We start from the raw sequence: 115,343 nt of genomic DNA, 5'->3' as shown, positions 1-115,343 counted from the left end.
TCTGGAATGTTTAAATGACCTGAGCATTTAATTGCTGGAATGTCTTTAATAGAGAATGTTAAGTCGGTTCCAGGACCAGTTAAACGAACTTTATCTGTTTTATTCATTAATGTAACAAGGCTATCCATCGCCTTATCCATTTTACCGTAGTCTAAGTTACATACTTCAAAGTAGAAGTCTTCGAAAGCTTCTGTACTCATTTTAGCAAGCTGTGCCATAGAAGCATTTGGGTAGCGAAGAACAACCCAGCGTGTTTTTGGAACGCGAATGTCTCTATGAACTTTTTTGCCAACCGTTTGGCCATGAACTTTCATACGCTCACTTGGAACGTCAGCTTGTTCATTAATATTATCGCCAGAGCGAAGACCGATATAAGCGTCCATGTCTTTCATTACGCTTGCTTCATATGCAGCGATTTGTTCGAAATGTTCTTCAGTAGCACCCATTAATAAAGAGCGATCTACTTGATGATCTTTTAAAGAGACGAATGGGAAACCACCAGCTGCATATGCTTCTTTTACAAGTGCAGTTACAAGTTCTTTTTGTAAGCCAAAGTTTTCAATTAATACTTTTTCACCTTTTTGTAAGCGGATAGAGTAGTTAATTAAATTGTATGCTAACTTTTCAATACGTGGATCTTTCATATGTAAAGCCTCCCTACTAATTATGTATCCTCTCCTATTGTAACCTACTTAGTGGAATTTGTTGAATGATTTATGTTACAGTTAACGAATAAGTATGAAAATTCTAATGATGAGATAGGGATTAGAATGAAACGGAAAATGATTGTATAATAGGGGAAAGTATGAAAAAGATAAAGGAAGTGATGAAATGCAAGTTCTTTTATATGTAAGTGCGGCTATTATCGCGGTTGCTTTCGCAGTATTAGTAGTGTATGTATGCAGAACGTTGTTATCGGTTCAGAAGACGTTAGAAAACGTTGCAAGCACGTTAGAAGGTTTAGAAAAACAAATGCAAGGAATTAGCGTAGAGACAGAGCAATTATTACATAAAACGAATGCGTTAGCTGATGATATTCAACAGAAGTCACAGTCATTAAATAAAGTGGTAGCGGGTGTAGATGGGATTGGAACGACAATCCAATCTTTAAATACGAAGCTTCGTAATGTATCAGACTCTGTAACGGACGAAATTGAAAATAACGCTGATAAAGTAGCGCAAGTTGTACAGTGGAGCAGTGCGGCGATTGAAGTATACAATCATTACCGTGCGTCGAGACAAGAGAAGAAGGTTGAAAAAGAAGAGCGTAAATTAGAAAGAATTGAGAAAAACGCTGAAAAGAAAGAGAAGCGCTCTAGATTTCGTATGAGAGGTGAATCGTGATGAATATGACAAAGCTTGAAAGAATTGAAGAGCTTGAAGTCTTAGTAGAAAAGAATGAGCCGTATGTTCTTTTTAAACATAGTACGACATGCCCGATTAGTCACGGTGCATACACAGAATTTCAAGCGTATTGCAGTGAAGAAAGAGAAGTGCCAGCGTATTACTTATACGTACAAGATGCAAGAGATGTGTCAAATCGTGTTGCAGAACAATACAGTATTAGACATGAATCACCGCAAGTGCTATACATAAAAGATGGGATGGTAGTATGGAATACATCTCATTGGAATATTAAAAAAGATGCTTTAGAAGAAAATATAAAGTAAAAAGAAGCAAGCTAAAGGTGCTTGCTTCTTTTTTTTGTTTTTGTTGAAATATATTTAATGGTACACTATTAATAGTTCAAACTAAATAACTAGATTGTTGAAAGTAGGTTTTAAGTAATGAAGAAAATGGCATTATCCTTCGCAGTCGTAAGTTTATTACTGGGAGCTTGTAGTAACAATAGTAATACGATTAGTAAGAAGGATGAAGTTATACAAAAAGATACAAAAGAAAAAAGTATGATTCCGAGAACTGCTGTTTCTAAAGATTATTATAGAACTGTTATTCCTTTAAAAGAACAAAAGGTTATTAATACAGCTAATATAAAAACAAATTCTAAATTAGATTTAGCAGAGTATGAAAATGGTTTAATAAATATTGCAACGCAGCAATTTGATACAGAGAGCCACGTACTGCAATTAAATCAGTATATTCCAGAGAAACTAGTTGATGAACTAGTTGCGAAAGTAGAAGCGCCAGTTTTGACGAATATTATAGAACAAGACTATTTTGGAAAACAGAATTCAAATGAATTAAGTTTATCTGGTGTTATGATTGGCTTAGCTATGTCTTCAAGTGTATCGAATGAAGAAGCTATGTCTAAAGGGTCTGAAGTTGCTAAACAACTTATTGAAGCTATTAACAAAAATGATAAATATAACAAATCTCCAATTACGTTTGCTATCTTTAAGCAAGAAAGTACAAGTTCTTTAAAAAATGGTACGTATATTGCTAGTGCTACTGTTCAAAAGAATGATACGAACCTTGGAAATTGGAGTACAATTGATGAAAAGTCGTATTCATATCCTTCTGATGAATTTACACAAGCACATGGAGAAGATAATACAAAAATAACTAACTTTGCTAAGGAAATAAAAGGTTTTTCTACTGGAGATTTTATTCCAGTCAACGCAAAAGTTTCTTATAAGAAAGATCAAATGGATACATTAAATATGAATATTGTTATTAAATATAACGGTAAAACAGAATTAATGGCTCTTACCCAATTGGCTGCGCAAGGTATGTTGGACAAATTGCCTAAAGATGCGAAAGTCCAATTACAGATCAAGTCCGAGAGTAAAATTGAGGCCGTTATTATAAAAGAGAAAAACAGTGATAAACCGTTTGTTTCCTTCTTGTAAAAAAGACAGTATGTAAACTGTCTTTTTTTTATTTTAAATGAAAATATACAATGTTTTTTGATGATAATTCATTGCTGTATATCGTGTGACAATCGTATATGTATCAACTATAATAAGTTATCTTAAAAAAGTAATATATAGGAATTTGAAAGATGTGGCTTTTTTATGGCATCACAACAATTAGGTCGTTTACGTTCTGAAATTGATCAACTTAATTTACAAATATTAGAGTTATTAAACGAAAGAGGTCGTCTCGTACAAGAAGTTGGTACTTTAAAAGAAGTATAAGGTGTGAAACGTTTTGATCCTGTACGTGAAAGAAATATGCTGGATTTAATTGTAGAGAATAATAATGGTCCATTTGAAACTTCGACTTTACAACATATTTTCAAACAAATTTTTTAAGTTGGTTTAGAGTTACAAGAAGAGGATTATCGTAAAGCACTACTTGTGTCTTGTAAGAAAAAATAGAAGATACGATTGTTGAAATTAATGCGTGGTGGTGCTTTCAAGCCACATACTTCACCGTATGATTTTCAAGGTCTTGGATTAGCAGGATTACAAATTTTAAATCCAAATGATATTGAGATGTCATTAGATTACGTTGATGTTATTCAAATTGGCACTCACAATATGCAAAACTTTGATTTGCTAAGGGCAGCTCGTGCTGTAAATAAACCAGTATTATTAAAACGTGGTCTATCAGCAACGATTGAAGAATTCATTAATGCGGCAGAATATATGATGGCAAAGGGAAATGGGAACATTATTTTATGTGAACGAGGTATTCGCACGTATGAAAGAGTGACGCGTAAGACGCTTGATATTTCCGCTGTACCGATTTTAAAGAAAGAAACACATTTACCTGTTGTTGTCGATGTAACGCATTCTACAGGGCGACGTGACCTTCTCTTATCAACTGCAAAAGCAGCGATGGCAATTGGTGCAGACGCAATTATGGCTGAAGTACATCCAAATCCCGCTGTAGCTTTATCAGATTAGGCGCAGCAAATGAATATTCCGCAGTTCAATGATTTTATGAATGAATTAAAATCATTTGGAAGTAAATGATAAAAACTTTTAATGAGCTGTTCCAATAAGGCGTTTTGGGGCATCTGTATAGAGACTGTCATTGTCGATTTTTGTTGGTAAGTTGATATATTTAAAAAATCGCTGATATAATTAGAGTTGTGGTAGATATATTTGGAAAATCGCTGATATATTTCGAGTTACGGTTCATATATTCGAAAAATCGTCGATATAAATTTCATTTACTATCGTACTGCTTAAAATAAGATTTCTACTTAGGAAACATCTATTTTTTTACAAAAAATGCTCTTTTTTCATAAAAAATACGAAAATACGAGAAAAGAAGCGAATTTTTTCGAAACTTTTGCGGGAAAATATTGTATGAGCCTGCGTTTTTATCGTATCATTAGTAAAAGGAAGAACTCGGGACGATTGGTGGCATCTGCAAATAGAGTTGATGTCTTTTTTTCATTCAAGTAACCGATACATAAAAATAGATAACAAAAATAGAAGGAGTGTGCGATGAGATGAACGTAACAATCTATGATGTAGCGCGCGAAGCGAACGTTTCAATGGCTACCGTATCACGCGTTGTGAACGGTAACCCAAATGTAAAGCCTACAACAAGAAAGAAAGTATTAGAAGCAATTGATCGTTTAGGGTACCGCCCAAATGCGGTAGCACGTGGACTAGCAAGTAAGAAGACAACTACAGTAGGTGTTATTATTCCTGATATCTCAAATACGTTTTATGCAGAACTTGCACGTGGAATTGAAGATATCGCAACAATGTACAAATATAACATCATTTTAAGTAACTCTGACCAAAACAAAGAGAAAGAGTTCCATTTATTAAATACGATGCTTGGAAAGCAAGTGGACGGAATTGTTTTCATGGGTGAAGATATTACAGACATTCACATTGAAGAATTTAAAAAATCTCCAGTACCAATTGTATTAGCAGCGTCATTCGATGAGCAAAATGAAACGCCATCAGTAAATATAGATTATACACAAGCAGCTTACGATGCAATGAAGCACTTTATTGAGCAAGGACATAAGCGTATCGGTTTCGTCTCTGGTCCATTCATTGATAAAGCGGGAAGCGCGAAGAAGTTACAAGGTTATAAAAAAGCTTTAGAAGAAGAAGGTATTTCATATGATGAAAATCTTGTAATCGATGGAGATTACACATATGACTCAGGTATCGAAGCATTCGAAAAGCTTTGGAGCAATGATGAAAAGCCAACAGCAATCTTCGTATCGTCTGATGAAATGGCACTAGGTGTAATCCATGCAGCACAAGACGCTGGATTAAACGTACCAACTGACGTAGAAGTACTTGGTTTCGATAATACACGCCTTGCATTAATGGTTCGTCCGCAACTTTCAACAGTTGTACAACCGATGTATGATATCGGTGCAGTAGCAATGCGTCTATTAACAAAGTATATGAACAAAGAAAAAGTGGAAGATCACACTGTTATCTTACCTCACCGTATCCAATTTAGAGATTCAACGAAGTAAGTATAAAAAAGCTCACAGCGATTGCTGTGAGCTTTTATTCATATTCAGGATAATATTTTTCAATTACTGTATCTACAGTTTCATTTTTCTTAACGTGTAAAAATCTTGCGTACAATTCTTTTCCAGTTTCAAATGGGGTATCGTCTAATTCAAACACATGCAACACTTTTCGGAACGTCCATGTGATTTGCTCATCATACATATTATCGTATGTGTGCTCCGATTGTATAGCTATCTTTTCACCTAGTTCATGAGCTTCTTCTAAACTGTTTGCCTTAACAAGAATAATACTTTCTTCAAAAAGTGTATCGTGATTCTCTTCATAATGCTCATCAATTTTCGTAGGATCAGGCTCACCAGTATGAACAGACTCAAACAATAATTTTACAGCGTACACATTATGCTGCATGTTTCACTTTATAAATAATACTTGCGACAAGCGAAGCAGGTATTGTAAATACGTTACTTTGATAATGGTAATGTACTTGGGATTCTTCATAAGACATGTTGTCATATAGTTCGTTTTGTGAGACATTCATTTTTTTCTGTTTTTCTTTGAGCATTTTAATGTAGTTGTACTGTATTGGGACGAGAATGATGAAATAAGCTAATACGATTAGTGAAATCCAAATCATTATGAACACTCCCTTACAAAGAATATTTGTATATGGTAATTATATCAATTTATATGAAAAATATCCATATTTTCCTAGTGGTCAATTTCTTTTCCAAAATGCAAAAAGTTCTTCAGCGCTTCGTAAATTATGTTCAAGGCATGTTTGGGCAGTGCGTTTTAAAACTTTGTATTAACTGTTCAAATCTAGAAGGGTCATATTGTTTCACATGGCCAGTAATAATGGTTTCATCTTTGTCTAAGTCAATTGTAATTTAATCGAATCACTCTACTTGTTTAAAATATCCTACAATATCATCTTCCAATTGAAATTCTCCCTAGTTTATAGCTTATTTAGAAGATTTCTCTATAAATTGTATGATTCCTTGTTATATGTCACATAAGTGCAAATTTACCTATTATAGGGCAATGTCATGTATAATAGAAAGAAAAGGCTTGTGAGGGGGGAGAAGAGATGATCGTTCTTTGGATAATTACGCTTTGTATGACTGCTATTTTTGCATATATGACGTTAAAACAAAATGGCTTAAAGCGATTTGTTCCAGGAAGTATTCTTGCAGGAATTGCCCTTATCACGTATGTAATTTCTATTTTTATTGAAAGTGTATCAGTAGATATGAGCACAAGTTTAATGTTTATTGGTATTACACTATTTGCAGGTAGCATTATGGTACTTATGGTTGCTGGTATTATTTTATTTATTCATATGAATTCGGAAACGTTATAGCATATAGAAAAGGCATGTCCCTTGGGACATGCCTTTTTATCCGTTCAATTATGCTCTATCTTTAGAAGAATTTTGTTGCTTTAATAAGTCGCGAATTTCGCCAAGAAGAACTTCTTCTTTTGTTGGTTCTGGAATTTCTTCCTCTTTTTCGTCTTCTTTTTTAGATGTTAGTTTGTTGAAAACTTTAATAAACATAAAGATAGAAGCTGCGATAATTAAGAAATCAAAAATTGTTTGGATGAAGTTACCATACATAATAGATGATTTACCGAATGTAATTTTTAAATCTGTAAAGTCAACGCCACCTAATACCATACCAAGTAATGGTGTGATGATATCTTTTACTAAAGAACTAACGATTTTACCGAATGCAGCACCGATTACAACCCCGACAGCTAAATCGATTACATTACCTTTGAATGCGAATTTTTTAAACTCGTTCCACATGTGTTAATCCCATCCTTTCCACGATTCATTATGAAATTTATAATTCCTATCAACATATTCTATAGAAATTTACGAGAGAAATAAAGAGGAAATGGGAATGAAAGTAAATTCTGAAAAATGTATCCGTTTTAATTTTTGTTTACATCATCTAGTAAAGATTGTAGCATTTGCTGCGTTTTTAATCCTTCTAATCCATCTACAACAGGCTTTGTATCCCCGTGTACACATTCAATAAAATGATGAACAGCATCTTCAAAACCACGTTGTTTTAACGTCGTATCCCATGATGGGGAACCACTTTGTGAAACTGAGTTTTCCTGTTCAATTTCAAATGTATTCATATTTTTTACGCGAATGATTTTCCCTGGCGTTACAAGTTCAATTTGTTCTAAATTTGTACCGGCATGGCGATGCATTGCAGTAGAAAGTAACAGTCCACTTGGAGTTGTATATGTATGATGTCCGTAAAGAAGTTCATTCTTTTCATTGATTTGCATCATATTGTGAACGACGTTAAGGTCATTATTAGCTAACCAGCGAGCTGTATCTACAATGTGTAAATAATCATCTAACATAGTGAAATCGTACGTATATGGCCCGACTTTATTTGTGCGATGCTTTTCAATTCGAATCCATGAAATATCATTAGCCTGTTCTTTGGCAGCGACATACATAGGAACGAATCTGCGATTAAATCCGACCATTAATTTTCGGTTATATTTCTCGCTCAACTCGACTAGTTGCTCAGCTTGTTCCACTGTAGCTGCTAGCGGCTTATCAACATAAACGTCGATCCCTTTTTTCAGAAGTTCAGAAACGATTTCATAATGTGATGCAGTTGAACTATGCACGAAGATTGCATCGCATTCCGAAGCTAACATTTCAATAGAATGAAAGTCTTGAATCCGGTATTGCTGGCAAACTTGTTTTCTTTTTTCTGCGTTAGGTGTAAACGCCCCTACAAAATTCCAATCAGTTTCTTTTGTAAGTGTTGGAAGATAGGCCTTTTGCGCAATACTTCCAAGTCCAATCATCCCAATTTTAGGTTTGTTCATTTTTATTCCCACCCTATTAATATTAATGTAACGGCTTAAATGTAGCATAGGGTGGGGGAGGAAGGCAAAAATTAGCTTTTTACTTACGTCCTTCTAACAAAATCTTCTCTATCTCTTCAAAGTGATGAGCGCGAGCATGCTCTAACGGGGTAACACCATCATGGTCTGGAATATTTACATCTGCACCGTGCTCAATAAGAAGGCGAATGACTTGTTGCTGTGTTTCGTTTCCGTTATTTAGTACGATGGCTTCCATTAAAGCTGTCCATCCGAGGTTATTTACATGATTTACATCAATATTTGTTCGAGTGAGGAGTTCTTTTATAACTTCAATATAGCCATGTTCTGAGGCTGGGATAAGAGCTGTTCCACCGTAACGATTTGTAATCGTAGGATCTGCACCAGCATCAATTGTTAGCTTTAAAATGTCTAAGTAACCTTCCGCACCGGCGTATAGAAAGGGATTGTTTTTCATGTCATCTTGGATATTTACATCAGCACCAGATTCGATAAGCGCTTTTGCGGTTTTTACATCATTTTTGTATGTAGCAATCATAAGCGGAGTGCGTCCTTGATTATCCGTCGCATTTATATTTGCGCCTTGTTTTAGTAAAGATATAACAGTATTCGTTTCATTTTTTTCAGTAGCTGCTAGTAGTGCAGTCTCCATGTTTGTCATCTCCTTTTTTACTTCTTGTTCTTGCGAGCATCCTTGTAAAAAAATTACGCAACATATCATACTGAATGTTTTTTTGAACATGGAATTTCAACCTCCTAATTTCAACTGTAAAATAGGAACATTAAATTTTTATAAACTGACGCTAAAATTACTATAAAATCGCTTGAGTATTTGAACATATATTTTTATGCTTATGAATATGAAGGATGGGTAAAGTGAGGATGTAAATGATGTCTATTAAAACAAGGTTTTTATTTTCTTATATTGCTGTAATTCTCGTTTCTATTACGCTCATATTAGTCGCGGGATTTTTAATTGTTTTTTCGATAACAGGTGACTTGGAAGCAGTGAAAAATTTCTATAAAAGTTCTTACATTCAAAAGCCGCTTACATCAGAAGAAGAGAATGCCTATCTTGAATTAAAATTAGCGGCAAAGCAACATCAATCTCAATTATTAGATGAATCGTTCGTTTCATCAATTGAAAAAGAAGGCGTGAAAATAATTGTAAGAAAGGGAGAAAACATTTCTTATGCTACAAAGGGTTTTGAAAGTTCGACTTTAACAGAAGCCCTTCCGAAATTTGAAGCAGCAAATATTAATAGTCGTGGTACAACGGAACTAGGTGATACATTTTATCGATATGTAAAATTTGATTTTTATTTTGCAGAGAAAGAAGAAGGGAGTATATTTGTACTAAAAAAGCAAAGTTCATTTGTAGATCTTACACAAAAATTATTTCCAATCTTATTCGTATCGCTTTTACTATTAGCTATTTTACTTATTGGGTTATTAAGTTATCTCGTTTCAAGAAGTGTAATAAAACCAATTTTTGTATTGAAAGGCGCAACAGAGAAAATTAAAGAAGGAAATTTAGATTTTCAAATGCCAGTTACATCGCACGATGAAATAGGTCAATTAAATCAAGGATTTGAGGAAATGAGGAAGAAATTAAAAGAATCGATTGAAGTACAAACGCAGTATGAAGAAAATCGAAAAGAACTTATTTCAAACATATCGCATGATTTAAAAACACCGATTACATCTATTATCGGATATGTAGAGGGAATAAAGGACGGGGTAGCAAATACGCCAGAAAAAATGGATAAGTATTTAACGACAATTCATACGAAGGCAAAACATATGGACACACTCATTGATGAACTCTTTTTGTTTTCAAAGCTCGATTTGAATCGAGTTCCATTCCAATTTGAGACAGTTGAATTAAATACGTTTATGCAAGAATTAATAGAAGAGATGCAGATGGATTTAAGTGAAGAAGGTATAGAAGTTAATTTACAATTACATTCATCGCCATTATATGTAACGGCTGATTGCGAAAAGATAAATAGAGTTATATCAAATTTAATTCATAATAGTGTGAAGTACATGGATAAAGAAGAGAAGAAAATTACTGTAACAGTATCGAGTGATAACAATAAAGTTATTGTGAAAGTGATGGACAATGGATCAGGTATAGAATCTGATACGCTACCGTATATCTTTGAACGTTTTTATCGTGCAGAACAATCGCGAAATTCTAGCACAGGTGGAAGTGGGCTTGGTTTAGCAATAGCGAAGCAAATTATTGAAGAACATGGCGGGGAAATTTGGGCGGAAAGCGAGCTTGGTAAAGGCACAAGCATTTTCTTCTCATTGGAAAAAGTAGAGGAATGTGGTGAGTAAATTGAAAAGAATTTTACTAATAGAAGATGAAGTAAGTATTGCAGAATTACAGCGAGATTATTTAGAAATTAATGATTTCCAAGTTGATGTAGAGCATTCAGGAGAAACAGGTTTACAAATAGCACTGCAAGAAGAATATGATTTAATTATTTTAGATATTATGCTCCCGAAAATGAACGGATTCGAAATTTGTAAACAAATACGTGCTGTAAAAGATATTCCGATTCTACTTGTTTCAGCAAAAAAAGAAGATATAGATAAAATTCGCGGACTCGGATTAGGAGCGGATGATTATATAACGAAACCGTTTAGTCCAAGCGAATTAGTTGCAAGAGTAAAAGCACATATTGCCCGTTATGAAAGATTATCAGGAAATGTAAGTAAGCAACGTGATACGTTATATATTCACGGAATTTCTATCGATCAACGAGCGAGGAAAGTTTTTATAAACAATGAAGAAGTGGCATTTACAACGAAGGAATTTGATTTATTAACATTCTTTGTAACACATCCAAACCAAGTATTAAATAAAGAACAGTTATTTGAACGCATTTGGGGATTAGATTCCGCTGGTGATTTAGCCACTGTTGTCGTCCACATTAGAAAGCTACGTGAAAAAATTGAAAGAGATCCTGCCCACCCGCAATATATTGAAACAGTATGGGGAGCTGGTTATCGTTTTAATGTGTAGGGAACCTGCCGAGTAATTGGCAGGTTTTTTGTATGTTATTCGAATGAAAAGGAAGGAATAGGTAATTTATGTTAAAATGTAAAGAGAAACAAAACAGAGGAGAGCATGGGGAGCGTGCTATATGTTGGGGGATATATTAAAAGATAATAAATCAAACAAGGCTTTAAAGAGTGGAACTAATATCGTACTTATCTTATTGATTATTGGTGCAATACAAATGTTTTATGATGAAGATTCTACGAATGATCATTTTGGTTGGTTCTTTTTTGCGATCTTTTGGGTAATTAAAAGCATTTCTAGCTCTAAGGTAAGTTTAAAAGATAGAGATAAAAAGTCGGTATTACTTGATGTGGGTTTAGTTGTTATTTCTTGTATTTTTTTAGTTGTTTTTAGTGTGAAATATTTCTTTTGAAAAAAGCTCATAGTCTTATAGAGGCTGTGAGCTTTTTGTTGGAAAATTAGCTTGCGACCTTAACATACTATTTTAGAGTTCCTTGTTGCAATGATTTATAAAATGTTTAAGTAGTAGAAGTAAACTGAGTAGCCTCTTCTAAAAAAGGATAATGGTTGCTGTTTTCAAATGGAATGAAGATAGAATTACGTATCCCATCATGCATCTCGATAGAATACTGAATTGGGCACTGTACATCATATCTTCCGCATATAATAAGTGTCTTTGTTTGGATGGAAGGTAAATACTCTCTTAAATCAAATGAAGGATATTCATTGGCGAAAGCGTTCATCCGGCTAACGGACATTGTTTTTTTGATTGGTTTACAAAAATAAGAGTTGTAGTTTTCTGGTTTATACAATGATAATTTTGTTCTCTTAGTAGATAGTTCTTTCCGTTCTTCACTTGTAAGGTGAGGGATTTTTAAGTTTTCGATGAGCTCTTGCATATAATGAAAGTGTGAATGTTCGGGATGATAAATGCAAAATGGTGTTTCGGTATAGTTACTTGCTGCAGCTCCTGCTACGACTAATGATTGTAAGGGATTTGGATATGTAATCGCATATAAAAGTCCAAGCATACCACCTGTTGAATGACCAGCGAAATGCCATGTTGGAAGTTGTAATACTTCTCGTATTGCTTCTAAGTCGTGGATTGTTTCAACCATGCTTAATTCGTTTTCTGACTGGGCGGTTACAGAGCGACCAGTATCTCGTAAATTAATGAGAAATACACGATGCGTAGCAGTAAAAACATCTGCAAAGTAATCACCAGTTTCATTAAATTGTGAATAGTGATGTGTAATACAAAGCGATTCGCCATCTCCTTTTGTAAAGAGTTCAAATGTACCACGTTTCGTGTGGATCATTTGTCGTTTCCACATAATTTTCTCATAAAAGTTGGGCCAGGCTGTTATGAAATGAAAATATATCAGCGATTATTAAAATATATCGACTTACCGACAGAAACCGACAATAAATAAAAGGAGGCTATTCAAAAACGAGCCTCCTTTTCGTTTAGTACAAAGATTTTGTCATATTATTCCGAATAATTTCAAGGGATTTCGCTACAGTTAATGCATTTTTTTCTTCAATTTCTGGTTTACGGGGGATAGGTTTATACATGTTGTCTGGATCTTCCCATGTGAGGGGAAGTTCTGTTTCTGCTTGTCCTTTCCAAGCTTCAATCCATTCTGGAGGGAGATAACCTGAGATGTTTTGGATGTTGTTCATTTCGAGCCAAATGAGCGCCCATGCTCTTGGTACGACACGCCAATGGTCATAGCCGCCACCGCCGACAGCGATCCAGCGACCTTCGCAATATTCATTAGCAATTTCACGAGCGAGTTTCGGTATTTCGCGGTAAATATTCATTGTCGCACAAAGGTGTGTAAGTGGGTCGTAGTAATGTGCATCAGCACCATTTTGCGTTAAAATAATATCCGGTTTAAAGTATGCTGCAACTTCTTTTACAACAGTTCGATATGATTCTAAGAACGATTCATCTTCTGTAAAAGCATCGAGTGGAACGTTAAAAGAATAACTATAACCATTACCTTGTCCGCGTTCGTTTACAGCGCCAGTTCCAGGGAATAAATAGCGACCAGTTTCATGTAATGAAATGGTGCATACGTTAGGGTCATCATAAAATGACCACTGTACACCATCACCGTGATGAGCGTCTGTATCAATATATAGGACGCGTAAACCGTATTTCTTCTGAATATACTTCATTGCGATAGAACTGTCGTTATAAATACAAAAGCCAGATGCTTTACCACGGAAGCCATGATGTAAGCCGCCTCCTAAGTTAAGCGCGTGTTTTACTTTTCCGGAAAGAACAGCATCGACAGCTGTTAATGTACCACCAACGAGCAATGCGCTTGCTTCGTGCATATTTGGAAACATCGGTGTATCTTCTGTTCCAAGTCCATATGTCATCGCAATTGATTTTTCTAAATTTCCTTCTCCAGCACGTTTTACCGCATTTATGTACTCCTCTGTATGAACGTAGGCAATCTCTTCATCTGTAGCCATCCGTGGTGAGATGATTTGAGAGGGAGAGATGAAACCGCCCTTTTGTAATAAATCATACGTAAGTGTGACGCGCAGTTGGTTAAAAGGATGATCAGGGCTAAATGAATAGCCCCGAAAGTCATCCGAATAAATAAAAGCGCTACTCATGCTTGCATCCCCATGATGTTTGGCCATAATACGCGGTAGCCTTCTGCTTCAAGTGCATCAATCACTTTTAGAGGATTCATCGTTTGAATGCGGAAAACGAGTACTTTATCATTCTCGTCTTTTGCTGGATAGACGAGAACGCTCACGATATTTATTTGTAAATCACTAAAAATAGCAACGACTTTTCCAAGAATACCAGGTTCGTTTTTTACTTGAATTTCAATTTGCGAACTCGGTTGATGTGCTCCTGTTAATTTTACTAACGTGTGTAATACTGTAGATTCAGAAATGATTCCAACTAACTTCCCGGCCTTTGTAACAGGAAGGCAGCCAATTTTATTTTCAAAAAATAAAGTAGCAATTTCCTCAACGAAATCGAGAGGGTGGCAAGTCATTACAGGATGTTTCATAATAAGTTCAAGCGGTTGCTGTAGCATATCGAGTGAAACTTGTTCATCTAGAATAGACGGACTTGCATCTCTTACATCCCGATCAGAAATAATGCCTACGACGTGATTATTTTGATCGACAATTGGAATGTGCCGAATGCCTTTCGTGCGAATCGTTCGGATTGCTGTTTCGATTGTATCGTTTGGATGTAGTGTAACTACATTTTGATTCATAATTTCTTCTACAATCATTCCAGTTGCCCCCTTTATTAATACATAAAACGATTGTGAAAACGTAGACGATCAAAAGCTTGAATAGAATCCGTATCAACGCGTTTACCGATGCGGACCATTAAACAGTTGGCGGGATGTGAACAAATTTCAGGATCGTCTGTAGCCATCCATTGTAACCCGCCGGCATTCATCATCTTTTCCATTACTTTTCGGTATTCCCACACATTCAATCCTGTTTGTTTCAAATCCCAGTGCCAATAATATTCAGTCGTCAATATAATGTAATCTTCCATATAATCGTCCATCATAGAAACCTCTAGTAAGTTCTTTCCGACAGAACTCCCGCGGAAGGCTGGGACTACTTCTATTGCCCCAAGCTCAATTAAGTTTTCCATTTTTCCTTCTGACCATCGTTCAAGTGGATCAGGATATAAATATGTAACATATCCAACAATCATTTGGTCATGTCTAGCAATAATGAGTCGAGCTTCTGGTAATTTAGAAATTTCGACAATTGCTTTATATTGCTGTTCAGCAGGACGAAATGCAACTAAATCTGGATGAAATTCATACATTTCAAGATTATGTGTAGAGACAGGACCTTCAATAATTAAAGTGCCTTTCGCTGTTTTTAAGTTTCTAGCATTGTATATTTTTTTATGAATCAATGTATTGCTCACCACCTTGAGGGTTTGTGAATCTATTAATATCGTACTTTATAATATATGCGATGTGAATCGAATTTTGTCATTAAAAATTTGTCTAAAAATCAACAAATATACTGAAAATTTTAAATAATATCATTATAATAGATAATAGAATACATAGGAGGGGGATGTAAAGTATGAAAGTAGAAACGCTTCCTGTCATTAAAGGAGAAAATAATTTGCCGAATTATGATGAGGCATACGCGAATTTTAACTGGGAAGAGGTTAATAAAAACTTTACTTGGAATGAAACAGGCCGAGTAAATATGGCGTATGAGGCAATTGATAAGCATGCGAAATCCGATCGAAAGAATAAAGTAGCTCTTTATTATCAAGATGGATCGCGAAAAGAGAAATATACATTTAAGGAAATGAAGGATTTTTCTAATAAAGCAGGGAATGTCCTGAAAAATTATGGCGATGTAGAAAAAGGCGATCGCGTTTTTATTTTTATGCCACGTTCTCCAGAGTTATATTTCGCACTTTTAGGTGCAGTGAAATTAGGAGCAATTGTTGGACCGTTATTTGAAGCATTTATGGAAGGTGCGGTTCGCGATCGTTTAGAAGATAGTGAAGCGAAGGTGTTAATTACAACGCCTGAGTTATTAGAGCGTGTACCATTAAATGATTTACCTGCTTTAAAAACAGTTTTCCTTGTTGGAGATAATGTAGAAGAAGGCGGTAAAACGGTAGCGTTCAATCCTTTATTTGAACAAGCTTCAAAAGAATTACATATTGAATGGTTAGGCCGTGAAGATGGTTTAATTCTTCACTATACGTCTGGTTCTACTGGTAAGCCAAAGGGTGTGCTTCATGCGCAAAATGCAATGGTTCAGCACTATCAAACGGCGAAATGGGTATTAGATTTAAAAGAAGATGACGTATATTGGTGCACAGCTGACCCGGGCTGGGTAACGGGAACTGCTTACGGTATTTTCGCACCGTGGTTAGTTGGAGCGTCAAATGTTATTTTAGGTGGACGCTTTAGTCCAGAAGCTTGGTATGAAGCACTGCAAGATTACGGTGTGACGGTTTGGTACAGCGCACCAACAGCGTTCCGTATGTTAATGGGAGCTGGACAAGACGCAATTAAAAAATACGACTTATCACAAGTTCGTCACGTATTAAGCGTTGGTGAGCCGTTAAATCCAGAAGTAATTCGCTGGGGTATGAATGCATTTGGACTTCGTATTCATGATACGTGGTGGATGACAGAAACAGGTGGACAAGTTATTTGTAACTACCCTTGTATGGAAATTCGCCCAGGCTCAATGGGTAAACCAATTCCAGGTGTGAAAGCAGCGATTGTTGATAATGAAGGAAATGAAGTTCCTCCATACACAATGGGTAACTTAGCAATTGCGAAAGGTTGGCCATCTATGATGCGCGGGATCTGGAATAACCAGCAAAAGTATGAATCTTATTTCATGCCGGGAGATTGGTACGTATCAGGTGACTCTGCCTATATGGATGAAGATGGATACTTCTGGTTCCAAGGACGTATTGACGATGTAATTATGACGTCAGGTGAGCGCGTTGGTCCGTTTGAAGTAGAAAGTAAATTAATCGAGCATGCTGCTGTTGCAGAAGCAGGTGTAATTGGTATTCCTGATCCAGTGCGCGGCGAAATTATTAAAGCATTTATCGCACTTCGAGCAGGATACGAACCATCTGATGAATTAAAAGAAGAAATTCGTCAATTTGTAAAGAAAGGCCTAGCAGCTCATGCAGCGCCAAGGCAAATTGAATTTAGAGATAAATTACCGAAAACGAGAAGTGGTAAAATTATGCGCCGCGTATTAAAAGCGTGGGAGTTAAACTTACCAACAGGTGACTTATCAACGATGGAAGATTAAGAGAGGAAGGTCTGAACGAAAAATGTTCAGGCCTTTTTTTATGTTATTATTAACTCATATATATAAGTTAAAGGGGGGAGTATGATGAAAACAGAAAAAGAAAAGATGATACTAGGAGAAATGTACATACCGGCTGATCCAGTTTTAGTACAAGAAAGAGAGCAAGCACGTATATTAACGAGAAAATTAAATGATACGCCAGAAGAGCAATTAAAAGAGCGTAGCGAAATCGTAAAAGAATTATTTGGAACGACAGGAGATAATATTCATCTTGAATCTTCTTTTAGATGTGATTACGGTTATAACATTCACGTTGGCGAAAATTTTTACGCGAACTTTGACTGTACAATTTTAGACGTATGCCCGGTAACAATCGGAGTGAACTGTATGTTAGCTCCAGATGTTCACATTTATACAGCAACACACCCGCTTGATCCAGTAGAGCGCATAAGCGGATCAGAATACGGAAAACCAGTTACAATTGGCGATAACGTATGGATTGGCGGAAGAGCAATTATTAATCCAGGTGTAACAATTGGAGACAATGCGGTGATCGCATCTGGTGCTGTCGTAACGAGAGATGTACCTAATAATGTAGTAATTGGCGGGAATCCTGCAAAGATTATTAAAAAAATAACATAATATTTGAACGAAGTCCCTTCCTCGTCTGTATATATTTGTGAAAGAATAGATGAGGGAGGCTTTTATATGTCTAATAAATTACTTCTTGCTTTTGCTTTAATTGGAATTATAGTTGTATTTTCTTGTGGTCTTTTCTTACCGATACCAATTGGATATAGAGTATCAATGCTTACAGCTGGAGCTATAATGGGTGTTCTTTTTTCAATAATTATTCCATTTGATAGAAAACATATAGTACGGAAAAATGGATATAAAATTGATTTTACAAAAACAAAAGTGTATTTTCGCTGGAATGTATTTGATACTATTTCTGTCTGCCTTGCGTTGTATGCATGCATATGTGTGCAAACGTTAAATATTTTAGTTGCAATGGGATTTACGATTCAAAACCCATATGTGCAATTTTTTACAAATCAATCACAATTGTGGATTTTTATTGCGATTGCATATTTAATTTCCCGTATTTCATTAACGTTAAAAGGAATAAAGGAGATCAAAAATCATGGCGCAGATTGGGATTGAGGAGGAGCTCATGCTTGCTTATCAAAGTGGAGATAAACAAGCGGGAGAAAGACTATATATTTTAATCAAACCAGCGCTATACACATTTTTATATCGATTTAACCGAGATGAACAATTGAGTATCGACCTCGTGCAAGATACGTTTTTGACGCTAGAGCGTAAGAAACATATGTATGAAATTGAAAAAGGTAAAATAAAAACGTATTTATTTCAAATTGGTTATCGTCTTATGATTAATAAATTGAATAGGAGAAAAAAGTGGCGTACGCTTTTGCCATTTTTAGTGCCGATTCCGGAAAAAGAATTTTCTCACGAAGATCGGCTCACAGTAAGAGAAGCAATTTTGAAAGTTCCAGAAGAGCAAAGAGCGGTCCTAATCCTTTCTTATTATCATGATATGCAGCAAAAAGAAATTGCAGAAATATTAAACATTCCGATTGGAACAGTGAAATCGATACTTCATAATGGAATAAAGAAATTGAAACAATTGCTGGAGGTGGATGAAATTGAGCGAAAATCCCTTTAAGAGTGAATATAAGTTAAAGCAACATTTAGATAGTGATCATGTAGAAATACCAGACTTTCCAAAAACGGTAAGTCGATTCAATCGATTAATCGGGTTTCTTGGTTCCCCGGCGAAAGATCCTGTGGAGGCGACCATTGGGAATGATTTATCGGTTGTGTTTCATGTATCGTTATTAGTTGGGCTTCCGGTTATTTCTATAATTATGATATTAATTATAGGATTTTAAATAGGGTAGGAGAAATGAAGTGCATAGTGAAAGCTATGTGCTTTTTACATTTAGACATATTATGAAATTAATTCCAAATGCAATAATGATATGTTAATATACAAATATATAATTAATATATTATTGAGAGGAAGATAAATTATGAGACAGTGTTCCAATTGTGGAAGTCAGGTGCGACAGCATGATAATTTTTGTGGGGATTGTGGTATGAATTTAGAGAAACAACAATGTTCAGAGGAGATATTAGAAACGAACAATGAATGGAATGTAGAGAATAAGAAAAAAACTAGTTTTCTAGCCCATAAACGATTCGTAGTTGTAAGTGCAATAGCCTTAATAATCGTTGCAAGCACTATTTATATTTTTTTAACTCATTCTTCTACTTTTAATAAGATGAAAGGGTATTGGTATGCTGGCGGTAAAGGGGCTTACCTTCAGATTCAAGAAATAGACGATAAAAATATTGAAATAGTGTTTTATGAAAAGAGAGGGAAAACAGAAAGAGTTAAAGGGAGTGTAGTAGATTATAATGATAATCAAGTAATATGTAATATGTCATACCCTTGGAATGGAAGAGTGAAATTGGAATTATTGGATGATACAACGTTGTACATGAGTGAAGAGGGAAAGAAATCGCATAAATTAAAACTGACAAAGGTTTCCGAAAAGGAGATGCAAGAGTTTTATGGAGGGGAAAAATCTTCAAGGTAGTTTGTATATAGTATTTTCTTCAATTTGACACATGCTAGTAAATAATGATATAAAGAAAAGTATATGAATAATTGAGCGTGGAAAGGGAGAAGTAGTGATCATTTCCCTGTTTTAGAGAGCTGATGGTTGGTGGAAATCAGCACATAGATGATCGCGAATTACGCCCCTAGAGCATCTTTTTTCGATTGAATTGTATTCAAAAGGGAAAAGACGGTGCTAAGCCGTTATGTAAATAAGGTGGTAGGCTTTTTTGCCTGCAACTAGGGTGGTAACGCGATAATCAAAATCGTCCCTTATTTGAAGGGGCGATTTTTTTATGTTTTCAACCTTCACGCCAGTAATGAACTTAAAGGAGAGTATGTAGGATATGGGTATTTTACAAGATCTTGAATTTCGCGGTCTAATTAATCAGCAAACAGATGCTGAGGGCCTTGAGCAATTATTAGAAAAAGAAAGCGTTAAATTATACTGTGGTTTCGATCCGACAGCAGATAGCTTACACATCGGTCATATGTTACCAGTATTAATGTTACGTCGTTTCCAATTAGCTGGTCACCAACCAATCGCACTTGTTGGCGGTGGTACTGGTATGATCGGTGACCCAAGTGGTAAAAAAGCAGAGCGTACATTAAATACGAAAGATACAGTTGCTTACTACACAGAAAGCATTAAAAACCAACTTTCAAACTTCTTAGAGTTCGAAAACGTGGACAACCCAGCAACGATGGCTAACAACTATGACTGGCTTGGTAGCTTAGATGTAATTTCATTCTTACGCGATATCGGTAAAAACTTCGGTTTAAACTATATGTTAGCAAAAGATACAGTAGCATCTCGTTTAGAAACTGGTATTTCATTCACTGAGTTCAGTTACATGATTTTACAATCATACGACTTCTTAAACTTATACCAACACCATAATTGCCGTCTACAAATCGGTGGTAGTGACCAATGGGGTAACATTACAGCGGGTCTTGAATTAATCCGTAAATCAGAAGAAGATGCGAAAGCATTCGGTTTAACAATTCCACTTGTTACTAAATCTGACGGTACGAAGTTTGGTAAAACAGAAGGTGGCGCAATTTGGTTAGACCCAGAGAAAACAACTCCTTACGAGTTCTACCAATTCTGGATTAACACAGATGACCGCGATGTTGTTAAATACTTAAAATACTTCACATTCTTATCTCATGAAGAAATTCTTGAGCTTGAAAAGCAAGTAGCTGAAGCGCCAGAAAAACGTGCAGCACAAAAAGCATTAGGTTCTGAAATGACAAAACTTGTTCACGGCGGAGAAGCATTAGAGCAAGCGATTAAAATCTCAGCTGCATTATTCAGCGGTTCTGTAGCAGAACTAACTGCAAGCGAAATCGAGCAAGGATTCAAAGACGTACCATCTGTAGAACGTACTGCAGAAGATACAGTATTAATCGACTTACTTGTAGAAAGCAAAATCTCTCCATCAAAACGTCAAGCACGTGAAGATGTAACGAACGGCGCAATCTACGTAAACGGTGAGCGTACACAAGCGTTAGACTACGTTGTAACAGAAAACGACCGCATCGAGGGTAAATTCACAATCATTCGCCGCGGTAAAAAGAAATATTTCTTAATTCGTTACTAATAAATAAAAGCTTTGAGGAAATTCCTCAAAGCTTTTTTGTTTTAATCTCCTTTTCGAGTTCATACGGAAATCACATGTAAGCGGTATGATAAACGTATAACAATTAGAAAGGAGTGGTAAAACGAAATGTCACTAGAAGCATTGATTATTTTTTCTTTGCTAAATGCGGGTCAGCTTGCAGAGAATTCGAAGGTTGATATACATAAAGAGCAGAAAGATGCTTATGTATATGTTCAAAAAGAGGAAAATAAATAACTTTATTTTATATATAAACTTCAAAAGCCAATCCATTGGATTGGCTTTTTGTCAGGTTGTTGGAAAAAGAGCGTACATTTTTCTTTTTTAAACATTAGCTAAAATTTGATCATAGCACGAAGTAATAAGTGCTTCCAGATCTTTTAAGTTATTAACGTTATCAATAAAAATTCTACTCACTCCCTGTGATTTTGGGGCTTGTTCAACCACAAAATTAGGGCATAGCTGTTTAGTAGCTTCTAAATCGAGTCTTACAACTAAGGATTTTGCATCGCCATCAAGGAAGAGACGTATAAACCATTTTGTGATTACACGATTCATGATACAAAAATAACTAATGGTATCTTTATATTTGAGGTTACTGATATCTCTTTGATGCTCAGTTAAAATCTCTTTAACAATGTTAAATGCGGTTAGTTCATTTTCTGTAGTGAAAACTCTATCTGTTTTGTCTTCTTTGTTAATGTCTTCAATTATTTCGGTAGAAGCAGCTGCAACTAGGCTTGTTTCTATGTTCTCCGATGTTTTTGTTTCTTTTGGTGTTAAACCATCACTGATTATTTCTAATAGTGTTCGATTAATTGCTTTTTTAACGATTGGTCGGAATCGCTCTAAAACGTTATTTGTAATTCTAGTTGAGCTAAAGTCTCTAATTAGAAAACGAAGGAAGTCATCTGAAGGATTTTTAAATAGTTCTTTAATTGTAGAGTTTAAATTGGTCATATAAATAAGCTCTTCAGCATATTTTACGATTTCTTCAGCTTCAAAATTTTCTTTTGTAAAAGTTTCAATCGTTTCAATATCTAAATTAGTTAAATTATCCATGCTGAATGTGAAGAAAGGTTTTTCATCCATCACATTGTCATTTGTTAAATCAGTATAAAACTTGTATTCTACACCATTAGTTAGTACCCCTACTTTGACATCAGGTAAGGCATTGAAATATCTAGATAGTTGCGCATCGTGTTTAAGGAGATTTTCTGTTACAGATTTTGCCTCGATTAAAATAATTGGAACCCCATTTTTAAAAACCGCATAATCGACTTTTTCTCCCTTTTTAGTTCCGAAGTCTGCAACATACTCAGGTCTAACTTCTAAAGGATTAAAAACGTCATAACCTAGTTTTTGAAGAAAAGGAATAATTAATGATTGCTTGGTCATTTCTTCATTAGTTATGTACTCTGTTCGTTCTAAAATTTGGTTAGCTATTTTGTTTATGTCATTTCTGAATTCCATATCAATGTCTCCTCGTTATAAAGTTTAAAAATCTTTAATATTATTGTTATTCCGTGAAAATTCATAATATAACAGAGTTCTTTATGGAAACAGGGAGGTTATTCTTTTTGTTTTAGATGGGAGTATTGGGATTTTTATGTTATGTAGGATATAAAAATAATGGGGGAATTGAAAAAAGCCAATCCACAGGATTGGCTTTTTGTCATTAACGAGAGTAGAACTCTACGATTAATGCTTCGTTGATTTCAGCTGGTAACTCAGCACGCTCAGCGTGACGAGTGTAAGTAGCTTCTAATTTGTCAGCATCGAAAGTTAAGTATTCTGGTACGAAGTTGTTAACTTCGATCGCTTCTTTAACAACAACAAGGCTGTTAGATTTTTCGCGAACGCTGATAGTTTGACCAGGTTTTACACGGTAAGATGGGATATCTACGCGAGCGCCATCAACCATGATGTGACCGTGGTTTACTAATTGGCGAGCTGCACGACGAGTGCGAGCTAAGCCCATACGGTAAACTAAGTTGTCAAGACGAGCTTCAAGAAGGATCATGAAGTTTTCGCCGTGCTTACCAGGCATTTTACCTGCTTGGTCAAATGTGCGACGGAATTGACGCTCAGTCATGCCGTACATGTGACGAAGTTTTTGTTTCTCTTGTAATTGTAAACCGTATTCTGAAAGTTTCTTACGTTGGTTAGGACCGTGAGGACCTGGTGCGTAAGGGCGTTTTTCTAATTCTTTTCCTGTGCCGCTTAGAGAGATTCCAAGACGACGAGACAGTTTCCAAGCTGGACCTGTATAACGAGCCATAGTTGACTCCTCCTTTAAAAATGTTTTTATTTACGTAAAATAAAAACAGACGTAATCGATATTTACGGGCATTTTGTTTTCATGTACCTTCGCTCCAGCAGCAGGGAGTTACGAGATACACCTCCGTAGAGGAACAAAATACAAACGATAAACTCACATTACAAGGCTGCCTTTTTATTTTACACAAACGCTATTATATCTTTTACCCAGAGTTTCGTCAAGCGAGTACGTTTTTGTTTTATGCATATAAATTTTGGAAATTAATATAAGAAGGAATTTAAAACAATATAAAAGAAGAGATAGAAACACAAATAAAACGCTTACATAAAATGTAGTAAAAACGTTCATCAGTTTTTTACTGGTGAATATGCGGTAATAAAAACATAAAGGGGATGTTTTTATGAAAAAGAAGCATATGGAGACAGCGTTAATTCATCACGGTTATACACCTGAGGAACATAAAGGAAGTTTAACACCACCTTTATTTCAAACCTCTACGTTTACATTTGAGACTGCGCAGCAAGGAGAGGCGAGTTTTGCGGGAGTGGATCCATCTTATATTTACTCAAGGCTTGGAAATCCGACTGTGAAATTATTTGAAGAACGTATGGCGGTGTTAGAAGGAGGAGAAGAAGCACTTGCCTTCGGATCTGGTATGGCAGCTATTTCAGCAACTTTAATCGGTTTTTTAAAGGCTGGAGATCATATTATTTGTTCAAATGGATTATATGGGTGTACGTACGGTTTTTTAGAAGTGTTAGAAGAAAAATTTATGATTACGCATTCGTTTTGTGAGATGGAGACAGAGGTTGATATTGAAAATAAAATTCTTCCAAATACAAAGCTTATTTTCGTTGAAACACCAATTAATCCGACAATGAAATTAATTGATTTAAAACAAGTTATTCAGGTTGCGAAGCAAAATGGTTTACTTGTCATTGTTGATAATACGTTTTGTTCACCTTATTTACAAAGACCGCTTGAGCTTGGCTGTGACGCTGTTGTGCATAGTGCGACAAAATATATTGGTGGCCATGGTGATGTTGTAGCGGGTGTAACAATTTGTAAAACGAAAGCGTTAGCTGAAAAGATTCGTCCGATGCGAAAAGATATCGGCGGCATTATGGCGCCGTTTGATGCGTGGTTATTATTACGCGGGTTAAAGACGTTAGCGGTAAGAATGGATCGTCATTGTGATAATGCAGAAAAAATTGTATCGTTCTTAAGAAAACATGATGCGGTAGAAGGTGTTTGGTATCCAGAAGGGGAATTAGCATCTCGTCAAATGAAGCGCGGGGGCGGTGTTATTTCTTTTTCAGTAAAAGGCGGAAAAGAAGAGACGCAAGCATTTATTAATGACCTCCACTTTATTACAATTGCGGTGAGTTTAGGAGATACAGAAACGTTAATTCAGCATCCAGCAACGATGACGCACGCTGCGATTCCAGCTGAACTAAGAAAAGAAATGGGCATTTTCGATAATTTAATACGCTTATCGGTTGGTTTAGAATCTTGGGAGGATATCGTTTCTGATTTAGAGCAAGCATTAAAGAAAATATCTACTGTTAATCAATAAAAAAAGAGTGAGCTATCGGTTTTGTACAGGACGTACTAAATCGATAACTCGCTCTTTTCTTTTTACATATGTTTTAGGAGTGTTTCCACAAACTTTTCTAAATAGCACTGATCTACTTCATCAAAACGATTCTTTTCAGGACTATCAATGTCAAGTACACCAATGACAGCTCCTTCTTTCACAATCGGTACAACGATTTCTGAATTAGAAGCACTATCGCAAGCGATGTGACCTGGGAATTGGTGAACGTCCGCTACAAGCTGCGTTGTTTTCGTTTCAGCTGCTACGCCGCAAACGCCTCGTCCAAATGGAATGCGTACGCAAGCAGGCATTCCTTGGAACGGTCCAAGGACAAGCTGATTTCCTTCTGTTACGTAAAAGCCAACCCAATTAACGCGATCTAAAAATTGGTTTAATAATGCGGACGCATTTGATAAGTTTGCGACTACGTTTGATTCGCCAGTTAATAACGCATCCAGTTGTTTAATTACTGTCTCATATTGCTGCACGCGAGATCCTGCATAACTTTCTTTAGTAAACATGGAAACAGCTCCTTTTTTATCGAGATGTGTAAAATATTAGCAAAATACGATGTATTTCACATGACTTTGTCGATAGAAAATTAAAGGAATTTGTCTTAAAAGTCAAGAAATTTAAACTATAGCTGTTCATTGAGAGGAAGTGAGCGCATGAAGCAGACGAAACAAAAAGTAATTGATGCGGCAATATCGTTGTTTAATACGAAAGGTTATGATGGAACGTCGGTGCGAGACATTGCAAAGCGAGCGGATGTGAATGTAGCGAATATTTCATATTATTTTGCTGGGAAGCAAGGTTTATTAGAACAGCTTATTACTGATTTTTTAGAAGGGTATATTCATGTGATTGAAATTTCGTTTGAACAGAGAGAATATTTGTCGGCTAAAGATGTGATGGTGCAAATGGTGCGTGGGATGTTACGATATCAATTTGAAAATAGAGAACTAACACGTTTCTTCTACCGAGAGCTTTCGCTTGATACGACATTAATTCGTGAAGTGATGACCGTTTATTTTTCTAAAGAAAGATATTATATAGAGCAAATTATTAGACAAGGACAAATGAAACAAGAATTTCAGAAAGTATCATTTACAATGTTTATGACGCAATTAAAAGGCATGATAAATATGCCGTTTTTATATCCACAATATATATCAGAAGTACTGCATTCTTTCCCGTCTGAGACATTTTTCATAGAAATGTACACGAAAGAGATTGAGCAATGGATGGAACAAGCATTATGTAAAGTAAATATGTACCATGAATGGCCAAGAGCTGTTCATATGTGAAGAATCCCCACCTAACGAACTGAGGTGGGGATTTTTATGTTTACTTTTCTTTGCCATAAATTGTTACATAATAGAGCGATAATTGTTAATGCAGCTCCAGCGATTTCAATTTTATCGACTGTATAACCTCGAAAGATAGAACCGATCAGGGCAAGGATAGGAACTAAATTCATAAATAATATGCCGTTAATAGATGAAATATAGCGATTTCCCATATTCCAGCAAAATACAGCGATAACTCCTGCGATAATCGACATATAAAAGAGCTCAAAACGAACGCTCACAACTGTACGCAGTGACGGCATAGTAACTATATTTGTATACGTTAAGAAAGTAACAATAACGATGAGTGAAATGGAGCCAAATAAACAAGTTAATGTCGTATATCGAAGTGGTGACCAAGATTGAAAACGAGCACCCCCGTTTGTATAAATGACCCAGCAAGTAACGCCGCATAGCATCAATATATTTGTCGATAAGTGGCTTGCAGCTCCAAATAATAAGTGAATATTTCCTTTTGAAATGACAAGCATAACACCGAGTAATGCAACGAACATACAAAGGAATGTGTAGTTTTGTGGGCGCTTGTTTTTTGTTATCCATTGTAATGATAAGGCAATTAGTGGCATGAGAGACTGAATCATCGCTGCATGAATTGCTCCAGAAGGCCCGGCAAGTTGTTGTCCGTAGAAAACGAGAAAACCATATCCTGCGAAACCGACTGTCCCGTAAAAGAACAGAGAAAGTGTTCTTTTTTCTAAGCGGAGTGAAGTCTTCCCTTCAGTAATTAATAGCAAAATAAGAAAAATAATAGCTGCTGATCCATAGCGAATCGTTGTGAAGAAGAACGGATCGATAAATTGCAGGGCATTTGCCATTACAGGAAACATAAATCCCCAGGCAGTTACGGCGAGTAAGCATAGAAAGGATCCGAGTAGCATTTGTTTTTTATTCAAGAGTATCTTTCCCCTTTACATTTCGTTATAGTAAGTTGATGAAATAAGTATAAAGAGTAATTGTTTATAGGAGGAAATATCGATTTCTTATAACGGTTATAACTTTTTGTTAGAGGTGTGTACGATGGATTTGGAGGCAGTACGATCGTTTATCGAAGTGAAGCATACGCGAAGTTTATCAAAGGCAAGTAAGATTTTACATATATCTCAACCAGCGCTTAGTAAGCAAATTCAAAAGTTAGAAGCAGATTTAGGGGTTACTTTACTTAAGCGTTCTGCGCAAGGAGTGGAGTTAACGGAGGCAGGAGAGTTATTTATAAAAAGAATGCTACCGATTTTGGAACAAATAAATGAAGCAAAAACAGAAATGAGGGGGTATCAAGAGAACCGAAAGTTTTCAATTGGTATACTACCGAGTTTAGCAGAACATTATATATTAGAATGTAAAGATGTATTAGGTGATGAGTTCGAAGTAGAGTGGCAAATCGGACATACGGAAGTATTAAGAGATTTATTTAAAGCGCGGGAGATTGAAGCGATGTTCATCGATTCAGTAGTAGAAGGTGCTACGTATATAAAAGAAGTGCAACAAGAGAAAATTGTTTGTGCCGTTTCAAATAATCATCCGTATAAAGAGAAGAAAGTCATTCAAATAGAAGAGCTGCAAAATGAAAAATTAATTGTATATCCAGAAATATGCGATGTAAGGAAAATGATTATGAACATGTTTCATGAGATAGATGTAAAACCAACTATAGCTGTGGAAACATCTTACGCAGAACCGATGCTTGCAATGGTAAAAGCTGGCATTGGCATCACTTTACTTCCAGAAAGGGCAGTAGAGCAGTCTGTAAGGCAGGGAAATGTACATGGAATTTCTGTTGAACCACCACTCATGCGGAAAATTTATTTCGTATCTCATACGAAAGATTGTTTGTTATTACAATCATTTGAGGATAGGTAGTGAGGTAGGCGGAATATTGAGAAAGATTACAATCGCATTGAAAGAAACATGAAATTTTAAAAAAACTAGGTCAAAAACAAGCCATTACATGGTATGATTAGTACATTGTTAGTTGTTAAATATAGGGGAATTCCCTTTTTATACATAATGCCTTCCATTTCATAAACGGAACGGACAAAAAAAGAGATATAACTAGGAGGCTTTTTTGCATGGATTCTATCCTGACGATCGTTATCATTGTAGTAAGCTCTATTCTAGTGCTGCTCATGATAGAGCTTGTGATAAGAAATCGTTCATATAAAGATATTGAAGCACTGGAGCAGTGGAAACAAGAGATAAAAGATAAACCTGTGGCAGATGAACTAAAACGGGTAAAAGATTTAAACATGACGGGTCAAACAGAAGAACTGTTTGGTAAATGGCGTGAAGAATGGGATGAAATTGTATCAACAACCCTTCCGAAAGCTGACAAAGATTTAGCGCAAGCGCGAAAATTCGCCTCGCAATTCTCCTTCCGAAAAGCAAAGCATGCGATGAACGAATCCATAAGTGGTTTAGATGACGCTGATAATCGTATTACAGGTGTTTTAAATGAATTACAGCAATTGTTAGAAAGCCATGAGAAAAATAGCTCGGAAATTGAAGGGTTACGTGATACATATCGTAGTATGAAAAAGAGTGTTCTTGCTCATAGACATATGTATGGAGCAGCAGAGCAGAAAATCGAAGAGATGCTAGACGCTGAATCTAATAAATTTAAAAGCTTTGAAGAAGCAACAGATAATGGTGACTACTTAAAAGCGAGAGAAATTGTTATTAGTTTAGAAGAAGGTTTAGCAAGTTTAGAAATCATTATTCACCAAATTCCAGATTTATTAGTAGAGTGTCAAGCGACGCTACCAGTTCAACTGGAAGATTTATTACAGGGTCATAATGATATGGTAAGACAAGGTTATGTATTAGAGTATTTGGAAATCCCTAAAGAAGTTCGTGATATGACGACACAACTAAACACATGTTTAATGGATATACAGGAGCTTCATATAACAGAAGCGGCTGAAAAAGTGGAAGACTTAAAAACTCGTTTAGATGGTTTCTATGATCAACTTGAGCAAGAGGTGCATGCGAGACATTATGTGGAGCAAAAAACACTTTCTGTTTATGAAGACTTAGAAGAAATACGTATCGAAACGATTGAAACGAAAACAGAAACACAACTTGTGAAACAAAGCTATCAATTGCAAGATAAGGATATTGAATCTCAAAAAGTAATTGAAAAGCAAATGCACATTTTAACGAAACGTTTTGAAATGCTACAATTACGCGTTGCTGAACAAGATATTGCCTTCTCTATTATTCGTGAGGAACTTGAAGAGGTTTATGAGCAATGTGAAACGTTAAAAGTACTTCATGCAGAATATAAAGAAATGCTGCAAACGATGCGTAAAGAAGAATTTGAAGCGCGTGAGAAGTTACAAGAAATGCGAAATACTATTTTCGAAACGAAACGCTTTATGCAAAAGTCGAATTTGCCAGGTCTCCCAGAGAGTATTATGGAAGATTTAAAAAGAGGGCAAATGGCAATGCAAGCTGTATATGAACAATTAGAAGTGAAGCCGTTAAATATGAACGCTGTAAATAGCAGTTTAGAAGAAGCATACACAACTGTGAACGGTGTAGCTGAAATGACAGAAGAGTTAATTGGACAAGCGTATTTAGTTGAAAAATTAATTCAATACGGTAACCGTTACCGCAGTCATGATGAAAGCCTTGCAGAAAGCTTAAATTATGCGGAGAAATTATTCCGTGAATATCAATACGATGCAGCTTTAGAACAAGCCGCTTCTGTACTAGAGCAACTTGAACCTGGTGTTGTTCAAAAAATAGCTGAATATGTAGACAATGAACAAACCCTTTCATAAAAGGGTTTGTTTTTTTGTGTAATTTTGCAGGCGATGTTGCTATAATGAATAGCGGAATACAGTAAGGTTATTCGTTTCAAAATAAAGTGAAACTGTAATCAGTGGGGGTATCTCACTAATTATTATTATTCACTAATCGGGATAAAACGGAACCTTTGCGTAGTCTTAGCGTAATGACACGTATTTATGATATGATTATATGATGTGATAGCGCTGAAAGGGGAAGAACGATGATCTATTTTGATAATAGTGCGACGACGAAGCCATATCCAGAAGCTCTTCAATCGTACGTGACGGTTGCTGGGAAATATTTTGGTAATCCTTCTTCTATTCATTCGCTTGGAGGAGAGGCAGAGCGTCTATTAACACAATCAAGAACGATTGCAGCGCAGCTTCTTCACGTTAAACCTTCTGAAATTATTTTCACATCAGGTGGAACGGAAGGGAACAACCTTGCGATTAAAGGGATAGCGATGAGGAATCGTTCGCGCGGCAAACATATCATTACAACAAATATTGAACACGCGTCTGTGTTTGAGGCATATAAGCAATTAGAAGAACTCGGATTTGATGTAACATATTTACCGGTTAACGAGCATGGTGTTGTATCGGTAGAGGATGTAAAACGAGCACTTCGTGAAGATACGATTCTTGTATCAATTATTCATGTGAACAACGAAACTGGAGCAATTCAGCCCGTTGCTGAAATTGGAACGTTATTATCGAATCATCCGAAAATAAGATTCCATGTAGATCATGTACAAGGGATAGGAAAAGTACCGCTTGATTTATATGCTTCTCATATTGATCTTTGCTCAATATCTGGACATAAATTCCACAGTGTAAAAGGAACGGGTCTTCTTTATATACGTGATGGTGTAAGATTAGATCCGATTTTATCAGGTGGTCAACAAGAGCTTAAGTATCGCTCTGGTACAGAGAATTTACCTGGCATTGTAGCGATGGTGAAAGCTCTTCGCATGACAATGGAACAAGTGAAAGAAAAGGTAGTTCATTTGCAAAGTTTACAAGCAGAGCTTGTCAGCTTCTTTAAAGAGATGGAAGATGTGACAATTAATACATCGCTTGCATATGCAGCACCGCACATTTTAAATGTATCATTTGTTGGTTTAAAACCAGAAGTAGTCGTTCATGCTTTAGAAGAGCACGGTGTATATGTATCGACGAAGTCTGCTTGTTCTTCAAAAGCAAATGAAGTAAGCAGAGTGTTAGTGTCGATGGGAGTGCCGCATGCAGCAGCTGCAAGTGCTATTCGTATTAGTTTGGCACCAGACAACACGATGGAAGAAGTAAAACAATTTGAAGGTATTGTAAAAGAGACGATGCCAAAATTATATGAAGTGATGAGGTAAAGAAATATGATGACATATGAATATATTTTAGTGCGTTACGGAGAAATGACGACAAAAGGTAAAAACCGTTCTAAATTTGTAAGCACATTAAAAGATAACGTGAAGTTCAAACTGAAAAAGTTCCCAAATATTAAAATTGATGCAACGCATGACCGTATGTACATCCAGTTAAATGGTGAAGATCATGAAGCAATCTCTGAAAGATTGAAAGACGTATTTGGTATTCATAAGTTTAACTTAGCGATGAAAGTACCATCAGAATTAGAAGACATTAAAAAAGGTGCATTAGCAGCGTTCTTACAAGTAAAAGATGATGTGAAAACATTTAAAATTACAGTGCACCGTTCTGATAAGCGCTTCCCAATGAAGACGATGGAGTTACTTCCAGGAATCGGTGGGCACATTTTAGAAAATACAGAGGATATCACAGTAGACGTCCATAATCCAGATGTGAATGTACGTGTAGAAATTCGCAGTGGTTACAGCTATATTATGTGTGGTGAGCACATGGGAGCTGGCGGTTTACCAGTTGGCGTTGGCGGAAAAGTAATGGTACTTCTTTCTGGTGGTATTGATAGCCCAGTAGCAGCGTACTTAACGATGAAACGCGGCGTATCTGTGGAAGCAGTTCACTTCCATAGCCCACCTTTCACAAGTGAGCGTGCAAAACAAAAAGTAATCGATTTAGCACAAGAGTTAACGAAATACTGTAAACGTGTAACGCTTCACCTTATTCCGTTTACAGAAGTGCAAAAAATGATTAATAAAGAAATCCCATCTAGCTATTCAATGACGGTTATGCGCCGTATGATGATGCGTATTACAGAGCAGATTGCTGAGGAGCGTAATGCACTTGCAATCACAACTGGTGAAAGTCTTGGACAAGTAGCAAGCCAAACATTAGATAGTATGCATACGATTAACGAAGTAACAAACTACCCAGTTATTCGTCCGCTTATTACGATGGATAAATTAGAAATTATTAAAATTGCTGAAGAAATCGGCACGTATGATATTTCAATTCGTCCATACGAAGATTGCTGTACAGTATTCACACCAGCTAGCCCGGCGACGAAGCCGAAGCGTGAAAAAGCAAATCGATTTGAAGCGAAATACGATTTCACACCGTTAATCGAACAAGCTGTAGCGAACAAAGAAACAATGGTATTACAAACAGTTGAAGTAGTGGCGGAAGAAGAAAAATTCGAAGAACTTTTCTAAAACCATAAATTACCATATCTAAAATGTGTATGAAGTCATGTTATTTATCACACTCTATACTCACAAGGAGGTGATATAACATGGCACGTAGCACAAATAAATTAGCGGTTCCTGGTGCTGAATCAGCATTAGACCAAATGAAATACGAAATCGCTCAAGAGTTTGGTGTTCAACTTGGAGCGGATGCAACATCTCGCGCTAACGGTTCTGTTGGTGGCGAAATTACAAAACGTCTAGTTTCACTAGCTGAGCAACAATTAGGCGGTTTCCAAAAATAATCCCATATACGATGGCTTAGAAAGGGCGGGTTTTCCCGCTCTTTCTTTTTGTTGTTCAAATTAGTATAAATTCATTTCGACAAAAGCATAAAAAAATTGTCAAAAGAAGAGGGTTCAAAATTTACTGAAAATTCTTTATTATATAAGGGAGGCATAAAGAAAAAGGAGGATGTTTATGAAGAGAGAGGAATTGTTGGCACCACCATCTTATAATTTAGTTTCAGAAATAGAGAAATATACAGACGATAAAGAGAAGCTTGCTTTAATTTGGCAAGATGATAAAGGGAATAGACGAGAAGTTACATATTTTGAATTAATGCAAGGTGCAAATAAAATTGGAAACGCTTTTATAAAAAGTGGCTTACAAAAAGGGGACAAGCTCCTTATTATGATGCCGCGCTTAATTGAAGCATACATGACGTATATCGCTGCGATTAAAGCAGGATTTGTTGTAATTCCGAGTTCGGAAATGTTGCGTAAAAAAGATATCGAATATCGAATTGGACATGGCGAAGTAAAAGCGATAGTAAGCTATGAGCCGTACATTGGACAGTTTGATGATATAGAAGCAATGGAATCTCTTCAAAAATTCGTCCTGAGCGAGCAGTCAGTAGACGGATGGATCAATTTAAAAACAGCATTAGAAACAGAAAGTGACATGTTAGAAATGGCGAAAACAGATAAAGAAGATATGGTCTTTTTATCTTACACGTCAGGGACGACAGGAAACCCGAAAGGTGTCGTTCATACGCACGCGTGGGCATACGCTCATTTACGTACAAGCGCCCCAAATTGGCTCGGAATTGAAGAGAATGATGTTGTATGGGCAACGGCTAGTCCAGGGTGGCAAAAGTGGATTTGGAGCCCGTTTTTAGCAACTCTCGGTTCAGGGGCAACAGGATTTGTGTACAACGGCAAGTTTGAACCGAAAACGTATTTAAATTTATTAGACGATAATAAGGTGAATGTGCTTTGTTGTACACCGACTGAGTATAGATTAATGGCAAAGGTAGAAGATTTAAGCGAGTACAATTTAGAGGCGTTACATAGCGCTGTATCCGCAGGTGAGCCGTTAAATAGAGAAGTCATTGGAACATTCCAAAAGCACTTTGATATTACAGTAAGAGACGGCTATGGGCAAACGGAAAATACACTACTTGTTGGTGTAATGAAAGGGATGGATATTAGACCAGGATCAATGGGGAAACCAACGCCAGGTAACCACATCGATATCGTAAATGAGGAAGGTATTCCAGTTAAAGTAGGCGAAGTTGGTGATATTGCAGTTCACATTGAAACGCCGGCACTCTTTAAACAATATTATAAAGACGATGAGCGTACAGCGATGCAATTCCGCGGTGATTATTATATTACAGGTGATAAAGCGAAGAAAGATGAAGACGGCTACTTCTGGTTTGAAGGGCGCGGTGATGATATCATTATTAGCTCTGGTTATACAATCGGGCCGTTTGAAGTAGAGGATGCGCTTGTAAAACATCCTTACGTAAGAGAATGTGCGGTTGTCGCAAGTCCTGATGAAATTCGCGGAAGTGTCGTGAAGGCATTTATCGTATTAAGAGAGAATATAGAAAAGAACGAAGAAATATTAATTCCAACACTCCAACAACACGTCAAAGAACTCACTGCACCATATAAATACCCTCGCAAAATTGAATTTGTAGATGAACTACCAAAAACGATTTCTGGAAAAATTCGCCGTATTGAACTTAGAAAACAAGAGATGGAGATTCCGTCAAAATAATTTTGAAAACAGTGAAGTAAATAGTTGAATGAAATGCAAAACAATGATAATATAAAAACGAACACAAGTTCGATTTTATAAACTTAAAAAAGAGGTGTCCGTATGATTTTAGGTATTAATCCGTACTTAGTTTTAGATGGTAGTGGGCAAGAAGCTGTACAGTTTTATAAAGAGGCTTTAGATGCAAAAGTAGAAGTCATGCAAACTTTTGGTGACATGCCTGAAAATCCAGAATACCCGATTCCAGCTGAAGCGAAAGAGCGCGTTTTACACGCTACTTTAAAAGTTGGTAATACGGATCTTATGATTTCTGATACATTCCCAGGTCAAGGGCATGCAATCGGATCTCAAGTAACAATTGCAATTCAAATTAGTAATGCAGAAAAAGCAAAAGAAGTATTCGATAAGTTACAAGAAGGTGGAGAGGTTATCATGCCACTTCAAGAAACATTCTGGAGCCCAGCATACGGACAAGTAAAAGATAAATTTAATATTGAATGGCAAGTTACAACGTCTACTACTGAACAAAAGTAATTTTTAGAAAAGCACCATGTTTTGAAATGGTGCTTTTTTTTTATACAATAAAAAATAAAGGAGATGGGATATATGGGAGAAATTTGGTATGGCGGCACCATTTACACAATGAGAGAAGAAAATGAAAAAGTGGACGCTGTTTACGTTGAAAACGGTACGATCGTTGATTTTGGAAGTAAAGAAGAGTTAGAAAACCAATATGCCGCGGTTACATTGCACGATTTAAAAGGCAAAACAATGATCCCAGGCCTCGTTGATAGCCATATGCATCTTATTGGGCATGGAGAGAGATTACTCCGTCTAGATTTATCAAATTGTACATCTTATGGTGAAGCGCTTACTCTTGTTCAGAAGCGAGTGAAAGAAGCTCCAAAGGGCTCTTGGATTATTGGAGAAGGATGGAATGAAAATAACTTTACAGATACGAAAGATGTTCACGCGCGTGATTTAGATGAAATTTCGAAAGAACACCCCATTTTATTAAAGCGAGTTTGTCGTCACGTTACATGGGTGAATTCATACATATTGCAAGAAGCGAACATAACAGAAGCGACGCAAAATCCAAAAGGCGGGAAAATCGGTAGGGATTCATCAAATAAGTTAACAGGACTTTTATATGAACAAGGACAAGAATTAATTAAACATGTTCAGCCTGAAATTGATGAAGCGTATTTACAAAGAGCTTTGCAAACAGCGATTAAAGATTGCTGGAAATACGGACTTGTAGGCGGGCATACGGAAGATTTAAATTACTACGGTGGTTTTAGAAAAACGCATAATGCGTTTTCTCACGTTATAAAAGAAATGCCATTTAAAGCACATTTGCTCGTTCACCATGAAGTAGCACATGAACGAAAAGAATATGAAAATGAACATTATATTGAATTTGGGGCAATGAAAATTTTTTCTGACGGTTCTTTTGGAGGAAGAACAGCATTATTAAGTGAACCGTATGAAGATGCAAAGAAAACGAATGGGGTTGCAATTTTCACGCGTGAAGAACTTGCAGAATTAGTGAAGAAAGCACGAGACTTACATATGCCAGTTGCGATTCATACTATCGGTGACTTGTCGCTTGAATATGTTATTGATGCACTCGAATTATATCCACCAGCAGAAGGGTTACGTGACCGTATTATTCATTGTCAGCTTGCTCGTGAAGAGTTGATAGAAAGAATGAAAAACTTGCAAGCCATTATCGATATACAGCCAGTCTTTCTTTCATCAGATTTTCCATCCGTCATTGAAAAACTGGGAGAACACCGTCTTCGTTATGCGTATGCTTGGAAGACATTACTGGAAGCAGGAATACATTGTAATGGTGGCTCAGATGCTCCTATTGAACAAGTAAATCCGTTTCTAGGCATATATAGCGCTGTTACACGTAGAAGTTTTATTGACGGTGTATGCTATATGCCTGAGGAAAGATTAACGGTATATGAGGCTGTTTCTTTATTTACAACAGGAAGTGCCTATGCAATCGGAAAAGAAGCGAAACGAGGGCAAATTACAAAAGGATATGAAGCAGACTTTACAATATTAGACCGCAATATTTTTGAAATTGAGGCAGAAGAAATAAAAGAAGTACAAGCAGAAATGACCGTAATAGATGGCCGAGTTGTCTATAGAAAAGATGTGTAAAAATATATCAGCGATTATTAAAATATATCGACTTACCGACAAAAACTGACAAGAATAACGGCCGGATAGTAAGAGATTATTGTTCGCGTCAATCGGGGTAAATAAATAACCGCAGAATTATGGAATTCCATAATTCTGCGGTTATTTTAATCCTATAAAAACGTTCTCTGTACTTTTTCCCAGAACGAATTATTTTTTAATTTAACTGTTTTAATTTGTTTATCGCTTAAGCGTACAACAGCTTTTTCCACTTGTTTAATGCTAAGCGCTTCGTTATCCATGCCGATAACAGGATAATCGTTACCGTCTGGTCTTAGTTTTAAAGTTAATGTACGTTCGTGATTTAAAATGAACGGTGAACCGAGCGTACGGTAAGTGTTGTTGTTTAAAGATGCTAGTTCGCTTACTTGGAAACATGGAATAAGTGGGTCAACAACTGCACCATGCAATGATTTATTGTAAGCTGTACTTCCTGTTGGGGTAGAAACTACTAAACCGTCCCCTCTAAATGTTTCGAAATATAAATCATCAACGTGAACATCTACAACGAATGTTTTAATAATGCTAGAACGTAATGAGAACTCATTTAAACAATAGAAAGATGTACCATGATCTACATCTACCTGAATTGTTGGATATTTTCGCACTTCAATTTCATTTTTTGTAATTTCTTGAAGGGCTGTATCAATGTGATCAATGTGAAAATCGCAGTAGAACGAAGTTTCATCTTTCGTAGAAATCCCTGCGTATAAGCAATCTTCTCTAAAACCAGTTTTACGAACGGCTTGTAAGAAGGTTGCATCATCTCCAACACTGACGATAGCGTTTGCATTTTTTGGATGATCTAATATGGTAAATCCATTCTCTTCTAAAATACGATAGATTGGTTTCATTTTTTCAACGAGCGTTGCTTTGTCATCACCATAAAAGAAAAATAAATTGCGACGATCTGCCATTATGTATCCCTCCACTGCAGTTAAATTTTCTGTTTTTCGTGCTACATATCATTAGAGTCCGTTCCCTGATGATATGTTCAAATAATATATTTCGATACAAATTGTCAAAATACCTTTTTATTTTTAGAAAAATTTTTATATTCAATCTTATGGGACTCTGTTTAATGATGAATAAAGTTGTCGATAATGGGTACGGAGTGAAAGGATGATACGTATGAAGTGGCTCGTAATTGGAATAATAATTCTTCTCCTTTTTATTTTGCTTATACTATTGTCGAAAATATCGCTTAAGGTGACATTTTTATATTCAGAAATGGAAAAGCAATGTTTATTTCAAGTGAAAATATGGATGATTCGATATACATTTGATGTATTGGAAAGAATTGAAAAACAGCAGAAAAAAACAGGACAGAAAATCGAAAAAGCTGAAGAGGACGGCGGACTAGATAATAAAATTATGGCGCAACTTGACAGTATTGGGGAACTGATAAAAAGGCTTCAAAAAGTTCATACTATCGTTAAAGATTTTCTCAAACGAGTGAAAATCAATGGTTGGAAATGGCATACGCAAATTGGAGCAGGCGACGCAGCTAGTACTGGAATTGTCACTGGATATGCATGGGGGACAAAAGGAATGGCTGCTGGAGTTGTCGGACAATATATGCATATTGTCGATGTACCAGAATTTGAAATTACTCCTGTTTTTCAAGGGAAAGGATTTGCATCGAGATGCGAGTTAACAGCATCTTTTCGTATATTTCGTACTATAAAAACAGCGGTGAAATTGCTCATATTTATGAGGCAGCAAAAATCTGGTATGACAGAAAAATCTGTTCAAGCATAGGGGGGATATAGAATGGACCATCCAATTCAAGGTTTAATGACAACCGCAATGCAGCATTTAAAACAAATGACTGATGTAAATACAATTGTTGGTGACCCAATTAAAGCGGCAGATGGAAGTGTAATTCTTACTGTTTCGAAAGTAAGTTTCGGATTTGCTGCTGGTGGAAGTGAATTTGGTAGGGTAGAACATTCAGGCCGTCATCCATTTGGCGGAGGAAGTGGAGGAGGAGTTTCTATTAATCCTGTTGCCTTTCTTGTTATAAATGGAGATGGTGTGAAAGTATTACATTTAGATAAGCAAACGCATGTCATCGATAAAATAATTGAATTAGCGCCACAAGCTGTTGATAAAGTGAAAGAAATGATGGATAAACGAAAAGAAGATGATCCTGAATTTCAAATTTAACGAATAAAGAAGCTAATCAATAGGTTAGCTTCTTTTATTTTTTTGTAAATAAAGCGATTTTATTTGCATTATCGATAGGGACAAACTATCATTTACATTGTACATATTTTGTTTAAATAAGGGAGGATTTTCAAGTGGCAAACGTAACTTTTAAAGGTAATCCAATGACTTTAGTTGGAACAGAAGTTAAAGTTGGCGATCAAGCGCCAAACTTCCAAGTATTAGCAAACGACTTATCTCCAGTAAGTTTAGAAACATACAAAGGCGAAGTAAAATTAATTAGTGTTGTACCTTCAATCGACACAGGTGTGTGTGATGCACAAACACGTCGTTTTAACCAAGATGCAGCAGGTATTGAAAACGCAAAAGTATTAACAATTAGCGCTGATTTACCATTCGCTCAAAAACGCTGGTGTGCAGCAAACGGTTTAGAAAATGTTGTAACACTTTCTGACCACCGTGACCTTTCATTCGGTGAAGCTTACGGCTTAGTAATGAAAGAACTTCGTTTACTTGCTCGTGCAGTATTCGTAGTAGATAGCAACGACAAAGTAGTTTACGTAGAATACGTAGGCGAAGGTACAAGCCATCCAAACTATGAAGCAGCATTAGAAGCAGCTAAATCTGCAAAGTAATGTGAAGGAAATGACCTCTTATAAAGAGGTCGTTTTTTCTCATATATCGCTGCGTCACGGTGCCGATATATGAGAAAAAACGTTATATCATATATAACTTGAGAGGGAGCTCTTTACAGGAGGTCGCTTTTTCTTTTTGGAAAAAATCACTTTGTGGTATGATATAAGTTATGTGTAAAAGAGAGAAGGAGGAATGTACGTGAGTCAGACAGTGGAAACATTATTTTCTATTTTTGATTCTTCTGCGGTAGTTTTACGTAAAGAATTAGATGTGACATATTTAGAGGCGCTTGTAGAAACAGGTGATAACTTGTTTGAGGGAGCGATTTTACAAGAGGAATTATCCGAATCAGCAATTGAAAGGCTGAATCGTGAATATAGTACGTTTAATGAAGAAACATATAAAGGTGAAGAAATTCGTAAAGCATTTCAGTTAGCCATCTTAAAAGGAATGAAAGAAGGCGTACAAGCGAATCATGAAATGACGCCTGATGCAGTTGGGATGTTCATGAGTTACTTATTCCATAAATTTATGCAAGGTCAAAACGAAATTACAGTTTTAGATCCTGCAATTGGAACAGGAAATTTAATGACTACAGTGTTTAATAGCGCCAAAGAAGGACTAACAATGAGTGGATTTGGTGTAGAAGTGGATGAAGTGCTAATTAAACTTGCTTTAGTAAATGCAAATTTACAAAAGCATGCAATCGAATTCTTCCATCAAGATGGACTAGCACCACTTTATATCGATCCAGTTGATGCAGTCGTTTCAGACTTACCGATTGGTTACTATCCAAACGAAATCGGTGCCAGTGAATATAAATTAAAAGCAGATGAAGGAATGTCGTATGCCCATCACTTATTTATTGAACAAAGTGTGAAGCATACGAAAGAGGGCGGGTACTTATTCTTCTTAGTACCAAACTTTATTTTTGAAAGTGAACAGGCACCAAAATTACATGCATTTATTAAAGAAACATGCTTTATTCAAGGGTTATTACAGCTACCTGTTTCCATGTTTAAAAACGAGAAAAATGCAAAAAGTATATTTGTTCTCCAAAAGAAAGGCTCTAATGTAACAATGCCAAAACAGGCGTTATTAGTGGAGTTGCCTAAATTCTCTAACATGAAGGCGATGGAGAACATTATGGATCAATTAAATACTTGGTTTGCAACACATAAATAAAGCTGGGTATATGTAACAGAGTTAGTGATTCATGTAGTACAGTTTTATATAATATGTCATATTTTTAAATATATACTAGATTTAACTGAATTTTTTTGAAATCTGTAATATATATTTTTTCTTGGTGTTACAATTTTTTCACTTGAAATATATGTCGGACGATGTTTAAATTAAAATCGTGAGTATAAAATTTGCTAATGATGAAACGTTTTCATATTTAGTAAATTTGATTAGATAAAATCGAGCGGTTTGTGGAAACATCCACACAACTACCAAGAGAAAAAGGGGCGAAAGACTAGATGTCAAAAATCATCGCGATTAACGCAGGAAGCTCTTCCTTAAAATTCCAATTATTTGAAATGCCAAGTGAAACAGTATTAACAAAAGGTTTAGTAGAACGTATCGGTTTAGAAGATAGTATCTTCACTATTACTGTAGATGGCGAAAAACAAAAAGAAATTACAAACATTCCAGATCACGCAGTAGCAGTTAATATGCTTCTTAAAAAATTAACTGAAAACGGAATCGTTAAATCTCTAGATGAGATTGGCGGTATCGGTCACCGTGTTGTTCACGGCGGCGAAAAATTTGCTGACTCTGTTTTAATTACTGATGAAGTATTAGCTGATATCGAAGAATTAAGCGATTTAGCACCACTTCATAACCCAGCAAACGTTGTTGGTATTAAAGCATTCCAAGAAGTATTACCAAACGTACCAGCAGTAGCAGTATTCGATACAGCATTCCACCAAACAATGCCGGAATCTGCATTCCTATACAGCTTACCATATGAGTACTATGAAAAATTCGGCATCCGTAAATACGGTTTCCACGGAACTTCTCATAAATATGTAACTGAGCGTGCGGCTGAATTATTAGGTCGTCCAATTGAAAGCTTAAGCTTACTTTCTTGTCACTTAGGTAACGGTGCAAGTATCGCAGCAGTAGAAGGCGGTAAATCTATCGATACTTCTATGGGCTTCACTCCACTTGCTGGTGTAACAATGGGTACACGTTCTGGTAACCTTGACCCTGCGTTAATTCCATACATCATGGAAAAAACAGGCCAAACAGTAGAAGAAGTAGTTAACGTATTAAACAAGAAGAGTGGTATGTTAGGTCTTACTGGTTACTCTAGTGACCTACGTGACATCATTGCGAAAGAAGAAGAAGGCGACCACCGTGCGAAAGTAGCACTTGATGTATTCGTAAGCCGTATCCACAAATACATCGGTTCTTACACAGCTCGTATGAAAGGTGTAGACGCAATCATCTTTACAGCTGGTGTAGGTGAGAACAGTGCGATTATTCGTGAGCGCGTATTAGAAGGCCTTGAGTACATGGGCGTATACTTCGATGTAAAACGTAATAACGTATTCGGTGAAGAAGCATTCATCAGCTTCCCACACTCTCCAGTAAAAATTATCGTAATTCCAACTGACGAAGAAGTTATGATTGCTCGTGACGTACTACGTCTTGGAGATATTGGTTAATATATGAAAAGAAAGACGAGATCCTATAGGATCTCGTCTTTTTTCTTTTGGATATATTTTAAAATTCCATCCGGATATAATATTTTTTCTTTCTGAATGAATGCCGTAATAGGAATCCATTTCGCATACGCTACTGTTTGCTCATCTTGTATATTTAATATTTTCATTTCATATAGTGATGTGTCTAATAAACGCAAAGAATATAGTTGAATGATTTCATGACCAATGCCCCCATCTAGATGAAAGACATTTTCTAAACAACCTAAATAATTGATGATTTCTATCTCCGTATGAAGCTCTTCTGTAAACTCCCGAATAACAGTATGTGCTGATTTTTCACCAAGTTCAATGGAACCGCCAAGAGGACGATAATATGTTTCGCCTTCTGTATGATATTCTTGTACGAGAAGGCGATCTTGATGTACAGCAAGACCGAAAGCTTTTGCACGTGGATACATATAGAATCACTCCTTATTTGTTTCGTATAAGGACGATTATAATGTATGGTGTGATAAAAGTATCGTGTATTTAAGTGTGTGGTCTAACTGTAATTCCATCAAATAAGTCTTTCCAAAATGCTTCATTGTATTGGTATACATCCATAATAGGACATTTCATAACGCAAGTACGTTGTAATCCCCAATCTTCTTGGGTGATAGTTGGTATATCGGCAGGAATTAGTAATAGGACAGAGAATGTATGTGTAACGATTTGAGATAAAATTTGTTCTAGGGAACATGCTTCTTCATATGTTCCTCCAGTTCGAATAAACAATATGGATTCTGCAGTTTCAATTGTAGTTAGAAAACGATTAATTCGATGTTCATAGTTTAACTTAATTTCTGTATAAGAAGGCCAATAATTTGGTGTGTTTACATCTGTTTTAAAGTCATGACAGGAGTCAATTTCATAAAGGTTGTCCCTTAATCTTAATTTGGCATCATCATCCCAAAATGAGATGAAGGATAGATTTTCGGAATTTAAAAAACGGTCAAATCGATTTTGTAATAATAAATTTACTTTCGTTAATGAAGGACTTAGCATAAAATCAATAACGCCAAAAAATGGTGATAATTCTAATTGATATAATGCCCAAGCAGGCCAACAGTTTTGTCCTAAGCTGAATACTGCGTTATAGTTTTGTTTTAGATTGGATAGATTCATGTGAAGTATCTCATCCTTTTTGCTATTATTTTATGTCACTCATAAAGGGTATGTGAAAAGAGATATACAAGCATATTTGTAAAGAATAAGCAGAAATATGTTACAATAGAAAAAAATCGAACGAGGTGGTTGTTACGATGCGATCGAAGCGAGAACAAGCCATTTTAGACAATATAAAAGAATGGGAAGCGCAATTAGTTGAGCAAGAAGCGACCGATTTTCAAAAAGTGTTTGATAAATGGTTACATACTACAGTTGCGAAATTACCTGAGAAAAAGCGAAAAGAATTCTTCACGAAAGCAGATGGATGGCTCTTTCATTTGCATGCATTTATTCAAAGTTCACAAGCACAGTTAGACGCACGTAATCGGATTTTAGGAACATCGAGATTATTTGATGAATCGATTGAACAGCTTGAAGATTTGAAAGCATTATCTATTGATCAGTTAACATACATAGCAGAGCAGCAAACAGCACGTCATCGTCTATATTCATTTGTGCAAGGCGGGGCGACAGGTGCTGGAGGTTTATTATTATTAACGGCGGATTTTCCGGTTATGATCGCGTTAAATGTGAAGGCAGTCCAACTTATTGCAACATCATTTGGACATGATGTGAACAAGCCCTATGAAATGATGCTTGCGTTAAAGGTGTTTCACGCGTCATTACTACCAGGAAGACTTCAGCAATACGCATGGTACAATTTATTGCAAGAGCTGGAACAAGAAGATTCGTTCTTTTATGAAGGAGACGAAGCAGTGTTACAAACAGCTTCTACTGAAGTTGTGTTAAAACAAATTTTGAAGACATTTTCGATTTATGCTCTTCGTCGTAAATTATTCCAAGGTATTCCGGTAATTGGAATGGCAATTGGATCTACAGTGAATTATCGTTTAACAAGAAACGTTACTGAATTTGCAAATAGATTTTATCAAGTGCGCCATATAGTCGAGAAAGAAAAAAGAGCATAAAAGAAGCGAGAGGCCGAAGCCTTTCGCTTTTTTAATTTGTTGCATGTTTTTTGGACATTGGAACAGATACTGGCTGTTTTTCTGCTGTTTTTTCTGTTTTTGGATAATAAATTAAATCCAATGTTTTTGCCTGTACGGCAATCGAAAGAATAGTAAAAGCAATTTCTGTCCAATTTAAATAATATAATGAAAGCGCAAGAACAATCGCGTCAAAGACGAAGAAAATTTGCCCAATTGTAAAACGAGTTCGTTTACTTAATACAATTGTTAAAATATCGTCTCCACCGGTTGCACCGCCAAATCGCAATATAAAACCGAGTCCAATACCAGCTAACGCACCGCCAACTACTGCAGCTATAAATAAGTTATTTGATAAATCTACCGTAAATGGAGAATAATTTTCCATAAAGGAATAAAATACTCCGAATGAAATTGAACCTAAGAATGAGTAGCCAACCATTTTTCTACCTAAAAATGAAGCACACAGTAAAATAATTGGGATATCCATTAATACAGTTGAAATAGATGGTGAAATATCATAAAAGTTTTGAATGAATAGTGCAATTCCTACAAAGCCACCTTCTGTTAAGTGATTTTGGAAGTGAATGTGATATAGCGCTGCTGCTAAAATAAATGAACCGATTAAAACCATAAAAATTTCTTTAATAATTTGCCGACTTTGGATGTTCCTCATCGTTATTCCTTCTTTCCGTAGTTAGTAGTCCTTTTTGTGTTGTAAACTAACTACGAGCTCACATGTAGCTTTCAGTTAGTTTACGAAAAAACTAACTACGCTATATGTCGCTGAAGAAATAACGAATAATCCTCTCGTCCATCAATTCTCCCTACCTTCGTTTTAGTTTAAGTCTTAAAACGACTAAACAAAACGTGGAGTAGGATTCGTCATTTAGCAATCCTGCTCTTCTTTGTTTTGTTTAGTTAGTAACAATTAAGTCCTAAACAAAACGCTATGTGTAAGAAGAGTCTTTTTTTTGCCAAATTATCCTTCGGGCAATCATAATTTCCCCACTCTCGTATTTTTTTCGCTAGACTAAAGTATCTGAGCTAAAAAATACGCTACGTGTATGATTCGTCAATACGATGCCACATGCTCCTTCGAGCGATCATGATATCAAAATCCCTTCCTTCAAGATTTATACTATTATATCATACTTTTAAAAAATGTATGCGGATGGAAACCGACAATAAACGGAGGGAATCTACAAAAAATGTTATGTTTAAATATTTTTGTAGAAAAGCCTAAGTTATTTCGGAGGATTGGACAGTTTATAACGGTTTGTCCAATAAGTAAGAAAAAAAGGGTTTTATTCTGTTGTGTTCTTTTCATCACTTTTATCTTTAAAAAACGCATCCCAACTAATCACACTTAAAAAAGTTAAAGTGATAATAACGAAAGCACGCATAATTTTTAAACCTCCTTTTGTACATAGTATATGAATCATTCGATTCAGAATGTGTCATTTTTTTACAAGTCTTAACTATTATGAGAGTATATTAATATAGATAGATGAAGGGGAGAGTGAAGGTATGCTAAAAGACATGTTCAAAAGAAAAGAATTAATATGCATTTCATGTCAGAAAAAAATTCAATATGAAGAAGAGCTTGTTGCTTTTGTAAAGTTGCCGAAAGAAAGAAGTATATTAGTTGGTCCATTCGATGTATGTTTGGCGAAAACAGCACAAGAAATATATTGTAAATCTTGTTACGACAAAAAAGCATGACCCAAAGTAATTGAGGGGCATGCTTTTTTCATTGGTGTGCTTTCCCCTCAGATACATTTTGAGTGAGTCGATACCAAAGCCAAAGGTCATTAATGATAGAAGCAAGATCGGCAATTTCTGAATTTAGTTTACAAGAAACTTCGAAGTCTTCTTCGTTATTTAAATAATGTTGTTTTGTATTAATATAGTGCTCAAGTTCTTTTATACGATCAGGAATTTTCCCGCGAACTTGTTCCCATTTTAGTAAAATAGCATGTTGCATTTTTTCGGGGATTTCTTCCCAGTCTTCTTGTAAATGTGGAATTTCAATTCCTAGATGTTCATCGTATAAGAAATACTTTTCCATAAGTTCACCCCCGTTTTCCTGCTTATATTGTACAGAAAAACAGAAAGAAGTTCGACGAAATTGTTTGAAAAAATTTGAAAATGACTCTTGATACATTTTGTGAAAGGTGGTAAAGTGTGAATTATTATAAAAGAAAATGAATATTTATTCTTTAGGGGGATGCAAAATGGAGAAGAAAAAAGTTGTATTAGCATATTCCGGAGGTCTTGATACTTCCGTTGCAATTAAATGGTTACAAGAGAAGAATTATGATATTATCGCGCTTTGTTTAGACTTAGGGGAAGGTAAAGACTTAGCATTTGTAAAAGAAAAGGCACTTTCAGTAGGTGCAATTAAATCATATATGATTGATGTTCAAGAAGAATTTGCAAACGAATATGCATTGATGGCGATGCAAGCACACACATTATACGAAGGGAAATACCCTCTTGTCTCTGCATTATCTCGTCCGCTTATTGCGAAGAAATTAGTGGAAATCGCAGAACAAGAAGGCGCAACTGCAGTTGCACACGGATGTACAGGGAAAGGAAATGACCAAGTTCGTTTTGAAGTTTCTATCCAAGCATTAAATCCTTACTTAGAAGTGATTGCGCCTGTACGTGAATGGAAATGGTCACGTGAAGAAGAAATTGCATATGCAAAAGAAAACGATGTACCAATTCCGATTAATTTAGATAGCCCGTTTTCAATCGATCAAAACTTATGGGGACGCAGCAACGAATGTGGAATTTTAGAAGATCCATGGGCAGCGCCGCCAGAAGATGCATATGAGATGACATTGGCATTAGAAGATACACCGAATAAACCAGAGTTTGTAGAAATCGGATTTGAAGCAGGAGTACCGACTACTTTAAATGGCACTGCATATTCACTTGCAGAATTAATTAAAACGTTAAATGCGCTTGCTGGAAAACACGGCGTTGGACGTATTGATCACGTAGAAAATCGTCTTGTCGGTATTAAATCTCGTGAAGTATACGAATGCCCAGCAGCAATGACGTTAATCACTGCGCATAAAGAGTTGGAAGATTTAACACACGTAAAAGAAGTAGCACATTTTAAACCAGTGATTGAACAGAAAATAACAGAACTTATTTATAATGGTTTATGGTTCTCGCCTTTAAAACAAGCGCTTCATGCATTTTTACAAGAAACGCAAAAGAATGTAACAGGTACAGTGCGTGTGAAATTATTTAAAGGTCATGCGATTGTAGAAGGACGTAAATCTGAATACTCTTTATACGATGAAAAATTAGCAACATATACTGCTCAAGATGAATTTAATCATGATGCAGCAGTTGGATTCATTTCATTATTCGGTTTACCGACGAAAGTATACAGCCAAGTGAATCAAAAGAAGGTGGAAGCGTGAGCAAACTTTGGGGCGGACGTTTTACAGAAGAAGCGGAAGCATGGGTTGAAGAGTTCGGAGCATCCATCTCCTTCGATCAACAATTAGTAAATCAAGATATAAAAGGAAGTATTGCGCACGTCACGATGCTAGCAAAGCAAGGCATCGTTACGAAAGAAGAGGCAGAGAAAATAAAGATAGGTCTTCAATATTTATTAGAAGAAGCGAAACAAAATAAATTGCATTTTTCGGTTGAAGCTGAAGATATTCATTTAAATATTGAAAAGATGTTAATTGAAAAAATCGGTGAAGTAGGAGGGAAACTTCATACAGGCCGAAGTCGTAACGATCAAGTGGCGACAGATATGCATTTGTATTTAAAAGAAAAGGTAGAACATATTATAAAAGCTACAAAACAATTGCAAACTGTTCTTGTACATCAAGCAGAAAATAACATTGAGACAATTATGCCTGGCTATACGCATTTACAGCGTGCCCAGCCGATTTCATTTGCTCATCATATTCTTGCTTACTTTTGGATGTTAGAGCGTGATGTGAATCGTTATGAAGATTCATTAAAGCGTATTAATATCTCCCCATTAGGAGCAGGAGCGCTAGCTGGGACGACATTCCCGATCGACCGAGAATATAGTGCGGAACTTCTTAGGTTTAATGGAATCTATGAAAATAGTTTAGATGCAGTAAGTGATCGTGATTTCATACTGGAGTTTTTAAGTAACTCATCTATGCTTATGATGCACTTATCACGCTTTTGTGAAGAACTTATTTTATGGAGTAGCCAAGAGTTTCAATTTATTGAAATGAGCGATCAATACGCGACAGGAAGCAGCATTATGCCGCAAAAGAAAAATCCGGATATGGCGGAACTAATCCGTGGTAAAACAGGCAGAGTATACGGTAATTTATTCAGTTTACTTACAGTAATGAAAGGATTACCACTCGCTTACAATAAAGACTTACAAGAAGATAAAGAAGGAATGTTTGATACAGTCAAAACAGTAGAAGGATGTCTTCATATTATGGCGGGCATGCTTGAAACGATGACTGTAAACAAAGAAAAAATGGGGCAAGCTGTGACGCAAGATTTCTCCAACGCAACAGAAATTGCCGACTACTTAGCAAACAAAGGACTACCATTCCGCCAAGCTCATGAAATTGTTGGGAAGTTAGTGCTACATTGCACACAAAAAGGAATTTATTTATTAGATGTCCCGCTTGAAACATATCAAGAAATGAGCTCTTTATTTGAAGAAGATTTGTATGAAGTTCTTTCACCATATGCGGCTGTAAAGCGTCGTAATAGTGCTGGTGGGACAGGGTTTGAACAAATCAAAAACGCTTTGGAGAAGGCGAAGGGGTTAACGAAAGAAGTTATTAGGAATTGAGTTGGAAAGTACGCTAGTCTGTTAAAGTCTAGCGTACTTTCTTTTTATCGGCATTAAAGTTATGATATAGTCAAATATTACAATTAAAGGTCAGGGGAATCTATGAAAAAAATAATATTTATAGTCGTACTATTAATCAGCTTACTTGCAAATGCTAAAGTATTTCTCTTGGACAAATATTTGTCTGTTGGTGAAAAAGAGAAGCAAGAGGAAGCGATTATCGCAACGATGTGGCATTTGCAAGAGAAAGGATATAAAGAAAGTGATATTTTATATATAAAACCGGCCTTTTATAGCAAAATGGATTCGTATGGAATGAATGTGCAGTTTAAAGATGAACCAAATGAATCATATACATATAGAGTTTTAAAAGATGCGAAAACAAATAAACTAACTGTACACCAAGATAGCAATGAGCCAGGTGGTATGGGCGGGAAGCATCAAGAGCTTAAATAAAGAAAGAAAACGACTGATGGCATTCGCCTGCAGTCGTTTTTCTTTTAATCATACTTATGTCGATCTTCCGTAATTCGAATATACTCAATATCCATCAAATCACGAAGCAATGCACCATTACTTAGTTCAACGCCATGTTTCTCTTTAAAATGAGTGCGAATCGTATCTAGCATTTCAATTTCTTTTCCGTTCACGTCTAAAATAATGCGTTCAGAATCATCCATATAGCATCCTCCTTTTTTACACATATATATTTTGTCCGTCTATTTCTAAAAAATGTATGTTAACGTAATGTTAGGAAATAAGAAAGGGATGAAAAATGAGACGTATTTATTTTATAGGGCTAATTTTGTACACGCTAATTGTATTGCATGTTGCATTCCCAAACGTATTTTCATTTGGAAATGTAGAAACAGTACATGTTGCGATATTTATCTTTTCTCTATTTGTAGTAGATTGCTTTATTTCTATATGGCTTTCGAAAAGAAAAGATATACAAGGTAAAAAAGAAATGGAACGGAAAAAGAGAAAACGTTCATTTTGGATGATGACGTACTGTTTGTCTTTAGTGCTTACTGCTGCTTTTTTTAGTGAGCATATTCCATTAGAAAGATTAAATATTGGATTTGGAGCGTTCGTATTCGCATACTATTTTTTTATGCACTTTCTTCCTTATATGAAAGAAAAGCGAGGAGAAGAGGAAGACCCACTTGTAGAAGAAGCGAGAGAACAAGAGCATAAGAGAATAGAAGGGGATATAAAGAAACTTGGAGAACAAAAATGGTATTTAAAATCAAAAATCATATATGTTCTTTGTTTCATTACGCCGCCAATTGGCTATTTGTACGTCTTCTTACTTCGTAAAAAAATGACAGAAGATGCAAAGCAAACGTATTTAACAGTTGCGACAATCATGATGGCATTATGGTCTTTGAAGTTTCTGCCGCCTTATGTATTGGCAATTACCGTTGTTGTCGTAGCATGTCTTGTGTTTATAGTGAAGTTGATAAAATGAAAAACACCAAGCCTATGTGGACTTGGTGTTTTATCTGTAAATTAAAGATCACCTTGCTCCTCATCACCACGAACAACAAGGACATCGCATTTCGCATAGCGAATAATATGTTCAGAGACGCTACCGATTAGGAAGCGTTCAACAGCATTTAAACCAGTCGCACCACACATAATTAAATCTACTTTATGGTTTGGAGCGATTTCTTTTGAAATTTTAGATTTAGGATTACCAAATTCTAATACAGTTTCAATTTTTTCAAGACCAGCTTCAAGCGCAGTTTTTTTGTAGTCTTCTAATAAGTCTTCTGCAAATAGATTTGCACGTTCAGCAATTGCACGGCTATAAGCCTCTACTGCTGAGTACGCTTTTACATCAACGATATGAGCGATTGTTAATGTTGCATTGTTGCGCTTTGCGACTTGAATTGCTTTTTTAAAGGCTTTTTCTGCTTCTTTAGAACCATCCACCGCGATTAAAATATTTGTATATGTATTATTCATAGTAAATTCCTCCCAATCTGTTTTATAACTGTTTACAACTTAATTATAAAACAAATTTTGGTAACGTGCTTGCCAGAAACGTTACAGAATTTTGAAAACTCTGTTTCAATTCATTTTAGTTGTAATTGGAGCGAGAACTTGTTACATATGAAGTATAGCAATTTAAAAGGGGGCAGTTTTGTGAGACATGCGCTCATTACAGCCGGTACGAAAGGTTTAGGAAAGCAAGTAACAGAAAAGTTATTGGCTAAAGGCTATTCAGTAACAGTAACGTACCATAGCGATATCACCGCTATGGAAACGATGAAAGAAACATATAAAGATGTGGAAGAGCGTCTACAATTCGTGCAAGCAGATGTCACGAAGAAGGAAGATTTACATAAAATAGTAGAAGAAGCGATGAGCCGTTTTGGCAAAATTGACTTTTTAATTAATAATGCTGGTCCATATGTATTTGAACGAAAAAAGTTAGTTGATTATGAAGAAGATGAATGGAATGAAATGATTCAGGGAAATTTAACAGCGGTATTTCATTTATTAAAACTTGTCGTTCCGGTCATGAGAAAACAGAACTTTGGCCGTATTATTAATTACGGATTTCAAGGGGCGGATAGTGCACCGGGATGGATTTATCGTTCAGCTTTTGCAGCGGCGAAAGTAGGACTTGTTTCATTAACGAAAACAGTTGCTTATGAAGAAGCGGAGTATGGTATTACTGCGAACATGGTATGTCCTGGTGATATTATTGGCGATATGAAAGAGGCGACTATTCAAGAAGCACGTCAGCTAAAAGAGCATAACACACCGATTGGTAGATCTGGAACAGGTGAAGATATTGCAAGAACCATTTCGTTTTTATGTGAGGAAGATTCCGATATGATTACCGGTACAATTATTGAAGTGACTGGTGCAGTGGATGTTATTCATAGACATCGATAGAATAAAATAAGATGAAGTTTCAAATAATTGGACAGTTTATCCATTGTGCTGAGAGGTGCGGATAATACTGTCTTTTAATATAAAATTAAATCTATCGGAAAACTTGTATTATTTTTTGTCAAATATTGAGATATTATGTTAAAATATAAGAGCGTAGAAAGCGCTTTAAAAAATGATTCAGGGGTCATTTCATAACTCAAGGGGGAACTAATCATGCGTATCGGTATTCCAACAGAAATTAAAAACAATGAAAACCGTGTGGCAATGACGCCAGCGGGAGCAGTACATTTAGTACAAAATGGTCATGAAGTTTTTGTTCAAAAAGGAGCAGGTTTAGGATCTGGTTTTACGGATGAAGAATACGTACAAGCTGGTGCGAAACTTGTAGAAACTGCTGAAGAAGCATGGAATCAAGATATGGTTATGAAGGTAAAAGAGCCAGTAGCAAGTGAATACGGCTATTTCCGTGAAGGTTTAATTTTATTCACATACTTACACTTAGCTCCAGAACCAGAATTAACGAAAGCATTAATCGATAACAAAGTTGCATCAATTGCATACGAAACAGTACAATTAGACAATCGTTCTTTACCATTACTTGCACCTATGAGTGAAGTAGCTGGTCGTATGTCTGCACAAATCGGTGCACAATTCCTTGAGAAAAACAAAGGCGGTAAAGGTATTTTACTTGCAGGCGTTCCAGGGGTAAAACGCGGCAAAGTAACAATCATCGGCGGTGGTCAAGCTGGTACAAATGCAGCTAAGATTGCAGTAGGTTTAGGTGCAGATGTAACAATCATTGACTTAAGTGCAGAACGTCTTCGTCAATTAGATGATATTTTCGGTAACCAAGTAAAAACATTAATGTCTAATCCATACAACATTGCAGAAGCTGTTAAAGAATCTGACCTTGTTATTGGAGCAGTGTTAATTCCAGGTGCAAAAGCGCCAAAACTTGTAACTGAAGAAATGATTCAATCAATGGAACCAGGTTCTGTCGTTGTAGATATTGCGATTGACCAAGGTGGTATTTTCGAAACAACTGATCGTATTACAACTCATGACAACCCAACTTACGAAAAACATGGCGTTGTTCATTATGCAGTTGCTAATATGCCAGGTGCGGTTCCACGTACGTCAACTCTTGCATTAACAAACGTAACAGTACCATATGCAGTACAAATTGCTAACAAAGGCTATAAAGATGCTTGCCTAGGCAACTCTGCATTATTAAAAGGTATTAACACATTAGATGGATATGTAACATTTGAAGCAGTTGCAGAAGCTCACGGCTTACAATACGCTGATGCGAAAGAGTTACTTGAAAAAGCTCCTGCTTTATCATAATAGAAATACATTTGAGACCTTCCTTTTCATAAGGAGGGTCTTTTTTATATGGGGAAATAACATGTGAATAATTGTTATTTATTGGTGTAAATCGATTTTTATTATGATAATTTAGAATTATATAATAAAAGAGGGGATTCAATGGGGAGTAAAAAAAGGAAGCAAAAGCAAGCTAAAAGACAAAAGTACATAAAGAAAAAACAGGAACAGAACATACCTTTTTCACAAAAAGTAGTCATTATGATAGAAAAAACATTCTGGTATATTTGTATGGCTCTGTATGTAATTTTGTGTATGTATTCATTTGGAGTGTTTTACAGTTTTGGGATAACTCCCAATATTATTGAGAGCATTCTAGAATTTATACTTGTTGTAATAGAATTAGCCTTATTCGTTATACTCTTTGCTACAGTATGGCCTAGTCATGAAAGTAAAAAAGATAGAAAAAGAAGCAAAAAATCTTCATACGCTTCAAGCTCATCAAGTGGATTCGGTCACTACAGTAGCAGTGATTGTAGTAGCTCAAGTGATGGGGGAGATTAAGTTAATTTTTCAGAAGAACGACTAACGAAAGGATGGGATGAAATATGGAAACTGTGAACTTAATAGAATTAACAAAAGACATTCAAGATCAACATAAAAACTTCGTCGTTTCAAATATAAACAGTCATTGTTTACGAATCGCTGTATTTACTGGTGAATATGATTGGCACTATCATTCTAATTCGGATGAATTATTTATTGTGCTAGAGGGAGAATTACTTATTGATTTTGAAGATGGAGAAACAGCGGTTTTAAAGCCAAATGATTCTATTTTAATTCCAGCATGTACGATTCATAGAACAAGAGCATTAAAGAGAACGGTAAATCTTTGTTTTGAACATATAGAGGCTGATACGATTAAAGTGGAGCAATTATGAAAAAATTATCTGTAGCCGATTATAGAAAAGTTCTTCCGGTTTTAGAAGGTAATACAAGAACGACGACGTTTGCTTATGCGGTATGTGATCAAATGATAGATGGTGAGGTTTTTATAAACGGGCAATTAACAGCAGGATTAATTATTACAGCTAATGGTATCTATTATTTATTTGGTGATACGGATGATCAAAATTATAACGAAGAGTTATTTTCATATTTAAAAACGGCTATTGAAAAAACAGAGAAGAGATTTACACTGTTCACTTCGAGTGAAGAGTGGGAAATGATGATAGAAGAGCGTTTTAGTAATGTACTTCGGAACATCCCGCGAATGAAATTTCAAAGCGTAACCTTTGAAGAGAGTCAACGAGATTTTAACAAAAATACATATGAAGTGAAGCGTATTGATAGAAGAGATATAGAGCGCAGCAGTGAATTTAAAGAGGAGTACTACAAAGAGTATTGGGGATCAAAAGAAACGTTTTTGAACAGTGGTTTTGGATTTTGTATAGAACAAGATGGGATAATTGTAGCTGAATGTGTCTCAATATTTAGCGGGAATGGTTTTGCTGAAATAGATATTGCAACACATGAAGCGCATCAAGGGAAAGGATTAGCTCAAGCTGTTGCGACAAGGTTCATTGAACATTGCATGCAAAATGACATTATACCGAGCTGGGATTGTTATGTAGACAATATTCCTTCGCGAAAATTAGCTAGTAAATTAAGTTTTTATCATCCAATAGAATATAGTTTGTTTGTACGTAAGAAAACGGGGGAATAAAAATGAATGTAGAATTAACAAGATTTAAAGTTAAGCCTGGTAAGAGTCATCGAGTAGATGAATGGATGCAGCTTCTTAATGACAATTTGAAAGAAGTGCTTTTGACATTAAACGACGAAAAAATGTACGTTGAGACAATTTTCCGGGAAATAAGAGATGGAGAAGAGTACTTATATTGGTATTCTGTGCAAGGAGAAGGTGGTATTTTTGTCGAAAATTCGCATCATGAAATTGATAAAAAGCACTTAGCATTTTGGTATGAATGTATCGATGAAGAAGCACCGTCTATTGATATGAAAACAGAAGTTGTTATGATTCAAGATGTTGTGAAGGAAGCGATGAAATAATAGAATAGTATTTCAGAGAAGCGCATCAAAATGGATGTGCTTTTTATTATGGAATTTTTTTTTAGAAAAGCTGTATACATTTTACGCTCTCAAACGTTGAGTATATAGAGAGGAGAGCCGAATGAGTCATGATACGTTTGAATCGTTATTAGTAGAGAAATCAAAAGCTGTCTTTGGATACTTGATTAAGATTGGAGCAGATAGAAAAGAAGCAGAAGATATTGTGCAAGATACGTTGTATAAAGCTTTATTGCTTATGGAGGAAATACCGTTAGGACATTTAGCACCGTGGCTATTTAGAGTTGCAATCAACCAGCACCGAGATTTGCACCGGAAAGAAAAAAGACTAAATCCAATCGCAATTGAATCAGTCGTTCTTATTGGGCAAAAGTCATTAGATGAAGTGCTTTTAACAAGGGAGTTACAAGGAGAAGTACAAGAAATATTGGAGACGATGACGGAGGATTATCGTCATATTTTACTGTTGAAATATGAGTATGAACTATCTTATAAGGAAATTGCCATTTTATTAAGTATGAAAGAAGATACAGTAAAAACAAGCTTGTACCGTGCAAGAAATCAATTTAAGAAACTGTATAGGAGGAGAAATGATGAGTCGGAAGGACTTTGATTTGAATATGAATGATAAGCAGATGAAGACTTTGATGAAGAGAGCGAAGAGGAAGCAGTTTTGGAGAAACTGGCTTATTTCTATTTGTGCGTCCATTATGGTTATAGTAACTTTGTTTTTGGGTGCAACTTACTTTTCTCAGCAAACATTTAGAAAAATGGAAAGAGAAATGAATGCACTACATATGGTTCAAGGGCCTAATATCCGTTTCAGCGGAAGCATGTATTTAAGTCTTGGTATGACAGGAAGTACAGTAATATATAACTCTTATAAAAATATAGCTGGTCAACCAGTGAAATGGGTAAATGATATATACGAATCTGGTATATGGAGTTATAGTATGAAGCATTACAATGGTGAACTTGTTAGTCTAGATGAGGAAAAAAGGGGTGAAGAGGCTGTTACGATACCAGATTATAATGTGCAAACAATGCAGAGGGAAATGAGGTTTTATTTACCTTTCGTTACTTATAAAAATTATGTGGATGACCTGAAAAATATTGGAGATTTGCAAAATAAAGTTGCAGAAGTAGCCCTATCTTTTGATAAATCTTATACAGCTGAACAAATTATTGAGATGCTTCCGAAAAGTGTACAGCCAGTTTGGTTTTGGGTAGATACATATAATGAAAAGAAAAGTGATTCTTATGTAGGGTTAAAAGATCCTAAAAATGGCGCAGTATTAAATGCGGAAATGGCTAGAAATGTTTTTGGATTTGAAGGAAGTTATGCAAAAGTAAAAGAAGATGTGAAAAACGATTTAACAATAAACTCAAAAGAGTTTCTGTACCAAATGAAGTATTTAACAAAAAATAGTGAAGGTATACCAAGTGATTATTTTGAACAATATTATAAAGAAATAAAAAACACCAAACCAAAAGACCTACCAATATACGGTATAGTCGTAACAGGAAAAACAGAGGATTTACAAAGTTTACAAGGGTCACCGTATATTAAGGCTGCTGTAAGAGGTGTAACAGTTGAGAAATATTGATTACAAGTAATTAATGTGAATAATCAGAAAATTTATGTTATAATATGGGAAAAGGAGGTTTATATGAGGCAAATACATGGAGCAATTTATATTTACATAACAATGTTTTTCGTGGCGATATCCTATGGGTTGGGGCACGTGTATTCGCATCCTATACTAACTTTTTTAAGTGGAGCATGTATGGCGTTTGCGCTTCTTGTCCACCTTTTCTCAGTTTGGATCGTGAAATTTCAATTAAATATTAGTGAAATAGAAGAAGGCACTTTTTGAGTGGCCTTCTTTTTTAATAATATTTTGGAAGCTCTTGTAGCAATTTTTCAATTTCGAATTCGGTTTCTTCACATATAGAAAGTGTGCGTAGTCTGAAAAATAAGCTACGTAAGAAAGATTTTGTATTTCCATATAAAAACTCGTACGATTCAATAGGTAGTGCTTGTTTTTGGACCGGTAATTGAGCTACTAAGTCACGAAGGGCTAATATGAGTATTTCTTCTTTCAGGCCATTTTGCAGCATTGCGACAATCGGATAAACGAGACGCTCGTCTTCTTCGTATTTATAGTAAATAGAATGGACAAAAACTTTGTTTAACAAAGTTTTTAATATCTCTTCGTAATGTAAAGTTTCTAGTTTAGGACTATGAACAAGCGCCTCAAATGTATCGGAAGCATGTGCGATACTATGTGCCCATCCGTGGTCTTGCACATATCCGCGGAAATCATGTTCATTGTTCATATATAGAATTAATTGATCTTTTACAGTTAAAATATCATTCTGTGATAAGAAATTATGAGTTGTATCTGCATCTATAATGAGCGCAATTAATAAGGTTGTAAATGCACGAGTAAATACAGCATCTTCATCATCTGAATGAATCTTATACAATAAATATTTTTCACCGATGCTTTCTAATAATAGTTTCTGTAATTGTGTGTGTGAAAGATAGCGATTTTTGATGAGATGATAAAAAGTAGAGTAGATGAGTTTGTCCCTTAAGTAGTTATCAGTAACACCGATATGTTCAAGCATACTGGAACTTAAAGAATCAATATGAAGTGTGTTATCTATGATGTAATTATTATTACGAATTTTTTCTAACTGTTGTTGTAACATATAAACCTCCTGTTTTAGAAAATTCTGTATTTTTATAATATAATAAGAGGAAGAAATAGACAATAAATAAGTGCATTTGAATGGAGAGGGCATTATGAAGAGAGCATTATTCTTTTTTATTAGTATTTTCTTTTTAGGAAGCTGTTCCATTTCGTATGTTAATTTTTCTAGCGAGAGCAAAAGTTGGACTGGACAATATAAAGGGCATATTAAGGATGACAGTGAAGATGGAATGTTTACGTTTCAATATAAGGGTGGGGATGGAAAGACAGAATTTAAAAACTTAGAGATTGCTATTAATGGAGCCTTTAGTACAATGACACAAACGTCAGAAGTTCATAAAGGAGCAAGGGTTGAAATAAAATCTTCTTGTGTAAGTTGTGCACCTCTATCTAAAGATGAACCGATAGAAGTTGTAATTAAATGGGATGATAAGTATGAGGAGAAGATGGTGTTAAATTTGAAATAGCCTAAAGTAAGGAGTTAAAAATGAATAGGCATGTGAAAATTGTTATGTTTTTAAGTGTATTTCTAGTCATATTATCAGCTTGTACTACAAAACAAGTAGAGCAGGTAACGGTAAAAGAAGTCCCTAAAGAAGGGTATATCATATTAAGAAATGACACGGTATTTTTTGCCGATGATAAAACGTTTGAAACAAAAGTAGAGTTGCAAAATTATATAGAACAACAAATGAATAAAGAGCATCCATCACATATAGTCTTGAGCTTTAAGGACAAAGACGCATATAAACAGTTAAAAACAGGGGATAAAATAAAAGTATGGTTTTCTCAAATACTTGAAAGCTATCCAGCAAGAATGATTGTAGAGAAATTTGAAATAGTAGAGGAATAAAAAAAGGCAGCATTCACGCTGCCTTTTTATTATTTTACAAATTGTAATTCTTTCGGGAATTTCGTTAAAATTTCTGATCCGTCTTTTGTAATGTAAATATCATCTTCAATACGAACGCCACCTACGTTTGGTACGTAAATACCAGGTTCGATTGTGAAGACCATACCTTCTTTTAATGGAGACTCGTTACCAGCTTTTACATCTGGATATTCGTGTACGCTAATTCCAAGTCCATGACCAAGTCGGTGCGGGAAGAAGTCTCCGTAACCTGCATCTGCGATAACAGAACGAGCAGCGTTATCGATTGCGCCAAGTGTAACACCTGGTTTACATGCTTCAACTGCTTGTAGTTGTCCAGCAAGTACAGTGTTGTAAATGCGAGTTTGCTCTTCAGAAATCTCACCGAATGCTACTGTACGTGTAATATCAGAGCAATAACCTTCAATGATTACACCTAAATCAAATAGTACGAAATCACCGCGCTTCATTTTGTTTGCGCCAGGAATACCGTGTGGAAGAGCAGAGTTTGCACCCGCTAATACCATCGTATCAAATGACATCTTATGTATGCCTTTTGTTTTTAATTCGTGTTCAATAATTGCTAATACTTCTAGCTCGCTACGGTTTTCTTTAATTGCATTTACACCAACTTCAACAGCGTAGTCCGCCATTTTAGCTGCTTCGCGTAAAATAGAAAGTTCTTTTTCATCTTTAATTAAACGAAGTTCGCGAACTTTCTCCTCAGCTGATTTGAAAGCTGCATTTGGGAATAATTTCGTTAATTCTTCGTAGCGCTCTACGTTTAAATGTTCTTTTTCAATTGCAACTGCATTTGCATTGATGCCGCGGTCTTTAATTGCTTTTGCAATCATATCCCATGGTCTGTCAGTATCAGTAAATCCGATAATTTCATGTGCCCAGCCAGCGTTACGTGCTTGACCTTCTTCCATTTTAGGACAAATTAAAATAGGTTCTTTTTCTTGGAATACAAACATACCAAGTAATCTTTCATGCGGTTCACAGTGGAAGTTCGTCATGTAGAAGACGTTCGGTGTAGAAGTTAAGAACGCAGCTTCTACGTTTTTTTCTTTTAGCCATTGCATTAAATTTTCTAATCTAGCATTCATCGATTGGCACCCCCGAGATATTTAATTACAAATATAACTTTAACTCGGAAGAAAGCGTTATGACAAGTAAATAGATGTTAGAAAAGACAGGGAATTGAAAAATCATGTAGAATAAAAAGTGAGAATGTGAATAGGGGAGGAATGTAATAATGAAAGTATCTTATCATGGGCATTCAGTTGTGAAAATTGAGGCGAATGGAAAAGTTATTTTAATTGACCCGTTTTTAACAGGTAATCCGAAAACAGATTTAAAAGCTGAAGATGTAAAAGTGGATGCAATCCTTTTATCGCATGGACACGGTGATCATGTTGGAGATACAGTAGAACTTGCGAAGAAAAATAATGCAGTTGTTGTAGCGCCATTTGAACTAGCAACATTTTTAAGTTGGCAAGGTGTAAATACACATCCGATGCATATTGGTGGTTCACATGAATTTGACTTCGGAAAAGTGAAGTTTACACAAGCATTCCACGGCTCTAGTTATATTGATGAAGCAAATAAGACGATTACATATACAGGTATGCCAGCAGGTATTTTATTTACAGCAGAAGAGAAAACAGTGTACCACGCAGGAGATACTGCACTATTCTCTGATATGAAGTTAATTGGGGAATTAAATAAAGTTGATCTAGCATTTTTACCAATTGGTGATAATTTCACAATGGGACCAGAAGATGCTGTACTAGCGGCAAAATGGATTAATGCGAAAACTGTTGTACCGATGCATTACAATACGTTCCCAGTTATTGAACAAGATCCATATCAATTTGTAGAAAAGCTACAAAATTGTACAGGGAAAGTATTAGAAGTTGGAGAAAGTATTACACTATAGAAAAGAAACCCTTCATTTGAAAAGAAAAGTGAAGGGTTTTTACGTGTGTAGAACAGCTTTTAATGCTTGTATTTGTTTTGGTGATTCTTTTCTTTTGGTACGTGGTTGTTCAGGTGTTTCATTCAATTCCATTGCAACTTTTTTCGCATCTACGAAAGCTAAAAATACAGCACCTACAACCTCTAAAAATTTTTTCATCATGTGTACGCTCCTTTGTTTTATTTCTTGTCTTCATTGTATAGGGAATCAAGTGGGCGAACTATCGAATGAGATGACAATAGCATTACATTGTTGTAATAGAATGACTGGTGGAATGTAAGAGTCATTTTGTTATAAAAAAAATAGTACAGGTATGCAAAGAGAGAGTGTAACAGTTTTGAAAATATAGTATACTGAAAGTACAACACATGAAGAATTTAGGGAAAAGAAAGTATGGTGAAACCATTTGGCTACCAAGCATAACCAAATTTTAGAACATATTAATAGCCTGCCAGTAGGCCATAAAATTTCTGTAAGACAAATTGCGAAAGATTTGAGTGTAAGTGAAGGGACAGCTTACCGTGCAATTAAAGATGCAGAAAATAAAGGGTATGTTAGTACAATTGAACGTGTCGGAACAATTCGAATTGAACAAAAGAAGAAAGAAAATATCGAAAAACTGACATATGCAGAAGTCGTTAACATTGTCGACGGTCAAGTACTTGGGGGCAGAGAAGGACTACATAAAACATTAAATAAATTCGTAATCGGAGCTATGAAATTAGAAGCGATGATGCGCTATACAGAAGCTGGGAATTTACTCATTATTGGTAACCGTACGAATGCACATCAATTAGCGCTAGAAACTGGAGCCGCTGTATTAATTACGGGTGGATTTGATACGGAAGATCATGTGAAGAAATTAGCAGACGAATTAAAGTTGCCGATTATTTCAAGTAGCTACGATACATTTACGGTCGCAACGTTAATTAATCGTGCAATTTATGATCAACTGATTAAGAAAGAAATTGTACTTGTTGAGGATATTTTAACACCAATTGAAGAAACGTTATATTTAAAGCCACATGATACAGTACAGCAATGGCATGCATATAATGAAGAGACAATGCACGGAAGATATCCAATTGTCGATGAAAATAAAAAAGTGCTAGGAATCGTAACTTCAAAAGACATGATCGGTGTAGCGAAAGAAACACCAATTGATAAAGTAATGACAAAACACCCAATTACAGTGAATGGTAAAATGTCTGTCGCAGCTGCGGCACGTATGATGGTGTGGGAAGGAATTGAATTACTTCCTGTCGTTGAGGAAGGAAATAAACTGCAAGGTATTATTAGCCGTCAAGATGTACTTCAGGCACTGCAAATGATTCAACGTCAGCCACAAGTTGGAGAAACAATTGATGATATTGTAACGAATCAATTTATGACGCCAAAAGAAGCGAAGAATGAGCATCTATATCAATTTTCGGTGACGCCGCAAATGACGAACTCAATCGGAACGTTATCGTACGGTGTATTTGCAACAATTGTGACAGAAGCGACAAATCGCGTTATTCGTGCGCAAAAGAAAAGCGATTTAATTGTTGAAAACTTAACAATTTATTTCGTAAAGCCGGTTCAAATTGATAATGTTGTATCCGTTCATCCGAAAGTATTAGAAATTGGGCGTAAATTTGGTAAGGTTGATGTAGAGGTGCATCATGAAGGTAATGTCGTTGGAAAAGCATTACTTATGGTTCAGTTAATTGATAAATAAAAAGATGGAACAAATCGTTTTGATTTGTTCCATTTTTTTTTGTTGTTTTAAATTTGAAAGGCATGATTTTAGATGAGAGTTTTAGTGAAATATGTATGGGGTGGAGTGGAAAAGTAACGCAAGAAAAGACAGAATAGTAATTCAATTTGGTTGTATATTGTGTTATGATTATATTGTAAGAAAATGGATTTATGGAAGGTGGTATACATTATGTCGTCAGCCGTACTCTTTTTTGGTAGTATCGCACTATTTTACTTTCTTGTAATGATACCGATCCAATATTTATATTTACAAGGTTTACATGAAAAAAAGGAAAAGACAGGATTATCTCAGCGAGAGCTATATGAAAAAATGTCTTTTGGAGAAGAACAATTACATTTTCACGTACAAGGTAACCCATTTAATATACCATCTGCGTTTGTCGCATATATGATTTTAAAAGTTAGAGGACGTAAAAAAGCATCACAATTTTGATGCTTTTTTACGTTGTTTCATAGACTTCTGCTTCTTTAACTGCTAATGGTAAGAAATGTTTGTATTGGCGAAATCCATTAAATACACTTGCACTACCAAATAGAACGAATAAGATACCAACGATAATACGAGCGGTTGAAAGTTCTAAAAAGAATTGGTTTATCCCGAAGAATAAGACGAATGAACCGAGTGCCATTGCGGATTTTCCAGAGAGCCAACCTTTCTCCATTGGGCGGTTTGTACGAAAGTATTTTGTTTTGTAGAAGAGATACAACATAAATGAGACGATAATACAGAAGACTAATACTGGCATAATGAACACTCCCATCGTTTTATGAAAAAAATAGTGGAGAAAAAAGAAATATCTAAACTTTCTAACTTTTATTATAAAGCAATTGTTCGCATGTATGAAATACTTTCCGTTATAATGAGAGATAAAGTGAAGAAGTTGATTAAAAAGGAGATTATACATATGCATGAGCAAATTTTAGGAGCAATTAAAGAGTTTGATACAATTATTATTCATCGCCACGTGCGTCCGGATCCAGATGCATTAGGTTCACAGGGTGGCCTTGGTACAATTCTAAAAGAATCGTTTCCAGAGAAAAATATTTATACGGTTGGGTACAATGAACCGTCGTTAGCATACTTACGAGTAATGGATGATATTGAAGATAGTATATACGAAAATGCGCTTGTTATTGTTTGTGATACTGCGAATCAAGAACGTGTTGACGATCAACGCTATACAAAAGGGAAGATGTTAATTAAAATTGATCATCACCCAAATGAAAATCCATATGGAGATATTACGTGGGTAGATACGACAGCGAGTTCGACAAGTGAAATGATTTATGAGTTTTATAACTATGGAAAAGATAAAGGATTAAAAATAACAAAAGAAGCAGCCCGCCTTATTTTAGCAGGAATTGTTGGAGATACAGGTCGTTTCTTATTCCCAAATACGACAGCAAAAACACTTCGTTACGTAAGTGAGCTTGTTGACATGGGTGTGAAATTCACAGATTTATACAATGAAATGTATAAGACAAAAGAAAAAATTGCTCGTTTAAACGGTTATATTTTACAAAACTTTACGGTGGTAGAAGAAGGAGCAGCTTACATTAAATTAACGAAAGAAGTATTAGAAGAATTTGATGTACTTCCTTCTGAAGCATCTGGTGTTGTTGGAGCGCTTGGCAATATTGATGGATTAAAGGCGTGGGTTCTATTTTTAGAGGAAGACGACGTAATTCGTGTTCGTCTTCGTTCAAAAGGACCAGTTATAAACAAATTGGCAATGCAATATAACGGCGGAGGACATCCGATGGCTTCTGGTGCCAAGGCATCTTCTTGGGAAGAAGCGGATCGTCTTTTTGCTGATTTACGTGAGATTTGTAAATAAGGGACTATATGTTAGAACGAAAAGAAGGAGCGGCGCTAAAGCCCTCCTTCTTTATTTTTCCTTTTCTATAGTAATGCTAATTTCAAGCACTGTATCAAAAGATATTGTATCGACTTTAAAACGGTATAGTCGATCGTAATGTTTGTACGTTTTGTTTTCGATTACCTTTTTGAGTAGGTCTTTATTTTTTGCGATACTTTGAATGTTTTTCGTTAAAAGATGCTGGAGATCATTATGGATAGATGTAGTCATATTTTCGAGTGTAAGATTGTCTAAATCGTATTTTTCTCGATTGATAAGTTTTATTTTAATCTCTTGAATGGTTAAGAGCCGTTTATTTTCAGTGTTCAATTTTTCTTGATCTTCGAGAAGGACGTGGAGCTTTGCTTCTTGTTTTTCTATAATTTCTCTTTGTTCTGCTATTTTACTAGCTTGTTCTTCTTGAAAAACACCGTATATGTACAAAAAAATAAACCAGCTCAACACGCCTCCAACAGCAGCACCAGCTAATACTAAGTACCATCTTTTTGCTGTATTGGCACTTGGTACTCTCATACATGTTCCTGCGTTAGCCATTTAATAATAATGAGACCTGTTTGCATACCACCAGTTGCGAAAAAAATAAGGAGAATTTGTTTTACGATATCTTTCATATCTCCGCCAAAGAAACTTCTTTCAAAGCTATAAAAGGTATCGAATGTTCCACCAATTGCTGCAACGAGTGCCCAAATTCTTAAATTTTGGGCGAATTGATTAATGTAAGTTAGAGCTGGTTTTCCGATAAGAAACGCACCAAATCCACCAATTAATGAACCGCCAAGTATAACCCCAAAGGCAATAAAATAACTAATAATAAGCAGAGAGAAAAAAGTATGTTCTCTTACATCCATCGTCATTCCCCTTTCTTCTTCATATATATGGACAAAGTATAAGAAGTATGTTTTGATTTCCGCTTTCCTCATCACCTATAATAAAAGTAGTCAAATAGGTAAAGAGAGGGTACAACAGTGAAGTTTGTGCATTTACAATGTCAAACCGTTTTTAGTTTATTAAAAAGTGCTTGTAAAATTGATGAGCTTGTAGTCAGGGCGAAAGAACTTGGTTTTTCATCGCTGGCTATTACGGATGAAAATGTTATGTATGGCGTTATTCCGTTTTATAAAGCATGTAAGAAACATGGTATACAGCCTGTTATTGGATTAACCGCTTCTATTTTTAGTGAAGAAGAAGAAAGGTCTTATCCACTTGTATTACTTGCTGAGAATGAAATAGGCTACCAAAATTTATTAAAGATTTCTAGCAGTATTATGACAAAATCCAAAGAAGGTATTCCTAAGAAGTGGCTTGCGCATTATGCGAAAGGATTAATTGCTATTTCACCAGGTAAAGATGGCGAAATTGAGCAATTATTACTAGAAGACAATGTGAGTCAGGCTGAAGAAGTAGCTCGCACATATCAAAATATGTTCGGCCATTTTTATATGAGTTTGCAGCATCATGCGATTCAAGATGAGTTGCTTTTACAAGAGAAACTACCTGAATTTATTAGTAGGGTTAATATTCCAGTCGTTGCAACAAACGATGTGCGCTATATCAATCAAAGTGACGCACTTGTTCACGAATGTTTACTATCTGTTGAAAGTGGAACGAAAATGACTGATCCAGATAGGCCGAGGCTGAAAACAGATCAATATTATTTAAAGTCATCGGATGAAATGGAAGCACTATTTTCCCATGCGCCGGAAGCAATCCAAAATACAATGAAAATTGCAGAGCGTTGCCAAGTAGAAATACCGTTCCATGTAAATCAACTTCCGAAGTTTCCTGTTTCGTCTAATGAAACGAGTGATATATACTTGCGTCGTGTTTGTGAAGAAGGTTTGCGGAAACGATATGGTGCGCCGAAAGAAGTGCATATAAAGCGTTTAAATCATGAATTAAATGTTATTTCTCGTATGGGATTTAGTGATTATTTCCTCATCGTATGGGATTTTATGAAGTATGCACATGAAAATCATATTTTAACAGGACCAGGTCGTGGATCGGCAGCTGGTTCACTCGTCTCATACGTATTAGAAATTACAGATATTGATCCGATTGAATACGATCTATTATTTGAAAGGTTTTTAAATCCTGAACGTGTGACGCTTCCCGATATTGATATTGATTTTCCAGACGTAAGACGTGATGAGATGATTCGCTATGTGAAAGATAAATACGGTCAGCTCCGTGTTGCGCAAATTGTAACGTTTGGTACGCTTGCAGCAAAAGCGGCAATTAGAGACATTGCCCGCGTAATGGGGCTTCCGCCGCGAGATATTGATATATTTTCAAAACTTATCCCATCAAAGCTTGGTATAACGTTAAAAGATGCATATGAAGAATCACAATCACTTCGTGAGTTTATACAAGGGAATCTTCTGCATGAGCGTGTGTTTGAAATCGCAAAACGTGTAGAAGGTTTACCACGTCATACGTCTATTCATGCGGCTGGCGTTATTATGAGTCAAGAACCGCTAACAGGCAGTGTAGCAATTCAAGAAGGACATAACGATGTTTATGTTACGCAATATCCAGCCGATGCGCTAGAAGAACTTGGGTTGCTTAAGATGGACTTTTTAGGATTACGTAATTTAACGTTACTTGAAAATATTGTAAAATTTATCGCGAACAAAACAGGGAAAGAAATCGATATAAGAAACTTACCTCTTCAAGATGAAAAGACGTTCCAATTATTAGGGAGAGGGGATACAACAGGTGTATTCCAGCTTGAGTCAGGTGGTATGCGAAATGTACTTCGCGGGTTAAAACCGAATGAGTTTGAAGATATCGTAGCTGTTAACTCATTATACAGACCGGGACCGATGGAACAGATACCGACTTTTATTGAATCGAAACATGGAAAAAGAAAAATTGAATATTTACATCCGGATTTAAAGCCAATTTTAGAAAGAACATACGGCGTCATTGTATACCAAGAACAAATTATGCAAATTGCATCGAAGTTAGCAGGGTTTTCGCTTGGTGAAGCAGATTTACTGCGCCGTGCAGTGAGTAAAAAGAATCGTGATATTTTAGATCAGGAACGTAAGCATTTTGTCCAAGGTTGTTTGCAAAATGGTTACGATGAGACGTCTGCTGAGAAAATTTACGATTTAATTGTAAGATTTGCGAATTACGGTTTTAACCGAAGTCACGCTGTAGCTTACAGTATGATCGGATATCAACTTGCCTACTTAAAAGCGAACTATACGCTGGAATTTATGACGGCACTATTATCAAGTGCAATTGGAAATGAAGATAAAATTGTACAGTATATACGAGAAACGAAGCGGAAAGGTTTTCACGTTTTGCCGCCGTCTCTTCAAAAAAGTGGTTACAACTTCCAAATAGAGGGGAATGCGATACGTTACAGTTTACTTTCGATTCGAAATATTGGAATGGCTACAGTGACGGCATTATTAGAAGAACGAGAGAAAAAAATGTTCGAAGATTTGTTTGAATTTTGTCTCCGTTTGCCGTCAAAGTTTGTAACGGAGCGCAATTTAGAAGCTTTCGTCTGGTCGGGATGTTTTGATGATTTTGGTGTTTCGAGAACGAATTTATGGAAAAGTATTAAAGGGGCATTAGAGTACGCGAATCTCGCACGTGATTTAGGAGATGCTGTTCCAAAATCAAAATACGTACAAGGAGAAGAGCTATCTTTTATTGAACAACTAAATAAAGAGAAAGAAGCACTTGGCTTTTATTTATCAAGTTATCCGACAGCGCAGTATGTAAAGTTAGCAAAAGAATTAGAAATTCCATCTCTCGCTCAGGCGATGCGACACAAGAAAAAAGTACAAAGAGCTATTGTGTATATAACAAGTGTGAGAGTGATTCGTACGAAAAAGTTTCAAAAGATGGCATTTATTACATTCTGTGATCAAAATGATGAAATGGAAGCAGTCCTCTTCCCGGAAACGTATATACATTTCTCGGACAAGTTACAAGAAGGAGCAATTGTTTTAGTTGACGGTACGATTGAGCTAAGAAATCATAAGCTGCAATGGATTGTAAATGGGCTATATCCGCTAGAGGAAATGGATGTTTATGAAGAAAAGAAAGACGCATCTGTTTACGTGAAATTGCCGTCTCAGTATGAGAAAAAGCTTTTAAATCAGGTTACGAAAATATTGTTCGACTATTCAGGTTTTGCGAAAGTACTAATTTATTATGAAAAGGAACATAAAATGGTACAATTATCTCGGAGTTTATCGATTCATCCAAGTGAAGAATGTTTAGGAGCACTTCGTGAAATTGTCGGGGAAGAAAATGTAGTTGTGAAAATATAATGGACAATTTCCCTACACTTCGATTATTATAGTAGTAGTGTTCGTGGTCAGACCACTTGGAGAAATTGATATCAGCAAGAATAATTTGAGGAGAGTGGATAGTTTGTCAACACTTCGTGAAGAAGCACTTCACATGCATAAAGTGCATCAAGGAAAATTAGAAACTGTATCAAAAGTAAAAGTAGAAAATGCAAAAGATTTAAGTCTTGCATATTCTCCAGGGGTTGCAGAACCTTGTAAAGAAATTTATGACGATAAAAGTAAGGTATATGAATATACGATGAAGGGAAATATGGTAGCAGTTGTGACAGACGGAACGGCTGTACTTGGTCTTGGTAACATTGGACCTGAAGCATCTCTTCCAGTAATGGAAGGTAAAGCTGTATTATTCAAGAGCTTTGCTGGTGTAGATGCATTCCCGATTGCCTTAAATACAAACGATGTAGATAAAATTGTTGAAACTGTAAAATTAATGGAGCCAACTTTTGGCGGCGTTAACTTAGAAGATATCGCAGCACCAAACTGCTTCATTATTGAAGAGCGTTTGAAAAAAGAAACAAATATTCCTATCTTCCATGATGATCAACACGGAACAGCTATCGTAACAGTAGCAGGTCTTGTAAATGCACTGAAATTAGTTGGAAAGAAAATGTCTGACATTAAAGTTGTCGCAAATGGCGCAGGTGCAGCAGGTATTGCAATTATTAAACTTTTATATCGCTATGGTGTACGCGACATTATTATGTGTGACCGTAAAGGGGCAATCTATGATGGTCGTCCTACAGGTATGAATCCGGTGAAGGATGAAGTTGCAAAATATACAAATAAGAATCGTATAGAAGGTTCTTTAGCTGATGTTGTACAAGGTGCGGACGTATTTATTGGTGTATCTGCAGAAGGTGCATTAACAGAAGAGATGGTTCGTACAATGAATGACAATGCGATTATTTTTGCAATGGCAAATCCAGTTCCAGAAATTATGCCAGAATTGGCAAAAGCAGCGGGCGCAGCTGTTGTTGGAACAGGTCGTTCTGACTTCCCGAACCAAGTAAATAATGTACTGGCGTTCCCTGGTATTTTCCGCGGTGCACTTGACGTACATGCGACACAAATTAACGAAGAAATGAAGATGGCAGCTGTACAGGCTATTGCTGAGCTTGTAGCAGAAGATGAGTTGAATGCAGACTATATCATTCCAGCGCCATTTGACGTGCGTGTAGCGCCTCAGGTAGCGGCTTACGTTGCAAAAGCAGCAATGGAGACAGGAGTAGCTCGCCGTCAAGTAGATCCAAATGAGATCGCTGAAAAAACAAAACAATTAGCGCTGATTGGTAAAGAATAAGCGAGGAATTTCCATTGACATCATCAAATACAAAAGTATATCTCGAAATTGTAAAAAAAATCCGTTCCATTATGGAAGAGGATGGATTGGTAGCGGGGGATCGTTTGCCGTCTGAGCGCGAGTTAAGTTCACGCTTAAACGTAGGACGTTCCTCTGTAAGAGAAGCATTGCGTGCTTTAGAACTGGTAGGATTGATTGAAACGAGACGTGGTGAAGGGACGTTTATTCGAAACTTTTATGATAACGGTCTTGTACAATTAATTGCTCCGTTCTTACTGCAAGATGAGAAAACAATTCGTGATTTATTACAAACAAAACGATTGCTTGAGAAAGATATGATTCGAATTGTATGTAATTTACCGAAAGAAACGTTTTCTAAAGTACTAAGTAGATTACACCAAGTACTTGAAGAAAATGAAAGCTCAATCCCAACGCTTCATCAAACGTTCTTTAAAACACTTATTGAACAAGTCGATAATTATTTACTATATCGCATTTGGATGATCGTAAATGATTACGTAGCAACTCTTTCTTGTAAAGTTTCAAGAGATTCTATCGATATGTATAGAAAGCTTTATGCTACTTTGGAAGAAAAACAAGAAAATGATGCACTAAAAATTTACGATGAATTAGTAGAGAATATACAGTTTCACTCGTAATGTATAAAATTTGTCGAAATGACCATGACACGTTATGACAAACATTCTACCGCGTAGCGGTTAAAGTTAAACGTAAAGAGTGAGGTTATTAGACAGATTGAGAAGATAAGGCTAACATCAAACTTTGGTGTTAGCCCCATTTTCTTCTTACGCTAACCTTAGCTCTCAACGAAGGGGGTCAAATTGTGCTAAGAGATTTATTCGTGAAAAAGAAAAAGTACGCTGCAATACCTTCAGAACAAGTACGAAAAGATGTGCCAGATGGCGTTATGACAAAATGTCCGGAATGTAAAAAAATCATGTATACGAAAGAACTTCTAAAAAATTTAAAAGTATGTGTGAATTGTGGATATCATCATCCTATGAATGCATGGGAACGTCTTGATAGTATATTGGACGAAGGGTCATTCCGTGAGTATGACAAAGAAATGGTTTCATTAAATCCACTCGAGTTTCCAGGTTATGAAGAGAAACTAGAGAGCGATCGTAAGAAGACTGAATTGAACGAAGCGGTTGTAACTGGTGAAGGAACAATTGATGACATGCTTGTTGTTGTTGCAGTAATGGATTCTCGTTTTCGAATGGGGAGCATGGGCTCTGTAGTAGGAGAAAAAATCGCCCGTGCGGTTGAAAAGGCGTACGACTTACAAGTTCCATTTATTATCTTTACTGCTTCGGGTGGTGCCCGTATGCAAGAAGGGATATTAAGTTTAATGCAAATGGCAAAAACAAGCGTAGCTTTGAAAAAGCATAGTAATGCAGGAGGGTTATTTATTTCTGTTATGACTCACCCAACGACGGGCGGGGTTTCAGCGAGTTTCGCTTCACTTGGTGATTATAATCTTGCAGAACCAGGTGCACTTATCGGATTTGCTGGTAGACGTGTAATTGAACAAACGGTGCGTGAGAAACTACCGGAAGATTTCCAAACGGCAGAATTCTTACTAGATCATGGTCAATTAGATGCGGTGGTGCATCGTGATGATATGAGAGAATCGCTTCGCAAGATTTTAGAAGTTCATCAAGGAGGGGAATTGGCTGTATGGCAGAGCTAGAATTTGAAAAACCAGTTGTTGAGCTAAGAAATAAGATTCGTGAACTGAAAGACTATACGAAAAACAGCCAGATGGACTTCAGTGAGGAGATTCGTATTTTGGAAGAAAAGCTAGAAAATTTAGAGGAAGATATATACGGCAATCTAAAAGTATGGGACCGTGTTCAAATTGCTCGTCATGCAGAACGACCGACAACGCTCGATTATATTGAGCACTTATTTACTGATTTTTTCGAATGTCATGGAGATCGTCTATTTGGCGATGATGCAGCGATTGTCGGCGGCATTGCGAAATATAAAGGGATGCCTGTAACTGTAATTGGGCATCAGCGCGGAAAAGATACGAAAGAAAATATTCGCCGTAACTTTGGAATGCCTCATCCAGAAGGATATCGAAAAGCACTGCGTCTCATGAAACAAGCGGAAAAGTTTAATCGTCCTATTATTTGTTTCATCGATACGAAGGGAGCTTATCCTGGTAAAGCAGCTGAAGAACGTGGACAAAGTGAAGCTATTGCCCGCAACCTATTTGAGATGGCAGGTTTAACGGTACCAGTTATTTGTATCGTTATCGGTGAAGGCGGTAGTGGTGGTGCGCTAGGTCTTGGAGTAGGAGATTACATTCATATGCTAGAAAATTCCACTTATTCTGTTATTACACCAGAGGGTGCAGCGGCAATTCTTTGGAAAGATGCAGGAAAAGCAAAGGAAGCTGCAGAAGCAATGAAAATTACAGCAGCAGATTTGAAAGAATTAGGTGTAATTGATGAAATTATTCCAGAGGCAAAAGGTGGAGCTCACCGTAATCTTTTAAAACAGTCAGAAAATATAGACTTAATGATTAGAAAAACTTTTGAACAATTAAACGGAATTTCGAAAGATGAATTAATCGAAAAACGTTATGAAAAATATATGAAAATTGGGCAAGTTTCGTTTTCAAACGCTTCCATTGGGATAAAATAAGAAAAGCGTGCGTTCCTCTTCGCGAATGCACGTTTTTATTATGAAAAGACACATCTTCTCCATTGTGTTTTTATATTTTTTCGTGTTATTTTATTATAAGGCAAATAATCTTTATGAGGTGAGTACAAATGAAACGTATTGGTGTATTAACAAGTGGTGGAGATTCACCTGGTATGAATGCTGCCATTCGTGCAGTTGTTCGTAAAGCGATTTTCCATGATATTGAAGTATATGGTATTTACCATGGATACGCTGGATTAATTTCTGGTCACATTGAAAAATTAGAACTTGGTTCTGTTGGCGATATTATCCACCGCGGTGGTACGAAATTATATACAGCAAGATGTCCTGAGTTTAAAGACCCAGAAGTACGACTAAAAGGTATCGAGCAATTAAAGAAACATGGTATCGAAGGACTTGTTGTTATTGGTGGAGATGGTTCTTACCAAGGCGCTAAAAAATTAACTGAACAAGGATTCCCATGTGTTGGTGTACCAGGTACAATCGACAATGATATCCCTGGAACAGACTTCACAATTGGTTTCGATACAGCTTTAAACACTGTTATTGATGCAATTGATAAAATCCGTGACACAGCTACATCTCATGAACGTACATATGTTATCGAAGTAATGGGACGTCACGCTGGTGATATCGCATTATGGGCTGGTTTAGCTGATGGTGCAGAAACAATCTTAATTCCAGAAGAAGAGTATGACATGGATGATGTTATCGCTCGTCTGAAGCGCGGTAGTGAACGTGGTAAAAAACACAGTATTATCGTTGTAGCTGAAGGTGTTGGAAGTGCAATTGACATCGGTAAGCACATTGAAGAAGCAACAAACTTTGATACTCGTGTAACTGTATTAGGTCACGTACAACGTGGCGGATCACCAAGTGCACAAGACCGTGTATTAGCAAGTCGTCTTGGCGCAAGAGCAGTTGAATTATTAATTGCTGGTAGAGGTGGACGTTGTGTAGGTATTCAAGATAACAAACTTGTTGATCATGATATTATCGAAGCGTTAGCTCAAAAGCATACAATCGATAAAGATATGTATCAATTATCTAAAGAATTATCCATCTAATCGGCGTAATGTCAGATATTTGGGAACGGTTTCATAATTTTCGGAGGTGCAATATGCGTAAAACTAAAATTGTATGTACTATAGGTCCTGCTAGTGAAAGTATTGAAAAATTAGAGCAATTAATCGAAGCAGGTATGAACGTTGCTCGTTTAAACTTCTCTCATGGTAGCCATGAAGAGCACGGAGCTCGTATTAAAAACATTCGTGAAGCTTCAAAGAAAACTGGTAAAACAGTTGGTATCTTACTTGATACAAAAGGTCCAGAAATCCGTACTCACGACTTCGTAGACGGACAAGCTGAGCTTGTAACAGGTGCAGAAGTAGTTCTTTCTACTGAGCAAGTATTAGGTACTGCAGAGAAGTTCTCTGTATCTTATGCTGGTCTTTATGACGATGTAGACCCAGGTTCTCGCATTCTAATCGATGACGGTCTTATCGAACTAGAAGTAATCGAAAAAGCTGATGGAAACATCCGTACAAAAGTTCTTAACAGCGGAACTGTAAAAAATAAAAAAGGTGTTAACGTACCAAACGTAAGCATTAAGCTTCCTGGTATCACTGAAAAAGACGTAAAAGATATCATCTTCGGTATCGAGCAAAAAGTTGATTTCATCGCAGCTTCATTCGTACGTAAAGCGTCTGACGTATTAGAAATCCGTGAATTATTAGAAGAGCATGGCGCTCAATACATCCAAATCGTACCGAAAATCGAAAACCAAGAAGGTATCGACAACATCGATTCAATCTTAGAAGTTTCTGACGGTTTAATGGTAGCTCGTGGTGATATGGGTGTAGAAATTCCGCCAGAAGAAGTACCATTAGTACAAAAACGTCTAATCAAAAAATGTAACGTGTTAGGTAAACCAGTTATTACTGCGACACAAATGTTAGACTCTATGCAACGTAACCCACGTCCAACTCGTGCGGAAGCAAGTGACGTAGCTAACGCAATCTTCGATGGTACAGATGCAATCATGCTTTCAGGTGAAACAGCTGCTGGTCAATATCCGGTAGAAGCAGTAACAATGATGGCTAACATTGCAGTACGTGTTGAAAAATCATTACAATACGAAGATATGTTCAAAAAACGTATTAAAGAGTTCACTCCAACAATTACAGATGCAATTAGCCAATCTGTTGCGCATACAGCACTTGCTCTTGATGTAGCTGCAATCGTAGCTCCAACAGAAAGTGGACATACTGCGAAAATGATCTCTAAATACCGTCCAAAATCTCCAATCGTAGCTGTAACATCTGACGAGCAAGTAGGACGTCGTCTTGCACTTGTTTGGGGTGTACAAGCATTTATGGCTGAGAAGCGCGCAGCTTCAACTGACGAAATGTTAGATACAGCAATTCAAACAGGTATGGATGCAGGTCTAATCGGCCTTGGAGATACTGTAGTAATTACTGCTGGTGTTCCAGTTGCTGAAACTGGTACAACAAACTTAATGAAAATCCACGTTGTTGGTGAAGAAGTTGCTAAAGGACAAGGAATCGGTCGTAAAGCTGCAAAAGGTAAAGTAGTTGTAGCAAAAACAGCTGCTGAAGCTGTAGCGAACGTAAACGAAGGTGATATCCTTGTTACAACAAGCACTGATAAAGATATGATTCCTGCAATCGAAAAAGCTGCTGCTTTAGTTGTAGAAGAAGGTGGCTTAACAAGCCATGCTGCTGTTGTAGGCGTATCAATCGGTATTCCTGTTATCGTTGGTGTAAACGGCGTAACAGCAACTTTAAAAAATGGCCAAGAAGTAACAGTTGATGCAGCACGCGGAATTGTTTATAATGGACATGCGGAAGTGCTATAAGTAATACGGAGAGAAGGATCGGAGTCCTTCTCTTTTTTTTACACAAAAACGAGATAGAGTTAGCTTAAAACGCCTAGAATTGCTTTTAAAAGCTGTTTGTTATGGGTTTTAATATGAAAGGGTATTATATTTCATATGATGTATATAGGCGTTGTGAGGGCGTTAAAAGTGAGTTGTGGGAGAGGTGTAGAACTATGAAGTGGTTACTATTCTTGTTTATTTTAATACCGGCGATTGAGATTACGGTCTTAATCGGATCAAGTCATGTAATAGGTTTATGGTCTACGTTCGCTATGATTGTATTTACAGGTGTAGTAGGTGTGTATTTGGCGAAAAGACAAGGATTTAAAGTGCTTGGAGAGATTCAATCTAAGTTGAATAGAGGGGAAATGCCAGGTGAGGCAGTACTAGATGGTATTTTTGTATTTGTAGGAGGTATTCTCTTAGTGCTTCCTGGTTATGTGACAGATGTGCTAGGGTTTATCTGCGTGATCCCTATTACGAGAGCTTTATTGAAGCCGCTTGTTATGAAGTGGATGGAATGGAAGTTTAGAAAGAACTCTACTATTATCATTCAGAAGTAGCGCTTAGATTATAACAATCTAAGTGCTATTTTTTTGTCTTGTAAGAGGGGAGGAACTTTCTGATTGAAGCTTTGCTTTACCGCGTTATTTGTGGGGTGTGGAATTTCTATCTCAAAGCTGGGATGCTCGTAAGTGTTTGATGTGGGGGGGATGAACAAAACGTCCGCTTATTATATTTGCTATATAATTTTCGTTTGAACTCTTGTTGTGCTTCGATTAAACGTGTGATTTTTTAGTGCTATTAATTTGGATGAATAAGATGGTGCGAAATGCAGCCAAATTAAAGTTTTGCTTTTGTATATAAAGGAGCGATTGGTGTAAAGAATTCATATAAAAGGTGGTGATTGTTAGTTGAAGCCTTATTTTATGCCATTTTGTATATTTATTCATTTACATAAAAAGTAATAAATGCAAGTAATAATTATAGATAAAATAGAATAAAAATGTATTTTTAGCTGGAATATGTGTTTTTTTATGCAAAAAAACAAGAGGATTATCCTGTTTCTGGGTAATGCTCTTGTTGCGTGTGAGTAGTGTGAAAAATAGGTAAAAGGAATAATCAGTGGGAATTTCCCACTGATTATAGCTTGATTTTTTGTATGAATTAGAAACTGTTATTTTGAAGGTGAACCTTTAATATATTTCCACAAGTCATGGAAGACATTAGCTTTGTGTAATGTATTAAGTAGTACTAAGGTGACTGGACCGATGATTAATCCTAAAAAGCCAAAAAGTTTAAAGCCGACAAATAGAGCGACGAGTGTTGCTAATGGATCGAGACCGATGTTAGATGAAAGTACTTTCGGTTCCATAATTTGTCTTTGGACAATCACGACGATGTATAAAATGAGAAGACCAATGGCGAATGCGGTATCGCCAGTGAAAAATACGTATATAACCCATGGAACGAAGACTGCGCCTGTTCCTAAATATGGTAGTAAATCTACAACTCCTGTAATAATCGCAATAGTAATGGCGTATGGTACGCGTAATATTAAAAGTCCGATCAGTACAATAACGGTTGTCATAGATACGAGTGTAAGTTGTGCTTTCACAAAACCGAATAAAGCTTTTTTTAAGTCGACAAAAATAGTTTTTCCGTAGCCATGTACACGATTTGGTAGTAATTTTCTTGCTTTTTGAGCAAGACGGTGCCAATCGTAACTAATGAAGAAAGTGGCTAATAAAATGAATACAAGGACAGTTAAAGTTGTTGGCAGTGCACTAATGAAATTCGTTAACCCGCTTATAATGGCGGTTAAAAGTTCTTTCATTTGTGTTGTTGCCTCTGTTCCTAAGTTTTGAATGTTTTGTGTAATTGTATAGCGCTGTGGTTCTCCAAGATGATTAAATTTAGAGATTAAATCATCGTAGAGAGGCATAATATGATTAAGTGCAAATTGCTGAGCGAATGTAACGATATCTGGAAACTTTACTGTAACAAGTTGTAGTAAGTATGTTGTGGCAGATATTGCTTCAGTCACAAGATATGTAACAAGTCCAACGATAGCTCCAAATACGAGAATTAAGCTAACGAGTACTGCTAGTGCGCGAGGAAATTGTAGTTTTTGATTAAGGAAATTGACGACAGGATTAATCAAATAAGCAAATGCAAAAGCGATAATAAAAGGATAGATAAGCCCTGACATGTATAGTAATACATAGAACCCAGCTACCGTTGCTACAATGACAAATATGAGTCGCAATATCATATATAGTAAGTTTCGGTTCAAAGATGTATACCTCCCATTCCAATTTGGATTATCCTAATTCGTTCAACTTATAACGAGTGTGCCCCACTGATTAAAGTTTCACTTTATGTTATAGTGGAATGATGGATTTTTCCTGCTTTTTCAGTATGTGAGTGACTGTGAAAGCTTGGTGTTGATGCTTCTACTATATGGTAAAAACTTCATTTTCTCTTCTTTTTATTTTACCTGTTTCTAATTAGAAAAGAAAGAAGAGACGCCTGTTTTTTAAAATGTATACATGCTTAAATTTTTATGGTGAAAGTCTCAATTTATCATTTTAAAATACATAAAAAATGAAGTGATTCATGTTGAATAGGCATCGATATATCATGTATAACGATAGGTTTAAAGGTATTTTTGTTTGGAAATGAGTTCATTATTTTCAGAAAGGAAGTGCAAACATGATTAGTCAGTCAACGTTATTTTTATTCATACTACTTATTATAGGACTTATTGCTAAAAACCAATCGCTTACTGTAGCAATTGGTGTGTTATTTTTATTGAAGTTTACGTTTTTAGGAGATAAGGTCTTTCCTTATTTACAAACGAAAGGAATTAACCTAGGTGTAACGGTCATTACAATAGCGGTGCTCGTACCGATTGCGACGGGGGAAATAGGTTTTAAACAACTTGGAGAAGCGGCAAAATCTTATTATGCGTGGATTGCTTTAGCTTCAGGTGTAGCGGTCGCTTTGTTAGCGAAAGGCGGCGTACAATTGTTGACAACGGATCCTCACATTACAACTGCGCTTGTTTTTGGGACAATTATAGCGGTTGCGCTATTTAATGGGGTTGCTGTTGGTCCGTTAATTGGGGCTGGAATTGCCTATGCGGTTATGAGTATTATACAAATGTTTAAATAAGGAATTTTATAGTAATATAAAATTTTTGAATTCTTTCTGTTCACAAAAGTCAGATAATTGTTTATAATAGGATTAGAAACTTTGAAAAGTTACATAACAGCAGAGACTTTACACCAGAGAAAATAAAAACAACATAAAACAATTTTATAATGATATTGTTTTATGTTGTTTTTATCATAAAACTCTTCGGAATGTATTTTCCTCACTAACTTGTTGTTTTGAGCGTGAGGATTCGGGGAGACATTCACGCTCATGCTTTCCATGTAAACAATGGACAATAAGAGGGGAACATCGCAACAAATTTGCATGATCGTGCATTTTGCTTGCCTAAAGAGTGAACGGGCGTTCATAATTCATAAGGGGAGCAAATAGATATAAGGAGCAAGGTTGGGAGAATTTTCAGGAAAAGGAGAGAATGTCATGACTGTTATTCGAGGTTTAGAAGGGGTAGTAGCAACAACATCATCTGTGAGCTCTATTATTGATGATACATTAACTTATGTTGGGTATAATATTGATGATTTAGCTGAGAATGCTACGTTTGAAGAAGTAGTGTACTTATTATGGCACCGCAAGCTTCCTAATGAAAAAGAACTAGCGGAATTTAATGAAATTGTATCTGAATACTATAAAGTTCCAGGTGAGATTTTAACATATTTGAAACAAGTAGATTTAAAAATTGCACATCCGATGTCTGTTTTACGAACTGCAATTTCCATGCTATCATTATACGATGAGAGCGCTGAAATTATGGATGAAAAGTCTAATTATTTGAAAGCGGTTAAATTACAGGCTCAAGTGGGAACTTTAGTTGCTGCTTACGCGAGAATCCGTAAAGGTTTAGATATTGTTGAGCCAAGAAAAGATTTATCATTAGCTGCAAACTTCTTGTACATGTTAAATGATCGCGAGCCAAATGAAGTTGAAATTGAAGCTTTTGATAAGGCACTTGTACTTCATGCAGATCATGAGTTAAACGCTTCTACATTTACTGCACGTGTTTGCGTAGCTACACTGTCAGATGTATATTCTGGTATTACAGCAGCAATCGGTGCATTAAAAGGTCCTCTTCACGGTGGGGCAAATGAAAATGTAATGAAGATGTTAACTGAAATTGGCGAAGAAGAAAATGTAGAGTCATATATTCATAATGCTCTTCAAAATAAAGTGAAAATCATGGGCTTTGGCCACCGTGTGTATGAGCAAGGTGATCCACGTGCAAAACACTTACGTGAAATGTCTAAGAGATTATGCGTGCTTTTAGGAGAAGACAAATGGTATAATATGTCTATCAAAATTGAAGACATTGTAACAAAAGAAAAAGGTCTTCCACCAAATGTCGATTTCTATTCAGCTTCTGTATACCATTGTTTAGGAATTGACCATGACTTATTTACACCTATTTTTGCAATTAGCCGTATGTCAGGCTGGTTAGCTCATATTCTAGAACAATATGAAAATAACCGTTTAATCCGTCCGCGTGCTGATTATAATGGACCAACGCATCAAGTGTATGTTCCAATCGCACAACGATAAGCGAAAAACACTATTTCGATAGTGAAAATACGCTTTCAAAAGTCTGATTTTTTCGGAAAGATGTAATGATTAGAATATTTTAATTTGACTAACGGTTTGAACTGAGGGGTTATTCCCTCAGTTTCATACATATGAAATTTCAAACATGGGGGTTATCACATTGACGACAGGTGAAAAAATTACTGTAACTAATGGTGTTATGAATGTACCAAACAATCCGATTATTCCATTTATTGAAGGAGATGGAATTGGTCCTGATATTTGGGCAGCTGCATCTCGCGTAATAGAAGCAGCAGTTGAAAAAGCTTATGATGGTGAGAAGAAAATCGTTTGGAAAGAAGTGCTTGCAGGGGAAAAAGCATTCAACCAAACAGGCGAGTGGTTACCAGAAGAAACTTTAAATTTAATTCGCGAATATTTAATCGCAATTAAAGGTCCACTTACAACTCCAGTTGGCGGTGGTATTCGTTCTCTAAACGTAGCACTTCGTCAAGAATTAGATCTATATGTATGTCTACGTCCAGTTCGTTATTTTGAAGGTGTTCCTTCACCTGTAAAACGTCCGGAAGATACTGATATGGTTATTTTCCGTGAAAATACAGAAGACATTTATGCTGGAATTGAATATGCACAAGGATCTCCAGAAGCAGAAAAAGTTCTTACTTTCTTAAAAGAAGCAATGGGTGTTAATAAAATCCGCTTCCCAGAAACATCTGGTATTGGTATTAAACCAATCTCAGAAGAAGGGACAAAGCGTCTTGTTCGTGCTGCAATTCAATATGCAATTAATGAAAAACGCTCTTCTGTTACATTAGTTCATAAAGGAAACATTATGAAATTTACAGAAGGTGCTTTCAAAAACTGGGGTTACGAAGTAGCGGAACAAGAATTCGGCGACAAAGTATTTACTTGGGCTGAATATGATCGCATTGTTGAAAAAGATGGTAAAGATGCAGCAAATAAAGCGATGGCAGACGCTGAAGTGGCTGGAAAAATCATCGTAAAAGATTCTATTGCAGACATCTTCTTACAACAAATTTTAACTCGTCCACGTGAGTTCGATGTTGTTGCAACAATGAACTTAAATGGTGACTATATCTCTGATGCACTTGCTGCACAAGTAGGTGGAATTGGTATTGCACCTGGTGCAAACATTAACTATGTGACTGGACATGCTATCTTTGAAGCTACACACGGTACAGCTCCAAAATATGCAGGTTTAGATAAAGTAAACCCATCTTCAGTTCTTCTTTCAGGTGTATTATTATTAGAACACTTAGGATGGAATGAAGCAGCGAAATTAGTAACAGATTCAGTTGAGAAAACAATTGCATCAAAAGTAGTAACATATGACTTCGCTCGCCTAATGGAAGGCGCAACAGAAGTGAAGTGTTCTGAGTTTGCTAATGAGCTTATTAAAAACATGGATGTAGCGATAATCAAAAACGCATAATTAAAGCGGGGGGTAAATTATGACAATCAAACGCAAGAAAGTTTCAGTCATCGGTGCAGGATTTACAGGAGCAACAACGGCATTCTTATTAGCACAAAAAGAACTTGCAGATGTTGTATTAGTGGACATTCCACAACTGGAAAATCCAACAAAAGGGAAAGCGTTAGATATGTTAGAAGCGAGCCCAGTACAAGGTTTTGATGCTAACATTATTGGAACATCTGATTACGCAGATACTGCTGATTCTGACGTTGTCGTTATTACAGCAGGTATTGCACGTAAGCCTGGTATGAGCCGTGATGACTTAGTAGCAACGAACTCTAAAATTATGAAAAGTATTACGCGCGACATTGCAAAACATTCACCAAATGCAATTATTGTTGTGTTAACAAATCCAGTTGATGCAATGACATATTCTGTATTTAAAGAAGCAGGATTCCCGAAAGAGCGTGTAATTGGCCAATCGGGCGTATTAGATACAGCTCGTTTCCGTACATTCATCGCACAAGAATTAAATCTTTCTGTGAAAGACATTACAGGATTTGTTCTTGGTGGACACGGTGACGACATGGTACCTCTTGTGCGTTATTCTTATGCAGGCGGTATTCCGTTAGAAACGTTAATTCCGAAAGAGCGTTTAGAAGCAATCGTAGAACGTACACGTAAAGGTGGCGGTGAGATTGTAGGCTTATTAGGAAACGGTAGTGCATATTACGCACCAGCAGCTTCTTTAGTTGAAATGACAGAAGCAATCTTAAAAGATCAACGCCGTGTATTACCAGCTATTGCGTACCTTGAAGGTGAGTATGGTTATAGTGACCTTTACTTAGGGGTACCAGTAATTCTAGGTGGTAACGGAATTGAAAAAATTATTGAATTAGAACTTCTTGCAGATGAAAAAGAAGCGTTAGATCGCTCTGTAGAATCTGTACGTAACGTAATGAAAGTTCTTGTTTAATAATTGAATAGTAGTGAAAAAGATTCGGGATTCCGAATCTTTTTCTACTATTTACCGAATTGTTTTTTTGAAATAATATGAAAACGCTATCATTTGTAGTATCCTATAATGAAACTATAGATTTATACTATACATTGCCCTCATCATAGTAAATTTCGGATAAGGTATCGCTTTTAGTAGGATAATAAGGTGAAAAAATCGGAGGGGGTTGTAACATGTTAAAGAAAAAAGTTCAAATTGGTCGTAAAATGGATGAAATTACAGTAGGAGAGAAATTATCTATCACTGAAAAAATTGAGGATAAACATTTGTTATTGTACTTAGGGTTAACGAATGATGCCAATCCATTATATATTCAGCATGATTACGCATCCCAAACTCCGTATGAAAAGCCAATTGTACCAAGCATTATGCTAACGGGAATGATTACAACGGCAGTTACGAAATATTTACCGGGTCCAGGAAGTCATATTACGAGAAAGGACCTTACGTTCGTGAAGCATGTTCACCATTATGAAACGTTACAAATCCACTTTGAAGTTGTGGCTGTTTCTGAGGAGGAACATACAATTGATATGCTTGTATCTGCTCATGATGAAAAAGGAGAAACTGTTGTAAAAGGTTCATTAACAGTCACGCCGCCTTTTAAATCTGTTTCCATTATGGAAAAAGCATTAGATAATTTTTAAAAGATGAAAATATGAATAGCGCTAGCATACCTTGAATAAGGATGCTAGCGCTATTTTTAGTTGAAAAATCCTTCTTTGAACCCTTCAGCAAATTCTGAGCACCCCGTTTTAATCGTATCCCAGCTCGGTACGTTAAAAGTAAGGAAACATGTTACTACTAAAGTTAAAATAGGTAGTAATAGTCGCATAATAGACCCCTTTTTATATTCAGATTATTGGATTAACAATATTTACTATATTATAATTTGATAATTTAAGTCAATGGAAGGAGTGATTCTTTAAGATGAGGTGGAAAGGAGAAAACGTTATCTTTGAAACGGTAAGAGAAGCTGAAGTGTGGGCAGACGGGGTTGCGAATGAAATGTACGGGAGAGTATTTGATGGATATGAAACACCGGATTATAAAATAGCGTATGCTCTTTCGTTTTTCCTAGCACAAAATCAAGATTTTATAGTTCATACGGAAGTGAGCTTTAAAGAAGAGAGAGTAATCTATAAAGTTTGGCAAAATCCTGTGTAGTTGCAGGTGAATCGTAATTACTTCTATTTTCTCAATTCTACACAAACGATCTCCATGAATAGACAATTATATTGAGAGGGACCTTGTTTTCTAGTATGATGAGAATAACGGGGAAAATACTAGGATGAAGAAGGTTTCAAGTCTATAACTTGGAGGAAAAGAATGAACAATCGTATTTTAGTAGTTGATGATGAGGAATTTATCTTAACTTTAATCGAATTTAATTTACAACAAGCTGGGTTTGAAGTTATAACAGCGATGGATGGAGAAATGGCGCTTCAAAAAGCGACAACAGAACGCCCAGATTTAATTATATTAGATTTAATGCTTCCGAAAATGGATGGTATGGAAGTGTGTAAAGAATTACGATTGCAGCGCGTTATGACGCCGATTTTAATGTTAACGGCAAAAGATGATGAGTTTGATAAGGTGCTAGGCCTTGAACTTGGGGCAGATGATTATATGACGAAGCCATTTAGTCCAAGGGAAGTTGTTGCTCGTGTGAAGGCGATTTTGCGCCGCACGAAATTACAACAAGAAGAACAAGTTGCAGAAGCGCCAGATGAAGATAGCATCACAATTGCAGAACTTAAAATTTTACCGGAGTTTTATGAGGCTTATTTCCAAGGAAGAAAGCTTGAATTAACACCAAAAGAATTTGAACTACTTGTGTATCTTGCGAAAAATAAAAGTCGCGTGTTGACGCGTGATCAATTATTAAGTGCTGTATGGAATTACGATTTTGCTGGTGATACACGAATTGTTGATGTTCATATTAGCCATTTGCGCGATAAAATTGAACAAAATACGAAAAAACCGACGTACATTAAAACGATACGTGGTTTAGGATATAAATTAGAGGAGCCAAAAGGGAATGAATAAATTTCGTTCCAGGCTTCTTTTTACATTTGTTTCTCTTATTGTATTTATTTTAGTTGGACTAGGTTTATTGCTAGAAACTGTGTTTGAAAACTACTATATAGATCATGCTAAAGAGAGAATGGTAAAAGAGACGGAGTATGTTGCGGCGTTAGCAGAAGAGCAAGGTTTTGATAATGTCTTAAAAAATCCATACGTATTTGAAAAGTTAGAAGAAAAAATACCAGCTTCTATCGTATTTGTGGATGAAAAAAAGAAAGTTCAATATAGAAAAGGACAAGAATTGGCATTTAGTCCAGAGACGATTAAAGAACTTACTTCGGAATTGGCAAAACAACGAAGTAAAGTGATTACGAAAGAGACAGATCGAAAGAATGAATTTTATCATGCGGTGTTCGTTCAAGATGTAGAAGGAAAACAAGGATACGTTTTGGTGAAAAGTACAATCGATCCTTTAAAAGACGTACATCAAAAAACGTGGGGATTATTAATTATCGGATTTGTTATTGCTTGTCTCGTAGTTGTATTTTTAGGTATGAAAATTACAGGGCAATATATTAGGCCGATTGAATCGGTTACAAAAGTTGCAATTGAATTGGCAAAGGGTAATTATAAAGCACGTGCATACGAAAGTCATTCGGATGAAACAGGAATGCTGAGTAAAGCGATTAATATTTTAGCTCGTAACTTACAAGAGATGACACTTGAACAAGAAATGCAGCAAGATCGTCTGCATACGTTAATTGAAAATATGGGAAGCGGAATGATTTTAATTGATAGCCGCGGGTATATAAACCTTGTAAACCGCTCTTATAAGGAAACTTTCCACGTAACAGATGAAGAATATTTAGATCGCTTATATTATGAATCGTTTCATCATACAGAAATTATTGAGCTTGTAGAAGAAATCTTTATGACAGAAGTGAAAGTGCGTAAACAAATGTTATTGCCACTTGGAATTGAGCGGAAGCATTTCGAAGTATATGGAGCGCCGATTATCGGGACAAACCATGAATGGAAAGGGATTGTTCTCGTATTCCATGACATAACAGAGTTAAAGAAATTAGAACAAATGAGAAAAGACTTTTTAGCGAATGTTTCTCATGAATTAAAGACACCGATTACTTCTATTAAAGGTTTTTCAGAAACACTCTTAGACGGAGCGATGGATAATAAAAAATTCTGCGAACATTTCTTGCACATTATTTTAAAAGAAAGTGAGCGCATGCAAGGATTAATTGAAGATTTATTAGATTTGTCAAAGATCGAACAACAAGGATTTAAATTAAATATGGGAACCGTTGACATGAAGGGGCTGCTTGAAGATATTCATATGGTGCTTGATAATAAAGCAGGAGAAAAAGAAATCTCTTTACAAGTGAATGTATTAAAACGTGCTTCTGTTATTGGAGATCCAAGTCGTTTGAAACAAATCTTTATTAATTTAATAAATAACGCGATCGTATATACACCGGCTGGAGGCGTTGTTTCAGTAGAGTTAGCGGAAGATAAGTATAATGCTTATATAAAAGTATCGGATACTGGAATTGGTATTAGTAAAGAGGAAATTCCACGTATTTTTGAACGCTTTTACCGAGTGGATAAAGCGAGAAGTAGAAATACTGGTGGTACAGGCCTTGGATTATCAATTGTAAAGCATTTAGTAGAGGCGCATCACGGTACAATTACAGTGGATAGTGAAGTTGGGGAAGGGACAACATTTACAGTTGTTTTACCAAAATCAGCAACTGAAAAATAGGATGAAGGATGTTTACAATATATTAACAATGGCTTAATTAAATATTAATAAAGCTCTGTTAATATAATACATGAAAACCCCTTCATCCAAGGAGTAATTTTGGACGAGAATAGTTAAGTTGTTCTCGTCACTTCCCTTTATGCCAATATAAGTCTGTTTTATATATGAAAGAAAATAACCGTTATTTTTCTTCTCTCTATTAGTCATGTTAATATAGAGAGAGGAAAGGAACGGTTTTTTTCTGTGAAAAAAATCATTTCAAATTTGTATGGGGAGGTTTCAATTTTGGAAAAAAAGGTCGTATTAGTAGATGGTAATAATATCGCGTATCGTGCTTTCTTTGCACTACCGCTTTTAAATAACGACAAAGGTATACATACGAACGCAATTTACGGTTTTACAATGATGTTAATGAGAATATTAGAGGAAGAAAAGCCAACTCATATGTTAGTGGCGTTTGATGCAGGCAAAACAACCTTCCGTCATAAAACGTATAGTGAGTATAAAGGAGGACGTCAAAAGACTCCACCTGAATTATCAGAGCAGTTCCCGTTTATTCGTGAGATGCTGGATGCGTTCAATGTACCGCGTTATGAATTAGAAAATTATGAAGCGGATGATATTATGGGAACGCTAGCAAAAGAAGCGAGTGAACAAGGAGCAAGTGTAAAAGTTATTTCAGGAGATAAAGATTTACTTCAACTTGTTTCTGATAACACGCTTGTATGTATTCCGCGAAAAGGGATTACGGAAGTAGATGAATATACGAAAGAAGCTTTATTTGAAAAATATAGCTTATCACCAAAGCAAATTATCGATATGAAAGGTTTAATGGGAGACCAATCAGATAATATTCCGGGTGTACCAGGAGTTGGTGAAAAAACGGCGATTAAATTGTTAACACAGTTTGGAACGGTTGAAGAAGTGTATGAAAATCTAGATCAAGTAAGCGGGAAGAAATTAAAAGAAAAACTAGAAGAAAATAAAGAACAAGCTCTTATGAGTAAAGATCTTGCGACTATTATTACAGATGCACCGATTACAGTTCATGTGGATGATATGGCGTATAAAGGATATGAAGCAAGTGATGTGATTCCAATGTTCGAGAGTTTAGGATTTACATCTCTTTTAAATAAATTAGGCGTTACGCCAGAAGAAACAGCTCCAGCTGAATTAGATGATATTACATTTGATATTGTGGAAGAAGTTACAGAAGAAATGCTTCAGCAAGATAGTGCGCTTATCGTAGAAGTGCAAGAAGATAATTATCATAAGGCGGACATTCAAGGCTTTGGTATTCAAAATGAAAATGGTTGCTACTTTATTCAGAAGGATATTGCTCTTGCATCGGATGCATTTAAAGCATGGCTTGCAAATGGAGAAATGAGAAAGCATACATTTGATGCGAAGCGAGCAATCGTTGCACTGAAATGGAATGGGATAGATATGCAAGGGATTGACTTTGATCTATTAATCGCTGCTTATTTACTTGACCCGGCTGATACAGATAAAGATTTTCGTACTGTAGCGAAAATGAAAGAAACGCATGCTGTGAAATCAGATGAAGAAGTTTACGGAAAAGGTGCGAAGCGTGCTGTTCCAGAGTTAGAAGTAGTAGCGGAGCATGTGGCCCGTAAAGTGCATGTATTATATGATGTAAAGCAAACATTCGTTGAAGAGTTAAAGAAGAATGAGCAATATGAACTGTTTACAGAGTTAGAATTGCCACTTGCGCGTGTATTAGCTGATATGGAAGTAAAAGGTGTAAAAGTTGATACGGAGCGTCTTCGTAATATGGGAGAAGAACTCGCAGGTAGATTAAAGGAAATGGAACAGGAAATTTATAAGCTTGCGGGAACAGAATTTAATATTAATTCACCGAAGCAGCTTGGTGTAATTCTGTTTGAGAACTTAAACTTACCGGTTATTAAAAAGACGAAAACAGGTTATTCTACGTCAGCTGATGTATTAGACAAGCTTATGGATCGCCATGAAATTATTCCAAACATTTTACATTATCGTCAATTAGGGAAGCTAAATTCAACTTATATTGAAGGTTTACTGAAAGTTGTACATGAAGATTCATCTAAAATTCATACTCGCTTTAATCAAGTGTTAACGCAAACAGGTCGATTAAGTTCAACGGATCCGAACTTGCAAAATATCCCGATTCGATTAGAAGAAGGAAGAAAGATTCGTCAGGCATTTGTTCCATCAGAAGAAGGTTGGATTATGTATGCGGCTGATTATTCACAAATCGAACTGCGTGTATTAGCTCATATTGCAAATGATAAAGGGCTAGTTGAAGCATTCCAGCATGACATGGATATTCATACGAAAACAGCTATGGATGTATTTGGCGTTGAAAAAGATGAAGTAACTTCAAATATGAGACGACAAGCGAAAGCTGTTAACTTCGGAATTGTGTATGGTATTAGTGATTATGGTCTTTCACAAAACTTAGGAATTACAAGAAAAGCAGCAGCGGAATTTATTGAAAAGTATTTAGAAAGTTTCCCTGGTGTACAAGAATACATGGAGGACATCGTAAAAGATGCGAAACAAAAAGGATATGTGGCTACATTATTAAATCGTCGTCGTTATATTCCAGAAATTACGAGTCGTAATTTCAATTTACGTAGCTTCGCTGAGCGTACAGCGATGAATACACCAATTCAAGGTACTGCAGCAGATATTATTAAAAAAGCGATGATTATTATGGCAGATCGTTTAGAAGAAGAAGGATTACAAGCGCGTCTTCTTCTGCAAGTACACGATGAATTAATATTTGAAGCACCAAAAGAAGAAATTGAAAAATTAGAGCAGCTTGTACCTGAAGTAATGGAGCATGCGATTGAACTCGCAGTTCCGCTGAAAGTTGATTATTCTTACGGTCCAACTTGGTACGACGCAAAATAAGGAAGTGATGAAATGCCTGAATTACCAGAGGTTGAAAACGTCAGACGGACACTTGAAAATCTTGTAACAGGAAAAACGATTGAAGATGTTATTGTTACTTATCCAAAAATAGTGAAACGACCAGATGATGCAGAAATCTTTAAAGAAATGCTAAAAGGCGAGAAGATTGAAAATATAAAGCGAAGAGGAAAGTTTTTGCTTCTATATGTAACAAATTATGTTATTGTTTCACATTTGCGTATGGAAGGTAAGTTTTTACTACATCAAGAGGATGAGCCAATTGATAAACATACGCACGTCCGTTTCTTATTTACAGATGGAACTGAATTACATTATAAAGATGTGAGAAAGTTTGGTACGATGCATCTCTTTAAGAAAGGTGAAGAGATGAACCAAATGCCTCTTGCTGACTTAGGGCCGGAGCCGTTTGATGCTGAATTGACACCACAGTATTTACAAGAAAGATTGCAAAAGACAAATCGTAAAATAAAAGTTGTGCTATTGGATCAGCGTCTTTTAGTAGGGCTTGGAAATATATATGTGGATGAAGTTTTATTCCGTTCTCAAATTCATCCGGAACGAGAAGCGTCGTCTTTGACAAAAGAAGAAATTGAGCGAATTTATGAGGCTACGGTTACAACGCTAGGAGAAGCAGTGAAGCGTGGCGGAAGTACAATTCGAACGTATATCAACTCACAAGGGCAAATTGGTTCGTTCCAAGAACTCCTAAATGTATACGGAAAAAAAGGAGAACCGTGTGTAACTTGCGGTACGATATTAGAAAAAACAGTTGTTGGCGGAAGAGGAACGCATTACTGCCCAATTTGTCAGCCAAGAATATAGAAAAGAGATAACATCGGATAGGCATTTGTCATATACATACAGCAGAGCTATGTATAAGGGAGGAGCTTACCGATGTACCTTTATTTATCTCTTATTTTATTAGCTTTTACATTAAGCTTAGATAGCTGTAGTGTAGGGCTAACATATGGTTTAAGAAGCGTAAGAATTCCACTAAGATCAATTATAATTATCGGAATGTGTTCAGCGGCTGTTATGCTTGTTTCAATGGGAATTGGACATATGATCGCGAAAGTATTTTCACCTGTTATCGCAACGCGTATCGGTGGGCTTGTTCTTATTGGAATAGGGATTTGGGTATTGTATCAATTTTTTCGAAGTGAAAAAAAAGAAGAACCGAAGCAAGAGGAGAAGGTCTGGAAATTAGAGATTGCCTCGCTAGGGCTAGTGATTCAAATTTTACGGAAACCGACTGTAGCAGATTTTGATAAATCAGGCACCATTTCTGCAGGAGAGGCATTGCTTCTTGGTATCGCTCTTTCTGTAGACTCATTTGGTGCCGGAATTGGTGCATCTTTATTAGGGTATGCACCCGCTATGATGGCGATATTAGTTGCGATTATGAGTTCTTTGTTTTTATTTATTGGAATGAAACTTGGAACGGTTTTATCGAATATGAAGTGGTTACAAAAATTTACATTCCTGCCTGGGGTATTACTCATTATAATTGGAATTTGGAAAATGTAAGTATGGGCGTGGAACATTAGTTTCGCGCCTTTTATTATGAGGAGGCTTATTATGACAGTAGTAATTGGATTAACAGGAGGCATTGCAAGTGGAAAAAGTACAGTATCTCAAATGTTTCGTGAACTGAGCATACCGGTTATTGATGCAGATATTATTGCACGAGAAGTTGTAGAGCAAGGAAAACCAGCATATAACAAAATAGTAGAAGTATTTGGAACGGAAGTGTTACAAGAAGATGGAGAACTAGATCGTCCAAAACTGGGAAGTGTCGTTTTCTATAATGAAGAAAAACGATTGCAGTTAAATAAAATTGTTCATCCTGCAGTGCGTGAGGAAATGAATAGGCAAAAGGAGATGTACATAAAAGAAGATATGCAAGCGGTTGTGTTAGATATTCCTCTCTTATTTGAAAGCAAATTAACAAGTCTTGTTGACCGCGTTTTAGTTGTAGCAGTTAAGCCGCATACGCAATTAGAGCGTTTAATGAAACGAAATAACTTTTCAGAAGAAGAAGCAACAGCTCGTATTCAATCTCAAATGCCGTTAGAAGAAAAAGTGAAAAATGCAGATGAAGTGATAAATAATGATGGCACAATTATGGGAACGAAAACACAATTGCAGGTAATTTTAAAGAAGTGGAACATTATTGACTAAAAAATTGTGAAATTAATGAAAATGCTTAGTGACATATCTCCTTTTTGTGTTATACTATTATTGGGATTGGAGATAAATAGTATAACGCATTCAAGGGGGATAACATATTATGACTCGTGTGGCAATTAATGGATTTGGACGTATTGGGAGAATGGTATTTCGTCAAGCAATAAAAGAAAGCGCATTCGAAATTGTAGCAATCAATGCAAGCTATCCATCTGAAACGTTAGCACACTTAATTAAATATGATACAGTTCATGGCAAGTTTGACGGAACAGTAGAAGCATTTGAAGATCACTTATTAGTTGATGGAAAAATGATTCGCCTTTTAAACAACCGCGATCCAAAGGAATTGCCTTGGACAGATTTAGGTGTTGAAGTTGTAATTGAAGCAACTGGTAAATTTAATTCGAAAGAAAAAGCAATTCTTCACGTTGAAGCTGGAGCGAAAAAAGTTATTTTAACAGCGCCTGGTAAAAATGAAGATGTAACAATTGTAGTTGGTGTGAATGAAGACCAATTAGATATTACAAAACATACTGTTATTTCAAATGCATCTTGTACAACAAACTGTTTAGCGCCTGTTGTGAAGGTGTTAGATGAGCAGTTTGGAATTGAAAACGGTTTAATGACGACAGTTCACGCTTATACAAATGACCAAAAAAATATTGATAACCCACATAAAGATTTAAGAAGAGCACGTGCTTGCGGACAATCAATCATTCCGACAACGACAGGTGCTGCGAAAGCGCTAGCAAAAGTTCTTCCGCACTTAAACGGAAAACTTCATGGTATGGCACTTCGTGTACCAACACCAAACGTGTCTCTTGTTGACTTAGTAGTAGATGTAAAACGCGATGTGACAGTTGAAGCTATTAATGATGCATTCAAAACTGTTGCAAACGGTGCGTTAAAAGGTATTGTAGAATTCAGCGAAGAGCCTTTAGTATCTATCGACTTTAATACAAATACACATTCAGCTATTATCGATGGTTTATCTACAATGGTAATGGGTGATCGTAAAGTGAAAGTACTTGCTTGGTATGATAACGAGTGGGGCTACTCTCGTCGTGTTGTAGATCTTGTAACGTTAGTTGTTGAAGAGTTAGCGAAACAAGAAAATGTGCAACACATTTAAGTGAATAAGGGAGGAGAGGGCAAGGCAATATTTGCCCTCTTTTTTTATTTTTTTCTGAAAAGGAAAAAAATTATATAAGTATATTTTAAAAAGTGGACATACCACGAAACGTTGTGATTACTGCATTTGTGAATCGTTTATTTTTTTTAGGGAAAAGTAAAGAGGAAAATATGACAGAAAATCGAAAAAACTGTTGTTGCAAAATGAAAATAAACAAAGTATACTAACACTCGTAAACTTAAGAGCTGAGGTACGTAGTCACTACTTAAAGGGTTAGGACCTCTCTGGACTAACTTTCCCCCGTGGTAGTGGAGCAAGCCAAATTGCAAATTAGTTTTCAATTCGAACAGTTAGAATAAATTTACAAGGGGGAACTGTAGAATGGATACTATGGATACGATGGGTCGTCACGTGATCGCTGAACTTTGGGATTGCGATTTCGACAAGCTTAATGACATGCCGTATATTGAACAATTATTTGTGGATGCAGCACTAAGAGCTGGTGCTGAAGTGCGTGAGGTTGCTTTCCATAAATTTGCACCACAAGGTGTAAGTGGAGTAGTAATTATCTCAGAATCACATTTAACAATTCATAGCTTTCCGGAGCACGGTTACGCAAGTATTGATGTTTATACTTGTGGGGATCGTATTGATCCAAATGTTGCTGCAGAATATATTGCAGAAGGTTTAAACGCGAAAACGCGTGAGAGCATCGAGCTTCCTCGAGGCACTGGTAGCTTCGAAATTAAGCAGAGAGAAACAAAAGCTCTTTAAAAAAGAACATAATTGATTTAAAATGTAAAGAGGTGTATAATGCACCTCTTTTTTAGTTTATAAAAAAGGAAAAATATAACGTACTCGTTAGTTGAATACATTGGACTCTTGCAAATGAGGTAGTGCCCTATATACCATCTTATTTTTAAGTATGAGATGATAAAGTGATGCGCTGAAACTTAAAGTGGTAAGAGAGTTAGAATGAGTTATATAATATTGTATATATATTTTAGGTGAATTGAGTAGAGAAAAATAAAGAGTATAGTGTAAAGGAGTGAATGAATTGCGTTGTCCATCCTGTTCTCATAATGGTACAAGAGTGTTAGATTCGCGTCCGGTAGACGAGGGGCGCTCTATTCGAAGAAGAAGAGAGTGTGAAAGTTGTTTAAGTCGCTTTACGACCTTTGAAAGGGTAGAAGAGTCACCTCTTATCGTTGTTAAAAAAGAAGGCACACGAGAAGAGTTTAATAAAGAAAAGATTTTACGCGGTTTAATTAAAGCGTGTGAAAAAAGACCAGTATCTTTAAGACAATTAGAAGAAGTAACACAAAGCGTGGAACGTGAACTGCGTAATTTAGGTATATCAGAAGTGAAAAGTGATATGATTGGTGAAATTGTTATGGAAGAACTTCGCGATATTGATGATGTTGCTTATGTACGTTTTGCTTCTGTATATCGTCAATTTAAAGATTTAAATGTATTTATTGAAGAATTAAAAGATATACTGCAAAAAGAAAGAGAGTAGAAGTTGTATTTTATTCTCTTTACATACCGTAAGTAATAGGATAAGAGAGCTAGAAGCGAAAGCTAATAGCTCTTTTTCACTAAGAATTTATATAATGAAGATAGAAGGAATGAAGTAGAGGATAGATTGGATGAGAGAAAGGAAAAGCAAGAATGGAAAAACAGTCATGGATGGAGCTATTGCCGATTGATCGTTATAAAGTAAGTGCGAAAGGGCTACTGCATAATTACGACCGAAAAGTATTGACGATGTTGTATCAGCCGTTAATAGGTAGTAGAGCTTTTAGCTTATACATGACACTATGGGGGGAGCTAGAGCAAGATCGTGTATTTGGAAAAGAGAATACACATCATTCCCTTATGGTGACTATGCAAATGCAACTTCCTGAAATATATGAGGAACGAGTAAAGTTAGAGGCAATTGGGCTTTTGAAGGTATATATTAAGAAAGAAAAAGATATTCGAATGTTCATATATGAGTTGCAACCACCTTTATCTCCGAAGCAGTTTTTTGATGATATTGTTTTAAGTATCTTTTTATACAATCGATTGAGTCGGACAAAATATAATCAAGTAAAGCAATATTTCTTAGAAGAAGAATTTGATTTTGCTTCTTATGAAAATGTTACGCGCTCTTTCAATGATGTGTTTGGTTCGTTTAATCCAGGACAGCTTGAGCATGCGCAAGAAGACCTTCGTATTCCAAAAACGACAACTATGCCAAGTAACGAGAAGGGAGACGCTCCGAAAGTTTGGAATGATTTCTTTGATTTCTCTTTATTTGTAGATGGATTGTCCGCTCTTGTTCCTAAAAAGGCGATTACAGATCAAGTAAGAGACTGCGTTATAACACTTGCTTACGTGTATGGTGTAGATGTGTTATCGATGCAAAATATCGTTCTTGGTGCGGTGACAGAGATGCAAACAATTGATATGGAAAGGCTTAGAAAAGGAGCGCGCGATTGGTATCAATTTGAAAATGGTCAAGCATTACCGGTACTAAGTGAAAGAGTACAGCCTCATGCTGCACGTACGATGAAAGAGAAAGAGCCTTCATCACAAGAGGAGATGTTAATAAAGCAGCTAGAGGAAATCTCGCCAAAACAACTATTGAAAGAGATTTCTGGTGGTGCAGAGGCAACGAAAGCGGACTTGCAAATCGTTGAAGATGTCATGATTAATCAAAAATTGACACCAGGAGTTGTGAATGTACTTATTTATTACGTTATGCTACGCTCAGATATGAAACTTGCGAAAACGTATGTCGAGAAGATTGCTGGGCATTGGGCACGTAAAAAGGTCGGTACAGTAGCGGACGCGATGGCGTTAGCGAAAGAAGAGAACCGTCAATATCAAGAGTGGGCTGAGACGAAGAAAAAAGGCCGTACGGCGAAGAAAACGGTACGAAAAGAAATGGTGCCAGATTGGCTTAAGGAAGAAGAGCCGAAAGAACAAGAGAAAGAAACGGCGAAGAAAGATGTAAGTGTAGAAAAAGATGCAAGTACGCTAGAAGATGAACGAAAACGATTAGAAGAAGTGTTAAAAAAATATAAGCGTGATTAATAGAAGAGAATGAACGCTCTTTGAGGTGAGAAAATGGAGCATATTCAAAATTCATTTACAAAATTAATGGAAAATGAAAACTTTAAAAATAGATATGAAGTATTAAAGGCAGAAGTAATGGCGCACCCGCGTGTAAAAGAATTTATAGACGAACATAAAGGTGAAGTAACGACTTCTATGATTGAGCGCAGTCTTGTGAAGTTATATGAATATATTGGACAAAGTGTAGGTTGCGTGGATTGTCCGGATTTAGGTGCATGTAAAAATATGCTGCAAGGATACGAGCCAAAGCTTGTTATTCAAGGGAAGATGATTGATATTCAATACGATCGTTGCGTTAGAAAAGTAGCATATGACGAGAGAAAGAAATATGAAAAACTCGTTCAAAGTGTATATATGCCAACGGATATTTTACAGGCAACTATGGAAAACTTAGACCCTTCTGATTTAAATGCACGTATCGATGCAATTGGCGCAGCGAATGAATTTTTAAGTACATATGAACCAGGTAAAAAAGCACAAGGTTTATATTTGTACGGTAAATTTGGTGTAGGAAAAACGTACCTTTTAGGAGCAATTGCGAACGAGCTTGCTCGAAAGAAAATAAGTTCGATGCTCGTATACTTCCCGGAATTTTTACGTGAAATTAAAAGTTCGATTCAAGATAATTCGATTGGCGAAAAGATTGATGCGGTTAAACGCGTGCAAGTTTTAATGTTAGATGATATCGGGGCAGAAGCGATGTCGAGCTTTGTGCGTGACGATGTGCTTGGTGCAATCTTGCAATTCCGTATGTTAGAAAACTTACCGACGTTCTTTACGTCTAATTTTGATTTTAAACAATTGGAACATCATTTAACGTATACACAACGTGGTGAGGCTGAAGAAATGAAGGCAGCACGTATTATGGAACGAATTAAATATTTAGCGAAACCAATTCCAATTGGTGGGAAAAACCGTCGTCATAAGTAAAAGAGCAAGCTGAGAAGCTTGCTCTTTTGTATTATAGTGATATTTTCTTTTCAAATATGAGATCGAAATATTCAGGTTGTCCAGAACTGCCAATCGTAGGGGCAACAATCTGTACGAACCTCCAGTCATCTCTAGCATGCTCTTGAATAATTTCTTGGTAGTCTTCAGCTAGTTTTGAGCGAGTGAGCCCCCAATGAAATTCGACTTTTACGAATTTATATTCAAACATTCAGATACCTCCCTTTAGTAATAAGTAAAGTATACAATAAAAAAATTCATAGTAGCTTGTATCATTTTTTTCTCCCTCCCTTAATATATATAAAATTAGCAAGCCATATTGAGTGGATTTTCTAACGATAGGAAATGTAATTCTACTAAGAGTGAACTTCACGCGGGACGGACTCTTATAGGATTTGTAACGTATAGATACAGTCCTTTAGAGCAGGGATAAAAGGGGGGACAAAAGTGATTGAAATTTGCTTCGAAGAAAAAAATGATGCTATGCACGTATATAGACAATTGCTGAAAAGAGCGGAAGTATTATATAAGGAAACGAGTGTGTATTTACAGGAACAAAAAGTGGTGATTCACATACCAGTACGTGAATCAAATTATATTGAAAAGATCTTATTGCCGGTAATGGTGTATTTTATTGTGAATGTGAAACAAAATGAGTGGATTTATACGATCTTAAAAGAAAAGTTTTTTTATGAAGAACAAGAAGAGTGTCATCAAATATTGCACATGGCACATGAGATTTTAAAGGGAAGAAGAAAAGGGGTAGCTCAGGATTTAACGCGTAACGCATTTGAGTCATATATTAAGTCTTCTTTAAATAATTGGCTTTGTGATCCGCTCTCATTCTCGTTTTCATCATATATCCGTTTTCGTCTTCGTACATATAGGGAAATGGTGGCTAAACTTGCGGAAGTGGCAATTGATGAATATAAGATGGAGCAAGAATACCAAATGTTCATTGAGACGCTTCGGCAACAAGTAAGTAGCCGTAAATCACGCTTGTCCTGCGTACATCTTATTTTTGATGAAAGCTTTATCTTTTATGATGATAAAGGTAGACGTTTAAAACAGGAGAAGTTGGTCCAATATATAGATGAGGAATTATTAAAGCAAAATGATGTATATATTGATACGAAAGTAATTGCGCCGCTTCTTTCTATTTCGCCCAAAAAGATTTATTTATATACGAAAGAACAAGACCATAATATGATTATTACTTTGCGAAATGTGTTTCAAGAACGGGTCCAATTACATGGATTACATGATTTTGAGCGCAATGTGAAAAATTTAAAAAATAAAGGTAACGCCCTTGATTTTCTAAGTTTTTGAGCATATAATTACCTACATAAATGAAATATATCGAAATGTCATGATGAGGACATGAGTAGTTTTCTACGATTTTCAGAGAGGGAAGCCTTAGGGTGTGAGCTTCCTAGTACGGGATTATTACTTACCACCTCTAAACTTTAGCAGTGAACGGTTTTTCTAGTAATTGCTAACGGACAACACCGTTATGTTGAACTTGAGCAATTAACAATTATGTTAATTGGAACAAGGGTGGAACCACGAATTCAACACTCGTCCCTTTTTACGGGATGAGTGTTTTTTATTTTGAGAAAAAGAGGAGTGACCAGTGATGGCAGATGTAGTTAAAATTACTTTCCCTGATGGAGCTGTGAAGGAGTTTCCAAAAGGCGTAACAACTGAAGAAATCGCAGCTTCTATTAGCCCAGGCTTAAAGAAAAAAGCTGTAGCTGGAAAATTAAACGATGAGATGATCGATCTTGTTACACCAATCGAAGAAGATGGTGCAGTTTCTATTATTACATTAGATTCTGAAGATGGCTTATATATTTTACGCCATTCAACAGCCCACCTTTTAGCACAAGCGTTAAAACGTTTATATAAAGATGTTAAGCTTGAGCTTGGCATTGGTCCAGTAATTGAAAATGGCTTCTATTACGATATCGATATGGAAGAAGCAATTACAGTTGAAGACTTCAAGAAAATCGAAAAAGAAATGCAAAAAATCGTGAACGAAAACTTAGAAATCGTTCGTCATGAAGTACCACGTGCAGAAGCACTTCGTCGCTTTGAAGAAATTGGTGATGAGTTAAAATTAGATTTAATTAACGATCTTCCAGAGGATGCAGTTATTTCAATCTATGAGCAAGGCGAATTCTTCGACCTTTGCCGTGGTGTTCACCTTCCATCTACAGGGAAAATTAAAGTGTTTAAATTATTAAGCGTTGCAGGTGCTTACTGGCGCGGCGATAGCAATAATAAAATGTTACAACGTATTTACGGTACTGCATTCGTTAAGAAAGCAGAATTAGATGAGCACTTACGTATGCTTGAAGAAGCGAAAGAGCGCGATCACCGTAAATTAGGTAAAGAATTAAAACTATTTACTAATAGCCAAAAAGTAGGACAAGGTTTACCACTTTGGTTACCAAAGGGTGCAACAATTCGTCGTATTATCGAGCGTTACATCGTTGATAAAGAAGCAAGCTTAGGCTATGATCACGTATACACTCCAGTATTAGGAAGTAGAGAGTTATATGAAACTTCTGGTCACTGGAATCACTACCGTGATGGCATGTTCCCATCAATGGAAATGGATAATGAAGAATTAGTTCTTCGTCCAATGAACTGTCCTCACCATATGATGGTTTATAAAAATGATATTCACAGCTACCGTGAATTACCAATCCGTATTGCGGAACTTGGAACAATGCACCGTTATGAAATGTCAGGTGCGTTATCTGGGTTACAACGTGTACGCGGAATGACTTTAAACGATGCGCACATTTTCGTTCGTCCAGATCAAATTAAAGAAGAGTTAAAACGTGTTGTAAACTTAACTCTAGAAGTGTACAAAGATTTCGGTTTAGAGAACTACTCATTCCGTCTATCTTATCGTGATCCAGCAGATACTAAAAAGTATTATGCGGATGATGAGATGTGGGAAAAAGCACAAGGTATGTTAAAAGAAGCTATGGATGAAATGGGTCTTGATTACTATGAAGCTGAAGGTGAAGCAGCATTCTACGGTCCAAAACTTGATGTTCAAGTTCGTACTGCTCTTGGAAAAGACGAAACACTTTCAACTGTACAATTAGACTTCTTACTTCCAGAACGCTTTGAATTAACTTATGTTGGCGAAGACGGTAAGCAACATCGTCCAGTTGTAATTCACCGTGGTGTTGTATCAACTATGGAACGCTTCGTAGCCTTCTTAATTGAAGAATACAAAGGTGCATTCCCAACTTGGTTAGCTCCAGTTCAAGTACAAGTAATTCCAGTTTCTCCGCAAGTACATTTAGACTATGCGAAGAAAGTACAAGACGAATTGCGTCGTGCTGGTATCCGTGTTGAATTAGACACTCGTGAAGAGAAGATCGGTTACAAAATCCGTGAAGCACAAATGCAAAAAATTCCGTACATGCTTGTAGTAGGTGACAATGAAGTAACTGAAAACGGCGTAAACGTACGTAAATATGGTGAACAAAAATCAGAAACAATCGCATTAGATGCTTTTGTTGACATGATTAAAGTAGAAGGAAAACGATAAGAAAAAGCCGCGGTATACCGCGGCTTTTCTTTGTAATATAAAAGAGAAAAACTAGAAAAAATAACCATGTAACACTTATCATAAAAAAGTATTGCAAGTATGTTAGTTGTTTGTTACAATATTTCTTGTTGTTAGTAAAACACATCGCGTCTTCTTGACAGACGTCATGTCCTATGATAAACTCATCAAGGATAATAGAATATTGTTTTGTGGAACAAGTAGAAGCACCCGCTTCTCACCTGATGGACGCATTCGCAGTTAGCAGGTAAATGTATTTCTTACTTAAGATTTTACAAGTGTGGGTGTCGTATGCCCGCACTTTTTTTGTCGGGTTCTATGACTACAAAATATGTTCTGAGAAAACCTTGGAGGTGGCTTACTATTAGCAAGGATATGATGATTAACGAGCAAATTCGTGCACGTGAAGTACGTTTAGTTGGCGCAAATGGCGATCAACTTGGAATCAAGTCTCGTAATGACGCTTTAGACTTAGCTGCAAATCTTAATCTTGATTTAGTATTAGTTGCTCCAAATGCGAAACCGCCAGTATGCCGCATTATGGACTACGGTAAATTCCGCTTTGAGCAACAGAAGAAAGAAAAAGAGCAGCGCAAAAATCAAAAAGTAATTAGCATGAAAGAAGTTCGTTTAAGTCCAACAATTGATGAACACGACTTTAACACAAAACTTCGTAATGCTATCAAGTTTTTAGAGAAAGGCGACAAGGTTAAAGCGTCAATTCGCTTTAAAGGACGTGCCATTACTCATAAAGAAATCGGTCAACGTGTTTTAGATCGCTTCTCAGAAGCTTGTGCTGAAGTTAGTACAGTTGAATCTAAGCCTAAAATGGAAGGACGCAGTATGTTCTTAGTTTTAGCACCGAAAAACGATAAGTAATAGATAGAGGAGGAAATACCTATGCCTAAACAAAAAACTCATCGCGGCGCTGCAAAGCGTTTCAAAAAGACTGGATCAGGTAAACTGAAACGTTCTCACGCTTACACAAGCCATTTATTCGCTAACAAATCTACAAAAGCTAAACGTAAACTACGTAAAGCTGGTGTAGTAAGCGCTGGTGACTTCAAACGCATTCGTCAAATGCTTGACAACTTAAAATAAGTTCGGCTGATATATAGAACAATTAGGAGGTAATATTATGCCAAGAGTAAAAGGTGGTACAGTTACTCGTCAACGTCGTAAAAAAGTAATTAAATTAGCAAAAGGTTACTACGGTTCAAAAAATACATTATTCAAGGTTGCTAACCAACAGGTTATGAAATCTCTAATGTATGCATTCCGTGACCGCCGTCAAAAGAAACGTGACTTCCGTAAATTATGGATTACACGTATCAACGCAGCAGCTCGTATGAATGGTCTTTCTTACAGCCGCTTAATGCACGGTCTTAAAAATGCTGGCATCGAAGTTAACCGCAAGATGCTTGCTGACTTAGCTGTTCATGACGAAAAAGCTTTCGCTGAATTAGCAACAGTTGCAAAAAACAACATTAACTAATTAATTAGTTGAAACCTTAGAAGAATTTTCTTCTAAGGTTTTTTGTTTGTGTTCAGAGAGAAGTTTGAAGTTCTAAAGATTAACGGATGTGTTGTTATCGATATGACAAAATCAACATAAAAACTATAGTGATATAGAAGAATATACATATGAAGTCAGGAGAATCCTCCTGGCTTTTTTTAATTATGCACGTTTGGAAAGAAGAGTATCTTTCCTAGCCGAAACGACACTGCTATAATGGAAAGATGATATGGAACTTTCATCAGATGAACAATTTAAGAGTGATGACTGAAACGTATTTGCAAATTAAGGACAAGCTATTTTATAAAGAGGTAGATAGCTGACTTATTCATAAGAACTGAAACATAATAATGAACTTTGAGATGAAACAACATTGTTGCGTAAAATGCGATGTTGGAGGAGGACAATAGAATGGACTTACTACAACTATTTAAATTACAAAAAGAATTAGATGACCGTATTGCAAAAGAACATGACTTACAACCGAAAAAATTGTTAAAAGAAAAAATGTTAGCTCTTCTTGTAGAAATTGGTGAACTTGCAAATGAAACACGTTGTTTTAAATATTGGAGCAACAAACCAGCTTCGGAACGTGAAGTAATATTAGAAGAATACGTAGATGGTTTGCATTTTATTTTATCAATCGGAATTGATTTAGGTATTGATAAAAACTTCTTATTCTATAAATGTGCACAAACGAATAAAACACAAGTGGAAATTTTCTTAGACACATATGCGAAAGTAATTCGTTTTACAGATCAACCATCTATTACAAACTATATTGAATTATTTACGAGCTATCTTCGACTTGGACAAGCACTTGAATTTGAGCAAGAAGAGATTGAAAAAGCATATTTAGATAAAAATGAGGTAAATCATCAGCGTCAAACACAAGGATACTAATTTAATTTTTGAATATTTCAATTTAATTATTGTATAATGAATTGACTGAAGAAAAAGGAGGGTGTTGGCAATGACAAAATTAGACGCGACATTGACAATGCTAAAAGAATTAACGGATGCACGTGGTATTGCTGGTAACGAACGTGAACCACGTGAAGTAATGAAGAAATATATCGAGCCGTTTGCGGACGAACTTTCTACTGATAATTTAGGGAGTTTAGTTGCGAAAAAAGTAGGGGAAGAAAACGGCCCGAAAATTATGGTTGCAGGTCATTTAGATGAAGTTGGATTTATGATTACACAAATCGATGACAAAGGTTTCCTTCGCTTCCAAACGGTTGGTGGCTGGTGGTCACAAGTTATGCTTGCACAGCGCGTGACGATTGTAACGCGTAAAGGAGATGTAACAGGTGTAATTGGTTCAAAACCACCGCACATTTTACCTCCAGAAGCTCGTAAAAAGCCAGTTGAAATTAAAGACATGTTCATCGATATCGGTGCTTCTAGCCAAGAAGAAGCGATGGAGTGGGGCGTACGACCAGGAGATCAAGTTGTACCGTACTTTGAATTCCAAGTGATGAAGAATGAAAAAATGTTACTTGCAAAAGCGTGGGATAACCGAATCGGTTGTGCAATTGCAATTGACGTATTAAAACAACTAAAAGATGAAAAGCATCCAAACGTTGTATACGGCGTTGGAACTGTACAAGAAGAAGTTGGTCTTCGTGGCGCAAAAACATCTGCGAATTATATTAAACCAGATATCGCGTTCGCAGTAGATGTTGGTATCGCTGGAGATACACCGGGTGTAACGTCAAAAGAAGCGCAAAGTAAAATGGGCGATGGACCACAAATCATTTTATATGATGCTTCTGTTATTGGACATACAGGTTTACGTGATTTCGTAGTTGATGTTGCTGATGAATTACAAATCCCGTATCAATATGATTCAGTAGCGGGCGGAGGAACGGATGCGGGTGCGATTCACATTGCTGTAAATGGTATTCCTTCTATGGCAATTACAATTGCAACGCGCTATATCCATTCTCATGCGGCAATGTTACATCGTGATGATTATGAAAATGCAGTGAAGTTAATTGTAGAAGTTATTAAACGTCTTGATAAAGAGGCTGTACATAACATTACATTTAATTAATAGAAAAAGCGAAGGAGATTCTCCTTCGCTTTTTTATGTTTTAAAAAGGCCGTTCTAATCCCGCTGCAGTATGAGCGCCTAAAATAATTAAACGAGTTAATTGCATCGCCATAAAATGCGGGGTATATATCATTCCTCTTTTAAGCCATGACATAATCATCCCTAGATGGGCACCAGTAACATAACTAATGAGAATATCGCGTGGAACCATTAGTTTTTCATCGTTAGGTTGTGAAATAGAGAGGCTTAATGTTAAATGCGTTTGAATTGCTTTCATCATCTTATACGTATAGTTTCCGGCAGCTTTATCACCAAGCATGACGTTATAGAAGTTAGTGTTTTCTGCAATATGTTCGAACAAGGCCAAAAAACTTGGATGTGGCGAATCAAATGTTAGTTGGAAATCTTCTTTATTTCTATTTCTCGGTTTAATTACTTCAGTTAGCTTTTCTAACATTTCTTCAATGCTTTTGTCTAGTAAGTCATATTTATCGTGGTAATGGCTATAAAATGTAGCGCGGTTTACAGGAGCGCGTTCTGCAATATGTTGAACAGTAACATTTTCAAAACCTTTTTCGCCTACTAAAGCGACAAAAGCATCCTGTATGAGTTGTCTCGTCCGTTTTACACGTGGATCATTTGTATTTTTAATAGACATTTTTATTTCCCCTCGTTTAATTTTCTGTACTTAAACAACATATTGGTATTATATTGTTGTTTAAACGACATTTCATACGTAAATTGTCGGTTGTAGATTCAAAATAATTATTTATAATTATAAACGATAGTCCTTCAGAAATCAGCACCGCTCGCAGGTAGATAAATTTCGATTTACGCTGCAGATGGTGTGATTTTTTTGTTAAAAGGTTAATATAATTAACAATTAAACAATCTAAACAATAAGGACATAAATAGTTTAGAAAAAAATTATATGCGATATAAGGAGAGGAATGCAATGAATCAGTTTCGAAGAATGGTAATTATCAACATTATCACATTAATTGTACTAGTTGGCGGCGGTATTGGCGGTTATTACTATTACAATCAAACGGAAAATTACTTAAAAACAGACAATGCAAAGATTGATGGAAAGGTAATTCCGGTTGCTTCACCAGTAGCAGGTAAACTAACTGACTGGAAAGCTGAAGTAGGAAAAAATTATAATGAGAACGATAAATTAGGTACTGTTACTGTAGCGGCAGCTAATGGAGAACAAACAGTAGATGTAACAATTCCACAAAATGCAACAGTTGTACAATCAAACGCAACAACAAATGCTTTCGTTGGAGCAGGTAGCCCGATTGCTTATGCATTTGATATGAACAATTTATGGGTAACAGCAAACATTGAAGAAACAGATGTTGATGATGTTCAAAAAGGTCAAGATGTAGATGTGTATGTAGATGCATACCCAGATACAACGTTAACAGGAAAAGTAGAACAAGTTGGCTTAACAACAGCGAATACATTCTCTATGTTGCCATCAAGCAACGCAACAGCGAACTATACGAAAGTAACACAAGTAGTACCAGTTAAAATTTCTTTAGATCATAGCAAATCAGTAAATATTGTTCCTGGCATGAATGTGACAGTTCGTATTCATAAGTAAGGGGGAGATGAGATGTCCTCAATTGTAATTGCAGGATATGCACTATTTTGTATAATCGTCTTCTTCCTTGTAAATCGTCTTTTACGAAAGAAAAAAACGAAAATGGGAGAAGAACAAGTCCCAGCCGTAAGTAAAATAGAAGTAAGTAAAGTTGAAACAGAAGAGAAAGAAATTGAACGAAAGCAAGAACCGGAAATTTCTAATGTAGTTGAGTTAGAAACAGGAAAGCAAGAAGAAGTAAAACAAGAAAAAGAAGTGCCGAAAAAACAAATGTCTATGCCTGTAGAGAATGTGAACGTAAAAGCAGTTGTAGCTGTATTAATTCTCGGCATGTTCGTTTCTATTTTAAACCAAACAATCATTAACGTTGCATTACCTCCGTTAATGAATGAATTTAATGTATCAACTTCAACAGCACAATGGTTAATTACAGGCTTCATGCTTGTAAATGGTATTTTAGTACCGATTAGTGCCTTTTTAGTTTCACGATTTACGTATCGTAAATTATTCGTAGCAGCAATGTTATTCTTCACGGTAGGATCTATCATTTGTGCTACTTCAGGAAACTTTACAATGATGATGACAGGTCGCGTAATTCAAGCAGTTGGTGCGGGTATTTTAATGCCGGTTGGTATGAATATCTTTATGACGTTATTCCCGCCTCATAAACGCGGAGCGGCGATGGGATTACTAGGTGTAGCGATGATTTTAGCGCCAGCTATCGGACCAACTGTAACAGGTTGGGTGATTGAAAACTATAGCTGGAACTTAATGTTCTATGCGATGTTTATTATTGGTTTAATTATTACGTTCCTATCTTTAAAATTCTTTACACTAGCTCAGCCAGTGTCTAAAACGAAATTAGATATATTCGGTGTGGTTAGTTCAAGTATTGGACTAGGAAGCTTATTGTACGGATTTAGTGAAGCTGGAAATAATAGTTGGACTAGTGCAGAAGTCATTATTTCACTTGTTATCGGTGTAATTGGTTTAGCGTTATTTATTTGGAGAGAGTTAACAACGGACAATAAAATGCTTGATTTACAAGTATTTAAATATCCAGTATTTACTTTTACTTTAGTAATTAACGCAATCGTTACGATGGCATTATTCGGAGGTATGTTATTGCTTCCAGTATATCTGCAAAACATTCGTGGCTTTACGCCAATTGAATCTGGTTTACTACTTCTTCCAGGATCATTAATTATGGGGATCATGGGACCAGTAGCGGGTAAATTATTCGATAAATATGGCATTCGTCCATTAGCGATAATTGGATTGGCAATTACGACGTATGCGACATATGAATTTACAAAATTATCGATGGATACACCGTATAGCGTTATTATGACGGATTATATTATACGTTCAATTGGTATGTCATTCATTATGATGCCAATTATGACAGCTGGTATGAACGCGCTACCGATGAAATTAATTTCTCACGGTACAGCAACGCAAAATACGTCAAGACAAGTAGCTGGTTCAATCGGAACAGCGATTTTAATCACACTTATGACGCAACAAACAACTGCTCACGTAGCAGATTACGGCAACATGTTAACAACATCAAACCCAATTTTAGTTGATAAAGTACACGGCATGGGTCAAAGCTTAGTGGCCTTAGCTGGATCAGCTCAAGCAGGAGACGCGATGAGCACACAACTATTATATGGACAAATTTCAAAGCTATCTGCAATTAACGGTATTAACGATGCCTTCTTAATTGCAACGATACTTGCAGGGATTGCTTGGGTGTTATCGTTCTTCTTACCATCAGGCAATAAACCAAATAGAAAAGCAGGGAATTAATTTCCCTGCTTTTTTGCCTTTTTAAAGAGTGAGATATAAAAAATGATAACCAGTTACGGAGCAAAGCCCTGTTATAAACAAAATTATCCCCATAGAACAAATACTCGATATTTGCCTGCCGCTTATAATAGCTAATAGTCCAGCTAAAGAGAAGAAGCACCAATATAAAGTTCCCGAAATTGGAACCATCCCCTCTAAATCTATTCCAGAACCTATACAAACGATAGGAACAACGATAAGTAATATGCTAATTAAACCAGCTATAATAGTGAGTGATTTATTACATTTAATACCATGAATAATTAAAAAAATACCAACGATAAATGCGCATAACATTAAAGTAATAGCTAAAATCATCCAAGTTAATATTCCAAACACTTCTGTATTACCTCCGATTTGTAGGTTGCTAAAAAATATTATATATAGAATGAATCACCTACAGACATGAGCTCCCAGAAGATAACACCTAATATTCCAATGGTAAAAATAATGAATCCCATATTACGTATACTTTTAATTTTGGCTTGTACTCCACTTACCCCTGCTAATAATCCAGTTAAAGAAAATAGGGTCCAGTAAAGAGCAGTTGGAATCGGGAAAATTGTATCGATATGAATCCCTACACTTAAAAGAACAAAAGGTAGTGTGACAAAGGATAGGCTAAGTAGCCCCATTAAACCAACGAGTAATTTCCGATATTTAATCCCCGTTACTATTAAAAAAATACCACCAGCAATCCCGCATAGTAAGAGAAGTGGCGTGAAAAGCATCCAAATAATACTGAACATATGTAAACTCCTTTATGTGAATTAAGTTATATTTTACTACATGAGGTTTATTTTGGATATTATTAATGAATATATATAAATTGAAGGGAATGGGTAATAACGATACGGATTATCAAAAACGTAACCGTAGAAGAGTTTGAAGTTATGATAAAAGAGTAAAGAGAGGTATCGCGATGATACCTCTTTTTAACTCAAGAATGCCAACATGTTATTCATAATATGAAATAACATAGCTGGAATAATGGACTTTGTTTTTTTACATAAAATGGCCATTAATAATCCCATAAAGAAAGTAATTACCATTACCCCAAGTGAGTATGTATGAGCGATACCGAAGAAGAAACTTGTTACGATGGCTGCAATCCAAAATGGAAAGCGTTCTGAGAAGAAGCGAAGTATAAAACCACGGAAAATAAGTTCTTCAAAAATGGGTGTGAGTATTGCAAAGCTGAGAAGTAATAATATTTGATATTGCTTAAAGACGTCTAAGCTTAGTGCGGAAGATTGCTGCTTTGTTGCGTCTTGGAACACATAATTTAACAAGATGTAATTGAGTATGATGTTGATAACGAAGAAAAGAAGTAAGTATACGTATGTGCGCCATTCTTTCAGTGTTTTAAAGTTAAAAGATTTTAGTAGTAATTTTTTTGCGGGTTCGAATTTAAAGATGAAGAATAACAATACAGCTAGTTGTAATACGGTACTTGCAGTATTTGCAATAGATTCATACAGGGCAACTTGTTTTTTATCTGTAAGACCTGCTGTATAAATTGTTAATGGCATTGCGAGGAACACAGTAATAAGTCCAGTTCCAAAAAAGGCGAATAAAACAGAGCTAATAAATTGTCCCCATGACATCGAGTGTTTTTGTTCATTAGAAAGCTGTGTAGCGGGTTGCATTTGTAAAATCACCTCTTTTATATTTGTATATTTAATTATAAAGTAAAATGTTTTTGAATGTAACATTTAAATATTACATATAAAGTGAAACTTTAATCATTGGGGAGGTTCATCCCCCACTGATTATCAGCCCTCACCAATCGGGCTTTTACGGGCAGTTGATTCTCCACCTAACTTCCTCGTCTTTGCTGAATTTCGAGGTGGGGCTCTTACTGCCCGTTAATGCGGGATAAAGGTTTATTTTCCATAAAATAATAAAAGAGGTATCACCCTGTAGTGATGCCTCTTTCTCATTGATAACTATGTTCTGCCTTGTTATTCAATTTTGCTTGCTCTATTTGCAATTCACGCTCTACCAATCGATCTAATTGCTGAATAGCTTTAAGTGCTTTTTCATAAGAAATCGTTCTATAATGATGAGCTCCGCCTGGTTCTTCATCTGCTTCGTCTGCCCATTTAATAATGTTTTGAAGAGATGTTCTTTCAATTTCTTGTTCCACTAAGAAAGAATCTGTATGCAGAAGAATTGCGATAGAAATTTCTTTTGCTAGTTTTGGATGTTCTCCTAATCTAATAAGCAATTTATGTGCTCTTTCAGCACCTTTAATTGCATGGATATCATTCTTTTTATATAAGTCATAGTCCCATTCGCCGCCTGTGTACCACGTATGATGTCCGATATCATGAAGGAAACCGGCTTTTGTCGCAGCATCGACTGAGGCGTGATGCTTTTTGGCTAGGTGAAACGCATGGTAAGCGACAGCGATCGCGTGGACCATTCCAGAACGGTTTACGTATTTTTGTGTAATGTGATGTTTAAAAACTTGTTCAAGCGTAATACGGTGCATAAAACATTCACTCCTTTTATCTAATGATGTATACGAAGAAAAATCGATCGGTTTAAATGTATTTTGAACATTGTACTCCATCATAGTTCGTTAGTAAAGTAGAAATGTTTAGGAGAAGAAAAATTTTTTTCGTAAAAAAATCACCTTAGCTTATGCGAAGGTGATTTTCAAATTGCTTATTTTTTTAATCCTTGCTCTAGTGTTTCTAACATTTCGTGCTTTTCATTTTCATCAGCGTTTTTCCAAATGACTTCAAATAAAACACCAAGACCTGGAAGCATTTTTTCTTCACCGCTTTGAATTGCATCGACAATTGTTTCTTGTAATTGATCTTGTGAATTACCAGATACATTCGCTAATACGGCACCGCGTAAATTAAAACTCATTGCTTTCACCTCTTCTTCAGAATTGAAACTGACGTTAGTTTTTGTTCTTTTTTATGTAAATATGTATGAAAAATAGGCTATAATGATAAGACAAGAAGAGAGGGAAATACATATTATGAAAAACATTGATTCAGTACAAAATCCGCGTGTAAAGCAGTGGAAAAAGCTGCAAACGAAAAAAGAACGCGATAAAAAAGGTTTATTTTTTGTAGAAGGATTTCACTTAGTCGAGGAAGCTCTGAAGGCAGGAATTGTAACAGAACTTATCGTTTCAGATCAGACAGACCTTCCGAAAGATTGGACAGTTAATGATGTGGAAATGTATATCGTGCCTGAGGCGATTGTAAAAATACTTCGTGAAACAGAAACGACGCAAGGTGTATTTGCTGTTTGTGAGAAGCATGAGAAAGAAGTAGCTCTTACTGATGGGAAATTCCTTTTATTAGATGGCCTGCAAGACCCAGGTAATTTAGGAACAATTATTCGTACAGCTGATGCAGCTGGTATTCACGCCGTTGTGCTTGGAGAAGGTTGTGTTGATGTTTACAATAGTAAAGTACTCCGCTCTACACAAGGCTCTATTTTCCACTTACCAATTGTAAAAGGGAACTTAGAAGAATGGGTAGACAAGTTAAAAGAAAATAACGTTCCTGTATATGGAACAGCTCTTGAAAATGGAGTTCCGTATGGTGAAGTAACTCCGGCTGGAAGTTTTGCATTAATTGTTGGAAATGAAGGAAATGGCGTACGCCAAGAAATTCTTGCAAAAACGGATCAAAACTTGTATATTCCGATTTACGGTGGGGCAGAATCATTAAATGTTGCGGTTGCAGCAGGGATTTTAACGTATTATTTGCAAAGCCCGGTTGCGAACAAATAAAAAACTTCTTATAATAAGTTGAAGTACATTATATTAAAAGTTAAATAACGAAAAACGTTGATAGAGAAGAGTAGCTTACAAAATCGCCATATAGGGAGAGAATGCCGTAGACTGAAAGCATTCTTATGGTAGACGGAAGTGAATTCACCTCTGGAGTTGACGCCAGGACCATATATATGTAAAGGCGTTCCGGTCAGAATTGATCGTTATAACTAATGAGTGGGCAGACTTGTTCTGTCAATTTAGGGTGGTACCGCGAATTTACCTCGTCCCTTTTTGGGAGCGAGGTTTTTTTATTTTTAAAATTAGGAGGGTTCCAAAATGGAAGCACGTTTAAAAGAGCTAAAGCAAAAAGCGTTAGAGCTTATTGAAGAAGCGAAAGAGCTAAAGGGCTTAAACGACGTACGCGTAGCGTATTTAGGAAAAAAAGGTCCAATTACAGAAGTATTACGCGGCATGGGAAAATTATCAGCAGAAGAGCGTCCACGTATGGGAGCATTAGTAAATGAAGTACGTGAAGCGATTCAAACGCGTCTAGAAGACAAAATTGGTAACTTAGAAAAAGCAGTAATTGAAGCGAAATTAGCTACGGAAACAATTGATGTTACATTACCAGGTCGTCCTGTTGAAACAGGCTGTCACCATCCGTTAACAGCTGTTGTTGAACAAATTGAAGATGTATTCATCGGTATGGGTTATGAAGTAGCTGAAGGAACAGAAGTAGAAAAAGACTACTACAACTTCGAAGCACTAAACTTACCGAAAGATCACCCAGCACGTGACATGCAAGATACATTCTACATTACAGAAGAAACGTTACTACGTACACATACATCTTCTGTGCAAGCACGTACGATGGAAAATAATAAAGAAAAAGGCCCAATCAAAATTATCTGTCCTGGTAAAGTGTATCGCCGCGATGATGATGATGCGACGCATTCACATCAGTTCATGCAAATTGAAGGTCTTGTAATTGATAAAAACATTCGTATGAGTGACTTAAAAGGTACACTGCAAGTATTCGTGAAAAAGATGTTCGGTGAAGATCGTGAAATCCGTCTTCGTCCAAGTTTCTTCCCATTCACAGAGCCATCTGTAGAGATGGATATTTCTTGTATGATGTGTCATGGCAAAGGTTGCGGCACTTGTAAAGGAACTGGCTGGATTGAAATTTTAGGCGCAGGTATGGTTCACCCGAACGTACTTGAAATGGCTGGTTATGATTCAAAAGAATATCAAGGTTTCGCATTCGGTATGGGCGCAGAGCGTATCGCAATGTTGAAATACGGCGTAGATGACATTCGTCATTTCTATACAAATGATGTACGTTTCTTACAACAATTCAAACGAGCGTAAGGGAAGGAGAGGATAAATATGTTCGTATCATATCGTTGGTTACAAGAGTATGTAGATATTAAAGATGTAACAGCACAAGAACTAGCAGACAAAATCACGAAAAGTGGTATTGAAGTAGAAGGCGTTGAAGTATTAAATAAAGGTGTAAAAGGTGTTGTAGTTGGTCACGTATTAGAATGTGAAAAACACCCAGAAGCTGATAAATTAAGCAAATGCTTAATCGATATCGGTGAAGAAGAGCCAGTTCAAATTATTTGTGGAGCTGCTAACATTGCAAAAGGTTTAAAAGTACCAGTTGCAAAAGTTGGTGCTGTACTTCCTGGTAACTTCAAAATTAAAAAAGCAAAACTACGTGGTGAAGCTTCTCACGGTATGGTTTGTGCTCTTCAAGAGCTTGGCATTGATGGAAAGTTAGTTTCAAAAGAATATGCAGATGGTATCTTCATCTTCCCAAGTGACGCTGAAGTTGGTGCAGATGCACTTGAAATTTTAAACTTACACGATGAAGTACTTGAGCTTGGTTTAACACCAAACCGTGCAGATTGCTTAAACATGTTAGGTGTTGCATATGAAGTGGCTGCTATTTACGGGCGAGAAGTAAAACTTCCAGCTATCGAATTACAAGAAATAGCAGAAAAAACTTCTGATTATATTTCTGTAAGTGTAGAAGCGAAAGAAGAAAACCCATTATACATTGCAAAAATGGTTAAAAACGTAAAGATTGGTCCATCACCAATGTGGATGCAAACTCGCCTTATGGCAGCTGGCATTCGTCCAATTAGCAACGTAGTTGATATTACAAACTACATTTTAATGGAATACGGTCAACCGTTACATGCATTCGATTACGATAAATTAGGTTCAAAAGAAATCGTTGTTCGTCTTGCAAAAGAAGGCGAAAAAATTGAAACGTTAGATGATCAAGAGCGTACATTACAAAGCCACCACCTTGTAATTACAAACGGAACAAAAGCTTTAGCTGTTGCTGGTGTAATGGGCGGAGCGGATTCTGAAGTTACAAATGAGACAGTAAACGTTCTAATTGAGTCTGCATACTTTGCAGGTCAAACAGTGCGTCGTACATCAAAAGACTTAGGTCTTCGTAGTGAATCAAGTGCACGTTTCGAAAAAGGAATCGACCCAACACGTACATTTGAAGCAATTCAACACGCAGCTGCTTTAATGGCGAAATATGCTGGCGGTGAAGCGCTTGAAGGTGTAGTAGAAGCTGACAACTTACAAGTACAAGAGCGTACAGTATCTGTTACTGCTGAAAAAGTAAACCGTGTATTAGGTACAAATATTTCTGCGAGTGAGATGGGTACAATGTTCACAAACTTGAAATTCCCATTCACAGAAGTAGAAGGAACATTCCATGTAAATGTACCAGCACGTCGCCCTGATATTACAATTTCCGAAGACTTAGTAGAAGAAGTGGGCCGTCTATACGGTTATGACCACATTCCAGTTACATTACCTTCTGGAACGATGACTCGTGGTAAATTAACATCAGCACAAACGAAACGTCGTAAAGTACGTCGCTTCTTAGAGGGTGCTGGTTTATATGAAGCAATTACGTATTCATTAACAAGCGCTGACAAAGCGAAACAATACATGGTTGAGCCAAACGAAAAAGCACCTGTAAACCTTGCGCTTCCAATGAGCGAAGAGCGTAGCCAACTTCGTTTAAGCTTAGTGCCGCAATTGCTAGAAGCAGTTTCATACAATGTTGCTCGTAAAAACGACAGTGTTGCTTTATACGAAGTAGGTTCTATCTTCTTACCAACAGAAGCAGGAGAACTTCCGAAAGAAGAA

Annotated in this window: 125 protein-coding genes, 1 pseudogene and 4 other annotated features (2 of these 130 running past the window's edge); of the genes and pseudogenes, 90 read left to right on the top strand and 36 right to left on the bottom strand. The window is 36.3% G+C overall.

Features of this window, described 5'->3' with window-relative positions; all coding sequences use genetic code 11:
• Positions 1–644, bottom strand: the 5' portion of a protein-coding gene (locus N2V79_RS22965) for an aminopeptidase (protein ID WP_000654729.1). 472 nt of this gene lie to the left of the window's left edge; 644 of the gene's 1,116 nt are visible here — the first part of the coding sequence; the start codon lies at positions 642–644; its stop codon lies beyond the left edge, outside the window.
• A gap of 187 nt (positions 645–831) precedes the next feature.
• Here N2V79_RS22965 and N2V79_RS22960 point away from each other — a divergent pair, with 187 nt between their 5' ends.
• From N2V79_RS22960 to ccpA, 5 genes and pseudogenes are all read left to right on the top strand, one after another.
• Positions 832–1,344 (top strand): DUF948 domain-containing protein, encoded by a 513-nt coding sequence (locus N2V79_RS22960; RefSeq protein WP_001197721.1) that lies wholly within the window; start codon positions 832–834, stop codon positions 1,342–1,344.
• Complete coding sequence (gene ytxJ / locus N2V79_RS22955) at positions 1,344–1,670, top strand: bacillithiol system redox-active protein YtxJ (RefSeq protein ID WP_340720235.1); 327 nt, start codon at positions 1,344–1,346, stop codon at positions 1,668–1,670. Before N2V79_RS22960 ends, ytxJ begins: the two co-directional genes overlap by 1 nt.
• A gap of 117 nt (positions 1,671–1,787) precedes the next feature.
• The gene (locus tag N2V79_RS22950) at positions 1,788–2,810 is read left to right on the top strand and encodes a CamS family sex pheromone protein (protein ID WP_000738029.1); all 1,023 of its coding nucleotides are present in this window, start codon (positions 1,788–1,790) and stop codon (positions 2,808–2,810) included.
• A 165-nt stretch (positions 2,811–2,975) separates the two neighbouring features.
• Positions 2,976–3,881 (top strand): annotated as a pseudogene (locus N2V79_RS22945) (bifunctional 3-deoxy-7-phosphoheptulonate synthase/chorismate mutase).
• A 485-nt stretch (positions 3,882–4,366) separates the two neighbouring features.
• On the top strand, positions 4,367–5,365 hold the full coding sequence (gene ccpA, locus N2V79_RS22940; RefSeq protein WP_001103303.1) for a catabolite control protein A: 999 nt from the start codon (positions 4,367–4,369) through the stop codon (positions 5,363–5,365).
• 34 nt (positions 5,366–5,399) lie between these two features.
• Here the strand turns inward: ccpA and N2V79_RS22935 are convergent, their stop codons facing one another.
• Together N2V79_RS22935 and N2V79_RS22930 are read right to left on the bottom strand one after the other, a co-directional pair.
• Positions 5,400–5,762, bottom strand: a complete 363-nt coding sequence (locus tag N2V79_RS22935) for a DUF4288 domain-containing protein (RefSeq protein WP_053565471.1) — start codon at positions 5,760–5,762, stop codon at positions 5,400–5,402.
• 1 nt (position 5,763) lies between these two features.
• Positions 5,764–6,000, bottom strand: a complete 237-nt coding sequence (locus N2V79_RS22930) for a DUF3949 domain-containing protein (RefSeq protein WP_000637899.1) — start codon at positions 5,998–6,000, stop codon at positions 5,764–5,766.
• A 453-nt stretch (positions 6,001–6,453) separates the two neighbouring features.
• Here N2V79_RS22930 and N2V79_RS22925 point away from each other — a divergent pair, with 453 nt between their 5' ends.
• Complete coding sequence (locus tag N2V79_RS22925; protein WP_000636589.1) at positions 6,454–6,726, top strand: DUF3917 domain-containing protein; 273 nt, start codon at positions 6,454–6,456, stop codon at positions 6,724–6,726.
• Positions 6,727–6,774: 48 nt separating this feature from the next.
• On the opposite strand, the gene mscL is transcribed toward N2V79_RS22925, so the two are convergent.
• The 3 genes from mscL to N2V79_RS22910 form a co-directional block, all read right to left on the bottom strand.
• On the bottom strand, positions 6,775–7,173 hold the full coding sequence (gene mscL, locus N2V79_RS22920) for a large-conductance mechanosensitive channel protein MscL (RefSeq protein ID WP_340720234.1): 399 nt from the start codon (positions 7,171–7,173) through the stop codon (positions 6,775–6,777).
• Between the two features lie 128 nt (positions 7,174–7,301).
• Positions 7,302–8,228 (bottom strand): Gfo/Idh/MocA family protein, encoded by a 927-nt coding sequence (locus tag N2V79_RS22915; protein WP_023523189.1) that lies wholly within the window; start codon positions 8,226–8,228, stop codon positions 7,302–7,304.
• Between the two features lie 79 nt (positions 8,229–8,307).
• A complete protein-coding gene (locus N2V79_RS22910; RefSeq protein WP_053563542.1) occupies positions 8,308–8,988 on the bottom strand; it encodes an ankyrin repeat domain-containing protein in 681 nt (226 codons plus the stop codon).
• 149 nt (positions 8,989–9,137) lie between these two features.
• Between N2V79_RS22910 and N2V79_RS22905 the strand changes: the two genes are divergently transcribed.
• The 3 genes from N2V79_RS22905 (at position 9,138) to N2V79_RS22895 (ending at position 11,695) form a co-directional block, all read left to right on the top strand.
• On the top strand, positions 9,138–10,592 hold the full coding sequence (locus N2V79_RS22905) for a HAMP domain-containing sensor histidine kinase (RefSeq protein ID WP_069356311.1): 1,455 nt from the start codon (positions 9,138–9,140) through the stop codon (positions 10,590–10,592).
• A gap of 1 nt (position 10,593) precedes the next feature.
• Positions 10,594–11,283 (top strand): response regulator transcription factor, encoded by a 690-nt coding sequence (locus N2V79_RS22900; protein ID WP_003271808.1) that lies wholly within the window; start codon positions 10,594–10,596, stop codon positions 11,281–11,283.
• 121 nt (positions 11,284–11,404) lie between these two features.
• Entirely contained in the window at positions 11,405–11,695 is a 291-nt protein-coding gene (locus tag N2V79_RS22895) for a hypothetical protein (protein ID WP_340720233.1), read from the top strand.
• A gap of 106 nt (positions 11,696–11,801) precedes the next feature.
• On the opposite strand, the gene N2V79_RS22890 is transcribed toward N2V79_RS22895, so the two are convergent.
• From N2V79_RS22890 to acuA, 4 genes are all read right to left on the bottom strand, one after another.
• Positions 11,802–12,617, bottom strand: a complete 816-nt coding sequence (locus N2V79_RS22890) for an alpha/beta fold hydrolase (RefSeq protein WP_340720232.1) — start codon at positions 12,615–12,617, stop codon at positions 11,802–11,804.
• Between the two features lie 133 nt (positions 12,618–12,750).
• Positions 12,751–13,917, bottom strand: coding sequence for an acetoin utilization protein AcuC (gene acuC / locus N2V79_RS22885; RefSeq protein ID WP_078400677.1), 1,167 nt, complete (start codon positions 13,915–13,917; stop codon positions 12,751–12,753).
• Positions 13,914–14,558, bottom strand: coding sequence for an acetoin utilization AcuB family protein (locus N2V79_RS22880; RefSeq protein WP_000634583.1), 645 nt, complete (start codon positions 14,556–14,558; stop codon positions 13,914–13,916). Before N2V79_RS22880 ends, acuC begins: the two co-directional genes overlap by 4 nt.
• Positions 14,559–14,575: 17 nt before the next feature.
• Positions 14,576–15,208, bottom strand: coding sequence for an acetoin utilization protein acetyltransferase AcuA (gene acuA / locus N2V79_RS22875; RefSeq protein ID WP_000581393.1), 633 nt, complete (start codon positions 15,206–15,208; stop codon positions 14,576–14,578).
• Positions 15,209–15,384: 176 nt separating this feature from the next.
• Between acuA and acsA the strand changes: the two genes are divergently transcribed.
• The 8 genes from acsA (at position 15,385) to N2V79_RS22835 (ending at position 21,609) form a co-directional block, all read left to right on the top strand.
• Entirely contained in the window at positions 15,385–17,103 is a 1,719-nt protein-coding gene (gene acsA / locus N2V79_RS22870) for an acetate--CoA ligase (RefSeq protein WP_000862049.1), read from the top strand.
• A gap of 81 nt (positions 17,104–17,184) precedes the next feature.
• Positions 17,185–17,745 carry a maltose acetyltransferase domain-containing protein gene (locus tag N2V79_RS22865; RefSeq protein ID WP_340720231.1) on the top strand — a complete coding sequence of 187 codons (561 nt, stop codon included), beginning with the start codon at positions 17,185–17,187 and terminating at the stop codon, positions 17,743–17,745.
• Positions 17,746–17,811: 66 nt separating this feature from the next.
• Positions 17,812–18,267, top strand: a complete 456-nt coding sequence (locus tag N2V79_RS22860; RefSeq protein ID WP_069356307.1) for a hypothetical protein — start codon at positions 17,812–17,814, stop codon at positions 18,265–18,267.
• Complete coding sequence (locus N2V79_RS22855; protein ID WP_069356306.1) at positions 18,248–18,793, top strand: RNA polymerase sigma factor; 546 nt, start codon at positions 18,248–18,250, stop codon at positions 18,791–18,793. The genes N2V79_RS22860 and N2V79_RS22855 overlap by 20 nt, the downstream gene beginning before the upstream one ends.
• Positions 18,774–19,019, top strand: coding sequence for a hypothetical protein (locus tag N2V79_RS22850; protein WP_001293790.1), 246 nt, complete (start codon positions 18,774–18,776; stop codon positions 19,017–19,019). Before N2V79_RS22855 ends, N2V79_RS22850 begins: the two co-directional genes overlap by 20 nt.
• A 141-nt stretch (positions 19,020–19,160) precedes the next feature.
• Positions 19,161–19,730 carry a zinc ribbon domain-containing protein gene (locus N2V79_RS22845; RefSeq protein WP_001248207.1) on the top strand — a complete coding sequence of 190 codons (570 nt, stop codon included), beginning with the start codon at positions 19,161–19,163 and terminating at the stop codon, positions 19,728–19,730.
• Positions 19,731–19,799: 69 nt separating this feature from the next.
• Positions 19,800–20,027, top strand: a binding site (T-box leader).
• Between the two features lie 70 nt (positions 20,028–20,097).
• A complete protein-coding gene (gene tyrS / locus N2V79_RS22840; RefSeq protein WP_069356305.1) occupies positions 20,098–21,354 on the top strand; it encodes a tyrosine--tRNA ligase in 1,257 nt (418 codons plus the stop codon).
• A gap of 126 nt (positions 21,355–21,480) precedes the next feature.
• Positions 21,481–21,609 carry a hypothetical protein gene (locus N2V79_RS22835; RefSeq protein WP_000050940.1) on the top strand — a complete coding sequence of 43 codons (129 nt, stop codon included), beginning with the start codon at positions 21,481–21,483 and terminating at the stop codon, positions 21,607–21,609.
• A gap of 87 nt (positions 21,610–21,696) precedes the next feature.
• Here N2V79_RS22835 and N2V79_RS22830 read toward each other — a convergent pair whose 3' ends face one another.
• Complete coding sequence (locus tag N2V79_RS22830; protein WP_088024329.1) at positions 21,697–22,845, bottom strand: type I restriction endonuclease; 1,149 nt, start codon at positions 22,843–22,845, stop codon at positions 21,697–21,699.
• Between the two features lie 205 nt (positions 22,846–23,050).
• A complete protein-coding gene (gene rpsD / locus N2V79_RS22825) occupies positions 23,051–23,653 on the bottom strand; it encodes a 30S ribosomal protein S4 (RefSeq protein WP_000135315.1) in 603 nt (200 codons plus the stop codon).
• 400 nt (positions 23,654–24,053) lie between these two features.
• Here rpsD and megL point away from each other — a divergent pair, with 400 nt between their 5' ends.
• Positions 24,054–25,229 carry a methionine gamma-lyase gene (gene megL, locus N2V79_RS22820; protein ID WP_075718477.1) on the top strand — a complete coding sequence of 392 codons (1,176 nt, stop codon included), beginning with the start codon at positions 24,054–24,056 and terminating at the stop codon, positions 25,227–25,229.
• A 62-nt stretch (positions 25,230–25,291) separates the two neighbouring features.
• Here megL and N2V79_RS22815 read toward each other — a convergent pair whose 3' ends face one another.
• Positions 25,292–25,771, bottom strand: a complete 480-nt coding sequence (locus N2V79_RS22815; RefSeq protein ID WP_000494338.1) for a GAF domain-containing protein — start codon at positions 25,769–25,771, stop codon at positions 25,292–25,294.
• 147 nt (positions 25,772–25,918) lie between these two features.
• Between N2V79_RS22815 and refZ the strand changes: the two genes are divergently transcribed.
• On the top strand, positions 25,919–26,557 hold the full coding sequence (refZ, locus tag N2V79_RS22810; RefSeq protein WP_075718479.1) for a forespore capture DNA-binding protein RefZ: 639 nt from the start codon (positions 25,919–25,921) through the stop codon (positions 26,555–26,557).
• 11 nt (positions 26,558–26,568) lie between these two features.
• Here the strand turns inward: refZ and N2V79_RS22805 are convergent, their stop codons facing one another.
• Positions 26,569–27,513: a DMT family transporter gene (locus tag N2V79_RS22805; protein ID WP_053563548.1), complete on the bottom strand. Its 945-nt coding sequence runs from the start codon at positions 27,511–27,513 to the stop codon at positions 26,569–26,571.
• 124 nt (positions 27,514–27,637) lie between these two features.
• Between N2V79_RS22805 and N2V79_RS22800 the strand changes: the two genes are divergently transcribed.
• The 8 genes from N2V79_RS22800 (at position 27,638) to N2V79_RS22765 (ending at position 37,208) form a co-directional block, all read left to right on the top strand.
• Positions 27,638–28,477, top strand: a complete 840-nt coding sequence (locus N2V79_RS22800) for a LysR family transcriptional regulator (protein ID WP_340720230.1) — start codon at positions 27,638–27,640, stop codon at positions 28,475–28,477.
• 209 nt (positions 28,478–28,686) lie between these two features.
• Positions 28,687–30,399 carry a septation ring formation regulator EzrA gene (gene ezrA, locus N2V79_RS22795; protein WP_000377317.1) on the top strand — a complete coding sequence of 571 codons (1,713 nt, stop codon included), beginning with the start codon at positions 28,687–28,689 and terminating at the stop codon, positions 30,397–30,399.
• A gap of 230 nt (positions 30,400–30,629) precedes the next feature.
• The gene (locus N2V79_RS22790; RefSeq protein WP_340720229.1) at positions 30,630–31,772 is read left to right on the top strand and encodes a cysteine desulfurase family protein; all 1,143 of its coding nucleotides are present in this window, start codon (positions 30,630–30,632) and stop codon (positions 31,770–31,772) included.
• A 6-nt stretch (positions 31,773–31,778) separates the two neighbouring features.
• Positions 31,779–32,993: a tRNA uracil 4-sulfurtransferase ThiI gene (gene thiI / locus N2V79_RS22785; RefSeq protein ID WP_340720228.1), complete on the top strand. Its 1,215-nt coding sequence runs from the start codon at positions 31,779–31,781 to the stop codon at positions 32,991–32,993.
• Positions 32,994–33,073: 80 nt separating this feature from the next.
• Positions 33,074–33,271 carry an alpha/beta-type small acid-soluble spore protein gene (locus N2V79_RS22780; RefSeq protein WP_000124490.1) on the top strand — a complete coding sequence of 66 codons (198 nt, stop codon included), beginning with the start codon at positions 33,074–33,076 and terminating at the stop codon, positions 33,269–33,271.
• Positions 33,272–33,446: 175 nt separating this feature from the next.
• Positions 33,447–35,033, top strand: coding sequence for an acyl-CoA synthetase MbcS (gene mbcS / locus N2V79_RS22775; protein WP_340720227.1), 1,587 nt, complete (start codon positions 33,447–33,449; stop codon positions 35,031–35,033).
• 102 nt (positions 35,034–35,135) lie between these two features.
• On the top strand, positions 35,136–35,567 hold the full coding sequence (locus N2V79_RS22770) for a VOC family protein (protein ID WP_000600350.1): 432 nt from the start codon (positions 35,136–35,138) through the stop codon (positions 35,565–35,567).
• A gap of 72 nt (positions 35,568–35,639) precedes the next feature.
• Positions 35,640–37,208, top strand: coding sequence for an amidohydrolase (locus N2V79_RS22765; RefSeq protein ID WP_069356298.1), 1,569 nt, complete (start codon positions 35,640–35,642; stop codon positions 37,206–37,208).
• A gap of 152 nt (positions 37,209–37,360) precedes the next feature.
• Here N2V79_RS22765 and N2V79_RS22760 read toward each other — a convergent pair whose 3' ends face one another.
• Entirely contained in the window at positions 37,361–38,164 is an 804-nt protein-coding gene (locus tag N2V79_RS22760) for an NAD kinase (protein WP_000785183.1), read from the bottom strand.
• Between the two features lie 205 nt (positions 38,165–38,369).
• Between N2V79_RS22760 and N2V79_RS22755 the strand changes: the two genes are divergently transcribed.
• From N2V79_RS22755 to ackA, 5 genes are all read left to right on the top strand, one after another.
• A complete protein-coding gene (locus N2V79_RS22755; protein ID WP_002094156.1) occupies positions 38,370–39,008 on the top strand; it encodes a DUF2953 domain-containing protein in 639 nt (212 codons plus the stop codon).
• Between the two features lie 12 nt (positions 39,009–39,020).
• A complete protein-coding gene (gene ytfJ, locus N2V79_RS22750) occupies positions 39,021–39,416 on the top strand; it encodes a GerW family sporulation protein (RefSeq protein WP_000350007.1) in 396 nt (131 codons plus the stop codon).
• A 134-nt stretch (positions 39,417–39,550) separates the two neighbouring features.
• Positions 39,551–40,051, top strand: coding sequence for a thiol peroxidase (tpx, locus tag N2V79_RS22745; RefSeq protein WP_000024527.1), 501 nt, complete (start codon positions 39,551–39,553; stop codon positions 40,049–40,051).
• Between the two features lie 199 nt (positions 40,052–40,250).
• A complete protein-coding gene (locus N2V79_RS22740; protein ID WP_016512246.1) occupies positions 40,251–41,237 on the top strand; it encodes a class I SAM-dependent methyltransferase in 987 nt (328 codons plus the stop codon).
• Between the two features lie 299 nt (positions 41,238–41,536).
• The gene (ackA, locus tag N2V79_RS22735) at positions 41,537–42,730 is read left to right on the top strand and encodes an acetate kinase (RefSeq protein ID WP_053563553.1); all 1,194 of its coding nucleotides are present in this window, start codon (positions 41,537–41,539) and stop codon (positions 42,728–42,730) included.
• Positions 42,731–42,753: 23 nt separating this feature from the next.
• On the opposite strand, the gene N2V79_RS22730 is transcribed toward ackA, so the two are convergent.
• Together N2V79_RS22730 and N2V79_RS22725 are read right to left on the bottom strand one after the other, a co-directional pair.
• Positions 42,754–43,188 (bottom strand): NUDIX hydrolase, encoded by a 435-nt coding sequence (locus tag N2V79_RS22730; protein ID WP_078400669.1) that lies wholly within the window; start codon positions 43,186–43,188, stop codon positions 42,754–42,756.
• A gap of 70 nt (positions 43,189–43,258) precedes the next feature.
• Positions 43,259–43,894 carry a DUF1796 family putative cysteine peptidase gene (locus N2V79_RS22725; protein WP_078400668.1) on the bottom strand — a complete coding sequence of 212 codons (636 nt, stop codon included), beginning with the start codon at positions 43,892–43,894 and terminating at the stop codon, positions 43,259–43,261.
• A gap of 137 nt (positions 43,895–44,031) precedes the next feature.
• On the opposite strand from N2V79_RS22725, the gene N2V79_RS22720 reads away from it, so the two are divergent.
• Entirely contained in the window at positions 44,032–44,865 is an 834-nt protein-coding gene (locus N2V79_RS22720) for an EcsC family protein (RefSeq protein ID WP_001256853.1), read from the top strand.
• A gap of 31 nt (positions 44,866–44,896) precedes the next feature.
• Here N2V79_RS22720 and N2V79_RS22715 read toward each other — a convergent pair whose 3' ends face one another.
• On the bottom strand, positions 44,897–45,559 hold the full coding sequence (locus N2V79_RS22715; protein ID WP_001244515.1) for a YitT family protein: 663 nt from the start codon (positions 45,557–45,559) through the stop codon (positions 44,897–44,899).
• A gap of 854 nt (positions 45,560–46,413) precedes the next feature.
• Here N2V79_RS22715 and N2V79_RS22710 point away from each other — a divergent pair.
• Positions 46,414–46,608, top strand: coding sequence for a hypothetical protein (locus tag N2V79_RS22710; RefSeq protein WP_000910273.1), 195 nt, complete (start codon positions 46,414–46,416; stop codon positions 46,606–46,608).
• Between the two features lie 28 nt (positions 46,609–46,636).
• On the opposite strand, the gene N2V79_RS22705 is transcribed toward N2V79_RS22710, so the two are convergent.
• Positions 46,637–46,954, bottom strand: coding sequence for a hypothetical protein (locus N2V79_RS22705; protein WP_000417218.1), 318 nt, complete (start codon positions 46,952–46,954; stop codon positions 46,637–46,639).
• Positions 46,955–47,120: 166 nt separating this feature from the next.
• Here N2V79_RS22705 and N2V79_RS22700 point away from each other — a divergent pair, with 166 nt between their 5' ends.
• The 3 genes from N2V79_RS22700 to N2V79_RS22690 all read left to right on the top strand — a co-directional run bounded on the left by N2V79_RS22700 (position 47,121) and on the right by N2V79_RS22690 (position 50,167).
• Positions 47,121–48,326 carry an argininosuccinate synthase gene (locus tag N2V79_RS22700; RefSeq protein WP_000412315.1) on the top strand — a complete coding sequence of 402 codons (1,206 nt, stop codon included), beginning with the start codon at positions 47,121–47,123 and terminating at the stop codon, positions 48,324–48,326.
• Positions 48,323–49,711, top strand: coding sequence for an argininosuccinate lyase (gene argH / locus N2V79_RS22695; RefSeq protein WP_098851848.1), 1,389 nt, complete (start codon positions 48,323–48,325; stop codon positions 49,709–49,711). Before N2V79_RS22700 ends, argH begins: the two co-directional genes overlap by 4 nt.
• Before the next feature lie 102 nt (positions 49,712–49,813).
• Positions 49,814–50,167 (top strand): DUF3139 domain-containing protein, encoded by a 354-nt coding sequence (locus N2V79_RS22690; RefSeq protein ID WP_053563558.1) that lies wholly within the window; start codon positions 49,814–49,816, stop codon positions 50,165–50,167.
• Positions 50,168–50,211: 44 nt separating this feature from the next.
• Here the strand turns inward: N2V79_RS22690 and N2V79_RS22685 are convergent, their stop codons facing one another.
• Positions 50,212–50,391 (bottom strand): hypothetical protein, encoded by a 180-nt coding sequence (locus tag N2V79_RS22685; RefSeq protein WP_000342760.1) that lies wholly within the window; start codon positions 50,389–50,391, stop codon positions 50,212–50,214.
• Positions 50,392–50,486: 95 nt separating this feature from the next.
• Between N2V79_RS22685 and N2V79_RS22680 the strand changes: the two genes are divergently transcribed.
• Positions 50,487–51,182, top strand: a complete 696-nt coding sequence (locus N2V79_RS22680; RefSeq protein ID WP_095690143.1) for a hypothetical protein — start codon at positions 50,487–50,489, stop codon at positions 51,180–51,182.
• Positions 51,183–51,223: 41 nt separating this feature from the next.
• On the opposite strand, the gene N2V79_RS22675 is transcribed toward N2V79_RS22680, so the two are convergent.
• Positions 51,224–51,682 carry a universal stress protein gene (locus N2V79_RS22675; RefSeq protein ID WP_001066672.1) on the bottom strand — a complete coding sequence of 153 codons (459 nt, stop codon included), beginning with the start codon at positions 51,680–51,682 and terminating at the stop codon, positions 51,224–51,226.
• 147 nt (positions 51,683–51,829) lie between these two features.
• Between N2V79_RS22675 and N2V79_RS22670 the strand changes: the two genes are divergently transcribed.
• From N2V79_RS22670 to N2V79_RS22630, 9 genes are all read left to right on the top strand, one after another.
• Entirely contained in the window at positions 51,830–52,621 is a 792-nt protein-coding gene (locus N2V79_RS22670) for an SDR family oxidoreductase (protein WP_095691524.1), read from the top strand.
• Between the two features lie 213 nt (positions 52,622–52,834).
• Positions 52,835–53,968 (top strand): alanine dehydrogenase, encoded by a 1,134-nt coding sequence (gene ald, locus N2V79_RS22665; protein ID WP_001219401.1) that lies wholly within the window; start codon positions 52,835–52,837, stop codon positions 53,966–53,968.
• Positions 53,969–54,109: 141 nt separating this feature from the next.
• Positions 54,110–54,511, top strand: a complete 402-nt coding sequence (locus tag N2V79_RS22660; protein ID WP_340720226.1) for a hypothetical protein — start codon at positions 54,110–54,112, stop codon at positions 54,509–54,511.
• Positions 54,512–54,555: 44 nt separating this feature from the next.
• Positions 54,556–54,888, top strand: a complete 333-nt coding sequence (locus N2V79_RS22655; protein ID WP_000450933.1) for a cupin domain-containing protein — start codon at positions 54,556–54,558, stop codon at positions 54,886–54,888.
• Positions 54,885–55,673, top strand: a complete 789-nt coding sequence (locus tag N2V79_RS22650; RefSeq protein WP_000736718.1) for a GNAT family N-acetyltransferase — start codon at positions 54,885–54,887, stop codon at positions 55,671–55,673. Before N2V79_RS22655 ends, N2V79_RS22650 begins: the two co-directional genes overlap by 4 nt.
• 2 nt (positions 55,674–55,675) lie before the next feature.
• Positions 55,676–56,020, top strand: coding sequence for a DUF6176 family protein (locus N2V79_RS22645; RefSeq protein ID WP_001100204.1), 345 nt, complete (start codon positions 55,676–55,678; stop codon positions 56,018–56,020).
• Between the two features lie 121 nt (positions 56,021–56,141).
• Entirely contained in the window at positions 56,142–56,651 is a 510-nt protein-coding gene (locus N2V79_RS22640; RefSeq protein WP_071731419.1) for an RNA polymerase sigma factor, read from the top strand.
• Positions 56,632–57,645, top strand: a complete 1,014-nt coding sequence (locus N2V79_RS22635) for an anti sigma factor C-terminal domain-containing protein (protein ID WP_071731420.1) — start codon at positions 56,632–56,634, stop codon at positions 57,643–57,645. The genes N2V79_RS22640 and N2V79_RS22635 overlap by 20 nt, the downstream gene beginning before the upstream one ends.
• Positions 57,646–57,708: 63 nt before the next feature.
• Entirely contained in the window at positions 57,709–57,915 is a 207-nt protein-coding gene (locus tag N2V79_RS22630; RefSeq protein ID WP_001248905.1) for a hypothetical protein, read from the top strand.
• Between the two features lie 13 nt (positions 57,916–57,928).
• On the opposite strand, the gene N2V79_RS22625 is transcribed toward N2V79_RS22630, so the two are convergent.
• Positions 57,929–58,756, bottom strand: a complete 828-nt coding sequence (locus N2V79_RS22625) for a DUF2785 domain-containing protein (protein ID WP_071731421.1) — start codon at positions 58,754–58,756, stop codon at positions 57,929–57,931.
• A 94-nt stretch (positions 58,757–58,850) separates the two neighbouring features.
• On the opposite strand from N2V79_RS22625, the gene N2V79_RS22620 reads away from it, so the two are divergent.
• Positions 58,851–59,225 (top strand): hypothetical protein, encoded by a 375-nt coding sequence (locus N2V79_RS22620; protein WP_000816700.1) that lies wholly within the window; start codon positions 58,851–58,853, stop codon positions 59,223–59,225.
• A 20-nt stretch (positions 59,226–59,245) separates the two neighbouring features.
• Complete coding sequence (locus N2V79_RS22615) at positions 59,246–59,611, top strand: DUF3221 domain-containing protein (protein WP_001079430.1); 366 nt, start codon at positions 59,246–59,248, stop codon at positions 59,609–59,611.
• 29 nt (positions 59,612–59,640) lie between these two features.
• On the opposite strand, the gene pepQ is transcribed toward N2V79_RS22615, so the two are convergent.
• The gene (gene pepQ / locus N2V79_RS22610; RefSeq protein WP_000994037.1) at positions 59,641–60,738 is read right to left on the bottom strand and encodes a Xaa-Pro dipeptidase; all 1,098 of its coding nucleotides are present in this window, start codon (positions 60,736–60,738) and stop codon (positions 59,641–59,643) included.
• Between the two features lie 149 nt (positions 60,739–60,887).
• Between pepQ and N2V79_RS22605 the strand changes: the two genes are divergently transcribed.
• Positions 60,888–61,571 (top strand): metal-dependent hydrolase, encoded by a 684-nt coding sequence (locus N2V79_RS22605; protein WP_053563563.1) that lies wholly within the window; start codon positions 60,888–60,890, stop codon positions 61,569–61,571.
• 39 nt (positions 61,572–61,610) lie between these two features.
• Here N2V79_RS22605 and N2V79_RS22600 read toward each other — a convergent pair whose 3' ends face one another.
• On the bottom strand, positions 61,611–61,772 hold the full coding sequence (locus N2V79_RS22600) for a hypothetical protein (protein ID WP_095690147.1): 162 nt from the start codon (positions 61,770–61,772) through the stop codon (positions 61,611–61,613).
• A 244-nt stretch (positions 61,773–62,016) separates the two neighbouring features.
• On the opposite strand from N2V79_RS22600, the gene N2V79_RS22595 reads away from it, so the two are divergent.
• Entirely contained in the window at positions 62,017–63,330 is a 1,314-nt protein-coding gene (locus tag N2V79_RS22595; protein WP_000201579.1) for a CBS domain-containing protein, read from the top strand.
• Between the two features lie 210 nt (positions 63,331–63,540).
• Positions 63,541–63,804 carry a DUF3949 domain-containing protein gene (locus N2V79_RS22590; RefSeq protein ID WP_000093046.1) on the top strand — a complete coding sequence of 88 codons (264 nt, stop codon included), beginning with the start codon at positions 63,541–63,543 and terminating at the stop codon, positions 63,802–63,804.
• 7 nt (positions 63,805–63,811) lie between these two features.
• Here the strand turns inward: N2V79_RS22590 and N2V79_RS22585 are convergent, their stop codons facing one another.
• A complete protein-coding gene (locus tag N2V79_RS22585) occupies positions 63,812–64,117 on the bottom strand; it encodes a YtpI family protein (protein WP_001144766.1) in 306 nt (101 codons plus the stop codon).
• A 159-nt stretch (positions 64,118–64,276) separates the two neighbouring features.
• Here N2V79_RS22585 and N2V79_RS22580 point away from each other — a divergent pair, with 159 nt between their 5' ends.
• On the top strand, positions 64,277–65,209 hold the full coding sequence (locus tag N2V79_RS22580) for a DHH family phosphoesterase (protein ID WP_340720225.1): 933 nt from the start codon (positions 64,277–64,279) through the stop codon (positions 65,207–65,209).
• A 51-nt stretch (positions 65,210–65,260) separates the two neighbouring features.
• On the opposite strand, the gene ytrI is transcribed toward N2V79_RS22580, so the two are convergent.
• Both ytrI and N2V79_RS22570 read right to left on the bottom strand, forming a co-directional pair.
• Positions 65,261–65,764, bottom strand: coding sequence for a sporulation membrane protein YtrI (ytrI, locus tag N2V79_RS22575; protein WP_001265736.1), 504 nt, complete (start codon positions 65,762–65,764; stop codon positions 65,261–65,263).
• On the bottom strand, positions 65,761–66,174 hold the full coding sequence (locus N2V79_RS22570) for a YtrH family sporulation protein (RefSeq protein ID WP_002005839.1): 414 nt from the start codon (positions 66,172–66,174) through the stop codon (positions 65,761–65,763). Before N2V79_RS22570 ends, ytrI begins: the two co-directional genes overlap by 4 nt.
• A 42-nt stretch (positions 66,175–66,216) precedes the next feature.
• Between N2V79_RS22570 and dnaE the strand changes: the two genes are divergently transcribed.
• The 8 genes from dnaE to N2V79_RS22530 all read left to right on the top strand — a co-directional run bounded on the left by dnaE (position 66,217) and on the right by N2V79_RS22530 (position 77,044).
• The gene (dnaE, locus tag N2V79_RS22565) at positions 66,217–69,543 is read left to right on the top strand and encodes a DNA polymerase III subunit alpha (RefSeq protein ID WP_071731426.1); all 3,327 of its coding nucleotides are present in this window, start codon (positions 66,217–66,219) and stop codon (positions 69,541–69,543) included.
• Positions 69,544–69,676: 133 nt separating this feature from the next.
• Positions 69,677–70,885 (top strand): NAD(P)-dependent malic enzyme, encoded by a 1,209-nt coding sequence (locus N2V79_RS22560; RefSeq protein WP_340720348.1) that lies wholly within the window; start codon positions 69,677–69,679, stop codon positions 70,883–70,885.
• A 14-nt stretch (positions 70,886–70,899) separates the two neighbouring features.
• Positions 70,900–71,544 (top strand): FadR/GntR family transcriptional regulator, encoded by a 645-nt coding sequence (locus tag N2V79_RS22555; RefSeq protein WP_000204444.1) that lies wholly within the window; start codon positions 70,900–70,902, stop codon positions 71,542–71,544.
• A gap of 185 nt (positions 71,545–71,729) precedes the next feature.
• Positions 71,730–72,599, top strand: a complete 870-nt coding sequence (accD, locus tag N2V79_RS22550) for an acetyl-CoA carboxylase, carboxyltransferase subunit beta (protein ID WP_000942855.1) — start codon at positions 71,730–71,732, stop codon at positions 72,597–72,599.
• Positions 72,587–73,561 (top strand): acetyl-CoA carboxylase carboxyl transferase subunit alpha, encoded by a 975-nt coding sequence (gene accA / locus N2V79_RS22545; RefSeq protein WP_000818801.1) that lies wholly within the window; start codon positions 72,587–72,589, stop codon positions 73,559–73,561. Before accD ends, accA begins: the two co-directional genes overlap by 13 nt.
• 128 nt (positions 73,562–73,689) lie before the next feature.
• On the top strand, positions 73,690–74,649 hold the full coding sequence (gene pfkA, locus N2V79_RS22540) for a 6-phosphofructokinase (RefSeq protein ID WP_000821158.1): 960 nt from the start codon (positions 73,690–73,692) through the stop codon (positions 74,647–74,649).
• Positions 74,650–74,702: 53 nt separating this feature from the next.
• Positions 74,703–76,460, top strand: a complete 1,758-nt coding sequence (pyk, locus tag N2V79_RS22535) for a pyruvate kinase (protein ID WP_001232667.1) — start codon at positions 74,703–74,705, stop codon at positions 76,458–76,460.
• A 194-nt stretch (positions 76,461–76,654) separates the two neighbouring features.
• Positions 76,655–77,044: an FxsA family protein gene (locus tag N2V79_RS22530; protein ID WP_000871631.1), complete on the top strand. Its 390-nt coding sequence runs from the start codon at positions 76,655–76,657 to the stop codon at positions 77,042–77,044.
• A gap of 614 nt (positions 77,045–77,658) precedes the next feature.
• Here the strand turns inward: N2V79_RS22530 and ytvI are convergent.
• A complete protein-coding gene (gene ytvI / locus N2V79_RS22525; RefSeq protein ID WP_006926492.1) occupies positions 77,659–78,777 on the bottom strand; it encodes a sporulation integral membrane protein YtvI in 1,119 nt (372 codons plus the stop codon).
• Between the two features lie 419 nt (positions 78,778–79,196).
• Between ytvI and N2V79_RS22520 the strand changes: the two genes are divergently transcribed.
• The 5 genes from N2V79_RS22520 to N2V79_RS22500 all read left to right on the top strand — a co-directional run bounded on the left by N2V79_RS22520 (position 79,197) and on the right by N2V79_RS22500 (position 84,294).
• Complete coding sequence (locus N2V79_RS22520) at positions 79,197–79,658, top strand: DUF441 domain-containing protein (RefSeq protein WP_000625507.1); 462 nt, start codon at positions 79,197–79,199, stop codon at positions 79,656–79,658.
• 387 nt (positions 79,659–80,045) lie between these two features.
• A complete protein-coding gene (gene citZ, locus N2V79_RS22515) occupies positions 80,046–81,194 on the top strand; it encodes a citrate synthase (protein ID WP_000503651.1) in 1,149 nt (382 codons plus the stop codon).
• Positions 81,195–81,354: 160 nt separating this feature from the next.
• Positions 81,355–82,647 carry an NADP-dependent isocitrate dehydrogenase gene (gene icd / locus N2V79_RS22510; protein ID WP_071731427.1) on the top strand — a complete coding sequence of 431 codons (1,293 nt, stop codon included), beginning with the start codon at positions 81,355–81,357 and terminating at the stop codon, positions 82,645–82,647.
• Positions 82,648–82,666: 19 nt separating this feature from the next.
• Entirely contained in the window at positions 82,667–83,605 is a 939-nt protein-coding gene (mdh, locus tag N2V79_RS22505; protein ID WP_000153232.1) for a malate dehydrogenase, read from the top strand.
• A 215-nt stretch (positions 83,606–83,820) separates the two neighbouring features.
• Entirely contained in the window at positions 83,821–84,294 is a 474-nt protein-coding gene (locus N2V79_RS22500) for a MaoC family dehydratase (RefSeq protein ID WP_340720224.1), read from the top strand.
• Positions 84,295–84,350: 56 nt separating this feature from the next.
• On the opposite strand, the gene N2V79_RS22495 is transcribed toward N2V79_RS22500, so the two are convergent.
• The gene (locus N2V79_RS22495; protein ID WP_001238014.1) at positions 84,351–84,482 is read right to left on the bottom strand and encodes a hypothetical protein; all 132 of its coding nucleotides are present in this window, start codon (positions 84,480–84,482) and stop codon (positions 84,351–84,353) included.
• 95 nt (positions 84,483–84,577) lie between these two features.
• On the opposite strand from N2V79_RS22495, the gene N2V79_RS22490 reads away from it, so the two are divergent.
• From N2V79_RS22490 to dnaI, 12 genes are all read left to right on the top strand, one after another.
• Entirely contained in the window at positions 84,578–84,814 is a 237-nt protein-coding gene (locus tag N2V79_RS22490) for a hypothetical protein (RefSeq protein WP_053563568.1), read from the top strand.
• Positions 84,815–84,976: 162 nt separating this feature from the next.
• Positions 84,977–85,696: a two-component system response regulator PhoP gene (gene phoP, locus N2V79_RS22485; RefSeq protein WP_001065220.1), complete on the top strand. Its 720-nt coding sequence runs from the start codon at positions 84,977–84,979 to the stop codon at positions 85,694–85,696.
• Entirely contained in the window at positions 85,689–87,452 is a 1,764-nt protein-coding gene (phoR, locus tag N2V79_RS22480; RefSeq protein ID WP_001032099.1) for a sensory box histidine kinase PhoR, read from the top strand. The genes phoP and phoR overlap by 8 nt, the downstream gene beginning before the upstream one ends.
• Before the next feature lie 285 nt (positions 87,453–87,737).
• Positions 87,738–90,371, top strand: coding sequence for a DNA polymerase I (polA, locus tag N2V79_RS22475; RefSeq protein WP_053563570.1), 2,634 nt, complete (start codon positions 87,738–87,740; stop codon positions 90,369–90,371).
• Positions 90,372–90,383: 12 nt separating this feature from the next.
• Positions 90,384–91,214 carry a DNA-formamidopyrimidine glycosylase gene (mutM, locus tag N2V79_RS22470; RefSeq protein WP_071731428.1) on the top strand — a complete coding sequence of 277 codons (831 nt, stop codon included), beginning with the start codon at positions 90,384–90,386 and terminating at the stop codon, positions 91,212–91,214.
• Between the two features lie 72 nt (positions 91,215–91,286).
• Positions 91,287–91,919 carry a sporulation membrane protein YtaF gene (ytaF, locus tag N2V79_RS22465; protein WP_000281743.1) on the top strand — a complete coding sequence of 211 codons (633 nt, stop codon included), beginning with the start codon at positions 91,287–91,289 and terminating at the stop codon, positions 91,917–91,919.
• Between the two features lie 51 nt (positions 91,920–91,970).
• Entirely contained in the window at positions 91,971–92,573 is a 603-nt protein-coding gene (gene coaE / locus N2V79_RS22460; protein ID WP_053563572.1) for a dephospho-CoA kinase, read from the top strand.
• Between the two features lie 109 nt (positions 92,574–92,682).
• Entirely contained in the window at positions 92,683–93,711 is a 1,029-nt protein-coding gene (locus N2V79_RS22455) for a glyceraldehyde-3-phosphate dehydrogenase (protein ID WP_000198974.1), read from the top strand.
• Positions 93,712–94,101: 390 nt separating this feature from the next.
• Positions 94,102–94,485, top strand: coding sequence for an adenosylmethionine decarboxylase (gene speD / locus N2V79_RS22450; RefSeq protein WP_002003660.1), 384 nt, complete (start codon positions 94,102–94,104; stop codon positions 94,483–94,485).
• Positions 94,486–94,768: 283 nt separating this feature from the next.
• On the top strand, positions 94,769–95,230 hold the full coding sequence (gene nrdR, locus N2V79_RS22445) for a transcriptional regulator NrdR (RefSeq protein WP_001203687.1): 462 nt from the start codon (positions 94,769–94,771) through the stop codon (positions 95,228–95,230).
• A 152-nt stretch (positions 95,231–95,382) separates the two neighbouring features.
• Positions 95,383–96,792, top strand: coding sequence for a replication initiation and membrane attachment family protein (locus N2V79_RS22440; RefSeq protein ID WP_000415025.1), 1,410 nt, complete (start codon positions 95,383–95,385; stop codon positions 96,790–96,792).
• Between the two features lie 33 nt (positions 96,793–96,825).
• Complete coding sequence (dnaI, locus tag N2V79_RS22435; protein WP_000400120.1) at positions 96,826–97,764, top strand: primosomal protein DnaI; 939 nt, start codon at positions 96,826–96,828, stop codon at positions 97,762–97,764.
• 31 nt (positions 97,765–97,795) lie between these two features.
• On the opposite strand, the gene N2V79_RS22430 is transcribed toward dnaI, so the two are convergent.
• Complete coding sequence (locus tag N2V79_RS22430) at positions 97,796–97,993, bottom strand: DUF4177 domain-containing protein (protein ID WP_000464454.1); 198 nt, start codon at positions 97,991–97,993, stop codon at positions 97,796–97,798.
• 236 nt (positions 97,994–98,229) lie between these two features.
• On the opposite strand from N2V79_RS22430, the gene ytxC reads away from it, so the two are divergent.
• From ytxC to N2V79_RS22395, 7 genes are all read left to right on the top strand, one after another.
• Positions 98,230–99,111 (top strand): putative sporulation protein YtxC, encoded by an 882-nt coding sequence (ytxC, locus tag N2V79_RS22425; protein ID WP_000569629.1) that lies wholly within the window; start codon positions 98,230–98,232, stop codon positions 99,109–99,111.
• 31 nt (positions 99,112–99,142) lie between these two features.
• Positions 99,143–99,371, top strand: a binding site (T-box leader).
• A gap of 47 nt (positions 99,372–99,418) precedes the next feature.
• A complete protein-coding gene (thrS, locus tag N2V79_RS22420; RefSeq protein WP_000786077.1) occupies positions 99,419–101,356 on the top strand; it encodes a threonine--tRNA ligase in 1,938 nt (645 codons plus the stop codon).
• Positions 101,357–101,566: 210 nt separating this feature from the next.
• Positions 101,567–101,687: a sequence feature (ribosomal protein L20 leader region), on the top strand.
• Between the two features lie 62 nt (positions 101,688–101,749).
• Positions 101,750–102,253 carry a translation initiation factor IF-3 gene (gene infC, locus N2V79_RS22415; RefSeq protein WP_000973215.1) on the top strand — a complete coding sequence of 168 codons (504 nt, stop codon included), beginning with the start codon at positions 101,750–101,752 and terminating at the stop codon, positions 102,251–102,253.
• Between the two features lie 21 nt (positions 102,254–102,274).
• On the top strand, positions 102,275–102,475 hold the full coding sequence (gene rpmI, locus N2V79_RS22410; protein WP_001125945.1) for a 50S ribosomal protein L35: 201 nt from the start codon (positions 102,275–102,277) through the stop codon (positions 102,473–102,475).
• A gap of 37 nt (positions 102,476–102,512) precedes the next feature.
• Positions 102,513–102,869, top strand: coding sequence for a 50S ribosomal protein L20 (gene rplT / locus N2V79_RS22405; RefSeq protein WP_001138362.1), 357 nt, complete (start codon positions 102,513–102,515; stop codon positions 102,867–102,869).
• A 432-nt stretch (positions 102,870–103,301) separates the two neighbouring features.
• Entirely contained in the window at positions 103,302–103,793 is a 492-nt protein-coding gene (locus N2V79_RS22400; protein WP_000365050.1) for a dUTP diphosphatase, read from the top strand.
• Positions 103,794–103,863: 70 nt separating this feature from the next.
• The gene (locus N2V79_RS22395) at positions 103,864–104,949 is read left to right on the top strand and encodes a M42 family metallopeptidase (protein WP_000163555.1); all 1,086 of its coding nucleotides are present in this window, start codon (positions 103,864–103,866) and stop codon (positions 104,947–104,949) included.
• 40 nt (positions 104,950–104,989) lie between these two features.
• Here N2V79_RS22395 and N2V79_RS22390 read toward each other — a convergent pair whose 3' ends face one another.
• Positions 104,990–105,607 (bottom strand): TetR/AcrR family transcriptional regulator, encoded by a 618-nt coding sequence (locus N2V79_RS22390; RefSeq protein ID WP_000023672.1) that lies wholly within the window; start codon positions 105,605–105,607, stop codon positions 104,990–104,992.
• A gap of 297 nt (positions 105,608–105,904) precedes the next feature.
• Between N2V79_RS22390 and N2V79_RS22385 the strand changes: the two genes are divergently transcribed.
• Positions 105,905–106,558, top strand: coding sequence for an HlyD family secretion protein (locus tag N2V79_RS22385; RefSeq protein ID WP_001071419.1), 654 nt, complete (start codon positions 105,905–105,907; stop codon positions 106,556–106,558).
• A 12-nt stretch (positions 106,559–106,570) separates the two neighbouring features.
• Positions 106,571–108,370 (top strand): DHA2 family efflux MFS transporter permease subunit, encoded by a 1,800-nt coding sequence (locus N2V79_RS22380; protein ID WP_340720222.1) that lies wholly within the window; start codon positions 106,571–106,573, stop codon positions 108,368–108,370.
• A 21-nt stretch (positions 108,371–108,391) separates the two neighbouring features.
• On the opposite strand, the gene N2V79_RS22375 is transcribed toward N2V79_RS22380, so the two are convergent.
• From N2V79_RS22375 to sspI, 5 genes are all read right to left on the bottom strand, one after another.
• Complete coding sequence (locus N2V79_RS22375; RefSeq protein ID WP_069356281.1) at positions 108,392–108,748, bottom strand: ammonia permease; 357 nt, start codon at positions 108,746–108,748, stop codon at positions 108,392–108,394.
• Positions 108,749–108,786: 38 nt separating this feature from the next.
• Positions 108,787–109,158, bottom strand: a complete 372-nt coding sequence (locus tag N2V79_RS22370) for a hypothetical protein (RefSeq protein WP_000491395.1) — start codon at positions 109,156–109,158, stop codon at positions 108,787–108,789.
• 186 nt (positions 109,159–109,344) lie between these two features.
• On the bottom strand, positions 109,345–110,058 hold the full coding sequence (locus tag N2V79_RS22365; RefSeq protein ID WP_001182112.1) for a CPBP family intramembrane glutamic endopeptidase: 714 nt from the start codon (positions 110,056–110,058) through the stop codon (positions 109,345–109,347).
• 290 nt (positions 110,059–110,348) lie between these two features.
• Positions 110,349–110,906, bottom strand: a complete 558-nt coding sequence (locus N2V79_RS22360) for an HD domain-containing protein (protein WP_000554803.1) — start codon at positions 110,904–110,906, stop codon at positions 110,349–110,351.
• A gap of 176 nt (positions 110,907–111,082) precedes the next feature.
• Positions 111,083–111,292 (bottom strand): small acid-soluble spore protein SspI, encoded by a 210-nt coding sequence (gene sspI, locus N2V79_RS22355; RefSeq protein WP_000009509.1) that lies wholly within the window; start codon positions 111,290–111,292, stop codon positions 111,083–111,085.
• Between the two features lie 82 nt (positions 111,293–111,374).
• On the opposite strand from sspI, the gene N2V79_RS22350 reads away from it, so the two are divergent.
• The 3 genes from N2V79_RS22350 to pheT form a co-directional block, all read left to right on the top strand.
• Positions 111,375–112,172 carry a TrmH family RNA methyltransferase gene (locus tag N2V79_RS22350; protein WP_001986644.1) on the top strand — a complete coding sequence of 266 codons (798 nt, stop codon included), beginning with the start codon at positions 111,375–111,377 and terminating at the stop codon, positions 112,170–112,172.
• Positions 112,173–112,220: 48 nt separating this feature from the next.
• Positions 112,221–112,449 (top strand) — a binding site (T-box leader).
• Between the two features lie 44 nt (positions 112,450–112,493).
• On the top strand, positions 112,494–113,528 hold the full coding sequence (gene pheS / locus N2V79_RS22345) for a phenylalanine--tRNA ligase subunit alpha (protein ID WP_000388220.1): 1,035 nt from the start codon (positions 112,494–112,496) through the stop codon (positions 113,526–113,528).
• Positions 113,529–113,546: 18 nt separating this feature from the next.
• Positions 113,547–115,343, top strand: the 5' portion of a protein-coding gene (gene pheT, locus N2V79_RS22340) for a phenylalanine--tRNA ligase subunit beta (RefSeq protein ID WP_053563575.1). Its footprint extends 624 nt past the window's final position; only the first 1,797 of its 2,421 coding nucleotides appear in the window; its start codon is at positions 113,547–113,549; the stop codon falls past the right edge of the window.

The sequence above is a fragment of the Bacillus sp. CH_70 genome, assembly GCF_038007045.1.
In the GTDB taxonomy this organism is placed as follows: Bacteria; Bacillota; Bacilli; order Bacillales; family Bacillaceae_G; genus Bacillus_A; species Bacillus_A cereus.
Note: the sequence above shows the minus strand (reverse complement) of the source record. Positions and strands in the feature narration are given on the sequence as shown.

Coding starts and splice junctions, on each gene's coding strand:
- N2V79_RS22960 (WP_001197721.1), top strand. CDS start 832: ATGCAAGTTCTTTTATATGTAAGTGCGGCTATTATCGCGGTTGCTTTC.
- ytxJ (WP_340720235.1), top strand. CDS start 1,344: ATGAATATGACAAAGCTTGAAAGAATTGAAGAGCTTGAAGTCTTAGTA.
- N2V79_RS22950 (WP_000738029.1), top strand. CDS start 1,788: ATGAAGAAAATGGCATTATCCTTCGCAGTCGTAAGTTTATTACTGGGA.
- ccpA (WP_001103303.1), top strand. CDS start 4,367: ATGAACGTAACAATCTATGATGTAGCGCGCGAAGCGAACGTTTCAATG.
- N2V79_RS22930 (WP_000637899.1), bottom strand. CDS start 6,000: ATGATTTGGATTTCACTAATCGTATTAGCTTATTTCATCATTCTCGTC.
- N2V79_RS22925 (WP_000636589.1), top strand. CDS start 6,454: ATGATCGTTCTTTGGATAATTACGCTTTGTATGACTGCTATTTTTGCA.
- mscL (WP_340720234.1), bottom strand. CDS start 7,173: ATGTGGAACGAGTTTAAAAAATTCGCATTCAAAGGTAATGTAATCGAT.
- N2V79_RS22915 (WP_023523189.1), bottom strand. CDS start 8,228: ATGAACAAACCTAAAATTGGGATGATTGGACTTGGAAGTATTGCGCAA.
- N2V79_RS22910 (WP_053563542.1), bottom strand. CDS start 8,988: ATGTTCAAAAAAACATTCAGTATGATATGTTGCGTAATTTTTTTACAA.
- N2V79_RS22905 (WP_069356311.1), top strand. CDS start 9,138: ATGTCTATTAAAACAAGGTTTTTATTTTCTTATATTGCTGTAATTCTC.
- N2V79_RS22895 (WP_340720233.1), top strand. CDS start 11,405: ATGTTGGGGGATATATTAAAAGATAATAAATCAAACAAGGCTTTAAAG.
- N2V79_RS22890 (WP_340720232.1), bottom strand. CDS start 12,617: ATGTGGAAACGACAAATGATCCACACGAAACGTGGTACATTTGAACTC.
- acuC (WP_078400677.1), bottom strand. CDS start 13,917: ATGAGTAGCGCTTTTATTTATTCGGATGACTTTCGGGGCTATTCATTT.
- N2V79_RS22880 (WP_000634583.1), bottom strand. CDS start 14,558: ATGATTGTAGAAGAAATTATGAATCAAAATGTAGTTACACTACATCCA.
- acsA (WP_000862049.1), top strand. CDS start 15,385: ATGAAAGTAGAAACGCTTCCTGTCATTAAAGGAGAAAATAATTTGCCG.
- N2V79_RS22865 (WP_340720231.1), top strand. CDS start 17,185: ATGATGAAAACAGAAAAAGAAAAGATGATACTAGGAGAAATGTACATA.
- N2V79_RS22860 (WP_069356307.1), top strand. CDS start 17,812: ATGTCTAATAAATTACTTCTTGCTTTTGCTTTAATTGGAATTATAGTT.
- N2V79_RS22855 (WP_069356306.1), top strand. CDS start 18,248: ATGGCGCAGATTGGGATTGAGGAGGAGCTCATGCTTGCTTATCAAAGT.
- N2V79_RS22845 (WP_001248207.1), top strand. CDS start 19,161: ATGAGACAGTGTTCCAATTGTGGAAGTCAGGTGCGACAGCATGATAAT.
- tyrS (WP_069356305.1), top strand. CDS start 20,098: ATGGGTATTTTACAAGATCTTGAATTTCGCGGTCTAATTAATCAGCAA.
- N2V79_RS22835 (WP_000050940.1), top strand. CDS start 21,481: ATGTCACTAGAAGCATTGATTATTTTTTCTTTGCTAAATGCGGGTCAG.
- N2V79_RS22830 (WP_088024329.1), bottom strand. CDS start 22,845: ATGGAATTCAGAAATGACATAAACAAAATAGCTAACCAAATTTTAGAA.
- rpsD (WP_000135315.1), bottom strand. CDS start 23,653: ATGGCTCGTTATACAGGTCCAGCTTGGAAACTGTCTCGTCGTCTTGGA.
- megL (WP_075718477.1), top strand. CDS start 24,054: ATGAAAAAGAAGCATATGGAGACAGCGTTAATTCATCACGGTTATACA.
- N2V79_RS22815 (WP_000494338.1), bottom strand. CDS start 25,771: ATGTTTACTAAAGAAAGTTATGCAGGATCTCGCGTGCAGCAATATGAG.
- refZ (WP_075718479.1), top strand. CDS start 25,919: ATGAAGCAGACGAAACAAAAAGTAATTGATGCGGCAATATCGTTGTTT.
- N2V79_RS22800 (WP_340720230.1), top strand. CDS start 27,638: ATGGATTTGGAGGCAGTACGATCGTTTATCGAAGTGAAGCATACGCGA.
- ezrA (WP_000377317.1), top strand. CDS start 28,687: ATGGATTCTATCCTGACGATCGTTATCATTGTAGTAAGCTCTATTCTA.
- N2V79_RS22790 (WP_340720229.1), top strand. CDS start 30,630: ATGATCTATTTTGATAATAGTGCGACGACGAAGCCATATCCAGAAGCT.
- thiI (WP_340720228.1), top strand. CDS start 31,779: ATGATGACATATGAATATATTTTAGTGCGTTACGGAGAAATGACGACA.
- N2V79_RS22780 (WP_000124490.1), top strand. CDS start 33,074: ATGGCACGTAGCACAAATAAATTAGCGGTTCCTGGTGCTGAATCAGCA.
- mbcS (WP_340720227.1), top strand. CDS start 33,447: ATGAAGAGAGAGGAATTGTTGGCACCACCATCTTATAATTTAGTTTCA.
- N2V79_RS22770 (WP_000600350.1), top strand. CDS start 35,136: ATGATTTTAGGTATTAATCCGTACTTAGTTTTAGATGGTAGTGGGCAA.
- N2V79_RS22765 (WP_069356298.1), top strand. CDS start 35,640: ATGGGAGAAATTTGGTATGGCGGCACCATTTACACAATGAGAGAAGAA.
- N2V79_RS22760 (WP_000785183.1), bottom strand. CDS start 38,164: ATGGCAGATCGTCGCAATTTATTTTTCTTTTATGGTGATGACAAAGCA.
- N2V79_RS22755 (WP_002094156.1), top strand. CDS start 38,370: ATGATACGTATGAAGTGGCTCGTAATTGGAATAATAATTCTTCTCCTT.
- ytfJ (WP_000350007.1), top strand. CDS start 39,021: ATGGACCATCCAATTCAAGGTTTAATGACAACCGCAATGCAGCATTTA.
- ackA (WP_053563553.1), top strand. CDS start 41,537: ATGTCAAAAATCATCGCGATTAACGCAGGAAGCTCTTCCTTAAAATTC.
- N2V79_RS22730 (WP_078400669.1), bottom strand. CDS start 43,188: ATGTATCCACGTGCAAAAGCTTTCGGTCTTGCTGTACATCAAGATCGC.
- N2V79_RS22725 (WP_078400668.1), bottom strand. CDS start 43,894: ATGAATCTATCCAATCTAAAACAAAACTATAACGCAGTATTCAGCTTA.
- N2V79_RS22720 (WP_001256853.1), top strand. CDS start 44,032: ATGCGATCGAAGCGAGAACAAGCCATTTTAGACAATATAAAAGAATGG.
- N2V79_RS22715 (WP_001244515.1), bottom strand. CDS start 45,559: ATGAGGAACATCCAAAGTCGGCAAATTATTAAAGAAATTTTTATGGTT.
- N2V79_RS22710 (WP_000910273.1), top strand. CDS start 46,414: ATGCTAAAAGACATGTTCAAAAGAAAAGAATTAATATGCATTTCATGT.
- N2V79_RS22705 (WP_000417218.1), bottom strand. CDS start 46,954: ATGGAAAAGTATTTCTTATACGATGAACATCTAGGAATTGAAATTCCA.
- N2V79_RS22700 (WP_000412315.1), top strand. CDS start 47,121: ATGGAGAAGAAAAAAGTTGTATTAGCATATTCCGGAGGTCTTGATACT.
- N2V79_RS22690 (WP_053563558.1), top strand. CDS start 49,814: ATGAAAAAAATAATATTTATAGTCGTACTATTAATCAGCTTACTTGCA.
- N2V79_RS22685 (WP_000342760.1), bottom strand. CDS start 50,391: ATGGATGATTCTGAACGCATTATTTTAGACGTGAACGGAAAAGAAATT.
- N2V79_RS22680 (WP_095690143.1), top strand. CDS start 50,487: ATGAGACGTATTTATTTTATAGGGCTAATTTTGTACACGCTAATTGTA.
- N2V79_RS22675 (WP_001066672.1), bottom strand. CDS start 51,682: ATGAATAATACATATACAAATATTTTAATCGCGGTGGATGGTTCTAAA.
- N2V79_RS22670 (WP_095691524.1), top strand. CDS start 51,830: ATGAAGTATAGCAATTTAAAAGGGGGCAGTTTTGTGAGACATGCGCTC.
- ald (WP_001219401.1), top strand. CDS start 52,835: ATGCGTATCGGTATTCCAACAGAAATTAAAAACAATGAAAACCGTGTG.
- N2V79_RS22660 (WP_340720226.1), top strand. CDS start 54,110: ATGGGGAGTAAAAAAAGGAAGCAAAAGCAAGCTAAAAGACAAAAGTAC.
- N2V79_RS22655 (WP_000450933.1), top strand. CDS start 54,556: ATGGAAACTGTGAACTTAATAGAATTAACAAAAGACATTCAAGATCAA.
- N2V79_RS22650 (WP_000736718.1), top strand. CDS start 54,885: ATGAAAAAATTATCTGTAGCCGATTATAGAAAAGTTCTTCCGGTTTTA.
- N2V79_RS22645 (WP_001100204.1), top strand. CDS start 55,676: ATGAATGTAGAATTAACAAGATTTAAAGTTAAGCCTGGTAAGAGTCAT.
- N2V79_RS22640 (WP_071731419.1), top strand. CDS start 56,142: ATGAGTCATGATACGTTTGAATCGTTATTAGTAGAGAAATCAAAAGCT.
- N2V79_RS22635 (WP_071731420.1), top strand. CDS start 56,632: ATGAGTCGGAAGGACTTTGATTTGAATATGAATGATAAGCAGATGAAG.
- N2V79_RS22630 (WP_001248905.1), top strand. CDS start 57,709: ATGAGGCAAATACATGGAGCAATTTATATTTACATAACAATGTTTTTC.
- N2V79_RS22625 (WP_071731421.1), bottom strand. CDS start 58,756: ATGTTACAACAACAGTTAGAAAAAATTCGTAATAATAATTACATCATA.
- N2V79_RS22620 (WP_000816700.1), top strand. CDS start 58,851: ATGAAGAGAGCATTATTCTTTTTTATTAGTATTTTCTTTTTAGGAAGC.
- N2V79_RS22615 (WP_001079430.1), top strand. CDS start 59,246: ATGAATAGGCATGTGAAAATTGTTATGTTTTTAAGTGTATTTCTAGTC.
- pepQ (WP_000994037.1), bottom strand. CDS start 60,738: ATGAATGCTAGATTAGAAAATTTAATGCAATGGCTAAAAGAAAAAAAC.
- N2V79_RS22605 (WP_053563563.1), top strand. CDS start 60,888: ATGAAAGTATCTTATCATGGGCATTCAGTTGTGAAAATTGAGGCGAAT.
- N2V79_RS22600 (WP_095690147.1), bottom strand. CDS start 61,772: ATGATGAAAAAATTTTTAGAGGTTGTAGGTGCTGTATTTTTAGCTTTC.
- N2V79_RS22590 (WP_000093046.1), top strand. CDS start 63,541: ATGTCGTCAGCCGTACTCTTTTTTGGTAGTATCGCACTATTTTACTTT.
- N2V79_RS22585 (WP_001144766.1), bottom strand. CDS start 64,117: ATGCCAGTATTAGTCTTCTGTATTATCGTCTCATTTATGTTGTATCTC.
- N2V79_RS22580 (WP_340720225.1), top strand. CDS start 64,277: ATGCATGAGCAAATTTTAGGAGCAATTAAAGAGTTTGATACAATTATT.
- ytrI (WP_001265736.1), bottom strand. CDS start 65,764: ATGAGAGTACCAAGTGCCAATACAGCAAAAAGATGGTACTTAGTATTA.
- N2V79_RS22560 (WP_340720348.1), top strand. CDS start 69,677: ATGCATAAAGTGCATCAAGGAAAATTAGAAACTGTATCAAAAGTAAAA.
- accA (WP_000818801.1), top strand. CDS start 72,587: ATGGCAGAGCTAGAATTTGAAAAACCAGTTGTTGAGCTAAGAAATAAG.
- pfkA (WP_000821158.1), top strand. CDS start 73,690: ATGAAACGTATTGGTGTATTAACAAGTGGTGGAGATTCACCTGGTATG.
- pyk (WP_001232667.1), top strand. CDS start 74,703: ATGCGTAAAACTAAAATTGTATGTACTATAGGTCCTGCTAGTGAAAGT.
- N2V79_RS22530 (WP_000871631.1), top strand. CDS start 76,655: ATGAAGTGGTTACTATTCTTGTTTATTTTAATACCGGCGATTGAGATT.
- N2V79_RS22520 (WP_000625507.1), top strand. CDS start 79,197: ATGATTAGTCAGTCAACGTTATTTTTATTCATACTACTTATTATAGGA.
- mdh (WP_000153232.1), top strand. CDS start 82,667: ATGACAATCAAACGCAAGAAAGTTTCAGTCATCGGTGCAGGATTTACA.
- N2V79_RS22500 (WP_340720224.1), top strand. CDS start 83,821: ATGTTAAAGAAAAAAGTTCAAATTGGTCGTAAAATGGATGAAATTACA.
- N2V79_RS22495 (WP_001238014.1), bottom strand. CDS start 84,482: ATGCGACTATTACTACCTATTTTAACTTTAGTAGTAACATGTTTCCTT.
- N2V79_RS22490 (WP_053563568.1), top strand. CDS start 84,578: ATGAGGTGGAAAGGAGAAAACGTTATCTTTGAAACGGTAAGAGAAGCT.
- phoP (WP_001065220.1), top strand. CDS start 84,977: ATGAACAATCGTATTTTAGTAGTTGATGATGAGGAATTTATCTTAACT.
- phoR (WP_001032099.1), top strand. CDS start 85,689: ATGAATAAATTTCGTTCCAGGCTTCTTTTTACATTTGTTTCTCTTATT.
- mutM (WP_071731428.1), top strand. CDS start 90,384: ATGCCTGAATTACCAGAGGTTGAAAACGTCAGACGGACACTTGAAAAT.
- ytaF (WP_000281743.1), top strand. CDS start 91,287: ATGTACCTTTATTTATCTCTTATTTTATTAGCTTTTACATTAAGCTTA.
- coaE (WP_053563572.1), top strand. CDS start 91,971: ATGACAGTAGTAATTGGATTAACAGGAGGCATTGCAAGTGGAAAAAGT.
- N2V79_RS22455 (WP_000198974.1), top strand. CDS start 92,683: ATGACTCGTGTGGCAATTAATGGATTTGGACGTATTGGGAGAATGGTA.
- speD (WP_002003660.1), top strand. CDS start 94,102: ATGGATACGATGGGTCGTCACGTGATCGCTGAACTTTGGGATTGCGAT.
- N2V79_RS22440 (WP_000415025.1), top strand. CDS start 95,383: ATGGAAAAACAGTCATGGATGGAGCTATTGCCGATTGATCGTTATAAA.
- dnaI (WP_000400120.1), top strand. CDS start 96,826: ATGGAGCATATTCAAAATTCATTTACAAAATTAATGGAAAATGAAAAC.
- N2V79_RS22430 (WP_000464454.1), bottom strand. CDS start 97,993: ATGTTTGAATATAAATTCGTAAAAGTCGAATTTCATTGGGGGCTCACT.
- thrS (WP_000786077.1), top strand. CDS start 99,419: ATGGCAGATGTAGTTAAAATTACTTTCCCTGATGGAGCTGTGAAGGAG.
- infC (WP_000973215.1), top strand. CDS start 101,750: ATGATGATTAACGAGCAAATTCGTGCACGTGAAGTACGTTTAGTTGGC.
- rpmI (WP_001125945.1), top strand. CDS start 102,275: ATGCCTAAACAAAAAACTCATCGCGGCGCTGCAAAGCGTTTCAAAAAG.
- rplT (WP_001138362.1), top strand. CDS start 102,513: ATGCCAAGAGTAAAAGGTGGTACAGTTACTCGTCAACGTCGTAAAAAA.
- N2V79_RS22400 (WP_000365050.1), top strand. CDS start 103,302: ATGGACTTACTACAACTATTTAAATTACAAAAAGAATTAGATGACCGT.
- N2V79_RS22395 (WP_000163555.1), top strand. CDS start 103,864: ATGACAAAATTAGACGCGACATTGACAATGCTAAAAGAATTAACGGAT.
- N2V79_RS22390 (WP_000023672.1), bottom strand. CDS start 105,607: ATGTCTATTAAAAATACAAATGATCCACGTGTAAAACGGACGAGACAA.
- N2V79_RS22385 (WP_001071419.1), top strand. CDS start 105,905: ATGAATCAGTTTCGAAGAATGGTAATTATCAACATTATCACATTAATT.
- N2V79_RS22380 (WP_340720222.1), top strand. CDS start 106,571: ATGTCCTCAATTGTAATTGCAGGATATGCACTATTTTGTATAATCGTC.
- N2V79_RS22370 (WP_000491395.1), bottom strand. CDS start 109,158: ATGTTCAGTATTATTTGGATGCTTTTCACGCCACTTCTCTTACTATGC.
- N2V79_RS22365 (WP_001182112.1), bottom strand. CDS start 110,058: ATGCAACCCGCTACACAGCTTTCTAATGAACAAAAACACTCGATGTCA.
- N2V79_RS22360 (WP_000554803.1), bottom strand. CDS start 110,906: ATGCACCGTATTACGCTTGAACAAGTTTTTAAACATCACATTACACAA.
- sspI (WP_000009509.1), bottom strand. CDS start 111,292: ATGAGTTTTAATTTACGCGGTGCCGTATTAGCGAATGTATCTGGTAAT.
- N2V79_RS22350 (WP_001986644.1), top strand. CDS start 111,375: ATGATAAGACAAGAAGAGAGGGAAATACATATTATGAAAAACATTGAT.
- pheS (WP_000388220.1), top strand. CDS start 112,494: ATGGAAGCACGTTTAAAAGAGCTAAAGCAAAAAGCGTTAGAGCTTATT.